Here is a 115,343-nt window from a genome sequence, read left to right on the forward strand (position 1 = left end):
ATTTAAATGTAAAGTATAAATGAAAGTTTATACTTTAAACTAATTTTAAATTTTAGGAGAAGGATAATGAATATACAAATATTTGGAGTTAAAAAATGTTTTGATACAAAAAAGGCAGAAAGATATTTTAAGGAAAGAAAAATAAATTTTCAATTTATAGATTTAAATGAAAAGGGTATGAGTAAAGGGGAACTTTCAAGTGTTTTAGCAAGCATAAATATAAATGATTTAATAAATTCTAAATCTAAAGACTTTGTTAAGTTAAATTTAAACAATATAAGAAGCAGTGAAATAAAAGCAGAAATATTATTAAAGAATCCCAAAGTGATGAATACTCCAGTAGTAAGAAATGGTAAGAAGGCTACTGTAGGTTATAAACCTGAAATTTGGGAAACTTGGGAATAAAAATAAGTCTATCAATAATGATAGACTTATTTTTGTTTAGTGTTTTTTTTACGTTTCTTAGTATTTTTTTTCATAACAGAATAACCAAATGACCCTATAGGCTTTTTACTTAATGGAAAATATTCTCCATGACAATAAGAAATTAAATTTGCATTCTCAAAATGAATTTTTCCATTTTCATCTAGTAAATTTGAATCAATATGAGAGCATAAAACTTCGGCTATAAACATATCATGTGATCCTAAAGGAACAATATTAGTTACTTTACATTCAATATTAATAGGACATTCATCTATGTAAGGTGTAGAGATTTTATCACTATCTTTTAATGTGAAATTCATTTCCTCTATCTTATTATTTTTTTTTCCTGAGCGGACTCCACAATAATCTACAGCTTTAACCAGATCAGAACTAGGCAAGTTTACAACAAACTCCATAGATTCTTTTATATATTCATAAGAAAGCCTTTCTGGTCTTATTGAAATATATAACATAGGAGGTCTAGTAGAAGCAGTACCAGTCCATCCAACTGTAAAAACGTTAGTTTCACCTTGTTTGTTTTTAGAAGTAATTAATACTACGGGTACAGGGTTTAAAATTGCACTACCCTTAAATTGAATTTTATCCATATCTATTCTCCTATGTAAATAAAACTTATAATTTAGTTATTTTTAATATCTTCTTCTGTAACGTCTTCTTCTATTTCTATTATTTTTAGCCATATTTCTAATAAATAATATTAATGTAACGATTATAATAGCTATTATTAATACAGTACCATATAATAATAAATTATCTTTGAAAATTTTGCCTAAAGATATTCCAACTGTACCTTTAACTTCTTCACTATAATTTCTAGCGTTATATGTTAATTTAGTATCTTTATTAAAAGCAAGTTTCCAAGCACTACCATTTGAGGGGTTATAAGTTATCTCTGAATCCTTATCGTTTATATCATTTTTATAATACATTACATCTTGAGTTAAAGTTATTGGAACAGTAATAGTTTTTGTTGGTCCAAAGAATCCAAATGGCTTGTATTGTAAATCAGTAGTACCAACTTCTTCATTTGCTTTTTTATATACTTCTTTTTGTGCCGCATAACTATAATCCATAATTGCGTCCATGTCATTAAATTTAGTCATATCAGCATTATCAATTTGTCTACTTTTAAGTACTACACCTATTAATTGTCTTCCTTCTCTTTCATATACAGTAGCTAAACATCCACCAGCAGCATTTGTTACTCCAGTTTTTCCAGCAACATTACCGTTTCTACCTAAACCTAGATTTCTATTTTGCAAAATTATTCTAGTATTTCCGATATTTATTGGTGATTCTTTTAATTCCATAGTTTCTTTTTCCCATGGATTTTCAAAAGCAGCTTTAGTAATTAATGATAAATCATATGCTGTAGTATAATGGTTTGGATCATGCAGACCATTAGCAGTAACAAAATTACTGTTATTAGCACCTAATTCTTTTGCTCTTTTGTTCATTAAATCTGCAAATGCAGTTGAACTACCAGCAACATTATCAGCAATCATATAAGCAGTATCATTACCAGAGAAAAGTAGTAATCCTTTCATTACATCATCAGCAAGCATTTTATCTCCAATTTGCATTCCGTTTTTCATGTAGTTAATGTTTAAAGAATATTCAGGTTGATCTTTAGCTGACTTTGTAAAAGTAATTTCTTGATTTTTACTCATATTTTCAGCTAACAATAAGCCTGTTAAAAGCTTAGTAGTACTCGCTGGATATCTTTTGCTGTCTGCATCTTTAGAATAGATTATCTCTCCAGTCTTTAAATCCATTGTTAAAGCTGCTTCAGCTTGAATTGTTGGTGATTTTTGTGTTTTTGATTCACTAGCATAACTCTTTAAAGAAAAAGGTGTAAATAGTGAAATGGAAAGAGTTAATGCAAGTGTTTTTAAAATAAAATTTTTTTTCAAGTAAGATCTCCCCATCTCTATATTAATATATTAAAACAACATTAAGTATAACATTTATGTTACATAATAACAATAAAATCAACGTAATTAGAGATAAATATAGCAATTATAGTTATTATATTTACCTCTAATTACTACATATATATTAAGATTTTTTGAACAAACTATATATAACAACATAAAAGGTTTGAAAAGGGGTGAATAGTATGAAAAATTATGCAAAATATGTTATATTAATTGTTCTAAGTTTATTAATGTTTTGTAATTCATTTACTGTAAATGCATTACAAAATACAGAAAGAAAAATCGTATATTTAACTTTTGATGATGGGCCGTCACCTCATAATACAGAAAATATATTAAGTATATTAAATGAAAATAATGTAAGAGCTACATTTTGTGTAATAGGGTCCAATGCATTAAGATACAAAAATACTATTAAACATTTGGATGAGTATAATATGGCAATAATACCTCACTGCAATAATCACAAATACGATGAATTATATTCATCAACGGAATATTATATTAATGATTTAAAAACTTGTATGAAAATAATAAATAATTTAACTAATAAAAATAAAACATTTAATTTTGTTAGAATGCCAGGAGGATCTGATAATCTTGTTTGTAATTCTGATGTTTTATATAATATAAAAACTGAACTTAAAAGAAAAAAAATAAATTATATAGATTGGAGTGTAGATTCAGGAGATGCTTCTGCAAAATTAGTTTCAGCAGAAAATATAGAAAATAATATTCAAAAACAAGTAGGCATAAATAAAATTGAAGTAGTATTAATGCATGATTTAGATAATAAAATAACTACAGCAGATGCACTTCAGGATGTTATTGATAGATATAAAAAGCTAGGGTATGAATTTAAAACTCTTAATGAAGTTGAAGATTGGGAGATTGAATATTTAACTAATAAACGTATTATAAATAAATAAAAGTAATTATAAATAAATTTATATAAAATATAACTGGGTAAATTTCTTATTTGCCCAGTTATATTTTATGTATATATTATTTTTTATCTAATTCCTTATTTAATCTTTCATGAATAGTTTTTTTAGCATTTACTTCAAAAGAATCATCTAATCCTTCTAAAGTTATATCTTTAGAATATTTTTTTGATAAAGCTAAGCTTAATAATTTATCAGCAAATTCAGGATTTTTAGATAAAAAAGAACCATGGAAGTAAGAACAAAATGTATTCTTATATATGCATCCTTCATATCCATCTTCACCATTGTTACCGTATCCATGAATACACTTTCCAAGAGGAGTGTTATTATTTATATAAGTTCTACCTGAATGATTTTCAAAACCAATGTAGGTTTGATTAAATTCTTCATTGTAAATTTCTGTGTTTCCAATAAATCTATTATTTCCTCCTTCCGTATATATATCTAATATTCCAAGTCCATCAATTTTTTCACCATTAGGAGCAGTATAATAGTTACCTAATAGTTGATATCCTCCGCAGATAGCAAGAAGTACTTTTCCTTCTTCTATATATTCTGTTAAACTTTCTTTTTTTATTTTATTTAAATCATCTGATACAATAGATTGTTCATAATCTTGTCCGCCACCAAAGAAAATTATATCTATTTCATCTTTATTTAATTCATCATTTAAAGACGAGTTAATAATATTTACATTAATACCTCTAGATTCAGCTCTATGTTTTAAAATTAATACATTACCTATATCACCATATACATTTAATAGGTCAGGATATAAGTGACAAATAGTTAATTCCAAAGTGTTACCTCCTTTAATTACCATAATTTTTTTATGTAGCCTTTTGAATGAAGGTATTTTCTATAGTTTATCATTGCAGTATATGTTGCAAGAATATATACTTTTGAACAGCTACTACTTTTTATTGATTCTGTTAATTTATCATAATCTTCTTGGAGTATGAATTTTTCTTTATCAAGGCCTGCTATTTTTAATCGTACAGCCATGTCATACATTCTTATACCAGAAACAAATATACTCTGAATTGGAAGTGATGATATTTTTTCAAAATCTACATCCCAAATCCAAGAAACATCTCTACCATCAGCATAGTTATCATTTAATAAAAATGCAGCTGAAAAGTCCTCTTTATTAAGGCAAAGAGTGTCTAATGCCTGATTATAACCAGCAGGGTTTTTAACTAAAATTATTTCAACATGTTTATTATCTATTTGTATTTGTTCTTGTCTACCAAAACTTGAGTTTTGATTTTGAAGAGAACTTGCAATTATATTATCTTCAACTCCGAGTTCTTTTGTTATTGCATAAGCACATAAAGCATTATAAATATTATAAGCTCCAGATTGGCTTATTAAGATTTCAGTATCATTAATAAGAACAGATGAATTTTCAGGAGTTAAATCAAAAATTTTATTAACTGAATAAGATAATTTAGGTCTTTTATATCCACATTCATCACAATAAAAATCTCCTAAATGATTGTAAGTTACAAAATTATAAGAGTATCTAGCTTTACATACTTTACAAAATTTTGAATCTGCATTTATATCTATAGAAGAATTTTCTGAAATAGGAGTATTAAATCCATAATATATAATAGGATTTTTTAAATCTAATTTTCCAAGTAAAGATTCATCTCCATTTAAAATTAATTTAGAAGAGGGTACTTTTACAACACCTTCTAAAATTTTATTTAAAGTTGTATAAACTTCACCATATCTATCTAACTGATCCCTAAATAAATTTGTTACGGTTATTATTTCAGGAGTAATATGCTCAGTGATAAATTTAACATTAGCTTCATCAACTTCGATTACAGCATATCTATTTTCTATCTTTTTAAAGAACTTGTAATTTGATATAAAACAAGCGGTAATGCCCGGATATAGATTAGCCCCTGTGTTATTAGTTATGACATTAAAGCCTTTTTCCTTTAGTATGTTTGTAATCATACTAGTTGTTGTTGTTTTTCCATTAGTTCCAGTTACTAATATTACATTGTAACCAGCACTAACCTTTTTTAAGATTGTCTTATCAACTTTCAAAGCTACTTTTCCAGGAAAAGTACTTCCGCCTTTTAAAATATGTTTTGAAAGAAAAGCAGTACTTTTTGCTAAAAGTATACTTAAAATAGATTTAATACTTATTTTAGTCACCACCTAATCAAATTTTAAGGTATATTAAAAAGAAATAATAGATAATAATATCAATTTTTAATCCATTATTTTTAACAATATACTTAATAATAATAATATAAGATTTTACCATAAATATCAAAAATAATACTAAAATCTTGTATAAGTATATCATAAATTTTTAATGAACCCAATAAGTCATATTAAAGAAAATAGCATATAAAAATATATTATATATTTTGCTTAAGATAAGGAGGTTAAATCAGTTAAAAGAGAGGTATTAATTAATTTAATTTAAGAAATAGAATGTATACGATACAAGTATGTTATTTTATTATTCTTTAAATGTGAATTATGTTAATAAAACAATAAATATGGATTTTTATATCAAGGTTTGTTAAAATATAAGACAAGCGTAGAATTAATGGAAAATAAAAAATAGAATAAAGACTATTTATAACATAAATTGAAAAACATTTAATTTACCAATTAAAGTAAGGAGTGTACATATGGAAAAGATAAATAAGAGTTCTTTTCTACAAAAGATATCTCAGAGTTACAAGAAATTTTGCAAAAAATATAACTATTTTAGTTCAATAATAACAATTATTTTAACAATGACATTAACAATGGGAATAGTAGTTGCTACTAAAAATATTATGCCAACAAATGAAGTGGTGTCGATTGCAAGTAATCCAGCAGAAGAAGCTTTTTATAATAAAAATTATGATGCAGCTATTGGAGAATATCAAGAGTTACAAGAAAAATCACAATGGCCAGCGGCAAATCTTAAAATTGCAGAGATTTATTCTATTAAATGTAATTATGTAAAATCTAATGAGATGCTTTCTAAGGTATATGAAACTAGAAATAAATCAATTGCTAATGTTGATAAGAAAGAATTACAAGAATGTTCAGATGATGAATTAACCAATGAATTAGTAACTACATATTTTATGAATGGAGAGTCTAAAAAAGCATTAGAGTATGGTGAAGTATTCTTAAAAGAGAATCCTAATAATAAAAAATTATTAAATACAGTATTCACCATTTATATTATGAATAATCAACAAGATAAAGCTAAAGAAATAGTTAACAATTATTCAAATGAAAATTTAGATTCAGATGAATTAGCTATTTTAGCTAGAATGAATATGTTAACTGGGAATTGGGAAAATGGATTAAACCTTTTAGAAGATGCATGGAACAAAGATAATGCAGAAATAATGGTATTTGATGTTATAGAACAAGTAGCTTCATATAATAAAGATGAATTTACAAAAAGACTTTCAGCATTAGAACAAAAGAATTCTAATAAAGAATTTTATGAAATATGTTTAGCTAAAGTATATTCAATGACTAAAGAATCAGCACAAAAAAGTATAGACATTATTAAAAATATTTCTGATAAAGTAGAAGATAAGAGAATGATAAAACTTATAGAATATCAGGCTTATAAAAATATTGGACAAGAAGGATCACAAAAAGCATTACAAGAAATTTTAAATGATAATCCAGAATCATTTATAGATTTATATATTGCATCATTATATAGTTATGAAAATGGAGATTGTAAATCAGCTCTTAATTATGCAAAAAAGAGTATTTTAGAAAATAAAGATTATTCAAATACTTATGGTATTTTAATACCTAATATAATGATAAAAGAATCTAAAGGAGACGCATCAAAATTAGAAGCTATAGAACCGTATTTTAGAATTTCTTTAAATAAAGAATTATTTAATCCTTCAGTAGCAGTTAAGATTGCACAATATTACTCAAATGCTGTTAAGGATTCGAACAAATCATTACAATATTATGATATTGCTGCAAAAATGAATCCTAATAATGCTGAGATATACTATAATTCGGCATTAATTAAAATTAATAATCAAAGAGAAGATGAAGCATTAGAATTATTAAATAAAAGTATAAAATTAGATAACAAAACTTCAAAATATTATAGAACATTAGGAACATTATACTTAAATAAAGGAAAAAATGAAGAAGCTATAAAAGCTATAAGAAAAGCATATGATATTGATAAAAATGATATTTTAACATTAAATAATGCAGGATATTATTATATAACAGTTGAAGGTGATGCAGATAGAGCTTTAGCTAATCTTAAGGCAGCTTATGAAGGTATTAATGAAAAAACTGATAATAAGACTAAAGAGACAATAATTGATAATTACAATAGAATTAAAAATTATAAAAAAGGTGATAAAAACGGATCAGCAATTTCACAATTTAAATTAGTTGAGTAATTATATTAATGATGGGGAATTTATCTCCATCATTAATATTTAAGCACATTCAAAAAATAATAGACCAGTATGATCGTCTATTTTGTGTGATACGGTGCCAGAAAATTTAGCTAATAGAATCACTATTAACTAAATTTACCTTCTTGTTTGACGCAAAAATATACAACGTCTCTTTAATCTATTATTTTATTTGATGTAATTTATTAAAGAAATTATGGTAAAAAAATAATTTATGTTTTAAAATAAATTTAGTGTTTTAGTAAAATACAGTTATTTTGTAATCATTAGTATGGAGGGAAATATGTATCCAATAAAATTTGAAAATCTATATTATGAAAGAATATGGGGAGGAAGAGATTTAGCATCATTTAGAGATAATATGCCAGAAGGAACTATAGGAGAAAGCTGGGATATAGCTTGTCATGAAAATGGAGTAGGGGTAGTAGTTAATGGTAGTTTAAAAGGAATGTCATTTGAAGAAATAATAAAATTATATAGAGATGATATTATAGGAAAAGAAATTAAAGATGAAAAATTTCCACTTTTAATCAAATTAATAAATGCTAAAGATAAATTGTCAGTTCAGGTACATCCAAATGATGAATATGCTAATAGGGTAGAAAAAGATTCTGGAAAAACAGAAGCATGGTATGTGTTAAGTGCTGAAGAAAATTCACATTTGATTGTTGGGACGAAGGATTGTGATAAAGAAAAATTTAAAAATGCAATAGAAAATGGAGATTTAGATAAATATTTAAATAAGATTCCAGTTAAAAAAGGTGACTTTTTTTATGTACAAAGTGGTTTAGTGCATGCTATATGTGAAGGAGTTATAATAGCTGAAATTCAACAAAGCAGTGATACAACATATAGGGTATACGATTATAACAGGGGAAGAGAAATACATGTAGAAAAAGCTTTGGATGTTATTGATTTTTCACTTAAGGGTGAAAATTCTAATGGGATTTTAATTGAATGTGTAGAGTGTGATAAGATTTATTTATGTTTAAGTGAATATTTTACAATACAAAAGTATATAGTAAAAAGTTCTATAAAAGAAGAAAGTGATAAAAATAGATTTTATTTATTTACTTGTGTAGAAGGTGATGGAAAGATTAAATATTCTGAAGGAGAAGAAGAAATTAAGTTTGGAGATAGCATATTAGTTCCAGCAAATTTAGGTGAGTACGAATTAATAGGGAATTTTACTTTATTAAAAAGTTATGTACCAGATATAGAAAAAGAAAAAAAAGAAATATTAAAACATGTTATTAAATAATATGTGTTATTTTAATTGGGTGTTAATATTGTAAATGGTTCATAATCTTAAATAACAATAAGCTTATAGAGAACTTTCTTATTGACAATTTATAAATCCAAACTAAGTGGAAAAAACTTAATTGGAAAGATTAAAGAATAAAATACAAATTGTAAACGCTCCATTAAACTGGTGTAACCACCTTTGTTCTATAAGGGAGATGAGTAAAATGAGGAATATGGGGATGAAAAAACTTATAAAAGTAATTTTACTTATTATAGTAGTAGGGTCTTTATTTTTTATAAAGTTTTCAAAAGAGAATCCTAAAAAAGAATTTGAAGTTTTAACTTGGAATAATTACTATAATGAAAATAATATTGCTTTTTTTTATGAGAATAGTGATGATAAAAAAATTAAATTGTTAGAATCAACTTATAATGTAGAAAAAACATTAGAACAAGAAGATAATGAGTTAAATAAAATTTTAAAAACTACAGATATTTTAAATAGTATAGTTAAATATGATGATGTAGCTGATTTGGATTTAAAATCAGGTTATGATATTTTAAAAGAAAAAGCTGATAGCAAAAAAGTGTCAGGAAATAATATGGCAATTATAGAAAGGGACCTATTGACTTCAATTGGATTAACTAGTAGGGTGGGTGTATTTAGAAGCAGAAATTTAAATAATAATTCAAAGTGTGAATACTATGTTGTTGAGTATTGGAGTAAAGAAAGAAATAAATGGATTATGATAGATTTTTTAGATAGAGGTTATTTTAAAGAAGGAGATAATACATTATCTGCAAGTGAAATCTTAACTAAGGATATTAATAAATTATCATATGTTGGAAAAACAAAAGAAAAAAATTATAAAAGTGATTTAAACCAATATTTAAATTCTTATACTATATCTATAGATAATACTATAGAATCTATCAAAAGTAATACTTATATAACATATGTAAAGAATAGAGAATCTGTAGAAATTAAATTGAAAAATAAATTTCTTCCACCAACAATTTATACGCAGGAAAGTAAGCTATTAGAAAAGAATCCACAAGATAACAAGGTTGGAAATGATGAAAAATCATATATAATTTTAATGAAGAAAAATGATTTGGTAGAAATAACTAATGCAAATAAAGAAAAAGAAGAAAAATCTAAGGGAGATACTATGATAGTAGGTGCTTTTAAAAATGGGAAAATAATAGATGAGTATTATTTAAATATTAATGAAAGCGGATATGAAAAGGTTAATAAATATAAAGAAATAGAGATGAATTTAGGGCAAACAAGCGTTGATTTGTCTTTAGATGGAATAAATCCAATAAGTAATATAAATTTAAGGAAAAATTAATAATATATTACCAAAATAATATTATAATTAAACAGAAAACTTAGTCGGAAAGAGAGTGTTAATAGATGGGATTAGATTTTATATGGATATTAAAAGCTATTATTATAGCAATTGTTGAAGGACTAACGGAATTTGTCCCTGTATCTTCTACAGGGCACATGATACTTGTCTCAAATTTCATTAATTTTAAAGGTGAATTTGTTGATATGTTTGAGGTTGTAATTCAACTTGGAGCAATATTAGCAGTAGTGGTTTTATATTGGAAAAAGATAAAGGATAGTGTTATAGAATTTTTTCAATATATTTTTACTAAAGGTAAAAAGGGAGAAGTTGGATTTAGATTTGGTATTAATGTTTTAATCGGTTCTATTCCAGCAGGAATAATGGGAGTTTTATTCTATAGTAAAATAAAAAAATTATTTAGACCTGAGGCTGTAGTTGTAGCATTTATAGTTGGAGGTATTTTATTAATAATAATTGAGAGCATTTTCAGAAAGAAAAAACATGCAGTAAAAAATATAGATAAAATAACACCTATACAAGCAATAAAGGTAGGATTATTTCAAGTACTTTCAATGTGGCCAGGAATGTCAAGAAGTGCATCAACAATAATGGGAGGTTGGGTTGCAGGACTTTCAACACCTATAGCAGCCGAATTTTCATTCTTTTTAGCAATTCCAGCAATGGTTGGATCAACAGCAAAAGATTTATTTGAATTTGATTATTCAAATATGACTACTACTAATCTTATAGCGTTGATTGTTGGATTTATTGTTGCATTTTTAGTTTCATTAGTTGTTATGGATGGATTTGTAGCTTATTTAAAGAAAAAGCCTATGAGAGTATTTGCAATATATAGAGTGCTTGCAGGAATATTGTTGGGAGTACTTATGTTTAAAGGAATTATATCTGTAACAATGTAAATAGAGTTTTTGTTTTTTAGAGAATTATAAAAAATAAATTTATGAATAAATTATATAGCACATAATTTATAAAGATAATATAGATAATTTAAAGAATAAAACTTAGAATAAATTATTAAAAACATAATAATTTTTATAGTAAAAATATGTAAAATTGATAATAAAAAAATATGTATTATATAAAAAAGCTAAACATACTTATTATAATGTATAAGTATGTTTAGTTTTTTATTTATATTATTAGAGAAACCTTTAATTTGCTGAAAATTTAAACTTTTCAGAATATAGACTTTGTGCTATGATTAAAGTAAAGAAAAGGAAAAAATAATATCTGTATCGTTTACTAAATTTGTTATTAAAATTAAATAAGAATTTTAGAATATATACACTAATTAATGTAGTTATATTCCAAAAGACATTAAAGGATTGGGGGAGTTTTAAATGCAACACAATATTAAAAAAATAGCATTATTAACTGGAGGCGGAGATTGCCCCGGACTAAACGCAACAATCAGAGCAATCACAAAATCTGCAATATTAAATTATGGTTATGAGGTGATAGGTTATAAATTTGGTTATAGAGGATTATATAATAATGATTTTATGCCATTAACATTAGAAAATGTATCAGACCTTTTACCTAGGGGTGGTACTATACTTTATAGTTCTAATAAGGATAATTTATTTGATTATTCGGTAGAAGAAAATGGGAAGGTTATAAAAAAAGATGTTTCTGATATAGCCATTGAAAATATGAAAAAAGAGCATGTTGATGCTTTGGTAGTAATCGGTGGAGATGGTACATTGACTTCTGCAAGAGATTTTGCTAGAAAGGGTGTTAATATTATAGGAGTACCAAAAACTATAGATAATGATTTAGGATCTACTGATACGACTTTTGGATTTAATACAGCTCTTGAAATTGCAACAGAAGCTTTAGATAGACTTACAACAACAGCTCAATCACATCATAGAATAATGATTCTTGAAGTGATGGGCAGAAATGCAGGATTTATAGCATTAGAATCAGGAATAGCTGGTTCAGCAGATATTATATTATTACCTGAAATACCATATGATATAAAAAAGATAATTGATAAGATTAATCAAAGAAAGAATGAAGGAAATTTATTTACAATTATTGTTGTTGCTGAAGGTGCAAAAGAAAAAGATGGAGATATCGTAGTTTCTAAGATAGTATCTGATAGTCCTGATCCAATTAGACTTGGAGGAATTGGAAACAAATTGGCTGCAGATATTGAAAAAATTATTAAGGATCAAGAAGTAAGATGTACAGTACTTGGACATTTACAAAGAGGAGGAAATACATGTACTTTTGATAGAATACTTTCTACAAGATATGGAGTAGCAGCAGTTGAACTTATCCATGAAGGTAAATTTGGCAATATGGTAGCATTAAAAGGAACTGAAATTACTTATAGTAGTTTAGAAGACGTTATAGGAAATAATAAGGTTGTAGATAAAGATGGAGAACTTGTTAATATAGCAAAAAAAATAGGTGTTTGTTTTGCAGACTAAATAATTAATAATTTTATAAATTATGCTAAAAAATTATAATTAGTGGTATACTATAACTAGTGACAATTAAATGGAATTTTTTAGAAAGCTGGTGGGTATTATGAAAGGAATAAAAAGATATTTGGAATCAAGAATTGGAACTTATGGCTTTTTTTTCGAGGATTTGAATGGTGGTTTTTCTTATGGATACAACGAAAATGTTCAAATGGTTGCAGCCGGTTGTATGAAGCTCCCTATAGCAGTATCAGTCATAAAGGATGTTGAGAGAGGAAGATTAACGTTTCTTGATAAGGTAAAGATTGATCAAGAGGATAAGGTTTATGGTACAGGTATAATTCATGAATTTAATGATAGAGAATATACTATATTCGAATTATTAGTAGCAATGTTAATTCAAAGTGATAATACAGCTGCAAATAAATTGATTGATATAGTGGGTATGGATAGAATAAATGAGGATATTAAGACGTTAGGATTAAAAAATACCTCTTTAAATAGAAAAACTTCAGATGAGAGAAGTGCTGGTAAAGGAATTGAAAATGTCACAACTGCTTTAGATTTGTCAAAAATATGGAAACATTTACATGAAGCTACTTTTTTAGACGAAAAAAATAGCACAATGTTAATTGATATACTTAGAAGACAACAAAAGAAAAATAAATTGGGATTATATATTCCAGATGATTTGAAGTATGAAATATCCAGCAAAAGTGGAGATAAAAATGGTGTTGAGAATGACACAGCTTTAATACAGTTATCTAAGGGTGATTTTGTTTTTACAATGATGTCTTTAGCTGTACCTAATAGTGTATATGGAACTGTAACATTAGCTAAAAGTGGAAAAATGATGTGGGATGAAATAAGTAATCATTGGAATTAATTTTTATTGACACATTATAAAAATAATGGTATGCTTACACAAAGAATAACCTTTAATTTGATCCAGAGAGATCAGCAAGGAAGTTATATAATACCATATTTTAGGGTTTATTGCGCCTTCCTTTATATAAAGGAAGGCTTTTTTATATAGCTAATTATATTTTTGCATATAGATAAAAAATTGCTTAAGTATAATGCTGAACTAGTTTACAGATACTAATACTAGTTATAAGCTATAAGATGTGGCGCTATCTAAATTTAATATAGATAGATTTGATATAACTTTTTATAAGTTTTAATTAACGGTTAAAAAGGAGTGATATCATAATGATAAAAGGTAAACATTTAATAGATCCTATGGATTTTACAGTAGAAGAACTAAATGAAGTCTTCGAATTAGCACGTCAAATTATTTCATGTCCTGAAAAATTTTCTCATGTATGTGATGGGAAGATATTAGCAACTTTATTTTATGAGCCAAGTACAAGAACTAGATTTAGTTTTGAAGCAGCAATGATGAGACTTGGTGGAAAAATTCTTGGTTTCTCAGAACCTAATTCATCATCAGTTTCAAAAGGTGAAACATTATCAGATACTATCAAAATGGTATCCATATATACTGATATAGTAGCAATGAGACATCCTAAAGAAGGTTCAGCTAAGGTAGCAAGTCTTTATTCAAATGTTCCAATAATTAACGCAGGAGATGGTGGACATCAACATCCAACCCAAACTCTAACTGATTTATTAACAATAAAAATGTTAAAAAAAGGACTAGATAATCATACTATTGGAATATGTGGAGATTTAAAGTTCGGAAGAACAGTCCATTCATTAATCAAAGCAATGTCAAGATACAAAGGAAACAAATTTGTATTAATCTCTCCTCAAGAATTAAAAATACCACAATATATTAGAGAAGAAATATTAAAAAAGAATAATATAGAATTTATAGAAGTAGAAAGACTAGAAGATGTAATTGAACAACTTGATATATTATATATGACAAGAGTTCAAAAAGAAAGATTCTTTAATGAAGAAGAGTACTTAAGATTAAGAGACAGTTATATATTAAATAAAGAAAAAATGTCTGGAGCTAAAGATAATATGATAGTAATGCATCCATTACCAAGAGTGAATGAAATTTCATATGAAATTGATAATGATAAAAGGGCAGTTTATTTTAAACAGGCTGAATATGGAATGTATGTTAGAATGGCGTTAATAGCTAAGCTTTTGGGGGTGTTATAGATGTTAGAAATTACAAGTATTAAAAATGGATTAGTAATAGATCATATTGAAGCTGGAATGGGAATTAAAATATTTAATTATTTAGGACTTGATAAAAGTGATTATAGTGTTGCTCTTATAATAAATGCTCAGAGTAAAAAACTAGGTAAAAAAGACATAATAAAAATAGAAAATTGTGATGAACTAGACTATACAGTATTAGGTTTGCTTTCTCCAAGTATAACCATTGATGAAGTTAAAAATGAAGAAATCATTGGGAAGATAAAGCCAACATTACCTGAAAAAGTTATAGATATTTTAGAGTGTAAAAACCCAAGATGTATAACTCAAACTGAAAAATATGTTAAGCATTCGTTTGTATTAGTTAGCAAAGAAAAGGGTACTTATAGATGTGAATATTGCGATGAAATAACTAAATTATCTGAGGTTTAAAAAGAGGTGAATGTGATGGAACTTTTAATTAAAAATGCTAGGGCTATAGATGTAAGTCAGGATTTCATAGGAGATATTTATATAAAAGATGGTGTGATAACTGAAATTGGAAAAGAGATATCAAGAGAAAATGTTAAAATTTTTGATTGTAAAGGTAAAATTTTGATGCCATCATTTATTGATACTCATGCACATTTTAGAGATCCAGGCCTTACGTGGAAAGAGGATTTAGAAACTGGTTCTAGAGCAGCATTGAGAGGTGGATATACCGGGGTTTGTCTTATGGCTAATACTAATCCTATATGTTCTTCAAAAGAAGTTTTAGAATATGTAAGAAATAAATCTAATGAATTAAATTTGATTGATATACATCAATGTTCATCAGTAACTAAAAATTTTGATGGAAAAACTCTAAGTCATTTAAAAGACTTTGAAAATGATAAAAAAGTTAAAGCATTTTCAGATGATGGAGTTGGCGTATCTAATTCTAATATAATGCTTGAAGCTATGAAAATAGCAAAGAAAAATAATTGGATTTTGATGTCCCATGCAGAGAGTCCAGAATTTTCAAAGATAGATATGAGAATAGCTGAAAATATGATGACTTTAAGAGATGTGGAACTTGCCAAAATAACAAAAGCTCATCTTCATATGTGTCATGTTAGCACAAAAGAATCATTAGATTATATAATCAATGCTAAAAATAATGGCGTGAATATAACATTAGAAGTAACACCACATCATATTGCATTAACATCAGATAAAAATAATTATAGAGTTAATCCTCCAATAAGGGAAAAAGAAGATGTAGAAGCAATTTTAAATGCTATAAAACTTGGTTTTGTGGATACTATAGGGACTGATCATGCACCACATACATTAGAAGAAAAAGCAAAAGGTTCTCCAGGAATGGTAGGAATAGAAACTGCATTTTCAATATGTTATTCAAAATTAGTTAAGGACGGACTAATATCTTTAAATGAGTTAAGCAGGCTTATGTCGTATAATCCAGCTAAGCTTTTAGGTATGAATAAGGGGAAAATAAGCATAGGAATAGATGGGGATTTTGTTTTAATTGATATAGATAAAAAAATAAAAGTAAATTCTGAAGAGTTTGCATCTAAAGGCAGAAATACACCTTTTGATGGTATGGAATATTATGGTCAAGTACTTGCTACAATAAAGGGTGGAGAAATTAAATATAAAAAATAGGGATAAAACTTAATGAAGTAGCTTTCTCAAAATAACTTACTATATTGACATTTGTTTAAAAATAGTAAATACAGGCATATATTAAAAAAAGTTTTTTTGAGAAAGTTCATAATAAAAAATAGGAGGACTTTGCTATGACAAGTTACATAATGGATAAATTATATGATAGAGTTGAAAAAAGAGGCGTAGTTTGTGTAGGGTTAGACACATCATTAGATTATATTCCAGAATATTTAAAAGAGGGAAGAACTGAAAGTGAAGCAATATTTGAGTTTAATAAGCAAATAATAGATGCAACATGTAATGTAGCATCATGTTTTAAAGTTCAAATAGCCTATTATGAAGCATTAGGTTTAGAAGGATTAACGGCTTACAAAAACACATTAGAATATTTAAGAAAAAAGGATGAAATCATAATTGCAGATATAAAAAGAGGAGATATAGCAGCAACAGCAAAAATGTATGCAAAGGCTCATTTTGAAGGAGATTTTGAAGCGGATTTTATAACTTTAAGTCCATATATGGGAATGGATAGTATAGAGCCATATATACCATACATAGAAACTGGTAAAAAGGGAATATTTAGTTTAGTTAGAACATCGAATAAAGGTGCTGAAGATATAGAATATTTAGATACGGTTTCAGGAGATAAGGTTTATCATATAGTTGGAGATAAACTTATGGAAATGGGTAAAAATCTTACTTCAAGTTGTGGATATCATCCATTAGGTGGAGTTATAGGTTGTACTCATGTTGAAGAGGGAAAAGAATTAAGAAGAAGATTTAATTCTATGTTCTTTTTAATACCGGGTTATGGTGCTCAAGGTGGAAAGGCTGAAGATGTTGCAATGTATTTAAACAATGGTAATGGTGGGGTTGTAAATTCTTCTAGAGGAATATTATTAGCTTATAAAAAAGAAAATAGAGAAAAAGAATTTGCTTTATGTGCAAGAGAAGAAGCTATAAAAATGAGAGATGAAATAAAAAAGGCAGTGAATAGTTTATAGGAGGAAGAACATGAGTATAACATATAGAAAGTCAAAAGTAATTTCAAATGAAAAAGTTGTTGATAATATATATAAAATGGTGTGCGAAGATGAGAATAATATAAAAGCTGGTCAATTTTATATGTTAAAGCTTAATGGTCAAACATTACTTCCAAGACCTATAAGTATATGCGAAAGAGATGATAATAAAATAACTTTTGTTTATGCAGTAGTTGGTAAAGGAACAGAGGAATTTTCTAAATTAAAACAAGGGGAATATATAAACCTTACAGGACCTTTAGGAAATGGATTCAATTTAGAAGAGGATTTAGGAAAAGTAGCTATAGTTGCAGGCGGAATTGGAACTGCACCAATGGTTGAGGTTTCTAAAAGACTTAGAGAAAAGAACAAAGATAAAATTATAGATATATATGCTGGATATAGAGATGAAGTATATTTAGTAGATGAATTATCAAAGTATGCAAATAAGGTAGAGGTTACGACTAATACTGGTAAGCATGGATATAAGGGATTTGTTACAGATATATTAAAAGCAGAAGAATATGATACGGTTTTATGTTGCGGACCTGAAATTATGATGAAAAAGGTTATTGAAATTTGTAAAGAAAAAAATGTTAAGATATATGTTTCTATGGAAAAACATATGGCTTGTGGAGTAGGTGCTTGCTTGGTTTGTACTTGCAAAACAAAGGGTGGTAATAAAAGAACTTGTAAAGATGGTCCAGTATTTGATGGATACTATGTAGAATTATAGAATCAGGGGGATAGAAGTTATGTTAAAAGTAAATATAAATGGTGTAGATTTTAAAAATCCAGTTATAGCAGCTTCAGGTACCTTTGGTTTTGGTGCTGAATATAACAATTTTTATAATGTGGGAATGCTTGGGGGAATTTCATCTAAAGGGTTAACTTTAAATGTAAAACCAGGAAATGATGGAATTAGAGTATATGAAACTCCTTCTGGAATGATGAATTCAGTAGGATTACAAAATCCAGGAGTAGACGGATTTATAGAACATGAACTACCTGAAATGCAAAAATTAGGAACTAATATTTTAGCTAATGTTGGTGGAGGATGTTTTGAAGATTATGCTAAAGCTATTGAAAAATTGAATGATACATCTGTTCAGATAATAGAACTTAACATATCATGTCCAAATGTAAAAGCAGGAGGAATGGCTTACGGAATTAAATCAAAGGTAGCGTATGATTTTGTTAGTGAAATTAAGAAAATATCTAAAAAACCTCTTATGGTTAAATTATCACCAAATGCAGAAGATATAGTAGATATGGCTGTGAAATGTCAGGAAGCAGGTGCAGATTCGTTAAGTTTAATAAATACATTAAAAGGATTTGCTATAGACATTTATAAAAGAAAGCCTATATTTAATAATGTTTATGCAGGTCTTTCAGGTCCAGCAGTAAAACCTATAGCATTAAGAATGGTACATGAAGTGTCTAAGGCAGTAACTATACCAGTTATAGGATTAGGTGGAATATCTACAGGAAAAGATGCTATAGAATTTATGATGGCAGGGGCTAAAGCAATTCAAATAGGAACAATAAATTTTGCAAACCCAATGGCTGGAAAAGAGATCATAGAAGAAATGGAAGCTTTCTGTAAATTTGAAGGAATAAAAGATATTAATGAAATAGTAGGAATAGTATAGGAGGAATTATAAATGCAAGCATACAAAAAAGAGTTTATAGAATTTATGATAGAATGTGGAGTATTAACTTTTGGGGATTTTGTTACTAAGAGTGGTAGAAAGACACCTTTCTTTGTGAATACAGGTAATTATAAGACTGGAAGTCAACTTAAAAGATTAGGGGAATTTTATGCAAAAGCTATAAAAGAAAATTTTGATGAAGAGTATAATATAGTATTTGGACCGGCATATAAGGGAATTCCATTAAGTGTTACAACTACAATTGCATTATCAGATATGTATGGAATAGATGTTAACTATTGTTCAAATAGAAAAGAAGTTAAAGATCATGGGGATAAAGGCATACTCTTAGGAAGCAAAATAACTGATGGAGATAAGATTTTAATAGTTGAAGATGTAACAACAGCAGGAACTTCAATATATGAAACTATGCCTATATTAAATGAGCAAGGTAAAGTTTTAGTAACAGGACTTATAATATCAGTTGATAGAATGGAAAGAGGTCAAGGAGAAAAATCAGCATTAGTTGAAATAAGAGAAAAATTTGGATTTAAAACTTGTGCTATAGTTACAATGTCAGAAGTTATAGAATATTTATATAATAAAGAAGTGAATGGAAGAATAATAATTAATGATGAAATTAAAGCAAGAATTGATGATTATTATGAGCAATATGGAGCAAATAATTAAAAAAATAGGATATAAAAAAGGTTGTTTCGTTTTTTGAAACAACCTTTTTATGTTGGATGGCTTTTAAATAAAAATTGACATTGCAGTATAATGAAGTATTCTTATAAGTTGTGTAGCTGCGATATTAACACTATTCTTCAAATTAAATAATACAATAGTATTTAATTTGTAAGTTCACTAATATGAATAGTTGTATAGTTATTATCATTAAGTGCTTTAACCATTTGGTTTAAAGGTGAATTAGTATCATATTCAACATTTAAAGTGTTATTATTGATACTACAATTTAGATAATCAATCTCTATCGATGGATGATAGAAAAAGCTATGCAACACTTTAGGGTCATAGGTATTTAGTCCGTTTATAATAGAAGATGTATCTAAATTTTCTACGAACCCTAAAGGTGTAGGGACATACAAATTATTAGTATCGGTCTTATAAATATTTTTTTTAGAATTATCAAATGGTTCATATACAAATTGGAAGTATTCTTCTATTGCATCTTGTTGCATTTTTGTATCTCTATAATGAGGACTTTCATAGAACGTACAAGGAATATTCAAAGCATTTGCATTTTCCATTCCATTTTCGACTACACTTCTAGCCTCTTCAACAGTATTATTTACATCTTTAGATAATTCTTCACCAACAGCACTTCTATCAGTTCCAGATTGATGTGTGTATCCATGAAGACCAATTTCTGCACCTTTGTAAATTAAATAATCTAGTAAGTTTACAAAACCAACATTTTGAATGGATTGATTTTTTAAAAGGTCATTATCAATATTATCTAATGGTGCCTTAAATCTTGGAATCCAACCTACATGGAATTTTATACCGTTTGAATAAAGTAAATTAGCCATACATTTTACTTTTAATTGATTTTTATCTACTGCCATTGAATCTCCATCGGTAAAATCTTCAAATCTAAACATAGCAACTTTTTTGCTGCATTTTATAGAAGGTAAATCAGGAGCTTCAATATTGTTAGGTAATAGAGAGATTCTTTTATTATTAAAATCAAATACTGCAATAAGATTAAATAGTTCTTCTATATCAGAGATTGATATGTAAGAGTTATTATTATAATTTAATAACTTTCCTCGTAAAGCACCCTCTTCAGAATCTTTTGTATAAGAATCAGTAGTTAATGAAAGTTTATGTTCATTATTTTCTAATTCAAATGAATTTTCAGAACTATTAATGTTATATTTAAGTTTACTACATATGAAATTAATAGGGATATAATATCTTTGAGATTTTAATAACATAGGGATATTTTTTATGTTATTTTCATTTAGGATATCTAAAGTTATATCATTTACTTTTGTTATTGGCATATCGTCAAAAGAAGTTTTTGGAACAAATCTACTTTTGAATGTGTTTTTAGGTAATGCTCTAGAATAAACTTTGTCATTTATAATGGTTATATATGATTGAAAAAAATTATAATAGCCAAATATATTATAGGTAAGTATTAAAACAAATAATAAAATAAAAAAAGATAATATAACTTTTTTCAATGGAACTTTATGTTTTTTCATACGTTAATCAACACTCCTCTACATTTTATCTGATAATCAGTATTTATGTTATATTATTTATATAAAGTAAGAAAAAAGAGATATACACTCAAAAATGGAGATTTATAAGTTTTAACTTGAGTGAATAATACAAAACTATACTTAAAGTGAATAATTACTTTTATAATAATTAACAAATATAGAAATTACATCATTTATTATATAACAAATATATTAAACAAATATTAAAAATAAATTAAGGTTTTTATTAAATATATGTTCTAATTAAGTTAATACATTTATAATTTTTTATTTAATCCTTATAGAAAATATCCATCTGTATTAATACTATTATTTTAGAATCATATATATATAGTAAATTTTCTATATAAGTTCCTTGATAGATTTATATAAATGAACAAACGTTAATAGAACTTATATATTTATAATATTTATGATACGAATATTTAAAATTATTATACTAAGTAGTGTAATTTTAGTAGATACTATGATAATTTTATTATGAATAAAAACTTTAGTTAATTCTTTAAAAGAAAATATAAAAAAATAATTTTAGGTTAAACTTTAAATGATAAAAAAATTTATAATTAATAAACAAAAAACATTGAAAATAAAAATCAATTGATATATAATATCAATATACAATTTAAATAAGGAGAAGATTGAGAAAAAATTAACGAAGTTTTATTAATATTATAATAATATTAATAAAAAATAAAATTTCACAAAAATAAAATATTTCAATAATATGGATAAATATACTTAAAATTTGGTAAAAATAAAAAAAGCTTTTCAATTAAAGTTTTTTATATTAAAATTATATTGAGAAAGATTTAACAAAGTCTTTTTCTAAGCAATGAGTATAAAGGAGGAAAAATATGTTTAAACAATGGGAAGGTTTTAAGGAAGGTACTTGGCAAGAAGGTATTGATGTTAGAAACTTTATACAAAAGAATTATAAGGTATATGAAGGTGATTCAAGTTTCTTAGAAGGTACTACTGAAAAAACAGATAAAGTATGGGAAAAAGCATATGCATTAATTGTTGAAGAAGTTAAAAAAGGAATAATCGATGTTGCAACTGATAGAGTTTCAGGAATTGATAATTATGAACCTGGTTACATAGATAAAGATAATGAGGTAATAGTAGGACTTCAAACAGATGCTCCGCTTAAAAGAATAGTAAATCCATTTGGTGGAATAAGAATGGTCAAAACTTCACTAGAAGAATATGGATATGAATTAGACAAAGATATTAAAAAACATTTTTCAAAATATAGAAAAACTCATAATGAAGGAGTTTTTGATGCTTACTCAAATGAAATAAGACTTGCAAGAACAGCAGGGCTTTTAACAGGACTTCCAGATGCTTATGGTAGAGGAAGAATAATAGGGGACTATAGAAGGATTGCACTTTATGGAGTAGATTATTTAATAGAAGAAAAGAAAAAAGATTTAGATGATTTACAAGGAGATATGCTTGATGAGTTAGTAAGAAAAAGAGAAGAAGTTTCTGAACAAATAAGAGCATTAAATGCTATAAAATCTATGGCATCTAAATATGGATGTGATATTTCTAAACCAGCTGCAACAGCAAAAGAAGCTGTACAGGCTTTATATCTTGGATATCTAGCTGGTATTAAAGAAAACAATGGGGCAGCTACATCATTTGGAAGAACTTCGACTTTCCTTGATATTTATATAGAAAGAGATTTAGAAGCAGGATTAATATCTGAAAAAGAAGCTCAAGAGTTAGTTGATCAACTTATAATTAAATTAAGATTAGTTAGACACTTAAGAACTCCTGAATACAATGATTTATTTGGTGGAGATCCAACTTGGGTAACTGAATCAATAGGTGGTATAGGTATTAATGGTAAACCGCTTGTAACAAAGAATTCATTTAGATATCTACACACTTTAATTAATTTAGGAACATCAGCTGAACCAAACTTAACAGTTTTATGGTCAGATAAATTACCTGAAAGCTTTAAGAAATATTGTGCAGAAATTTCAATAAAAACAGACTCAATACAATATGAAAATGATGAAGTTATGAGACCTATATATGGTGATGATTATGCTATAGCTTGTTGTGTATCAGCTATGAAGGTTGGTAAACAAATGCAATTCTTTGGTGCGAGATGTAATATAGCTAAGTCATTATTATATGCTATAAATGGTGGAGTAGATGAATTAAAAGGTATTAAAGTAGTACCAGGAATTGAAAAGCTTACAGATGAAGAAGTACTTGACTTTAATAAAGTTAAGGAAAACTATGATAAAGTTTTAGAATATGTTGCTAAAGTATATGTAGATACAATGAATATAATTCACTTTATGCATGATAAATATGCTTATGAAGCAAGTCAAATGGCTCTTCATGATACATCAGTAGAGAGATTAATGGCATTTGGTATTGCAGGTCTTTCAGTAGCTATAGATTCTTTATCAGCTATAAAATATGCAAAAGTTAAACCAATAAGAAATGAAGAAGGAATTGCTATAGACTTTGAAGTTGAAGGCGACTTCCCTAAATACGGAAATGATGATGATAGAGCAGATGATTTAGGTGTAGCTTTAGTTACTAAGTTCTCTTCTGAACTTAAGAAGCATCCTTTATATAGAGACGCACATCATACATTATCAGCACTTACAATAACATCTAATGTTATGTATGGTAAGAAAACAGGTAATACACCAGATGGAAGAAAGAAAGGCCAGCCTTTAGCGCCAGGAGCTAATCCAATGCATGGAAGAGATATAAATGGTGCATTAGCGTCTCTTAACTCAGTAGCTAAAATACCATATAATGGAATATGTCAAGACGGTGTATCTAATACATTCTCAATTGTTCCTGATGCTTTAGGAAAAGATCAAGAACAAAAGGTTAATAATTTAGTATCAATTTTAGATGGATATTTTGTACAAGGAGCTCATCATTTAAATGTTAATGTACTTAATAGACAGACATTAATTGATGCTATGGAAAATCCAGAAAAATATCCAACTTTAACAATAAGAGTTTCAGGATATGCAGTTAACTTTAGTAGATTATCAAAAGAACAACAATTAGAAGTTATAAGTAGAACATTCCATGAAAGTATATAGATTTTAGATGACTTATATACTTTATAAAATAGGAGAATTATCTTACTAAAAATAATGGCTATGTTTTAAGTAAATGTTGATATTTTAGAGTTCTTAGAGTAAAGTCCTCTGTCTATGAACTTTATACTACAATTATTAACACTATTTTAAAGCATAGCAAAAATAATTTATTAAAATATATATTAATAATTATATATTTGATATACTAAATATAATATAAAAATAATTCCCCTGTCTTTTATTTGACAGGGGTTTTATTCTAGGAGGAAAAGAAAAAATGGTTAAAGGAAAAATTCATTCAATAGAAACTATGGGACTTGTTGATGGACCAGGTATTAGAGTGGTTGTGTTTTTACAAGGATGTTCTTTAAGGTGTAAGTATTGTCACAATCCTGATACATGGGAGTATAATGGGGGAGTAGACTATACGCCAGAAGAATTAGTTAGAAAAATTGAAAGATACAAAACTTATTTTCAAAGTTCAAATGGTGGCGTTACTTTTTCAGGAGGAGAACCTTTGAGACAACCAGAATTTCTTCTAGAAACATTAAAATTATGTAAAGAAAAAGGAATACATACATGTTTAGATACTTCAGGGTTTGGAATTGGAAATTATGATGAGATTTTAAAATACACAGATCTAGTCCTATTTGATATAAAACATTATGATAGAGCAGGATATAAAAATGTTACCTTAATGGAAATTGATAAATCATTAGAATTTTTAGAAGCGGTACAAAAATCGGAAACTAAAATATGGATTAGACATGTGGTAGTTCCGGGATTAACTGATGGAGAAGAACATATAGAAAAACTTAAAGAATATATATCTAATATTAAAGGTGTTGAAAAAGTTGAATTATTACCATATCATCTTTTAGGAAAAAATAAATATGACGTTTTAAAATTAAAATATCCACTTGAAGGGGTTCCTGCAATGGATAAAGAAGTAGTAAAAAAATATAATAAAATTATAGAAAGATAAGTATGCTTTTCAATATTATTTTCTTACTAATCCTAAGAACGACATAAGAGCTCTCAATAATACATAACAAGTACATTTTATAGGTTCTTCTAAGGTTTAGATGAAAAAGTAATTTTTATAAACCAAATCAGTCTAAACTTAAGAAGAACTTAATTTTTATAACTCAATATAAGAAAAATAAGAGTAAAGTCATAATTGTACTTGAAGTGAAAATAGTTCTTTTTCAAAATTACATATAGGACATGTCCAATCATCAGGCAAATCTTCGAATTTAATTCCAGGCTCAATATTACTATCTAAATCACCTATTTCTGGATCATATATATAACCACATATATCACAAAAATATCTCTGCATACATATTCACCTCATTTATAATATTAATCATTAACAATGATTAATATTAAATTTCATATATAAGATTCATATAAGTTTTTATTATAAAGAGTTAAATAACAGAGCTTATATTTATAAATAAGATTATTATTAATAAACAAACTTATTGGAGTTTATATATTTTTATTATATTAAAGAGGTGGTTTTACTGTTCAATATATAATTTTAATTTCTATAAAAATTATTTGCTATTTTTAAGCATGTTAGTAAAATGTCCTTTAGGTACATATCCTTTTTTTAAACCTTCAATTACTGTTAAGTAAGTGGCAGTAGTATCAAATCGTGCATCATGATAATTTCCACTACCTTTAAATAATTGATTGGATTTTTCTGTGATTTGTTCACTTGTTATGTTAAGAAAATTTATAACTTCTTCTAGCTTAGGATTTTTAATTTCTCCATTTGCTTTTGGGATTTTACAAATGTTTTTGTAATGAGCCATAGTACAAAATGAATGATTTGGAACAAACTCTTCTCCTAATAAAGAAAGTTCATGTTTTAAAAATTTAATATCAAAATTAACATTATGACCAATTAAGAAATCCGCTTCTAAAAAGTCTTTTATAAATTCTGGGACTAAATCTTCAAAATATTGGCCTTCAGATAATTCATAAAGCTTTTCTAAAGAAAATCCATGAACTTGTTCAGCTGATGGACTCATTTCATCTACAGTAAAAAAGAAATTTTTCCCTTTAGTAACTTGTGGTTTAGCACTAGCATCAACTGTTATATAACTTAATTGACATATACTTCCAGGTTTGATGTTTGTAGTTTCTGTATCGAAAAATAATAATTTCATTTTAATAAACCTCCTAGGTGAGTAAATAAATCCAGTATTTAGACATCGATAACTTTCTTAATTACTAAAAGTTCAAGTCAAAATAAGGATATTCGAACTTTATATTTTTAAATATAACATTAGTTTTTACATTTTATATAAAGCAATATTTTCATTTAATTAATACCTAAAGATAATTATATAACATTTTAATATTTTTTCAAAGAAATGAATAGATAACAATAAATATCCAATAGTATTGATTTTTATTTTCAATAGATATATAATTATATAAAATAATAAGTCAATATAATTTATAAACTAAAATTAAAAGTAAATAATTTATAAATATATGAAAATAATAAAATAATATATGTATATAAGTTCAATTAAAGTTTGTTCATTAATTAAAATTATTATAGTGAGGAACTTATATAAAAATTTATTATATATGCTTCTAATATAATAGTATTAATTACGTTGATATTCATTTTCTATAATAATTAAATTTTAAAATTATAAATGCGTTAACTTAATTAGAACATATATAGAATACTTAGGAGGAAAAATCGTGGTAAAAGAAAGAAAAAGAAAAATATCAATTATAGGTGCAGGATTTGTAGGTTCAACAGCAGCATTTGCTTTAATGAATAGTGGAGTTGCTACAGAAATTTGTATATACGATATAAATATGGATAAAGCTATGGGAGAAGTAATGGATTTAGTTCATGGAACTTCATTTGTCAAACCTGTTAATATTTATGCAGGTAGTATAGCTGAAACAAAGAATTCAGATATAATTATAATTACAGCTGGAGCAGCACAAAAAGAGGGGGAAACAAGATTAGATTTAATAGAAAAGAATTATAATATTTTCAAAGGTTTTATCCCAGAACTTGCAGCAGCAAGTCCAGAAGCGATATTATTAGTTGCATCTAATCCGGTTGACATATTATCATATATAACATATAAGTTATCAGGATTCCCTAAAGAAAGAGTAATAGGTACAGGAACAGTTCTTGATACATCAAGATTAAAATATGTTATTGGTAAGTATTTAAATGTAAATAATAATAATATTCATGCATATGTTTTAGGTGAACATGGCGATAGTGAAATTATAAGTTGGAGTACTGGAAGCATTGCAGGAGAAAGTTTTGAAGAGTATACAGAAAAGTTTTCTTTAGAATGGGATGAAGAAATAAAAAATGTAATTGAAAATGATGTGAAAAATGCGGCATATGAAATTATTTCAAGAAAAAAAGCTACATATTATGCAATAGGATTAGCAATAAATGAAATTGTAGAGTCTATTTTAAGGGACGAAAATACTATATTAACAGTATCTTCATTAATGAATGATGAATATGGAATTAATGATATATATTTAGCTATTCCAACTATTCTTAATAGAAATGGTGCGGTAAGAACTGTTGAACCTAAGATAAGTAAAAATGAAATAAAGAAATTACAAGATTCATCAAAAGTGTTAAAAGAACATATGAAAAATATTAATTTATAAATAATAAAAAAATATTAATTGATAAATAGCAAGAAATTTGACAAAATATTTTCATTTTATTATAATGAGTCAATAAAGTGGAAGTTTTAGTAAAGTTAGGAATGCTTTAAGCATTTAATTACTATTTTTATTAAAAACAAGTAAGAAAAATACAGAAAGAATTTGGGGGAAATACAATGAAAATTGAAGGTCTTATTATTCCGGAAGGATATAAAAGTAAAGCTTCTTTAATTGAAACAGAAGTTCATATTAAACAAATTAAAGATCTTTTTGAAAGAGTTCTTGCTAAAAATTTAAATTTAACTAGAGTTTCAGCTCCTTTATTTGTTGAACCAGAAACAGGTATGAATGATAATCTAAATGGTTGTGAAAGACCTGTAAGTTTTGATCTTTTGGCAACAGGTAAGGATGTTCAAATAGTACATTCATTAGCAAAATGGAAGAGATATAGTTTAGGTAGATATGGATTTGAAATTGGTCAGGGTTTATATACAGACATGAATGCAATAAGAAGAGATGAAGAGTTAGATAATCTTCATTCTATATATGTAGATCAATGGGACTGGGAAAAGATAATAAATAAATCAGACAGAAATTTAGATACATTAAAGAATACAGTAAATACTATATATAATGTTTTTAAAGAAGTAGAAGATTTTGCTTGTAATGAATTAATAAATGAGAAAAAAATATTGCCAGAAGAGATTTTCTTTATAACTACTCAAGAGTTAGAAGATAAGTATCCTGATAAAACTCCAAAAGAAAGAGAAGACCTTATAGCAAAAGAAAAAGGTGCTGTGTTTATAATGCAAATAGGTGGAGCTTTAAAATCAGGAGAAAAGCATGATGGAAGATCTCCAGACTATGACGATTGGACTATGAATGGTGATATAATATTCTATTATCCAGTACTTGATAGAGCTTTTGAAGTTTCATCAATGGGAATTAGAGTTGATGAAGAAGCTTTAGAAAGACAACTTAAGATTGCTGATTGTGAAGAAAGAAAAAATCTTGATTTTCACAAGATGTTACTTAAAGGAGAATTACCATATACAATTGGTGGTGGAATAGGTCAATCAAGAATATGTATGTTTTTCTTGAAAAAAGCACATATAGGGGAAGTTCAAGCATCAACTTGGGATGAGAAAAATATTAAAATTTGTGCTGAACATGATATAAGATTATTATAGGAAACTGTAAAAAAGGTAGAGTCTATTTTTAGACTCTACCTTTTAAATTCTAAAACTTATTTCTCCACTTGTTATAATTTTTTCTTTTCCATCAGAATCTTTTACGAGAAGTTCACCAGTATCAGTTAAAGAAAGACAAGTTACAATTTCTTCTTTATTATATGTAATTAATTTTGCTTTCTTATTTATTATATTAGAATTTTCTCTACATATAGACAATGCCTCTGAGATATCTTTTTGTAATACAAATTTATTATAAAGAGCTTCAAAGTGATTAAGAAACTTTGCAAGTATATCATTTCTTTTAAAAGTTTTATTTAACTCTATTTTAAGAGAAGTTGCTATACCTTTAAGTTCATCAGGAATATCAGCAAGTTCTAAGTTGACATTTATACCGACTCCTAGAATTAAGTAATGAATTCTATCCATATCACATTTCATTTCAGTTAATATTCCACATATTTTTTTCTCATTTAAGAATATATCATTTGGCCATTTGATATTAACTTTAATATCAAAGTCAAGTAAAGTTTTATAGATAGATGCAGCTGCAATTTGGGTTATCTTAGAAGCTTCTATAGGGGGGAGATTGGGTTTTAATATTAAGCTAAACCAAATTCCACTAGAAGGGGAAACCCATTGTCTATCAAATCTCCCTTTACCAGATAGTTGTTTTTCAGCTACTATTAAAGTCCCATTGTCTATTTCACCTCTAGCTAGTTCTTTTGCAGTATCATTAGTGGAAGAGAGTTCGTAAAAATGTTTTATATCTTTTATTAAATTATTTGTTTTTAATAATGGCATAAGTTCTTGAGAGGATAATATATCTGGACAGAATATAAGTTTGTATCCTTTATTTGATTTTCCGTCTATAATATATCCTTTATTTTTTAGTGATTTAATATGTTTCCAAATAGCACTTCTTGATATATTTAAATCAGAACTTAAAATTTCTCCAGATAAATATTCTGAAGAATTTTTTAATTTATTTAAAATTTTATTTTCCATAACTATCTCCTTGATATTAATTTAATATATGTAATAATACTATTATAAAAAATACTCTAACAAATTAATACTAATAAATATATAAGTTTCTATAAAAATTCTACAAAAGATTATAAATGTAATAACTTAATTAGAACATATATATAAATAAAAACACAAATTTATATTTATTAGATAAAATATAGCATAATTCTATTAATATTCTATTAATATTGCATTAATATTGTATGAAAAGATGAATATTGAAGATAATTACTAGTATAATTATTGAATTTTAAATATTGATATTATATAATTATGAAGATAGTCAAAACTTAATAAAATTTATAAAACAAAGACTCTTAGAAAGGAACAAATAGATGGATAAAAACATAAAGAAGAAAAAGAGGCCAGTAAAAGCTAGACAAAATAATGGTAAAAGAAAGAAAAAAAGAGTTTCTTTAAAAAATCTTGTAATTTTTGTTGTCTTTATGATCGTTTTTACAGCTTGTACCGGACCTTTTGTACTTTTATATGGACCTTTTGAAAATGCAAAAAGAACTTACGTTGGAGCAGCTATGACATCATTGAGTCATCAATATCTAGCTAAATGGTTTTTATCAGATGAAAAAATAGCTAAAATTTTAGGGGGTTCTTCAGTTGCAAGTAGCGAAAATACAAATACAGATGAGATTGAAATACCAAAAGTAAAAGATCAAAATATAGAATTAAATGAAATTGATAATCCGAAATATAAAGGATACCTTTTAGTGATAAAAGATCCTACAAGGGTAAAAGTGGGATATACATCAAAATTGAAAAAAGAAGGAGAAACTACATCACAAATTGCAGAGAATAACAATGCTATAGCTGCAATTAATGGAGGCGGTTTTACAGATAAATCTTCTAATGCAAAATGGACTGGTAATGGTGGATTACCTATTGGACTTATTATGAACCAAGGAGGAGTTGTATTTAATGATTTAGGAGAAGACAATAAAACAGATTTGTTAGGTATGACTAAAGAAGGAAAATTAATTGTTGGTAATTATTCTGTAAATGAACTAAAAAAAATGGGTGTACAAGAAGCTCTAAGCTTTACACCTACACTTGTTGTAAATGGTAAGATGACTCCGATGTCAGGTGATGGTGGATGGGGAATCGCACCAAGAACAGTAATAGGACAGAGAAAAGATGGAGCAATACTTTTGCTGGTTATAGATGGAAGAAGTGTAAATAGTTTAGGTGCTACATTAAAAGAAGCACAAGAAATTATATATCAATGTGGAGCTGTTAATGCAATAAATTTAGATGGTGGTAAATCAACGACTATGTACTATAATGGAGATATAGTTAATACTCCTTCAGATAGCTTAGGAGAAAGAGCAATACCAACAGCAATAATTGTCAAGTAAAAAAGGAGAAATAATATGAAGGTAATTAAAAAAATAATTGCTTGGGCGATGCTATCTCTAGTTTTACAATTTGCTGGATTGTTCTTATTAGATAGTTTTGTTTTTAAGCATTCATCAGAATTTAAAATGAAGAAAATAGAAGCAAATGTAGATAATACAAAAAATATAAACGCAACTATTTCAAAAAGTGCACAGGATATTAGAATATCTTATGATGGTAAATATTTAACTTATTATGAAAATAAAATTTTATACATAGAAGATACAAAAACTGGTGAAAAAACTGAAGTTAAAACAAATGATTCGGGAGAAATTTTAAATTGTAAATGGCTTTCTGATAGAAATAGATTAGTTATAGCAGAAAAAGTAAAGAAAGATGGAAAAGATAAAATACAAGTAGTAACTCATGATGCTAAAACAGGTAATGAAAGTTTTGTTAGTGAAGTTTGTAGATATGAACAAAATATGGAAGTAAAGAAGATAGCAGTATCTGTTCTTACTGGTGTATACTATATTGACATTGATAAAGGTGGTATGAAAAATACTGTTTATAGAATAGATATAAATCATGATATTTCTAAAGTTGAACTTAAATCAAATGTTCTTGGAAATATAGAGGTAATACCACATGTAGATAGATTAATTTATGAAGATAAATTAAATAATACTTTTTATGCAACAAGTCCAAGTAAAAAAATAAATATTAAATCTGATAAAGAATTAACACTTCTAGGAATTGATAATGAAGATGTTATATATATTGGTGAACTTACTAATGATAAAATATCAAAAATAATATATGGAACTGTTGATGAAGATGCATCCACATGGAAGACTGTAGATTTAACACAAGTAATTAATGAAAATGACCTTTTCTTTAATAGCAAAAGTGAAATTTTAATTAATGATAATCTTCAAGGTATAGTGAAAAATTTAACTACAGGAAAAGAAACTGTTTATGATGGAAAACTAGTTGAAATTAAAGAGAAATTCATAACTACTGTTAATAATGGAAAATTACAATATACTAGTTTAACTGAAAAATAAAATTTTAAGGTACGTAAAAGGGATTAATACCTTAAAAATGTGCTTAAATTAGATGAAACTTTCCTAAAAACCATAAGGTATATTAAGGATAGTTTCATCATTTTTTATAAACATAATAAACAGAATTTTTTATTAATTTAAATAGATAAGGAGTAATTTATGGACAAAATACTTAACATTTTTTTAACAATACCTGCAATTTTAATCGGATTTACATTTCATGAATATGCACATGCTAAAGTTGCAGATAAATTAGGAGATAAGACTCCTAGATTTCAAGGTAGACTTACCTTAAATCCTTCCGCACATATTGATATAATGGGATTAATAATGATTATTTTATTTAGGTTTGGGTGGGCTAAACCAGTTCAAACAAATCCATCTGCATATAAAAATTACTATAAAGATGATCTGAAAGTTAGTATAGCAGGTCCATTAGCTAATTTAGGGGTAGCTCTAGTATTTTCAATAATATACGCATTGGTTATTAGGACATTATATGGAATGCTACCATTAGCTTATTTTGAGGTTCTTCAAATAATGATTTTATTTATTATAAAAATAAATGTTAATCTTTTTATATTTAATCTACTTCCAATTCCGGGATTAGATGGATTTCATGTTTTGAGAGATTTAATGCCGCAAAAATTTTATAGAATTGAAGGTGAATTGTATAAATATCAAATGATAATATTATTTGCTATAATATTTTTTGGTGGAAAATTAATAGAGATTCCATCTCAAATAATAACAAGTCTAGTTATGAGAGTATCAACAATTATATTAGGAATCTTTTAAATAAAAATATCAACATTGTTTTAAAACATACCCTAAATAAAAAGTTAACTCAAAATGATTTTAATCATTTTGAGTTAACTTTTTTTATTCTTTAGAAAATTATATATTTTAAAATCTGTGGATAACTTCTAGAATATCTTGTTTTAGAGGTATTATAAGTACCACCTAAAGAATAAAAAATAATCATATGCCGCACCATTATTCCTGCACTACGTTTGGAAAGAGTGCAGGAATAAAAAAATCCACGCTCCACAGTCGCTTAGCGATTTTTTTATATTTGTATAACTTTTAATTCTCTACCATATATACCTTTAAATCTATCTTTAATTTTAAGAACTTGTTTTATTTCAAAATCAATGTTTAGATGAGAAGATAATTTTATTAAAACGCTATCTTCATCAATATCAATATTTAATTTGTTTATGGCCCTATCAAAATTTGTATCTAAATATTCAGCAATCATAAGTAATATATTAATACAATTAATTGCTTTTATATCAAAGTTATTTATTATAGAAAAAAATTGGGGTAGTGGAACTTTATTTTTTTCATTATAAGTAGCAGCAATTGCAGCACTCATTAATAACTCTTTATGAGAAAGTCCATTAATGCTTGAGTTTAAAATTACATAAAATGAATGCTTATGATGATGGTAATAATCTATACTTATACCAGAATCATGTAGTAATGTAGCAGTTTTTAAAACATTATTATACTCATCGCCTAATTTGTGAATTGGTTTTAATGCGTTAAATAGTGTAGATGTTATATTAAATACATGTTCTGCATGAACTCTATTAATATTTAGATAATCAATTATACCATTTAAATTGTAATCTAATATATCATCAATAGGAGTGTAGTTTTTAGCTATATACTCAAACATTATCCCTTCTCTTAAACCACGTCCTGAAATTACTATATCTTCACATTTAACATTTTCAATTATTGTATCCAAAATTGTTAAACCACCTACAATTAAATCAGCTCTTTCTAAAGATAATCCATCTATTTGGCATCTTTGTCTAAAGTCTTTACATTTTAATAAATTATATATCTTATGTACATCATAATCGTTTAATTTATAATTGTGTAGTATATCAAAAGGATATCTTTTTTTAGCTTTGTCCATATGGCAAAGAGTTCTAGCAGTGCCTCCAACAGCAATAATAGAATCATAACTTTCCTTATTTAACCATTCAATACCATTTAGCATATTTTTTATAGTTAAAATAGATTTTTCTAAGTTTTCATAAGAAATTCTATCTTCTAAATGATATTGAAATGTATAATTTAGGCTACCAAATGGAATAGTTGTACTTTCTATAATTTTTCCATCTTTTACACATGTTAAATGGGTACATGCCCCACAAACATCCACGATAAGAGAATTCTTAACGCACATACTTCTTGTTATACCTAAATAAGTATAATGTATTTCTTCTTCATTAGATAATAAAGTAACATCTATATCAAATTGTTCTTTTATTTTTTTAAAAAAGTAATCACAATTTTTTGCATTTTTCATTGAATAGGTAGAAACTGCAATTATTTCTTTTACATCTGAAAAATTACATAATGATTTAAATGAACGTACATTTGCAAGTGTTTCATTAATTCTATCTTCAGATAGATTTTCTCCTTCAACTAAGTCTTTAGCTAGTTTTATATCACTACTAGATTCACCAATAATTTTATAATAACCATTTTTCATAACATTCATCAGTGTAAACTTAACAGAATTAGCACCGATATAAATAACACCTATTTTATTCATTTTATAACTCCTCATATTATTTATAATAATTGTTATTTTATTAAATATTACTATAGATTATACAACATTTATCAAATAATTAATACGTTGAATCGATTTAATTTTTATAATTTTTACATTGACAAAATTATCTATCATTTGTATAATAAATAAAGATTAATATGGAAAAATTCTGAGAAGAGAAGAGTACGTTAATTGATTCCTAAAGCGAATAAGGAGATGGTGTGAGCCTTGTGGATAGATTAATAGGAAAAGAGCCTTGGAGAAGTCACCTGAAATTCATTAAAGTAAGGAAGACCGCAAATAACTTTGCGTTAAAAGTTAAGTGGTGTTATTATTTAATACTTTATTAAATAATAACACAATTAGAGTGGTACCGCGGATAATTCGTCTCTTAATTTTAAGAGAGGGATTTTTTTTCTTTAAGAATTTATATTAATAAAGAATTTGTGGGCAATTTAAATTGTAATTTAAAATAGAGTTTAAAAATATAATTTAAAGGATAAAAAATAAATAATATGTGTCATAATTAATCTTGCACTATGTTTAAAAATGGTTCATGGTTAAAAAATAAAATTTGTTGATAACTCTTATATAGAAAATTTATGATATATATGATTCTAAGTCGATATTGTTGGTTAAAGATATAATTTTCTATATAAATTATATAAAAGATCATAAATGTATTAATTTAATTAGAACATATATATAAAATAAATATATACATTTTTAAAATATAAATCAAAAGTATATAACATTATAATCAAAGTTATGTTAGAAATGCCCTGAGGAGGATAAATATGGATTATAAAAATAAAATTGCACAATTAATTAAAGAACATGTAGATTTAGAACTTGATACGATAGAAAAGCTTATTGAAATACCACCTAAATCAGAAATGGGGGATTATGCATTCCCATGTTTTCAACTTGCAAAGGTTATGAGAAAAGCTCCAAATATGATATCAGAAACTTTAAAAGAATCTATCAATAAAGAAGGTTTTGAAAGAATTGAAAATTTAGGACCATATTTAAACTTCTTTGTAGATAAGGGTATATTTGCTGAAAATACAATTGAAAAGATAATGAAAGATGGAGATAAATATGGTGAATCGAATATAGGTGAAGGGAAAACAGTGTGTGTTGAATATTCTTCTCCTAATATAGCTAAGCCATTCCATGTTGGACATTTATTTACAACAGCTATTGGAAATTCTTTATATAAAATGTTTAAAAAAGAAGGATATAATGTTGAAGGAATAAATCACTTAGGAGATTGGGGTACTCAATTTGGTAAGCTTATATCAGCTTATAATAGATGGGTAGATGAAGAAGCTTTAGAAAAATCACCTATTGATGAACTTTTAAGAATTTATGTCAAATTCCATGAAGAAGCTGAAAAAGATCCTAGCTTAGAAGATGAAGGAAGAATGTATTTTAAAAAGCTAGAAACAGGTGATAAAGAGGCTGAAGCTCTTTGGAAAAGATTCAGAGATTTAAGTTTAAAAGAATTTGAAAGAGTTTATGATATATTAGGTGTAAAATTTGATTCATTAGCAGGAGAAGCATTCTATAACGATAAAATGGATGTTGTTGTTAATGAATTAAAAGATAAGGGATTGCTTGTAGAAAGTAATGGAGCACAAGTTGTAATGCTTGATGATTACAATATGCCTCCATGTATAGTCTTAAAAGGTGATGGAGCATCTATATATGCAACAAGAGATTTAGCAGCAGCTATGTACAGAAAGAAAACTTATGATTTTTATAAGAGTATCTATGTAGTTGGTAGTCCACAAGCACTACATTTTAAACAAGTATTTAAAGTGTTAGAACTTGCAGGACATGAATGGGCTAAAGATTGTGTTCATGTAGGCTTTGGATTAGTTAAATTTGCAGATAGAAAGCTTTCAACTAGAAAAGGAGAAGTTGTTTTACTTGATGATTTAATAAGAGAATCAATTGAAAAGACTTTAGAAGTTATTAATGAAAAGAATCCAAATCTTGAAAATAAAGAGGAAGTAGCTAAGAAAATAGGTGTTGGAGCTATTATCTTTACTTATTTAAAGAACTCAAGAGAGAAAGATATAGTATTTGATTGGAAAGAAATATTATCATTTGAAGGAGAAACAGGTCCGTATGTTCAATATTCATATGCTAGAGCAAATAGTATATTAAGTAGAGCAGAGAATATATCTAAAGAAATAGATTATAGTAAACTATCTTCAAAAGAAGAATTTGAATTAGTTAAATCTTTGGCTAATTTTAACAATCAAATAAAGCTTGCAATAGATAAATTAGAACCATCAATATTAACAAGATATGTTATTGAAGTTGCTAAAGCATTTAATAAGTTCTATAATGCTCATTCAGTATTAAATTTAGAAGATGAAATTTTAAAAGCTACTAGATTAAATTTAGTAAAAAGTAGTTTACAAGTAATTAAAAATGGATTAGAACTTTTAGGCATTGAAGTAGTTGAAAAAATGTAATTAAGAATTATATTAATATTTAATCATCAAGTTAATTATATTGTTTATAAAAAAGAGCAAAATTAACTTGATGATTATTTTGTTTTTTAGAAGATCATAATAAAGTTATATTTGTAATAAATTGTATAAAAATTTGGTTGGTTAAATTATTGTATTTTAAAGAATAAAAGTATAGTCATTAGCTGAATTTATATATATTTTTATAAGGTCAGAAACATAAAAATGAAGGTTTCATAGTAGTTTTGACCTTCTTTTTTATATGGTATAATAATTAAAAAGTAATTTATGTAAAAAAAGGGGAGAGGAAATGTTTATAAATAAAAATATTAAGTATAGAGATATATTATTGTTTGCATTGATTGGGATAATTGGATATAAAATTATAGATAATTATGAATTCTTTTTTAATTTAGGTACGAAATTTTTATCTATTCTTTCACCATTTATATATGCTTTAATTTGTGCTTACATATTAAATCCTGTAATGAAACTTTTTGAAAAAAGATTCAAATTATCAAGAGGAAATGCTATATTTGTAACATATGCTATTATAACTATAATAGTGTTTATGCTGTTGTTTTTTACAATACCAAGTATTATTGATAGTATTGCAAAGATAACTAAAGAAGTTCCAAGTTATATGGAGATTGTACAAGGATGGATTGATAAAGCATTAAAGAATCCTAAATTAAATGAAATAATTACACAAGTAGGACTCTTAGAAAAAATTCAATTATTATCAATTCAGTTTGGTAATTTTACAATAGGTATGCTACAGGGATTATTAACTTACATGTTGTCTTTTACTACTAATTTAGTAAAGGTGCTTTTAGGATTTTTAATAGCTGTATATGTACTAGCAGATAAAGAAAATTTAATAAAAGGTACTAAAACCATTGTATATATATTATTAAAAGAAAAAAAAGCTGAAGATATAATTAATGCTACTAGAATATATCATAAAATGATAGGTGTATATATAGGTACAAAGGCTATAGACTCGCTTATAATAGGATTAATTTCATTGGTAGGATTATTTTTAATAAAAGCTCCATATGCTTTACTTTTGGCATTAATAGTAGGAGTAACTAATATGATACCATACTTTGGACCTTTTATAGGAGAAATAGTGGGAGCAGTTGTATGTATGTTTGTTTCACCTATGAAAGCATTAATGGCATTTCTTTTACTACTTACTATTCAGCAATTTGATGCATGGTATCTTGATCCTAAACTTATAGGAGCAAAGGTTGGTGTAAAACCATTTTGGATAATGATGGGTGTTATAATAGCAGGAGCATTTTGGGGGCCATTAGGAATGCTTTTAGCATCACCAACAATAGCCACTCTGAACATATATTATGCTAAAGTTGTAAATAAATTTAAAAATAATAATAAAGAATTAGTTAAAAAAGCAGATTTGTAATAAATAAAAGACTATTTCAAAAAATGAAATAGTCTTATTCTATGTTTAATTATAGTCTTTAGATTTATCTTTTCTTACTGGACAATGTTTAGAGCAACTTCCACAGTTACATTTGCCTTTAGATGAATTTTTTATATTTTTAAATATTATATAAATAGCAAATATAAGAATTATAACAGTAATTAATATTTCCATTATATATTACACCCACCTTAGTTAAAAATAGCATATACTATTTTTATATTAAATAAGTAAATTTCCAATATTAAATACTAGAAATGATACAATCCATGCAAGAACTAATTGATAAAATACAGAAAATAATGTAAATTTTATTCCAAATTCTTTCTTCATAGTTCCAATTGCTGATACACATGGAGTATAAAGCAATATAAAAACTAAAAATGCATAAGCTGATAATGCAGTAAAATGAGAAGAAAGAACATCAGTTAAATTTCCTGAAAAAATTACTCCCATAGATGCTATAACAGACTCTTTAGCAAGTAATCCTGTAAGTAATGATACTGCTGATTGCCAATTACCAAATCCTAAAGGTACAAATATAGGTGCAATAACATTTCCTATAGAAGCTAAAATACTATCATTAACTTCGTTTACCATACCATTAAAGTTAAAGTTTGATAAAAACCAAATGATTACACTCATAGCAAAAATAAGCGTTCCAGCCTTCTTTAAAAAGTCTTTTGCTTTATCTGAAGTCTGTTTAAATATTGAAGATAATTTTGGAACTTTATATTCAGGTACTTCAATAATAAAAGGTTCTTCATCTTTTTTAAAATATGTACTTTTAAACAATATACCTAATAAGAAAGCTAAAATTATTCCTAATAAATACAATGAGGCAACTACTAAACCTCTATGAGAAGTAAAGAAAACAGAAGCGAAAACTGTATAAACTGGTAATCTAGCATTACATGACATAAGAGGAACAAGAAGAGAAGTTAATTTTCTATCTTTTTCACTTTCTAATGTTCTTGCAGTCATAATAGCTGGTACAGTACATCCGAATCCAACTAACATAGGAATAAATGCTTTACCTGATAATCCCATCTTTCTCATTATCTTATCCATTAAAAAAGCAACTCTTGACATGTATCCACTATCTTCTAAAATAGTTATACATATAAACAATACTAATATTATAGGTAATAATACAAGTATTCCACCAACTCCAGTAATTATTCCATCAATAATTAAAGAATGGAACCAAGGGGAAGATGTAGATAACTTATTACTTATAAATGGAATAAATATATCATTTAAAAAATTATCCAATAAGTCGGAAAGTGGCTGTCCAATCCACGAAAAAGTTATTTGGAACATTAAAGTTACAATTAATAAAAAAATAGGATAAGCTAAAAATGGATTTAGTAAAATCCTATCTATTTTTTCTGAAGTAGTATTAGTATAATCTTTAGAAGTCGTAGTACACTCTGCTAATACTTTTTCAATAAAGTCATAGGCTTCATCTTCAGAAGAAAAAGTGTAATCGGTAGAATCTATTTCTTCATTAGAATCATATGTTTTAATTTTTGATATTAAAGAATCAATTCCTATATTTTTACCAGCTGATATTGGTATTACTTGTACATTTAATAATTTTGATAATTTTTTATAATCGATAACAATACCTTTAGTTTCTGCCACATCAATCATGTTTAAAGCAAGAATTATTGGTTTATTAAATTCTTTCAATTGAGTAGTTAAATATAAGTTTCTATTTAAATTTGAGGCATCAACAATATTTAATATTAAATCAACTTGTCCATTTTTTAGAAATTCTTTAGATACCTTTTCTTCATTTGAAAATGTATCCATAGCATAAATACCTGGTAAATCCACTATTTTGACATCATCTAAATATCCTTCTTTTTTATCAACAGTTACACCTGGCCAATTACCAACATATTGATTTGAACCAGTTAAGGCATTAAATAATGTGGTTTTTCCTACATTTGGATTTCCTAGCAAAGCTATAGTTGTCATAAAAAATCCTCCCTATATGGATAATAATATATTTTTAGCGTCCTTTTTTCTAATTGCTAAATCAAATCCTCTAAATGTTATAATTATTGGATCACCTAATGGTGCTTTTCTTTTAAATTCAACTTCAGTACCTTTAATACATCCTAAGGCAGATAATCTTTTCTTTAATTTTGAATCTCCATCTACGGAAAAAATAACTCCTTTTTCTCCAGGTCTTAAATCGTAAAGCGACATGAATATCACCACCAATTGAAAATTATTTTCGTTCAATTTATAATATCATCAGTCTGATAATTTAGTCAATAGTTTCTATTTAAAAACATAATATATTATAATTAGATTAAAAATAATATATATAATCTTTAAGTTATAAAAGAAATAAAGTATAATTAAATGTAAAAAAAATAGAATTTTTAATTAGATGAGAGGTGATGTAATGTCAAAAATTGGAGTATTTTTTGATTTAGATGGAACACTCTATAGAGAAGGATTAATTACCGAAGTATTTAAAAAAATGGTTAAATATGAGATTATAGAGCCGGAAAGATGGTATAATGAAGTAAGACCTTATTTTATAAAATGGGATAAAAGACAAGGTGATTATGATAATTACCTATTAAAAATGATAGATGTCTATTTAGAAGCTATTAAAGGATTACAAAAACATCAAATAGAATATATAGCTAAAAAAGTAGTGGAGCAAAAAGGTGATAGAGTATATACTTTCACAAGAGATAGAATAAAGTGGCATAAAGAGCAAGGTCATATTATAATAATAATATCAGGTTCTCCAGCAGAACTTGTTAAAGAGATGGCTAGTAAGTATGGATTTACAGACTATAAAGGGGCAAACTATGTTGTAGATGATAATGGAGCATATACAGGTGAAGTAATTGCTATGTGGGATAGTAAAAGTAAATCTAAAGCTATAAATGAATTAGTAGAAAAATATAATATTAATCTTGAAAAAAGTTATGCTTATGGAGATACTTCAGGAGATTATACAATGTTTAAACATGTAAATCATCCATTTTGTGTTAATCCAACAAAAGAACTTTTACAAAAGGTTATAAAAGATAAGGAATTAATAGAAAAAATTAAAATTGTAGTGGAAAGAAAGGATGTAATTTACAACTTAGATATTGAAGATATACAATTTGTATAGGAAAGAGTGGTACTGTGATTATTCGAGAGAACAATGTAAAAGTAGAAGATGTTAGTGATGAATTTATGATAAAACCTGAAAATAGAGAATATTTACCTGGTGAACTTATCTTTTTTGATCTTGAACATTATGTTTATAAAAAGCCAAAATGTATTGGTGTATTTGGAGCATGTCAATTTAATGACAAAGAAAATGAAATTTTAGTAACTCAATATATGATAGAAGATAGGGATGAAGTAGTAGATATATTACATTTGGCTAAAAAATATTTTATAAGTATGAAAAAAGAAGGTAAGAAAGCTATAGTAACATTTTCAGGGAATAATGATTTTACTGTTATAAATTATCTTTTTGAAAAATATGGTATAGAATATGATTTTGATAAGGAATATGATTCTATTGATATACAAAAAGAATATGAGAAGAATAAAACGAGTTCTATAGGCCTAAAAAATTTAGAAAAATTATTTGACATTATAAGAGAAGGAGAAATTATTAGCGGTTCTAATTTAGCTAAAACTTTTCATAAGGTATTAAAAGACAAAAGTTATTTTAAAAGAATGCCTCAGGAAAAGATAGAAAAAATACTTCTTTATAATGAGCAAGATGTTGTTAATCTTTATCATATTTATGTTAATTGGAAAAAGTATATTTTTGAAGATGTTCAAATTGATGAAGAAGATAGTTTGATAAATGAATTTAAAAATGTAACTGAAGATATAGAAGATGATAAAAGTGTAAATGATGAAGATATAGATAATTTTGATGATGAAAATAGAGAAATAATAAATCACTAATAAAATTTATAGTTTTCTAAGTTTTAGATTCATTATTTAAGTATAATTTTAAATTTGAAACTTAGAATAACTTAAATAATACGGTACCTCAAAAACCCCCTTTAAATACTTTGCTATTTAAAGGGGGTTTTAAAATTATTTAATTAGTTAAATAATATAAGAAAGTATTTACAGTTTTACTTGCTAACTATTTAGCTAATTTAACATATATATATTCTTTAGTGTATAAACAGGTATGTTCTATCGATATTTCTTTATAACTTCTCCATTTGAACCAATAATTATTGTATCATTTTTATTTGTTTGATAAACAGTAGTATTATTTTTTTCAAAACGTTTCAATACATTTTCATTTGGATGATTATAAGAATTGAAATCTCCTACAGAAATTACTGCTATTGAAGGATTAACCTTTTTAAGAAAATTTTCAGTTGTAGAAGTGGATGAACCATGATGTCCTACTTTTAAAACATCAGATTTTAAATTTGCTTCTTTTAATAACAAAGTTTTCTCTATTTCTTTTTCAGCATCTCCTGTAAATAAAAATGATGTTTTTCCATATTCTATTTTAATTATAGGAGAATAATTATTTAAGTTTTCATAGTGATTTTCAATAGGAGAAAATACAGTAACTTTTGTATTTTCTCCCAAATCAATAGAATTAACCCCCTTTTTTATAACGTTTATTTTAAGATTTTTAGATTTTAATGCATCAATCATTTTTTCAAATGTACTTGTAGTACTTTCAACTTTGGGTGCATAAAAATTTAATACATTATATTTTTTTATAATCTTATCCATATTTCCAATATGATCTTCATGAGGATGTGTTGCAATTACAAAGTCTAAATTTTTTATATTTAATGATTTTAAATAATTTAAAAGATTATCTTTAGATTCTTTAGGCCCAGAATCTATCAAAAGATTCTTGTCATTTACTTGTATTAGTGCTGAATCTCCTTGACCAACATTAATAAAATGTACAATTATATTATTTCTAATAGGGAATTTCATTTTAAAATTATTAAAGTTATAAGTAAAATTTCTATATGTAATAAATAAAATTATTAAAATTATAATAGAATATACTTTTCTTTTAAGTTTTCTTTTCAAATAATCCACCTCTTTAATGCATATTAAATATAGATAATGTAAAGTTAGAGCTAATAAGAGTTGTTTTACATAATTTTACCATTTATTTAAAGTATAATAAACAAAAAATAGTGTAGTTTATACCATGATTCTAGTATTTTTTATGACATACATATGTTAAAATTATAAAATTTTAAGTATATATTAAAATGGAAAAATGTTCAAAATGAAAAAATGACTTATTGAAAATTGCAAAAAGTGTGTTATAATTAATTAATATATAGGAATATTCAACAATTATGCAATTTTTAAAGTTGAAAAAATTCATATTAGGGGGTTAGTTAAATGAAAAAAGAATTTTCCATGAGTAATGATAAAGTAATGATAAATTTTACAGCTAAATATTGTAATAACATTAATTCAGTATTAGAAAGTAATGGATTTAGAAGAGTATTAGATAGTTATTTAAAAAAGGCTAAAAGAAGAAATACGTTAACTTTTAGATTTTTAACAGAATCTTTAGAGTGTAATAGTACTCCTGAAATTTGTAAATCATTAATAAAGTCAATAAGACTTTTAACAATAATGGGGGTAGAGGAAGTTATAGAGTTAAATCCTAATTTTAAAAAGTTATTAACGGATAAAGATAGCTTTATAAGATTTATAGAAGAATTTTATTTATATTGGAGACGGTTGGAAAGATATACAATTATTCATAGATATAATATACAACAAGGATTAGCAGCCATGAGTTTTACTGAAGCTAATGCTAAATTTTCTGAAATAATATTAAAATTATATAGAAGGGTTGAAAAAAATGTACTAGGCTATCAACCGAAGGTTTATAGACAAATACCTGCAGGTGGAAATGCATGTGTTATGATTCACAAAATGGATTGGCCGATTCCATTAGGATATGAAGGGTTAGAAGATATTCCTTTTATTGATAATATACTTTTAGAAACACCATTTATAACTTATCCTAAAAAAAATACAAGAGATGGAATGTTTTCAGAGACTAATGAAAATCCATTAAAATATGCAAGGATAAATAAAGAACATTGGTTTTGTTATCCAGCAAAAATTGGAGACTCTTTAGCTTATATTTATTTCCATAGAGATTTTATGGAACATGGAATTACATTATGTAATTTATTTGAAATGGCAAGAAGTGAAGAGATAAGAGGAAGAAGACCTGATATAGTATATGTATTTGGAGCTAACGATGAAAATGGGGAAGAATTAAAGACAATATTCTATGATGATAAGAAAAATGATATTATGTTAGGATATGTTAATCATTCAGATAAAATTGATTATTTTGGATATATGAAAAAGATGTCGTTAACTCTTCATAATTTAATAATGATAAAAAAAGGTTATTTACCAATCCATGGTGCAATGGTAAATATAATACTTAAAAATGGAAAGACAGCAAATGTTGTTATTATGGGAGATAGTGGAGCAGGTAAATCAGAAAGCTTAGAAGCATTTAGAAGTTTAAGTGAAGAATATATATCTGATATGACTATAATATTTGATGATATGGGGACATTTAAATTAGAAAATGGACAAATTTTAGGTTGTGGTACTGAAATAGGAGCTTTTGTTAGATTAGATGATTTAGACCAAGGTTATGCATTTAAAGAAATGGATAGAAGTATCTTTATGAATCCTGATAAGGTTAATGCTAGATTAGTGGTACCGGTAGCTCCTTATAAAGAAGTAGTTAAAGGTCATAAAGTAGACTTCTTCTTCTATGCTAATAACTATGAAGCTGTAACAGAAGATGGAAAGCATTTAGAATATTTTACTTCGTCAGAAGAAGCAATAAAAGTATTTAAAGCAGGTGCTAGAATGGCAAAAGGTACAACTACGGAAAAAGGACTGGTTGAATCATTCTTTGCTAATCCATTCGGTCCAGCACAAAAGCAAGAAGAAACTAATGAACTTATTGAGAAGTATTTTAATACTATGTTTGAAAATGGGCATGTTAAAGTTGGGCAAATAAAAACTTGTTTAGGAGTAGAAGGACAAGAAAAAAATGGTCCTAGAAATGCAGCTTTAGAGTTATTTGATGAAATAAAGAAATTATTTTAAGCCACATAAAAGAAAATAACAAGTATAAGGTGCAATGTATTTTTTATGTCAGACCAGGAAATATAATGGTTTAATAGCAAGCTATTAAATCATTCTGCTGACGCAACATGATAGCTTGTTATTTTTTGAATGTACCTAAATTAAAATATATTGCAAAATACTAAAAAAGGATTAATGCAAAACATTAATCCTTTTTTAGTATTTTATCTTTTAAAGATTTAAGTATCGAATTAAAAGAATTTGAAGAGACTGTAGGAAAAGATTCTACTAAACGAATATGATTTAAATTTAATTTTAAATTTCCAAACTTACCTTCAAATTTTTTTGAATTAAAATTAGCCTTTTCTTTTGTTGATGATATAAAAGAAATACAACGTTCTAGTAAATCTCCTGTATCTACTTGGAGTTTAGATAATAAATGTTTAAATTTTACTAAAGAAATTATAGTTAATGAAAAATCTATTAAAAAATAAACTGTTATTATATAAAAACAGTAAGTACCAATGCCATTTGGAATATTATGTACTATATATTCGATGGCAGGGTGTATTACTTTTACAACTGTAACAGAAGCTGCACCCCACATTAAAGAAAAATGGAAACATATTCTTCCGTGTAGATTAAGAGGATCGTCACTATAATCCCACCATTTAGATTTAAATATCTTTTCTAACATAAAACCAGTAATATATTCTATAACTGATGTTACAATAGTTGCTAATATAAATAGCAAGAATATATTAAGATTAAATCTATCTAAAAAAACTATTATAGAAACTAATCCACATCCATATATAGGGCAAAAAGGTCCATATAAAAAACCTCTATTTACAAAGTAACCTCTGTTTTTATATGCATAAAGTACTTCAACGCACCATCCTAAAAATGAATATATCATAAAAAAATACACTAAATGATATAAATCCAAATTTGCAATTTTAAATAATTCCATAGTACCTCCTATAAATTTTGACTAAAGTCATATGTAATTCCTATATTATATAATAAAATAATTATTATAATATTAATTTTATATTAATTTTTTTAATAATAAATTATTTTATTATTAAAATTTAAGCATCATATCTAAAAAGGTATGATGCTTAATAATTTTCGTATAAAAAATTAAAATTTCTTAATTGAAGTATAAATTACTTTACTTAATTATTTCTAATAACATATAAACTAAATTAAAATAAAAAATTTTAACTAGCTTTGAATTAATAATCTAAACCTTTATAAAAATACATTTTTAAATCTTATTAGAGTATTATGTACAGAAAATATATTTTTATTCTTTAAAAAATTATAAAAATTTAAATCTGTAAATAAATTATATTAATAATGCAATTTATAAAAAGTAGATAAATATACTTTTTATAATGAAAATCTTATAAAGAGATATTTCTATCTATAGGTTGAGATAAAGAAATAAAAGTATCAGTTCTTTGAATACCATCTATATTATTAATTTTATTAAGTAGAAGATCCTGTAAATCTGAAATATTAGTACAAACTACTTTTGCGAACATAGAATAGTTTCCAGTAGTTAAGTGAAGCTCTACAACTTCCTTAATTTTAGACATTTGTTCAAATACAGCAGTAAAACAGGATGTCTTATCTACATATATTCCGACAAAACAACAAACATCATATCCAAGTTTGGGTAAATTTAAAAGTATTCTAGTTCCTTTTATTATACCTAAGTCTTCCATTTTTTTCATTCTAACATGAATAGTTCCACCACTAACATGGCATATTCTAGCTATTTCTAAATAAGGAGTTCTACAATCTTTTATTAACAATTCTAAAATTTGTAAGTCTAACTCATCTAAATGAGTATTTGCAACTAGTGTCATATTATCACCTCTTAATTAATCATCAAATCTAGTTTTAATTTTATCAAATATTCTATCAATATTAAAGCTAAAATGAATAAAATTATTAATTATTTTATTAAATTTTATCAAAATAATAAAATTATTGACTATTTGACATTTATATAAATTGAAAAAAATTACCTTTAAAGCTTGATAATATACATAATATCTAATAAACTTATTAATATACAGTTTTAAGGAGGAATGACAAGTGGGAGTTTTAATGACAATTCTTAGCTTTCTTGCAACTTTAGTTATTGTTTTAGGAGTTTATTGGGTTTGTAAAAAGTTTATTTTTAAGAAAGTAGCAATAAACAAATGGATAGCACTTGCAATATCAATTATATTGTTTATGATTCAGTTATTTTTACCAATAATTAAGCAAATACCTGTTTTACAAATTGTATTATCTTTAATATCAGTAATTTTCTTTTTATGGTTTATGTACATTGAAAGAACAGGTGGTACTAAAAGGAATGAAAAGAAGATAGTTATAAAATCTAAAGCTAAACCTAATAGAGTAAAACATCTAAATAAACAAGAAAACAAAAAGAAATAAAAAACAAAAAAGGGGATGTCACATTAGCGGATTAAAACCCAAAATGTAAAATAGTCTGTGTAGACTTCAATAAGATGATATAATTAAATTATCAAATGAATGGAACACGGACTATGTCTTTATCTAAAAAGATTTAGCAAAGCTAATAGTAGAAAATGCCGATGTGAAAACAGTAAAGGATATAAAAGAAACTTTAAAGGAATTACTAGGTGGAACATTTCAGTAAATATTAGAAGTGGAAATGGAAGAATATTTAGAATATGACAAGTATGATTATGAAAATAAAACTACTTAGAATAATAGGAATGATAAGAGTTCAAAGAAATTGAAATCAGATTTAGGAATGTTTGATTTAGATGTTCCTAGAAATTGTGATGACTCATTTTAATTATAGATAGTGAACAAATGCTAAATTATCCAATTATTTTTTGAACACACTTTTTACTTATTTCAGTAATAGTCATTTATCACTTAAATAGTTCAACTATCATATGCGTATATTCTTGATTATATTGCTTATTCCTATTCATAGCGAACATATCCTTTCATCATTAAATAATATTCTATTAAATTCAATTTATTGTGTTCACTATTATATACTAATACCAATGGACACAAGGAATTAGAGATTGATCACAAATTTTCACAACTATCTATCTTATTCGAAGGTGGATTAGACCAATTGGTATATTAAAAATATACATAAAAAATAAGGCTGAAAATATTTTATATATTTTCAACCTCATCAAATAAATTATTATCTATTTAGTTTATACAAAACTACTGACAGGCTCTTATATTTGTTATTTTTTTATCGTCTTCCATAACATGTAGCTGTTGTACTTATTGTTATATATCCTTGTGTTTGAAATTCTGCTTGTACAATATGTTGCTTTGTTTCCATTTTGTATTCATAATTTTTTTCTACTGTACCATATTTATTCTTAACAGCTTTTTTTTCTTCTCTAGATAGATTACTTCCTGAAACCCACATGTAAGTAGTTACATAATTACCTGTCTCTCCATCCCATTCTATTTTTGAATCTTTCCATTTATCTGGAGCTTTAGAAAAATAAACTGGTAACGAACCATTAACTTTTGCTTCAAAAAGTGATGTACTTTTAACTGCATTAAAATTAGATTCTGCAGCGTTTACACTAATAGGATTTAACATTAAAGCTCCTCCTATTAGAGATACACCTAAAATAATTCTCATACAATGTTTTTTCATATCTTACCCCCCTAGTATTCAATAAAATTTAAAATTAATTATTATAAATATTGAAATTAACAAAAGTAAATTTATGTTAATTCTAATATTTATAACAATATTAACATATAAAGGAAAAATAGTCAATAATAGTAATAAAATAATCTTCTGAATTTATTTAATTAGTTAAGATTTCAAAAAATGCTGAACTGATTAGCTTATTGGAATGTAAAAAATTAATTAATTAATTTTTTAAAACTTATTCTTTGAACATAAAAATAAACTTCTAATTATTTTTGTTTACAAAGCTTAAAGAGTAAATTGTATAAATAAAAACTATCTCTTAATAAATAAATTGATAATTACGGAAAATAATTTTAAATATTATTTGCTACATAATATGTAAAGTATGTAAATTCATTTCATTTGAAATTAATAATTTTATTGAAGAACATACATATTTAAATTCGCCTAGTATAACAAAACAGGAATTTTAAAAATTAAGTAAAATATTTCAGTTCCACTTAATTATAGATACATAATTAAAATTAAAGGAATTAAAATAAATTTAGTATTTTAAATGTTATATATGTAGTGGAAATAATTACTTTAAAACATTTACAGAAAAATATTAAAAATTAATTGACTAAAGGTATACGTATATGATATCTTATAAACATAAGATATACGTACAGAAAAACAGAGGAGGAATAAAAGATGGGTAAATTTAATAAAGAAGCAAAGTTATTAATAGATTATGTTGGTGGAAAAGAAAACGTTTCTGCAGTAACCCATTGTGTTACAAGATTAAGATTTGTACTTAATGATCCTAAAAAAACAAATGTTAAAAAAATAGAAGAATTAAAATCAGTAAAGGGAACATTTACTCAAGCTGGACAATTCCAAGTTATAATTGGGAATGAAGTGTCAACGTTTTATAATGAATTTATAGAAGTTTCAGGGATTGAAGAGAGCAGTAAAGAAAACGTTAAAAGCGCTGCAAAATCAAACATGAGTCCAATTCAAAAAATGATGGCTAATATAGCAGAAATATTTTCACCATTAATACCAGCTATTATAGTTGGAGGTTTAATATTAGGGTTTAGAAGTATTATTGGCGATATTAAAATGTTGGAACATGGGACAAAGAGCCTGATTGAAGTATCACAATTTTGGGCAGGAATGCATAGCTTTTTATGGTTAATAGGAGAAGCTATATTTCAATTTTTACCTGTAGGAATTACTTGGGCTGTAACAAAGAAAATGGGTACAACTCAAATACTAGGTATTGTTTTAGGGGTTACATTAGTATCACCACAGCTTTTAAATGCTTATTCAGTTGCTGGTGCTGATAAAATTCCGTTTTGGAATTTTGGTTTTGCTAAAATTAATATGATAGGATATCAAGCACAAGTTATACCAGCAATTTTAGCAGCATTTTTATTAGTGTATCTTGAAAGAGGAGTAAAGAAAATATCACCTCCTTCAATATCAATGATTTTAGTACCATTTTTTGCTTTAATACCAACTGTTTTAGTAGCACATGCAGTATTAGGACCTATCGGTTGGGTTATTGGAAGTGCAATTTCAAAAGTTGTATATGCTGGATTAACATCAGCATTTGGAAGTGTATTTGCGGCTATATTTGGTTTCTTATATGCACCATTAGTTATTACTGGATTACATCATATGACAAATGCGATAGATCTTCAATTAATGGCTGAATTTGGAGGAACAGCGCTTTGGCCAATGATAGCATTATCTAATATTGCTCAAGGTTCAGCAGTTTTAGCAATGATTTTTTTACAAAGAAAAAATGAAGAAGAAAAACAAGTATCTATACCAGCATGTATATCAGCTTATTTAGGAGTAACTGAACCAGCATTATTTGGTATAAATCTAAAATATAGATTCCCATTTATTTGCGGAATGATAGGATCAGCAGTAGCAGGAGTTATATCTGTAGCTGGTGGAGTAATGGCAAATTCTATAGGTATTGGAGGAATTCCAGGAATATTATCAATACAACCACAACATATGTTGATGTTTGCAGTAGCTATGTTAGTAGCGATAATAATTCCATTTACTTTAACTGTAATTACAGGAAGAAAAAAATTAGGATAAACAATAGAATATTATAAGAATTAATAAAAACATAATAAGTGCAAGGTAATATGAGATATTCATTACCTTGCACTTATTGATAAGTTTATGATAGTATAAACATGTACGTATAAGATGAAGGCGAAGGGTGACTTAATTATGAAAGATTTTAAAAAGAGTGTAGTATATCAAATATATCCAAAGTCATTTAAAGACTCAAACGGTGATGGATTTGGAGATTTAAATGGTATTATAGAGAAACTAGATTATTTAAAAGAATTAGGTGTAGACTATATTTGGTTAACACCGATTTATATATCACCACAAAAAGATAATGGTTATGATGTAGCAGATTACTATAATGTAGATTCTAGATTTGGAACAATGGAAGAATTCGAATCTTTAGTTAAAGAAGCTAAAAAGAGAGAAATCTATATTATGTTAGATATGGTGTTTAATCATACATCAATAGAACATGAATGGTTTAAAAGAGCATTAAAAGGAGAAGAGAAATATAAAAATTATTATATTTTTAAAAAAGGGAAAAAAGGATTGCCACCAACAAATTGGATATCAAAGTTTGGTGGAAATGCATGGGAATATGTTGAGGGATTTGATGAATATTATCTTCACCTATTTGATGTTACTCAAGCTGATTTAAATTGGGATAATAAAGAACTTAGACAAGAGATATATGATGTGGTTAACTTCTGGATTGAAAAAGGGGTTAAAGGATTTAGACTAGATGTTATAAATCTAATTTCTAAGCCAAGTATATTTGAAGATGATAATTTGGGAGATGGAAGAAGATTTTATACAGATGGACCTAATATACACAAGTATTTAAAGGAGTTAAATGAAAATACTTTTGGAAAATACGATGATATTATAACGGTAGGAGAAATGTCATCTACATCAATAGATAATTGCATTAAATATTCAAATCCAAATGAAAAAGAATTATCTATGGTATTTAATTTTCACCATTTAAAAGTAGATTATAAAGATGGTGAAAAGTGGTCACTAATGGATTTCGATTTTAAACAATTAAAACAATTATTTTATGATTGGCAAAATGGAATGATTAATGGTAATGGATGGAATGCATTGTTTTGGTGTAATCATGATCAACCTAGAGTGAATTCAAGATTTGGTGATGTAAAAAAATATCATAAGGAATCTTCAACAATGCTTGCTACAGCGATTCATTTAATGAATGGAACACCATATGTTTATCAAGGGGAAGAATTTGGGATGACAAATCCTGGCTTTCATAAAATAGACGATTATAAAGATGTTGAATCTATAAATTATTATAATATATTAAAGTCTCAAGGAATAAATGAAGAAGAAATAATGAAGATATTAAAAAGTAAATCCAGAGATAATTCAAGAACTCCTATACAGTGGGATAGTACATTAAATGCAGGGTTTACAACAGGGGCTCCATGGATAAATGTATCTAGTAATTATAAAGATATTAATGCTGAAAATGCATTAAATAATAAAGAATCAGTTTTTTATCATTATAAAAAATTAATTAATATAAGAAAAGAAGAAGATATAATAGCATATGGAGACTTTAAAATGTTATTACCAGAACATAAGCAAGTTTATGCATATGAAAGAAAATTAAATAATGAAAGTATAATAGTAGTAAATAATTTTTATGACAAAGAATGTACTATAAATTTAAACGAAGAAATAGATTATAATATAGAGAAAGTGGAAACTTTAATATCAAATTATAACGATAAATATGATAATCTTGAAAAAATTAACTTAAGACCATACGAGTCATTTGCTATTAAAATTAAATAAAAAAGTATATGGACTATCTCAAAAATATGTTTAGGTATTTTTAGTAGTACATATATTTTTATGAGTTATGTTTTAAAATAGTATTTATACTACAATATAAATACTTACTTAAAATATAGCTCTTTTAGTAATCATTTTATTGTAGAATATATATATTGATGTTAAAATTATTATGGTGATGAATATGGATAAAAAATATCTGATTATTTATAATAATATATTGAATAAGATAGAAAATGAAATTTTAAAGCCTTATGATAAATTACCATCTGAAAGTGCTTTAATGAAAGAGTTCAATGTTTCTAGAGATACAGTTAGAAAATCATTAAACTTATTAGAACAAAATGGATATATTCAAAAGTCAAAGGGAAAATTAGCATTTGTATTAGATATAAATAAAGTAGCATTTCCTGTGTCAGGAATAACTAGCTTTAAAGAGTTAGCTATAAAAGCTAATTGGAAATATAAAACTTATGTAAAACAACTTGAAGTTGTAAAAAACAATAAGAAACTAATGAATAAACTTAAAATATCCGAAGAAGATGAAGTTTGGAGATTAAAAAGAGTTAGGGAAATTGATAATGAGAAAGTTATATTAGATAAAGATTATATAATTAGAGAATTTGTTCCAGGACTAACAGAAGAAATATGTAAGGAATCTATTTATGATTATATTGAAAAAGAACTTAATTTAAAAATAAGTTTTGCAAAAAAAGAAATAACTGTGCAAAGTGTAAATGAAGAAGATAAGATGTATTTAGATATGAAAAACTATAATATGATAGTGGTAGTTAAAAGCTATGTTTATTTAGATGATGCAACATTATTTCAATATACTGAATCTAGACATAGACCAGACAGGTTTAGATTTGTAGATTTTGCAAGAAGAACTTATTAGTTTACTAAAATAAATACATTTATGAATTGATTTTATTTAATAGCTTAGATAAGTGATTGAGCAATTTATAATAATGATTTTTATATGTATTTATATATAAAATTTTATCTAATATTAGAACTTTTTATACATTAAAATATGAAGATTAATTTAAAAATTTAATTAAAAATAAGATGTATCGCAAAATAAAAGTTACAGTATTTGCAATACATCTTATTTTAGGCACATGAAATAAAATAATAGATCAAAGATGCATTGTATATTTTGTGTCAGACAAGGAATTAAATTTAGTTAATAGAGAGCTGTTAGCTAAATTTGCTGACACAGTATCACACAAAATAGATGAGCATACTGGTCTATTATTTTTTTTGAATGTGTATTATTCTCTAAATATTGGTGAGCTTATAGCAATTTTATTATCAGAAGAAATTATTTTAATAACATACCATCTCTCCTCCGGAGCAGGAGTATGATTATAAATGTATTTTATTCTATTTAAATTTAAATCAGGTATTCTTTTTATAATAATTCCACCAAAAGAAATAATCTGAATTTCTTTAATTTTGTAATTAGAATCTTCGACAAATATAGAAAATTGAAGTTCATCATTATTTAGTGAAAGAATTTCTCCCATAAAATAATTATTTACGGTAAAATACATAATTAAAGATTTTGATTCAGTAGAATATGTATGTCTACTTCTAAATGCTGTTATTAGTGAATCTGTTGTTAGCTCATTTGAAATAACACAAGTAAGATTTTCATTATCTCCGAAATTCATTCTATGATTATCTTGAGAATTTATAGCACCGAGTTTCCAACCTTTGTCTAATAAATAATAGTAGTATTTATCATATCTATTATACTTATTTGGAAAAGAGCCATTACCAACTTCAATAGATGTTATAACCTTATTTAAAATAGGATTACAGTCTAAATATTTTATATTTTTATGAGGATGATTAATAGATATAAAAGAATTGGGATTGTTTATCATCCATAATATTAATAATTGAATATTATTTACACTGCCAGTAAAAAATCTATTAGAATTTACTATATTAATATCACTACAAAAGTTAGCTTTGCTTTCAAAACCAATTAATGGCAAAAAACTTTGGTGTTTTTTTCTATAACGTGTACGTAAATATTTTAAAGCTTCCCATTTTGTTATTTCATTTCCGTTTAGTCTAACAGTTTTTGTTAAATAATTATTATGGTCAGTTAAAATTAAAAAATCAAGTCCATTGTGACGGGCATAATCAAACGCTTCAACTGGAGTTCCACGTCCAGTGGAAAAACCACAGTGTGCATGAGGAATACCATAATAAAATTTTAAATTCTTAAAATTAACTTCTTTTTGTATCTTCTTTTTATCCAAATTATATAACCTCTATAAATTGTTTATAATATATAATATATCTTCTAAATCAAAATAATGACAATAAGTAAATGTAATGATAAAATAAGTTTAGGTATTTTTAAGAATAGGGTTTATAATTAGAGTAATTTTTGTGAATTATAAAAGAAGGTGAAAAATTAATGATAAAAAGTTTCCAAGGAAAAAATCCTAATATAGCTGATAATGTTTATATTTCAGAGACGTCAGTTATTATTGGAGATGTGACAATTAAAGAGAACTCTAGTGTATGGTTTGGAGCAGTTATTAGAGGGGATGAGGAATCAATAGCAATAGGAACTTGTAGCAATATACAAGAAAATGTTGTACTTCATGCTGATAAAGATAATAAATTGTCTATTGGAAATGGTGTTACCATAGGACATGGAGCTATAGTTCATGGCTGCATTGTAAATGATAATGTATTAATTGGTATGGGTGCAATAATATTAAATGGAGCTGAAATTGGTGAAAATTCTATAGTTGCAGCAGGAAGTTTAGTAACACAAAATAAAAAATTTGAAGATGGAGTATTAATACTTGGAAATCCTGCTAAGTCTATAAGAAAGCTGACAGAGGCGGAGATAGAAAGCAATAAAAAATCTTGTTTAACATATGTTAAATTAGGAAAAGACATGCTTTTAAATAAGTAAAAATAAACTAGTATATGGAGGAAATATGATATTAATAGGTGATTATAACGACTTAAAAGTAAGTAAAAAGGTTGATTTTGGATATTATTTATCAGATGAATTTGGAGATGAAGTTTTATTACCAAAGGGATCTTTAAATGGTAAAAGTGTTAAAGAAGGTGAAAGTCTAACTGTATTTGTATATAGAGATTCTAAAGATAGATTAATCTCAACACTAAAAACTCCTAAATTAACTATTGGAAATATAGGGTATTTAGAAGTTGTTGGTCAAAGCAAAATAGGTGCTTTTGCAGATTTTGGTCTTGAAAGAGATGTATTTATACCACTTAAGGAACAAACTTTTAAATTAAAAACAGGTAAAAAATATTTGTTTTATATGTATTTAGATAAAACTGATAGATTGGCACTTACAGCTAAAATAGATGAATATTTAGAAACAACAGAGGCAGAAACATTTAAGGTTTCGGATGAAGTTGATGCTATAGTATATGATACTTGTTCTAATGGAACTTTAAATGTTGCTATAGATAAAAAATATAGAGGGTTAATATTAGAAAATGAACATTTTGAATACATATATCCAGGTGAAGAAATAAAAGCAAGAGTTAAAAAAATATATGATGATGGTACACTTGGTCTTACAACAAGAAGAAAAAGATTAGATGAAAGAGATGTTTTATCAGAAAAAATACTTCAATATTTAAGAGAAAATGGAGGATTTATGGCATTCAATGATAAATCTTCTCCTGAAGACATAAAAAAGACTTTTAATACTAGTAAAAATTATTTTAAAATTGCTCTTGGTGGATTAATGAAGCAAAAATTAATAGCACAAGATAAAGAAGGAACGAGATTATTATAAGATAAAAAACTAGTTAATTAAAATTAAGTATATAAGTTCAAATAAAATTTGTTTATTAAGACAAATATTAGAATATTTATAAATGCTATGACTTACCAGTATAGTGCGGAACTTATATAGAAAATTTATGATATATATGCTTCTAACTAAATAGTATTAATTAAAGAGTGTATCTTTAATTATAAATGTATTAACTTAATTAGAACATATATTAAAAGGACATTATAGATAAAAAAAATTCAAAACGTAAATAACTTTAATTTTTAAGCAATATTTCTATAAAAGCTATATTACTTTCTAGAATACTATTGGAGTTTTAAGTTTTGAAATTTTATTTTTAGTGTCCTTAAATTTTTTTAGATTAATCTTCATCTAAATTAACATTAATATTTTTTATAAGTCATACAAAAAGTAAAAAAATAATAAAATTAGTAAAATTTATATATATTGTGTTAGTATTAAACTATATAATAGGTAATTTATAATTTAAAAATAAAGTGAGTTTATGAATATATTTAATTTATAATATAAAAAATAATAATTTTTATAAAAAAATTCATAATATTAATAAAAATGATATAGTTTTTTAAAATAATAACGATAATTAAAGATATGGAGTTATTTTACTAAAATTAAATTAAGTATATAAATTTAGATGAGGAGTAGGTTATATGAAAACTAATATATTATTGGAATCAGGTACTGGGGAATTAGAGATAATTGATTTTGTTGTAAACAATACTCATTATGCTATCAATGTAGTAAAAGTTAAGGAGATAATAAAAACTCCATCTACTGGAATAACGAAATTACCAGATCCTAAACCAGAAATAGCAGGACTTATATTATGTAGAGATGAAATTCTTACATTAATTGATTTAAAATATATTTTAACAAGACAAAAAACAGATAATATAGGATCTAAAGTTATAATATGTGAATTTAACAAAATTAAAGTTGCATTTAGTATTGATGATGTAGTTGGGGTTCGACGTATTAAATGGGATGAGATAAGAAAACCAGATGATTTATCAGAAAATTCATTGGCAGTGGGAAATATACTTTTAAATGATAAGGTAATAATTATGCTTGATTTTGAAAAGATAGTTACAGATCTTTCACCAAGTACTGGAATAAGTGAGGATAGACTTGTAAAAGTAGACTATAAAGATAGATCAAATGTTAAATTAATTTTAGCAGATGATTCGGCTTTAATTAGAAAACTTTTAAAAGAGACTCTTACAAAAGCAGGTTTTAAAAATTTAACGGTTTTTGATGATGGTAAACAAGCTTTGGATTTTCTTGAAGGTTTAGTAGAAAAGAAAGGCGAAAATTTTAATGAAGATGTACAATTACTTATTACAGATATTGAAATGCCACAAATGGATGGATTAACACTTACAAGAAGAATAAAAGAAAATGAAATTCTAAAGAAGTTACCTGTAGTAATATTTTCATCACTAATTACAGAAGAATTAAAACATAAAGGTAAATCAGTTAAGGCTGATGCTCAATTAAGTAAACCAGAAATAGAAGAATTAGTTGAAACTATAGATAAATTATTAAATGTGTAAAATATTAATGTATAATTAAGTTAAAGCAAGACTCTTAACGCTCATAGGGGGTTAGGGTTCTTGTTTTTTTTATATAAATAATGGTATTATGAGAAATAACTAGGGATAAAATATTTAATTTTAAATATAAAATATATAAGTATAAATAAACTTTAATGATTTATATAAGTTTATAATATTTACAGACTATATAATTTAACTACTATAATTTAACTACTATAATTTAAAATTTATATAGAAAATATTTGATGTATATGATTCTAATAAGATATTATTAATAAATATATTATTTTATATAAAACTTAAAAAAGAAATCATGAATGTATTAACTTAATTAGAAAATATATATTTATAGGGGGGATAGAGGAGAATAGATGAATATAATTAATCATTTCAAAACAATTACAAATCATAAATTACTTGTTATGAAATATTGCTTTAAAGTAGGCTTATATAAGCAAGGACTTTTACATGATCTTTCTAAATACTCATTAATAGAATTTTCAGCAGGAATTAAATATTATAGAGGAGATGTTAGTCCCAATGGTATACAAAAAATAAAAGAGGGATATTCATCAGCATGGCTTCATCATAAAGGAAGAAATAAACATCATTTTGAATATTGGATAGATTATGGAGTTAATCCTAATGAAGGACTAATTGGTATGAATATGCCTACTAGATATGTCGTAGAAATGTTTATAGATAGGATGAGTGCGTCTATGAATTATCAAAAAGAAAAATATACAGATAAGAGTGCACTAGAGTATTATGAACGTGGAAAAGAACATTATGTTTTACATAAAGATACACAGGAAATGTTAGAATTCTTACTTAATAAATTAGCTAATGAAGGGGAAGAAGTAACTTTAAATTATATTAAAAATAACATTTTACATTAAATAAATTTTAATATATGCTCTAAATCTATATTGTTATTTTAATAAAAAACTGTGTTTTAAAATATAAACATTCACTTAAAACATAGTGTAATAAAAATATGCTACTTGCGCTTATAAAAAAAGTTGAATTGAGACTTGAAAATCGTTATTATTAATATTTACTAAACTATATTTAAATAATTATAAAAAGAATTTTTACATATAATAAAACTTATAAAATAAATTTAAATTGGAGGATTATATGAATACAAAAGAAACATTTTTATGTGATATAAAACCAGGAAGTGATATAAAAACATCATTAATGGTAATGAGAATAATATTTAAAGATGCTAATAAAGTTGTATGTATATTAGCAGATAAAAGTGGTGAGGCAAAAGCTAATGTTTTAAGTAAAAAGGGAGATATTACAGAGGGTAGGGTAATAGCTGTAGAAGGGACTAAGGATATTAACTTAGATATTAAAAAATATGAATTTATTTCAGAATATGATATTTCGGATTATCTGCCAACTGTAAATAGACCTATTGAAGATATAATGGATGAAATTGAGGAGTATACAAATAAATATATAATCTCACGAGAAGGAAGAGCTTTAAATGATTATTTTTTTAAGAATGAAGAATTTTTAAATAAATTTAAAAAAGGAATCGGTGGTGTTTCTATGCATCACAATTATTTAGGAGGACTTGCAGAACATACATTAAATGTTATGCATTTAACAGCAATACTTTGTGAAAGGTATGATTGTAGAAGAACAGAAACAGCAATGCTTGCAGCAAAACTTCATGATATTGGAAAAATTCATGAATTATTCTATGAAGGACCTTTTAAATATACACTTAAGGGTGAAATGGAGGGACATATTGTTATAGGTGTAGAAATGATAGACAGAGCTATTAATCAAAATATATCTTTATATTCAGAAGATTTTATTATGAGAATAAAAGGATGTATTGTTCAACACCATGGTAAGCTTGAATATGGTTCTCCAAGAGAAATGAAAATGGAAGAAGCATTTATACTTAATTATGCAGATTCAATAGATGCAACTATGAATAAAATTTCCCAATTAAAAGATAAAACTGAACCAGGAAATTGGTCAGAATATGACAGAAGAATTGAAACTAAATTATATTTATAATAATTTTAGACAAAAAGTATCTATTTTGGGTAACAAAGGTAGATACTTTTGTTATAATATATTAAGTATTTAAAAAAGAATACGATAATAATAAATTAGGGGAAATAATAAACAAGGGAGGAAGAATTTATATGAATAAAATTCTATCAAAATTTAAAATGAGACAAGTCATTGTAATTCTTTGTGTACTTTCATGCATATTTACATTGGCTATAGGAGCAGGGGGAAGTATACTTATCAAAAAAATAAACGAAAATGTTGAGTGGATATATGGTTATTATGAATGGACTGATAATCTTCAACAGATTGATACAAATATGTCTGATATGAAAGCTAATAGATTAAGTGCTCAAGATACTTTTGACACGAAATATATTGATGCAATAAAAGAAAATAATGATATAATAATGAAAAACTATAATGAGTATACAGCTACTGACAATCAAACAGAGGAAGAAGATAAAGCTATTAAGAAAATACATGAATCTTATGATGAATATTATAAGTTAACTAATGAGGCTCTTAATTTATATAAGAATGGACAAACATTAGATAATACATCAAAACAAAGATTAGCAGAATTAGAAAAAACAATAGATGAAAATGTAGAGTGGTTAAAAAGTTACATAAAAGAATGGGCAGTAAATGATAAAACTTCATGTAGTAATTTATATAAATCTGCTATGATAACATATTTAGCAGCTATAGTTATATGTATAGTTGTTTTCAGTTTTATTGCATTAAAGATTGTAGAGATGTTTAAAAAAGAAGTAAAAGAAATAAATGGAGCATTAGAAGAAGTTGCTTCAGGAAATTTAAGTATTAAAGCTGAGATTGATGGAAACAATGAATTTGACCAAATGAAAAAGTATATAAATAGAACAATAGAAAGTTTTTCTAATATAGTTGGTGGATTAAAAGGAAAAAGTACTGATATTGATACAAAATCAGAAGATTTAAAAGTAGTTTCAGAATCTCTAACATCTTCTGTAAATAATATTTCTGAAGCAATAGGCAATGTTGCAACAGGGGCAGAAGAACAAGCAGGAGACATGGTTGAAATTACAACAATATTAAATAATTTTTCAAATAACATCGATAATTTTATTGATAATTTACAATATTTAAATAAAAGTTCTAATGAAATTACAGAAAGAGCTAATTTAAGTAGTATAAAGATGGATGAGTTAGCAGAAACATTTAAATATATACAAGAATCAATAAAATCATTTGTAGTTAAAATTTCTAATTTAAGCATTACAATAAATGAAGTAAGTAATATAACAAGTTTAATAAATGGTATAGCAGAACAAACTAATTTACTAGCATTAAATGCAGCTATTGAATCAGCAAGAGTAGGAGAAGCAGGAAAAGGATTTGCAGTTGTTGCAGATGAAATAAGAAAATTAGCTGAACAAAGTAGAGAATCATCTAACAACATTACTACTTTAATAAATGGTGTTTCTGAGGATACAAGAGCTATTGTAGATGATAGTAGTATAATAAATGATAAATTAACAGACTCTTCTTTAGTAATAACAGATTCTTTATCTTCATTTAAAAATATTATTGTATCTATTGATGAAATAGTTCCAAGAATAAATGATTTGAATGTTGCATCACAAGATATTAATAAAGAAAAAAATACAATATTTGAAAAAATAGAAAAATCTACTTCTATTGCACAAGAAATGTCGGCTGCATCAGAGGAAGTAGTAGCTTCTTTAAGTGAGATGAATGAAGGTTGTGAAGGGGTGTCTACAACAGCTAACAATCTTAATGAACTTACTAATACATTTGAAAGTGAAATTCAATTATTCAAACTTAAATAGAAGTTAAATTTATAATATGTTAAATATATTATAAGTTTACTTTAAAACATAGCCTAAAATTTAAGTAAATAGATAAGTTTCAACAAAATTTATTCATTAATATAAATGTTAAAATATTTATAAATGATATGATTTACCACTATAGTGAGAAACTTATATAGAAAATTTAATATATATATGATTCTAAGATAATAGTATTAATCCAGATAATAATTTCTTATAATAATTAAATAAAAAATATAAAAATGTATCAACTTAATTAGAACATATATATTAATTAAATTTTAAGAGAAAAATCTCCAGATAAAAATTATCTGGAGATTTTCTTTTAGGTGTCAGAAATGATTTGTATATAAGCTTTTTATATTTACAATATTAATATTGCTTAAAATAGAGTATATGTTTTAATATGCTGCACTAGGGTTAGTTTTTATAGCAGATTTTTTTTGTATTTTTGAAAGTTGTGTACATATGAAATCTGTTATTATAAATATTACAATAAATAATCCAAAGATCTTAATAGGCATATATGATTCCATTTCGAACAATAACATTGAATATCCTAAAAGAACCCAATGGACACAATACATCTTAGTAATATTTTTACTCCATCTAGCAAAATGTGTATATAGTTTTTCAGGTATGTACTTTGTAATAAAATAAATTATACTAATCCAAAATACTGAAAATGTACCTAATATAATATTTCCCATAATATCATGGTGATAATATGTTTCTTGGTATAATTCATCTCCAAATGCACCAAATTCTACACCATTTATGTAAGCATATATAACTAGTGGCACTAATGCTACTAATGATATGATAAAGCATTTTTTATAAAATAGTTGTTTGTTTTTACATCTAATAAGCAATTTGCCAAAGAAATATCCGAATATAGGAAAGGCTATCCAAGATAAAAATGGAAACCATGAGTAATCATTTGTTCCCCAGATTACTCCAAAAATTCTATCAGTAACTATCATACCTGTAGAGTTATCTCTAAGAAAAAGATTTAGTGTTTCAAAAATACACCAGATAATTGCTATATGTGAATCTTTAAGTTTGAATTTCTTAACAAGACCAAAAAATATAAAAGTTAATCCGGCAAATGGTAAAATATCTATCCCAAATAGAGAAGAAATTGCTTCTGTTTTATAGCTTGGATCAGAATCAATAATAGCTAGAAGATTAAATGGAATAAAATCTCTAAAAAAGTTTAAAACATATGCTAAAAAAAATATTAGAATACCTCTTTTTAGTAAGTAGTTTGGACAACTACGTTTTGAATAGACAATTCCTAATCCTAGTAAAAACATAAAAATTGGTGCAGCAGGAGGACTACCAATAAATTCAATAATTTTAGTATACATAGAAGTTTCAAGACTTGGATGAGCATAAACTTCATTAATATGAACTAATACCATAAATAAAATAGCTAAACCTTTTGCAATATCAAGTTCTTTCTGACGCCCCGAATTTATTTTTTCTTTTGTAAATAATTCAGTCATAATAACACCTCGTAAAAAATATTTTTTATATTATAATAAAAAACATTATAATATAAACTTACAAAATATAGTATATCATAAAAATAAAATATATTAAAAAATCCGAATTTTAAATATATTTTATTTTTATTATAAGTTTTAAATGAATGCAGTATTTTAACACAAATAAAGCCTTAATCTTAGTTAAAAGTAAATTCTACCTAAGATTAAGGCTTTATTATCTTATTTTACAGGGTGTAGTTTAATAGAACTTGATTTAATAGGCAAATAGTGTTTGTTTGATACAATAGGAAAATCATCATCTTTACATATAGTTTCCTGAATTAAATAAAATTTATCTTCAGATGAAATTGTATGTTTTTTTGCTGCAAAATTTCCGGAAGTTGAATATTTTATTTCAGTTAATACATTATTAGCTAATTCATAAATATCATTTTCTAAAAAATTTAGAACTTCATTATTATTGTTTAAATTAATATTAAGTTTTGATATGGTTTCAATTGGTATTAAAGTGAATGTGTAAGCTATAGTAGTCCCTTTAGCTTTGTACCATCTATCAATTAATACAACTGCAGCGGTCTTTTTTATCAAAATTTGATTAAAATAGTCTGTTGAAGGCTCTATACGAAGTGCAATTTCAACATCATTAATTGTTTCATCTATACATTTATAAACAGGATGACCTATTTTCTCTAAACCATCTAATTTGTTAGTTTTAGATTTAACTATAAAATTACCTTTTCCGCGAATGTTTTTAACTAAACCGTCATCTTGTAATAAGGCAAGAGCTTGTCTTAAAGTTGTTCTACTAACCCCTATAAATTTAGCTAATTCAGGTTCGGTTGGTAATCTACTTCCTTCAGGAAATGTTCCTTCATTTATCATTTTAAAGAGTTTGTTGTATACAGTAACATATCTCAACTCTTTTGGTTTCTGAATTAAATCAATATCATTCATAAAATATCACCTTTCATATATATATCGTATACTTGCTTGTATACTGACTTAATTTACTATTTTAAACTACAATTTTAAAAGTTCCTATGTTTTAAGTGAATGTTAGTATTTTAAAACATAGTCTTAAAATCAAAGTGTTATTATCTTTAATTAAGGAATAATTAATTAAAGAAATGAAAAAATATATTTATAAGCGTTGTATTAGGTTGTTAATAAAAATAGAAATCGTTATCTTTAAATGAGTAAAAAGGTTATTTAATAGTAACTAAAATATAAGTTTGTATATTAAATCATTCTTTATTATATAGAACTAGAGGTAGTAAACTTGTTAGTTCTAGGATAAAACGATTTCTATATAATTATAATACTAGTATAAACATATTTTAGACAAGTATACAAGTTAAAAATAATATTAATGTCTATATTTTATTATTATAACCTCATTTAAATGATATGGCTAATTAAATAATTAAAAAAATAGGTACAAATATTTAATATGTTGTTAATAGTTAATTCTAAATCACACTAGAATCAAAGGGATAAGCCTGTTTGGAGGAGGTATATAAAATGATATTATAGGTGGTATAAATTTCATGAAAACGCTTGACATACCAAGAATATACATGCTATTATTTAGAAGTAGACAACAATACAACTTAATAGACAACATAATGAATGTGATTTATATATTGTCTATGGGATGTTTTTTTAAGAGGTTTGTAACCGTATTCTAATAACGGTTATACTTATCAGAGTATTAAATAAAAATAAATGTACATAATAAATTTGGAGGGATTAATATGAATTATTCACAAGGTTCAGGCAAACAATATCATATAGATGTGGCAGAAGGAGAAGTTGGTAAATATGTAATTTTACCAGGAGATCCTAAAAGATGCGAGAAAATTGCAGCATATTTTGATAATGCTGAATTAGTTGCTGACAAAAGAGAGTATGTTACTTATACAGGATATTTAGATGGAGTTAAAGTAAGCGTTACCTCAACAGGAATTGGTGGTCCATCAGCTGCTATAGCATTAGAAGAATTAGTGAAGTGTGGAGCAGATACTTTTATTAGAGTAGGTACATGTGGTGGAATGGATATTGATGTTAAAGGTGGAGATATGGTTATAGCCACTGGAGCAATTAGAATGGAAGGAACTAGTAAAGAATATGCACCAATAGAATTCCCGGCTGTTGCTAATCTTGATGTAGTAAATTCACTAGTACAAGCTTCTAAAACATTAAAACAAGAATATCATGCTGGAGTTGTACAATGTAAAGATTCATTTTATGGTCAACATTCACCAGAAACAAAACCTGTTAGTTATGAACTAATGGATAAATGGAATGCATGGTTAAGATGTGGATGCCTTGCATCAGAAATGGAATCAGCTGCTTTATTTATAGTAGCAAGTTATTTAAAAGTACGTGTGGGTTCAGTATTTTTAGCAATCGCTAACCAAGAACGTGAAAAAGCTGGTTTAGAAAATCAACAAGTTCATGATACAGATGCAGCAATAAAAGTTGCAATAGAAGGAATTAGAAACTTAATAAAAGCTGACAAAGAAGATAATAAATAGTTATCAAATTAAGAAAATTTCATGATTGATGTCTTATTAATTAGTATGATATTTTAGAGGGTTATTAAAATATAATATGTTTAAATTATTAGAATTTAATTGTGAAATTTTCTGGTATAAAAATCATGTTCAAACGGTATGAGATTTTATGAAGATAATTTAATACTATCACAAAAGACGGGAGAAGAGGCATGAGCATAATTATAAATTTAATAGGAATAATTTTGGTAATAGGGTTAATGTATTTTTTATCTTCAGACAGAAAAAGTATTCCACATAAAACTATAATAAAAGCGATTGGTATACAATTTGTAGTTGCATTTTTATTAGTAAAATTTCCGTTAGGAAGAACAATAGTTTTAAAAGTTTCTGATGTAGTTACTCAAGTACTTGATTACGGAAAAGAAGGTATTGGATTCTTATTTGGAAGTATTGGAAATTCATCAGCGCCAACAGGAATGATATTTGCAATTCAAGTATTAGGAAATATTATTTTTATTTCTGCATTAGTTGCTGCATTATATTATTTAGGAATATTAGGATTTATAGTAAAGATTATAGGAAAAGCAATTGGTAAGATTTTAGGAACAACTCAAGTTGAAAGCTTTGTAGCTGTTGCTAACATGTTTTTAGGACAAACCGAAAGCCCAATATTAGTAAGTAAATATTTAAATAGAATGACTGATAGTGAAATCATAGTTGTACTAGTATCAGGAATGGGAAGTATGTCAGCTACTATAATAGGTGGCTATACAGGACTTGGAATTCCGATGGAATATTTATTAATAGCAAGTGCTATGGTACCAATGGGAAGTATTGCAATATCAAAATTATTATTACCTGAAAAAGAGGAAACTCAATTGATTGAAAATGTAAGTATGGATAATAAAGGGAACAATGAAAACCTTATCTCTGCTATTTCAGAAGGTGCTATGAATGGTTTCCAAACAGCAGTAGCAATAGGAACTTCATTACTTGCAATTATATCTTTAGTAGCATTAGTTAATGGTATTCTTGGGATTTTTGGGATAACTCTACAACAAATTTTCTCTTATATATTTGCACCACTTGGATTCTTTATGGGACTACAAGGTTCAGAAATACTTACAGCAGGTCAATTATTAGGAAGTAAGTTAGTTTTAAATGAGTTTGTTGCATTCCAAGATTTAGGGCAAATAATTACTACTTTAAATCATAGAACAGCTTTAGTACTTACTATATCACTTTGTGGATTTGCAAATATTTCTAGTATGGGAGTTTGTATTTCAGGTATTGCAGCATTATGTCCAGAAAAAAGAAATACTCTTGCTAGATTAGCTTTTAAAGCTATGATAGGTGGATTTGCTGTTAGTGTTTTAAGTGCAATGATTGTAGGACTTATTACTTTAATATAAGTTATAAATACAAATAATGAATATTATTTAAGATTGATATAAACATAAAAAGTTAGGGAATTTAATACATAAAATTGAATCTATAATGAAAAATAAATAAAATATTAATGAAGTTAGCTTTAATATATATTGCTAATGTAAGAAAGGATTAAATAAGTATGAAAAAGTATAATAGAATTTTTACAATTGTAATAGACTCACTAGGAGTAGGAGCTATGACAGATTCAAAACAATATGGAGATGAAGGCGTAGATACTCTTGGGCATATAGCAGAATCAGTAGAAAGTTTTAAAATTCCCAATCTACAAAAATTAGGAATGGCTAATTTACACCCTATAAAAAATGTAGATAGTATTGAAAAACCTTTAGCTCATTACATGAAAATGGGTGAAGCGAGTGTTGGAAAAGATACAATGACTGGACACTGGGAAATGATGGGTTTAAGAATTGATACTCCATTTAAGACATTTACAGATACAGGTTTTCCACAAGAACTATTAGATGAATTGATAAAGAGAACTGGTCACAATATAGTTGGAAATAAAAGTGCTAGTGGTACTGAAATTCTAGATGAACTTGGTGAACATCAAATGAAGACAGGTGACATGATAGTGTATACTTCTGCAGATTCTGTTTTACAAATTTGTGGTCATGAAGAAACCTTTGGATTAGATGAACTTTATCGTTGTTGTGAAATTGCAAGAGAAATTACTCTTAAAGACGAATGGAAAGTTGGAAGAATAATTGCAAGACCATATTTAGGAGAGAAAAAAGGAGAGTTTAAGCGTACAAGTAATAGACATGATTATGCTTTAAAACCATATGGAAAAACTGCCCTTAATGCATTAAAAGATAATGGATTTGATGTGATATCAGTTGGGAAAATAAATGACATATTTGATGGTGAAGGTATTACAGAATCAAATAAATCAAAAAGTTCTGTTCATGGAATGGAACAAACATTAGAAATAATGGATAAAGATTTTAAAGGATTATGTTTTGTTAATTTAGTTGATTTTGATGCTTTATGGGGTCATAGAAGAAATCCAGTTGGTTATGCTGAAGAGTTAGAAAAATTTGATATTAACTTAGGAAAAGTAATAGATAAGTTAAAAGAAGATGATTTATTAATAATAACAGCTGACCATGGAAATGATCCAACATATAGAGGTACTGATCATACACGTGAATTTGTTCCATTCTTAGCTTATTCACCATCTATGAAAGAAAATGGATTAATGGAAACAGCTAAAAGCTTTGCTACAATTGGTGCAACAATAGCTGATAACTTTGAATTAAATATGCCTGAAAATACAATTGGAGAATCAGTATTAGAAAAACTTATTTAATTATATTAATCATAAATATAATATTTTATTTATTATCAAATTATTATTGAAGTCTACTTAAATGGACTTCAATAATAATTCTATAGTACAAATAGTACAAATTGAAAAGATTGGTTGGTGAATATATAAATGAATAAAGTAAATTTAGTTTCTACATTAAAAGAAGTTAAAAAAGATATTATAGAAATGATCTATGAAGCAAAATCAGGACATCCAGGTGGATCATTATCTTGTTCAGAAATAATAACATATTTATATAATGAAAAGATGAATGTTGATGTTAAAAATCCAAAAGATGCAAATAGAGATAGATTTGTTTTAAGTAAAGGTCATGCAGCTCCAGCTCTTTACGCTGTATTAGCTGAAAAAGGATATTTTCCTAAAGAAGAATTAAAAAGTTTAAGAAAAACAGGAGCACTTCTTCAAGGACATCCAGATTCTAAACATGTTCCAGGAGTTGATGTTTCAACAGGTTCATTAGGACAAGGAATATCGAATGCAGTTGGAATGGCATTAGGACTTAAAACACAAAAAAATGATGCTAAAGTGTATGTACTTTTAGGAGACGGAGAATTACAAGAAGGATTAGTTTGGGAAGCTTCAATGGCAGCAGCTCATTATAAATTAAATAATTTAGTTGCTATAATTGATAACAATGGTCTTCAAATTGATGGTAAGAATGAAGATGTAATGGGAATTTCTCCTTTAGACAAGAAATTTGAAAGCTTTGGATGGAATGTTGTTCTTTGTGAAGATGGTAATGATTTTGATAAGATACATGAAGCATTCCTAAAGGTTGATGGATGCAAAGATAAACCGAGTGTAATTATTGCTAAAACTGTAAAAGGTAAAGGCGTTAGCTTTATGGAAAACCAAGCAGGATGGCATGGTCAAGCACCTAATGAAGAACAAAAAAATAAAGCATTAAGTGAACTTGAAAGATAGGAGGAATTTTAAAAATGGGTAAGGCAACAAGAGAATCATATGGAATGGCATTAGTTGAACTTGGACATGAAAATGATAAGGTTGTAGTTTTAGATGCAGACCTTTCAAAATCAACAAAAACTAATGGATTTAAAGAAGAATTTAAAGATAGATTTTTTAATGCAGGAATAGCAGAACAAAACTTAATGGGAATGGCTGCAGGATTCGCTAATGTAGGAAATATACCTTTTGCAAGCACATTCGCTGTTTTTGCTACTGGAAGAGCTTTTGAAGTAATAAGAAATTCAATCTGTTACCCAAAAGTTAATGTAAAGATAGCTGCAACTCATGCAGGAATTACAGTTGGAGAAGATGGTGGATCACATCAATCAGTTGAAGATATAGCACTTATGACTTCACTTCCAAACATGACAGTAATAGTACCAGCAGACCATAGAGAAGCAATGGCAGCAACAAAGGCAGCGGCTGCATTTGAAGGCCCTGTTTATTTGAGATTTGGAAGATGTAATACAGAAGATATATTTGGTGATGATTACAAATTTGAAATCGGAAAAGGTACTGAGGTAAGGGAAGGAAATGATATTACTATTATTGCTACAGGAATGATGGTTCAAAAAGCAATTGAAGCTTCAAAAGACTTAGAATCACAAGGAATTAAGGCAAGAGTAATAAATATTTCAACTATAAAACCAATAGATAGAGAGATAATTTTAAAAGCTGCTAAGGAAACTAAAGGAATAGTTACTGCAGAAGAGCATTCAATTATAGGTGGACTTGGAGCAATGGTTTCTCAAGTTGTATGTGGTGAATGTCCTACATTAATTAAGATGGTTGGAATTAAAGATACATTTGGTGAATCTGGAACTCCAGATGAACTTATGGAAAAATACAATTTAACTAGTAAAGCGATTATAGAAGAAGTTAAATCAATATTAAAATAATTTTAATTAAGAATATAAAAAAAGAGTTGTTATTATAGTATAAAGCTTATTGACAGAATTGAAATAGGAAATTGACTGATATGCATTCGCTGAATGAGTTTAGAAGCAAAATATAAAATGTACTCTGTAAAAGTTTGTAATACCAAATATAAAATTTGGATTCTCACTTGAGAGTTCTAAAAAGTAAATTCCAATGTCAGTTCGCACTTATACTATAATATTAACACTATATTAAAATATATATTAGCCAAAACAAGATAAGCGGAGGTAGAAAAATGAGTATTCATATTAATGCACCAGAAGGTGCTATAGCAGAAAGTGTATTATTACCAGGAGACCCTTTAAGAGCTAAATTTATAGCTGAAACATTTTTAGAAGATGTGGTTTGTTATAACGAAGTAAGAGGAATGTATGGATTTACAGGAACATATAAAGGAAAAAGAATTTCAGTTCAAGGAACAGGAATGGGTATACCATCAATGTCTATATATGCTACTGAACTAATTGAAAGCTATGGAGTTAAAAATCTTATAAGAGTTGGAACATGCGGTGGATATCATGAAAGAGTTAAAATAAGAGATCTTATAATTGCAATGTCAACTTGTACAGATTCAAATCTTAACTTAGTAAGATTCCAAGGAAGAACATTTGCACCAACAGCAAGTTTTGATTTATTAAAACCAGCTTATGATATAGCAGTACAAAAGGGATTTGAACCTAAAGTGGGAAGCGTATACAGTTCAGACATATTCTATGGTGATGATGATGAAGATTGGAAGAAATGGGCTAACTTTGGTTGCCTAGGAGTAGAAATGGAAAGTGCAGCATTATATACAATTGCAGCTAAATATGGAGTTAATGCATTAACATTACTTACAGTAAGTGATCACTTTATAACAAAAGAAGTTACAAGTGCAGAAGAAAGACAAACAACATTTAAAGCAATGATGGAAGTTGCACTTGATACAATTGCTAGCCTATAATATAGAAATTTAAATTTTATAAGATAAAAAAGGACTATTTTTAAAATAGTCCTTTTTTATGTTAACAATAAATTGAAATGTGGCATAGCAAGTTTTTTATATGTACTAAAAATTATTTTGGATAATATTTAAAAAATTTTGAATTATAATTTTTAAGTATAAAGTTTTCTAAACAAGAATTATTTAAATCGTTTTGTATATTAAATTCACAACCATAGTAATATAAATTGTTTTGTTCATATTTCCGTTTGGTAGATGTTTCTATAGATATAACGTTGTCATCTATAGGTAATTCAATAAGAAAATTTATATTTTTAGGTATATTTAATGGTGATTCTAATAATATACCATTAATACTTAGATTTTTGCTTGTCATTAAAATTGGTTTTGATAAAGTAATAGCCTCTTTTGATTTTTTACGTATCTTATTTATCTGTAATGGAATATTTACAATGATTCTATTACTATCTCTTCTATTATTAGAAAATAGATATTTTACATCATTAATTATTATAGTCTTTTCAAATATATTACCAATAATACCACTATATATTGAAACTCCATCATCTTTATCAAAAATATTAATAAAAATTTCTTCATTAATTTTTAATTCAGTTTTTTCATCAGCAAATATAGTTAAAGTATTATTTCGAAGTTTATCTACTATTCCATTAGTTGATATTTTATCATCAATAGAAGTTATTTTTACTAAAGAATATTTAAGCATATATTAGTCTATTAAAATTTAGACTGTACCCCCTTTAAATTATATTTTTCATTAGTTAAAAAATATATATTTTTAATAAATTAGTTATATTTATAATACAAAAATTAAAATTATATATTATAAATATAAAATTTTCAATATAATAATAATCTTTCCATTATAATATTCGTATTAACTTTTAAGAACATTAACCTTAATAAAGGTAAAATATGATATTTTTAAAAAAATGATAAAAAAATAAAAAAAAGACAATAAAAATGATTAAAAAAAACTAAATTAATAAATAACATATAGTAAAATAAGTAAAAATAATTTAAAAAAATAAGTAAAATTTACTTATAATAACATTTCTGTATGTAATTAAATCGGATTTGTTGTAAAATTACTATGTATAGAAATAAATAATGTTAGAAGAAGGTGATTTTATGAATAATAATTTACCGTTTTTTAGGTATGTGGGGGATATAAGTAAGTTATCTCATTATATAATAAAAGAATTTCTAAATAATAAAGAAATAGCTATAGATGCGACCTTAGGTAATGGATATGATACAGACTTTCTCTCAAATAATTTTAATACTGTATATGCTTTTGAAATTCAAAAGTGTGCATGTGATGATTATATAAAAATGAAAAAAGATAATGTGAAAGTTATAAACGATTCTCATCATCTTATAAAAGAGTATATATTTGAATCAGTAGACTGTATCATGTATAATTTAGGTTTTTTACCTGGAGGGAATAAAAGTATTACAACTCAAAATGCAACTTCATTAAAGAGTATTAAAGATGGATTAGAGATTTTAAATTATGGTGGGATAATGACTATTTGTATTTATAGGGGACATGAAGAAGGAAAGATAGAGGAATCTTGTATTATATCATATCTTAAATCATTACCAAAGAATCAATATGGAGTAATGTTACATAGTTTTTTAAATAGAAGTGAAGATGCACCAATTCTTGTAGTAGTAGAAAAAAAATAAGTTCTAATAGAACCAAATTTAAATATCTATTGGCTTAAAGGCTAAAATCCTAGCATTGTTTTAAAAACCTAGTGTTTAATAAAATTAAACACTAGGTTTTATAAGTGAATTATAGATTATAGTATACATAATTTATAATTCTAGTATTAGATTTTAAGTTAGTTTAAAAATGAGAATCTATTTCTTTTCTTCTAATTTTCTTTAAATCTTTTAATCTTAAATTAGTTTTCTCCATTATGGTATCAAAAGATTCACCATCGAGCATCATCTTTCTAGCCATATCTTGTGCCGCCGTTTTATTTAAGTTACTCATTTAATAACCTCCTATAAATTTTACTAACATTTATATTTTGTACTTAAAAACATAAAATATTCATTAATATTATTAAGTATTTTACTTAAGGAGCATTAGTGAGTAAATAGTACTTAACGTTCTAAAAATCAAATCTATTAACTTTAAATAACCCCATATCTTCAACTGTTCCTTTTTTATATAGTTTACTTAGCATCATCCCCCTAAGTAGAGCAAATAAAATTCTATTGATAATTTTAACGCAAAAAGTCCTTAGGAGACTTTTTAAACAATTTCTTAAATGCACGTAAAAAACTAGAATAATCATTAAACCCACACTGTATAGATGCTTTTACAATAGGTTCTCCATTTACTATAAGGTCTTTTACCATAAGTAATCTTTTTTGAAGTATATAATTATGCAATGTGTATCCAGTTTCTTTTTTAAATTTATGCATAAGATAGTATTTACTAATATAAAAATTTTCAGATATAGATTCAATGGAAAGATTTTTAGACAAATTATTGTTTATATATTTTAAAATATTTTCAATCTGTTTATCGTATTTTAGAGATTCATTATCATTTATATACATATTACCAAGATATATTCTATTTAAATATATAATTAACTGGATAAACAATGAATTACTTAAAAGTTTACTACCAAATTCAGATGAATCTAAAGAGGACTCGAGAGAGCCTATTAACAATTTAATATTATTTTGAATTTTAGCTTCAAGTCTTATAAGATTGAAGCTTTTTTTATTTGCTAATTTAAAACATTCAGAAAGATCACAGTTTTCATAATTATGATTCTTAATAAAGTTAGAATTAGCCCAAATAATTATTCGTTCATAAGTTTCTGAAGAATCAATAATAGGTCTATGAACATCATGGTTGTTTACAAGTAAAATGTCCCATGGTTTCAGATGATAAGCTTTTCCTTCAATTAAGTAGGTTACTTTTCCAGATAGAAATATAATTATCTTATTAAAATCATGGTAATGGAATTCAAATTCTTGATTTTTTTTATCTTTTATATGAAATAATTTAAAGTCACTATGTAAATATCCTGATTTGTTATTAGAATGAATATTACTCATTTAAATTTTACCTTTCTATATATGGTTATGATTACATATATGTTGTAATCATAATTTTTCAATATTTTGTTGAAGATTTAAAGTTGTAATGTATATAATTTTTTTATTTTAGTTAAAGAACTTTATTTTTATTATGATATAGATATTGTAAATAATATAAACAATCATATAGCACTTTTTACAATATATCAAGCAATATATGCACTATTTATAGTTAAAATTTTGCATATAATGATACTATAAAGAAAAATCTGGTTCAAGATGATTTTTTAGGTTAACTAATCAATGGAGGAATAGAAATGAAATTACGTGAAGTAGTAAAAGATATTGATTATATATTAGTAAATGGAAATTTGGATGTTGAGATTAATAATATAAGTTATGATTCAAGAAGAGTAACAGAAAATTCACTATTTGTATGTATAAAGGGAAATTGCACAGATGGTCATAATTTTATAAAAGAAGCTATTAAAGGAGGAGCAATTGCTGTAGTAGTAGAAGAGGAAATTGAACTTAAAAATAAAGATATTGTAGTAATACATGTTAAAAATGCAAGAAAAGCATTAGCTTATATGTCTAATTCATTTTATAAAAATCCATCTAAAGAGGTTGAATTGGTAGGCGTAACAGGAACAAACGGAAAAACTACCGTTATACATTATATAAGAGATATACTTGAGGGATATGGCAAAAGAACTGGTATAATAGGAACTTTAGGATATGAACTTGATGGGTGCGATGTAAATATAGAAAAAAACAACCCAACAACGCCAGAAGCTTTAGAATTACAGGCAGTATTAAGAGAATTTATTAATAATGAAGCTAAAAGTGTTGTTATGGAAGTTACATCATCAGCATTATCAAAAAATAGAGTAGATTATTGTGATTTTAATGTTGGTGTATTTACAAACTTATCTCAAGACCATTTAGAAGAACATGGAACAATGGAAGCATATAAAAATGAAAAAATGAAGTTATTTCATAAGTGTAAAATCGGAGTAATTAATTTAGATGATAAAATATCACAAGAACTTATAGAAAAAGCAAGTTGTGAAATTTTAACTTATGGAATAAGTAATACAGCAGATATTAGAGCAACTCAAGTAAGATATAATAATGATTCAGTAAGTTTTATCGTTAATTTTAAGAATATTATTAGAAAAATAAAAGTTGATTCACCAGGAAAATTTACAGTTTATAATGTTCTAGCAACAATAGGTGCATGTTATGCCTTAGGAATAGATATTGAGAAAATTTTAAATTTAATAGGCAATCTTAAAAGAGTATCGGGAAGAATTGAAAGTGTAAAAAACAGTTTAAATAAAAATATAATAGTTGATTATGCACATACACCAGATGCATTAGAAAAGCTACTTGTTATGGCAAAGGATATAACTAAAGGAAAGATTATTGTGGTATTTGGATGTGGTGGAGATAGAGATAGAACAAAGCGTCCTTTAATGGGAATGGTTGTTGGAGAATTTGCAAATTATACAATAATAACTTCAGACAATCCTAGGACAGAAGATCCAAATAAAATTATTAATGATATAGAAGAAGGTATGAAAGCTATAAATGTTTCCTATGAAAGAATTGTTGATAGAAGAGAAGCAATAGAAAAAGCAGTAGAAATTTTAGAAGATGATGATTTACTTATAATAGCTGGAAAAGGACATGAAGATTATCAAATTATAGGAAATACAAAAATACATTTTGATGATAGAGAAGTAGTAAAAGAAATTTTAGAAAAGGCTATGTAAAAATTATTCAATAGAGGAGGGATAGAATTTGAAGTTTTTAAGAAATTATAAATCATCATTAATTTTATTAATATCAATTTTATTAGGTGGATGTATTGGTTTAGTAATGGGGGAAAAGGCTAGTATATTAGCACCATTTGGAAATTTATTTTTAAATTTAATATTTACAATATTAATTCCAGTAGTATTTTTTAGTATCTCATCTGCAATAGCCAATATGGAGAATTCAAGAAAATTAGGAAATATCTTAGGGGCTACAGTGATTGTGTTTGGAATAACTGCTATTATTTCAGGGATATTAGGAGTAATAAGTTTTAAGATATTTAATCCAACCATTGGACTAGAACCATCAATGTTTAATAATTTAATGAATACTAGCGATATTAAGGTAAGTGACAGTATAGGGATTTTAGATAAAATAGTTTCAAGTATTACAGTAAAAGATTTTTCAGAACTTTTATTTAGAAGTAATTTATTAGCCCTTATAATATTTTCTATAATCATAGGATTTGCAACTATGCTTTCTAAAGAGCAAGGAGAAAGTTTTAGAAAGTTTTTAAACAGTGGATCAACTGTAACAATGAAAGCAATAAATATAATAATGTATTATGCACCAATAGGATTAGGAGCATATTTTGCAAATATAGTAGGCCAATTAGGAAGTCAAATATTAAGTGGTTATTTAAAAGTATTTTTATTATATTTAGGAGTTTCTATAGTATATTTTGTAATGTTTTTTAGCTTATATGCTTATATAGCAGGAAGAAAAAAAGGAGTAAAATTATTTTGGAAAAATGCAACTGAACCATCAGTAACAGCTTTAGCAACTTGTTCAAGTGCGGCATGTATTCCTGTGAATATAAAAGCGGCTAAAAACATGGGCGTATCTGATATGTTAGCTAATATAGTAATGCCAATAGGGGTTAATATTCATAAAGATGGATCTGTTATCGGAGGAATATTTAAGATAATGTTTTTATTTGCTATTTTTGGACGTGAAATGAATAGCATAAGTTCATTAATAACCATATTAGTTTCAGGATTATTAATTGGAGCAGTTGTTGGAGCTATACCAGGAGGAGGAGCAATCGGTGAAATGCTTATTTTAAGTATATTTGGTTTTCCACAAGAATCACTAGCAATAATGCTTGTAATAGCTACAATAATTGATGCACCAGCAACTTTATTAAATTCAACAGGAAATACAGTATGTACAATGATAATTTCTCGATTTACAGAAAAGGCATCTAATTAAAATTTAAGTAGACAAATGTGAATTAAGAATTTTAAAAGTAAATAATAAAAATATGAATGTATTCAACAAAAATATTAGAAATGTTTTAAAATATAAAAATAATAATGATTATTAGTAGAGAGCATTAAAGAAGAAAAGATCTTTTGCTCTCTATTTATATTGTGTTAAAATTAGTGTAGTATAAAAGTATAAGTTAATAAGAATAAATTGTATAATATTGTAAATAAGGGGAGATACCTATGAAAAAAGAGTTTAATATGGATGAATTTTTGATAAAGTATCCACATGCAAAAGATGAAATAGAAAAGTATAATATTGATGTTAAGAAGATAGAAGATATATATTATGACTATATTGATTATAAAAACTCGTATGATAATCAAGCAGAGTTTATAGCCAGTATATTAAGATCACAAAATGTTATACATTCAGTTAAATCAAGAATTAAGGAGCCAGAAAGATTAATAGAAAAAGTTATAAGAAAAACAGGAGAAAGAAAAGAAAAATATGGTAAAGAATTTGAATTCACAGTAGATAACTATAAAAATGAGATAAATGATTTAATTGGAATAAGGGTTATTCATATATTTAAGGAACAATGGAAAGAAATACATGAATTTATAATAAATACTTGGAAAGTAATAGAAATAACAGCTAATGTTAGAGATGGAGATAATATTGAAAAATTTGAGGATCTTGATATTGAAGTAAGGTCAAGAGCTTCAGGATATCGTTCAGTACACTATTTAGTTGAGTTTTATCCAACAAATGAAAAAGTGATTGCAGAAATACAAGTTAGAACAATATTTGAAGAAGGGTATGGGGAGATAGATCATAGATTAAGATATTCACATAATGAAATCCCAGAGATATTAAAATCTAATTTGCTATTATTTAATAGAATCATCGGAAGTGCGGATGAAATGGCATCTTTAGTTAATAATCTTAGCAAAGAATGGTGTGAAAAAGAGGTTAATTATAAAAAGATAATAGAAGAACAAGAGAATGAAATAAATAGATTAAAAAATAAAATGACGTGGATAGATGTTGAGTAATTTTACATAAAAAAGGTAAGAGTTTTTAGCTCTTACCTTTTTTATGTTAGTTTAGATTCTTTACTTATAAATATACCAGCTATAAAGCAAATTATGGTAAGAAATATAAGGGAATAAAACATATTATGTACTCCGCTAAAGAATGCTTCTTTTATCTGAATAGAAGAGGCTTCAGAAGAGTAGATATTATCAGCTGTTACTCCAGAGATATCTAAATCAGTAAAATAAGAAGCTATACTAGAATTTACTAAGCCACCAAAAATAGTAACACCAATAGTTTGTCCAAGTGTACGGATTAATGCGTTAGTTGAAGTGGCAGCACCTCTTTTTTCATATGAAGCATCATTTTGAATAAGTATAGTTAATGTATTAAGTGAACCACCAAAACCTGCTCCCATGATAAATACTATAAATATTAAATAAATTAAAGGCGTATTTGGAGTAATAAATCTAAGAAGAATAGCAGTTAATCCTAAAATTAATATAGAACTTAGTATTACTTTTTTCTCTCCAAATTTTTTAAATAGTTTAACTAATACAAATGAACTAAAAAGCCAAGTTAAAGACATTGGAGCCATAGAAACTCCAGAAATTTTAGCGCTATAGTTTAAAACATTTTGTGTATATAAAGGTGTATACGCTTCTATTCCCATTAATATAGCAGATATAAAAAATGATATAATATTTATTAACACTGTATCCTTAGAGAATATATCAAATGGAACTACAGGCTCTTCACATTTATTTTCAATAAAGTAGAAAATAATAAGGGAGATTATAGCACATACAATATATATAACTCTTATAGGATTAGATGAAGTAAATAAGCATAGTAATATTGAAACTATAGATATAGTTAAAAATAATGAACCAAGATAATCTATTTTAGGATTAGTATTTAATACTTGTTCATCAAGATTTTTATTAAGAAGTAATATAGATATAATACCAAAAGGTATATTAATAAAGAATATCCAATGCCAAGATAAATAATCTATAAAGAATCCTCCGATGAATGGTCCAAGTAAACTAGAGACTCCCCAAACAGTACTTAAACATCCTTGAACTTTAGAACGTTCTTCTAAAGTAAATATATCTCCAACGATAGTAAAGGTTATTGTTAAAATAGAACCAGCACCTAAACCTTGTATAGCTCTAAATATTATTAATTGAAGCATACTTTGAGAAAAGCCACATAAAAAGCTTCCTATTAAGAATAGTACTATACCAATTGAAAGCATTTTTTTTCTACCATATAAATCAGACAGCTTTCCATAGATAGGTGTTGATACTGCTGAAGTTAAAAGATAAGAAGAAAAAACTAAGCTTATAAGATCATAGCCATGTAGACTTTTAGCTATAGTAGGCATAGCTGTTGTTACAACAGTTCCTTCAAATGCAGCAAGGAACATAGCAACCATAATTGCTATAATTATATTACGTTTTTTATTGTGCATTAAAAATAAAACTCCTTTCATTATAAAAAATAAAATAGCTCAGGCTATTAAATAATACACCAAAATGTGCTTGTAATACAACAGTATAAAGAAAAGCTTTCATAAATATTAAAAAATATATATGATAAAGCAAATTAGATTTAATAATATGGCGTTTAGTATATATGTTATAATTTATTTAAAATAGAAAAAATATATTTTAATATGAATAAGAAAATATAATGATAAGAATAGAGCTATTGAAATGCTTGGTGAAGCCACAAAATTAAATCATGGTAAATGTAAACAACATTATGAATATGTAACATTAGTTGGTGAAAATATAGAAAAACATTGTAAAGGGTTAAAGAGTGAAAAAACTTATATTTTAGGATTGACTTGATATATAGATAAATGTATAATTATGGTATAAATTATTTGGAAGGAGTGATGTCTTATGATGAATTTAAAAATAACAACAAAATTAAGCATGGCTCCCGGCATGTCTTATTAGAAAACAAGTACTGTAATATTTTTGTGATGATTAACCCGGGAGAAATCAGTATTTCACCTGGGTATTTTTATGCCCAAATTTAAAATAAAAGGAGCATAATTAGTATGAATGAAAACAAATTATTGAATACCACACTAGAAATTTTAGATAAACAAGGTGCAGAGTTAGCGTATAATTATCTATTACAAAATCAAAATAGTGTTATAGTTTCAAATAAGTCGCAAATTTATAACTTCTTATATTGTCTTGCCGCTGTCACTGGTAAAAAAGAAGAAGCATTGTCTTGGATTGAGGAAGCTATAATAGTAAATAAATATTGGTATCGTCCAGAAGTATTTGATGATAGCGATTTAGACATTCTTATTGGAGAAGAACGTTTCGAACGTTGCAAGTCAACTTCTAAGGAAAGATATTTAACTGCTAAAAAAACAGCAGAAACTATATGTACTTGGACTAATAAGAGTAGTAATAATATTATTCTTGCTTTACATGGAAATCAACAAAATATACAAACGAGTGAAATATATTGGGAATTTATGAAGAAAAATGGTTATCAGGTTGAATATATACAATCCTGTGAACTTGATTCTTATGAATTATACCGTTGGGAAGACAATGGAAGTGGAGATTGTCAGCTTAAAAATGTGTGTAGTGAAATTAATTGGGATAATTACGATACACGAATTTTGGCTGGATTTTCATCTGGATGTAATGTGATTTTAAAGACAATTCTAGAGAATAAAGTTGTCTGTGATTATATATTTTTGCAATCACCATGGATTCCTATTATAAATGAAGGATTAGATATTATTCTTGAAACTTTAAAACAGAAAGAAATTAAAATACTAATGATATGCGGTGATTGTGATGAAGATTGTACTCCATTAGCTCAAAGGTTTCATCAAAAGGCTATAGAGAAAAAAATTAATATTAATACTATATGGATAAAAGGTCTATCACACGATTTCCCAGATAACTTTCAAGACATTGTGAATGAATATATAAATAAAAAATTAAATAATTTTTATTAAGAAATATGAGCACAATTTAAAAAGAGGAATGGTTATTATTAAGTTTTAGGGGGAGAATCTATGATAGAATTACGAAAAATAACAGAGGATAATTTTGATGAATGTATTAAATTAGAACCCAAAGAAGAACAAAAAGGTTATGTTGCAAGTAATATATGTAGTCTTGCACAAGCGTATGTTGCTTTGTCAAATAATGAATGTGTTATGACTTACAGTATTTATGAAAATGATATTATGGTTGGTTTTATAATGTTATCATATGATGAAGGTGATGAGAAGGCTTATTGGATATGTAGATTAATGATTGATAAACAATATCAAGGCAATGGTTACGGCAAGAAAGCTATGACAAAGGCAATTGAAGTTATTAGAACATTTCCATGTGGAAAAGCTTCAGTAGTTTACCTTTCTTATGAACCAGAGAATGTGGTAGCAAAGACACTTTATGCATCTATGGGTTTTATGGAAACAGGTAAAGTCGAAGACTGTGAATTGGTAGCAAAACTAATATTGTAGAAATAAAATAATAGTATTTGATAATGTCAATTATTGCTTATCGGTAAGCAAATAATAATTGGGGTGGAATAATGAGAATTAAAAAAATTTTAACTAATAAAAAACAGTTTCTTGATTTATTGTTATTAGCAGATGAACAAGAAGATATGATTGATAGATATCTAGAAGATGGAGAAATGTTTGCATTATATGATGATGATTTAAAAAGTATTTGTGTTGTAGTACAAAAAGATAGTCAAATATGTGAGTTGAAGAATTTGGCTACATATGAAAAATATCAAGGTAAAGGATATGGTAAAGCACTTGTAAAATATATTTTTGATTATTATAAAGATAAATGTAAAACAATGATTGTTGGTACTGGTGAAAGTAATTTAACAATTCCTTTTTATGAGAAGTGTGGATTTTGTATATCACATAGAGTTAAAAATTTTTTTATAGATAACTACGATCACCCCATTTTTGAAGATGGTGTACAACTTATAGATATGATTTATTTAAAAATAGATTTAGAAAAAATGAAAATATAGAACAAGAAATATAAAAACAACTGGTATTTTTATGTTGTCAATTTAGATGATATAAAAATATCAGTTTTTTATTTTAAGCATTATTGTAGTTTTGAACAACTTTATTACAGAATTATTTATGAACTGGATAAATTATGATGGATAAGGTTATAATTTGATTGGAGAAAATTTCAAATGCTATTAGCAGTTATCTACTATTCAATAAAATTAAATTATATAGTTAGTATATAGTAAAATTTTAGTTTGTAGACAATACAAGAAAAACATGTAAGTATAGAAAAATTATATTTATATTTTGGGGAGGAAACATTCAGATGATAAAACAAAATTTGGAGATAGAAAATATACCAGCAATTTTATGGGGTGATAGATCAGATAAGTTATTTATAGTGGTGCATGGTAATATGTCAAATAAGGCAGATGATTCGATTATTGTATTTGCAGAAGAAGCAACAGCAAGAGGTTATCAAGTACTTAGTTTTGATTTGCCTAAACATGGTGATCGTAAGGATGAAGCCTATGATTGTAAAGTTCAAAATTGCATTCAAGATCTTAATAGCATTATGCATTATACACAATCATTATCAAATAATATAAGTGTATTTGCTTGCAGTATGGGAACATATTTTAGCTTGTTAGCGTATAAAGATATTTCATTAAAACAGTGTTTGTTTCTATCACCAGTGGTAAATATGGAACGTATTATAGAGAATATGATGACATGGTTTAATATAAGTGAGAATAAACTAAAAATTGAAAAAGAAATTCTTACACCAGTTGGACAAACACTCTATTGGGACTATTATTGCTATGTAAAAGAACATCCTATTGTTAATTGGAATAACTTAACTTCAATTTTATATGGTTCAGAGGATAACTTATGTGAGTTTGATGTGATATCTAAATTTGCAAAGCAGTTTGATTGCGATTTACAAATAATGAAAAATGGAGAACATTATTTCCATACCAAAGAACATCTGCAATTTTTCCGAAAGTGGCTGAAAATTAATATTGAATAAGAAATTGAATAATATTATTTTTTCTTTAATATATAATAATTTTGTTTCAAAAAGTTCTTGATGGATCAAAGTATGATTTTTATAAGTAATAAATTAATTAAATAATTAATCTTATAATAACTTAGCGCTAGAGTTTATTTTCTAGCGCTTTTTATATAATTAAATATATTTATGATATCAACATAAAAGGTAAGATATAGAATATTTAGTAATTGATTTATATTATAAAATTTTAATACTTTCTTAAGAATTCCGAAATGAGTTAGAAAGATTTTAGTACAAGTTCCTTATAAAATATTGTGTATTATAGAATCATCATTTAGAAATGAATAATTAAAAAATATATTATAAGGAGTTAAGTAAATTGGATAAATATATAATTACAACTAAAAATATTACTAAAAAGTATGGTAAGCGTATAGTTTTAAATGGTCTATCTATGAATATAAAAAAAGGTGATATTTATGCATTCATAGGGGAAAATGGTGCGGGTAAATCAACTATGATTAGAGTACTTACAGGTCTTGTTATACCTAATGAAGGACAAGTAGAATTATTTGGGTATAGCAAAGAAGATAAGATTAGAGAGGAAAGAAGAAAGATTGGTACTTTAATAGACTCTCCAGCTTTATATTTTAATATGACTGCAAAGGAAAATCTTGAACTAATAAAAATTCAAAGGGGAATATCTGAAACTAAATGTATTGAAGAAGTTTTAGAATTAGTAGGTCTTAAAGATATTGAAAGGAAGAAAACTAAGAACTTCTCGCTAGGAATGAAACAAAGACTTGGAATTGCAATAGCATTATTAAATGATCCTGAAATTTTGATTTTAGATGAACCTATGAATGGTTTAGATCCAATTGGAATAAAGGAGATGAGGAAACTTTTATTTAAATTAAATAGGGAACGAGGAATAACCATTTTAATATCAAGTCACATATTATCTGAACTTGCTCAAATTTCAAGTAGATACGGTTTTATAAAGAATGGAAAATTAATTCAAGAAATAACAGCAAATGAAATTTCTAATAAATGTAGAACGTATCTTCATTTGAAAGTTAGGAATATTTCAGAAGCTTCATTTATTTTAGAAAATGAGATTGGAATAAAGAATTATAAAATTTTTCCAGATAATGTTATGAGAATATATAATGAATTTAATGGAGAAAAAATTACGCTAGCTTTATCCAAACATAACATAGGGGTCAAAGAAATAATGCCAATAGATGAATCACTTGAAGATTATTTTACTAAGTTAATTGGGGGAGAATATAATGAATAATTTAATTAAAGGAGAAATTTATAAATTAAGGAAAAGCAAATATTCTATTGGAGTTATTTTTTTAACGTTAGCTATTTCAGTTTATTCAAAACAAGGTTGGGATTTTAGGAAAGCAATACTGAGTATAAATAGGCCTATAGATTCTATATATGGAATAGAGTCAATATCATATGCATTTGGACAAATTAGATATACTAGTTTTATATTTGCTTTATTAGCAGGAGAATTTATTGCTAAGGATTTTAAAAACAGTAATATAAGCAAAACATTCATTTATGGGTATAAGAGAAGTAATATTATCATAAGCAAGTTAATAGTAGTTATACCATTTTTTTTATTACTAAAATTGCTTTATTTAATAATATTAGTTGCATACGCTTCAAAAAATAATGGATTTTGTGAAGTATTAGATTTTAATACTAAACTATATTTAATTAGGTTAATTGTTGTTGGAATGATGTATACTATAGCAGTAATATCTATAATTACTATGGTTGCAATAATAGGTAAAAGTTATTTTTATACTATTGCTTTACCATTTATATTTTTAATGACATATAATTCGGAGAATATATATTTATCTTATTTAATGGCTAATGTTGCTGGAATGAATGCCATGGAAGTACTTGCAACTAAATCAGAGGTTATAAAAAGTATAATTGTATCAACTGTAACTTTTATAATAACAATTGGAGGAAGTTTACTATATATAAAATATAGTGATATTAAGTAAGTTATAGCAATAAGGTTAATAATAAAAAATAGAGAAATTTTTATGAAGACTTAAATTATATATAATAAGGGCTGTCTATTGTTTTAAGACAGCCTATTTTGATTAGATTCTTTTTAATCCTACCAATTCTATATCAGAAGAAATAAAATGATTTTTTATTTCTTCTTTTTTCATTAAATCAGTACTAAGGTATTTTTTATTATCATCTGGAAATACAGTGACAACATTTTCAGTATAGTTATTTAGTTCTAAAGCTTTTACGGCTCCTAAAAAGTTAGCTCCTGAAGAGATACCTACCCCTAAGCCTAATTTTTTAGATAGCATTTGAGCCATTACTATAGAATCACCATCATCAACACTAATTACTTGATTTAAACTATTAAGATTTAGTATCGGAGGGATAAATTCGTCTATAATTCCTTGAATACGATGTTCACTTACTTGAGTTCCTGTAGAAAGTGTTGGTGAGTTTGATGGTTCTAATGGATATAATTTTATATTTGGATTTCTTTCCTTTAAATATTTACCTATCCCCATAATAGTACCACCAGTACCAACTCCAGCAACAAATGCAGAAGGTGTAATCTCTATTTTTTTTAGACTTTTCCATATTTCGGGAGCAGTATATAAATAATGGGCTTCTGCATTATCATTATTAGAAAATTGACAAGGAAGAAAAATATTTTTAGTGTTCTTTTTAATTTCTTCGGTAAGAGATAAGCATTTTAAAAAGCCACCATCTTTTTTAGAAACTAAGTGAAGTTCTGCGTTAAAACTTAAAAGTAATTTTTTCCTTTCTTCGCTCATCCAATCAGGCATATATATATGAACAGGATTTCCTAAGTAGGTACCTATAGCTGAAAAAGATATACCAGTATTTCCACTAGTGGTTTCTATTATGGTGTAGTCTTTTTTTATTGTATTTTTTAGGTAAGCTTTTTTTAGAATATATAAAGCCATTCTATCTTTTATACTTCCTGTGTAATTATAATATTCAAGTTTAGTATAAACCTTTAAATCTTTTCCTTTGTACTTAAAAGAAATTTCAACAAGTGGGGTGTTTCCTATAAGTTTTTCTAAAGTATTTATTTTATTAAATATACTATTCATAAATCTCCTATCTTAAAACATATTGTTACAATGTAATATATGCAAAATATTAAAAAACTAACATTATTAATAGTAAGTATTTTCTATTAAACTTGTAAATTTGTGATATAATTATTTAGTAACATAATATTTAGGCACATTCAAAAAATACTAGACCAGTATACTTGTTTATTTTGAGTTATACTGCATCAGCAAATTCAATTAATAGTATGAATTATTAACTGAACTTGTCTCTTTGTCTAACACAAAATATACCAAACATCTTTGGTCTATTATTTTCTTTCATGTGCCTTAAAACGATAAAATTAATTTAGGACGGTACATAAATGAAAGAAGTAATACTTACAGTAAAAAAAGAATTTGTAACTAAGTACAAAAATGGGTATCCCCTAATTTTTGAAGATGCTTTAGAGAGTGCAAAATGTTTAAAAGAGGAAGGGCAGATAATAACTCTTATAGACGACAAAAAAGCTTTTTTAGGAAAAGGATACTATGGAAATCAGAATAAGGGTTGCGGATGGGTTTTAAGCAATAGTAAGAATAGTAAATTTGATTACAGGTTTTTTTACGATAAATTGAGAAACGCATTTTCTAAAAGAATGAGATATTATCATTCTAAGGATACAACTGCATTTAGAGTATTTAATGGTGAAGGAGATGGAATTGGCGGCCTTACTATAGATTATTTTGATGAATATTATCTTATAACTTGGTATAGCAAGGGTATATATGTATTTAAAGACATGATAATTAAGGCTATAAAATCATTAGTTTCTTTTGAAGGGATATACGAAAAAAGAAGATTTGATGAAAATGGTATGGTTTTAGAAGAAGATAGTTATTATTGTGGAAGAAAAGCACCAGAGCCTTTAATAGTTAAAGAGAATGGGGTTAACTTTGCAATTTATTTAAATGATGGTGCAATGGTTGGAGTGTTTCTAGATCAAAAAGAAGTAAGAAAATCTATCAGAGACAAGTATTCTAAAGGTAAGAGAGTACTAAATACATTTTCTTATACAGGAGCATTTTCTATGGCAGCTGCAAGAGGTGGAGCTGTTACTACAAGTGTTGACTTAGCATCAAGAAGTTTAGAAAAAACAATTGAAAATTTTAACATAAATAAAATTAATCCTGAAAAGCATAATATAGTAGTTGAAGATATTTTTCTTTACTTTAAAAAGGCTAAAAAAGAAGAACTAAAGTTTGATTTAGTAATTCTTGATCCACCAAGTTTTGCAACATCTAAAGATCATAAATTTAGTGCGGCAAAAGATTATAAAGATTTAGTTAAATTAGCTATTGAAGTAACAGATGATGAAGGAGTAATAGTTGCATCCACTAATTGTGCTACATTTAATATGGTTAAGTTTAAGAAGTTTATAGATAAAGCTTTTAAAGAAAGTAATAAACATTATGAAATTTTAGAAGAGCATACATTACCACAAGACTTCATGACTACAGATAAGTTTCCTGAAGGAGATTATTTAAAAGTAGTATTTGTAAGAGTTTATTAATATAATTTAATTTTAGGTAGACATTATGAGTAAATTATTAAGTTCTAATCTTTCTAATAGTGAATATATTTATATTAAAAATTATAAATAAATGGACTTATTATTACAAAGATTGTAATATTTATATATTAGAAGAATAGAATTTATAGTTAATATATATATAAACAAACTTAAGTGAAAAAATATCATAAAATTCTATATAGAGTTTGTAATATAAAAAATTTATAAGTTTGCTTTTATAATATTTGATAAATATATAAAGATTTAAATTTAAACTTTAATTTGTATAATAAAAAGAGGGGACTAATTATTATGAAACGACAAAAGCATAAAAGCAACAAAAATAAGAAAAATATGATTATTTGCTTTTCTATTTTTATGTCAATGTATTTAGGGGTATCAGCATATTTTATGAATCATTTTTATTTTGGTACTAAGATTAATGGTATCAATGTTGCCGGAAAGACTGTAAAGCAAGCAGATGAATTAATATCATCATCTATATCTACATATGCGTTAGAATTACAGGGAAGGGATGACAAAAACGAAGAAATTAAGGGTACTGACATTGCTTTAACATATGACCCAAAAGATAAAGTTACTGATTTAAAAGATAGCCAAAATCCTTTAGCATGGATCACTTCAATTTTTAGTAAGAGTCATACTAATTTAGATGAATTAGTTAAATTTGATGAAAATTTATTAAAAGAACAAATAAATAAATTATCATATTTTGATAGTAAAAATATAGTTGAACCTAAAAATGCAGGTTTTAATTATATAGATGATGCTTATGAAATTGAAAAAGAGGTAATGGGAAATAAAATTATTAAAGAAAATTTATATGAAAATGTAAAGAGTTCTATTCTTAAAGGTGATAAACTATTAAATTTAGGTGATACAAATTCGTATGAAAATCCTAAGTATGTTGCAAATTCTAATGAAGTACTTGAAGCTAAAAAGTTACTTGATAAATATACAAGTATGAAAATCACATATACTTTTGGAAGTAAACAAGAAACAGCAGATGGTTCTATAATAAATAAGTGGCTTGAAACTGATGAAAATATGAATGTTGTATTTAATGAAAAAAAGATGAGAAGTTATATAGATTCACTAGCACGTGAATATAATACATTTGGTAATACAAGAGATTTTCTTTCATCAACAGGAAAAACAATACAAGTTAGTGGTGGTAACTATGGTTGGATAATTGATAAAACTAAAGAAGTAAAAGATCTGATTGAAATTATTAAAAAGGGACAAGATGTAACTAAAGAACCTGCATATTCACAAACAGCAGTTTCACGTGAGAAAAATGATATTGGAAATACATATGTAGAAATTGATATGACAAAACAACATGTATGGTTTTATAAAAATGGAGCTCTTGTTACCGAAGGCGATGTTGTTACTGGTAATTTAAATAACAATTGTGGAACTCCAGTAGGTGTATATAGATTAAACTATAGAGAAAGAAATGCAACATTAAAAGGTGAAAACTATGCTGCACCAGTTAATTTTTGGTTGCCTTTTAATGGGAATATAGGACTTCATGATGCATCTTGGAGAGATAGGTTTGGAGGAGAAATCTATAAAACAAGTGGTTCTCATGGATGCGTGAATGCACCATATGAATTGGCAAATAAGATATTTGATAACATTGAGTCTGGTACTCCTGTTGTTTGCTATTATGAAGAGTAATTAGACTTTATTTAGAAATGGGTTATGTTTTGAATAATTATTATATTTTAAAACATAACCTAGAATAAAGTTATTAATAAAAAAAATCAGATTAGAATTTTTCGTTCTGATCTGATTTTTTATTTAACTAAAGATAGTTTCTTACATTTAAAATTTCTCCATGTTTAGTATATACTCTAGGAATCCTATATTTAAGCATACAAAGTATTTCATAATTTATGGTCCCCATATATCCTGCAAGATCATCTGCTGTTAATTTTAAGTCACCACTTTCTCCAAGTATTATAACTTCATCTCCAACTTTAACATTATTAATATTTGTTACATCAATCATACATTGATCCATGCAAATTCTACCGACTACTGGAGCAAATTGCCCATTTATAATTACTTTTGCACCACTAGATAGTAATCTAGAATAACCATCAGCATACCCTATTGGAAGTGTTGCAATTATACTTTTTCTTTCAGTTTTAAAAGTTCTTCCGTAACTTATATACATATCTTTATCTAGTTCTTGAACGCGTGTTATACTTGCCTTTAATGTTAAAGCAGGTTTAAGCGAAAGATTTGATTTATTAACTTCATTAGAAGGATAGTAGCCATATAATATAATCCCAGCTCTTACTGCATCTAAATAGGTTTCAGGCATATCCATAATTGCACCACTATTTGAAATATGTTTTATAGGAATTTTAATCCCTATATCTGAAAGTGAATTTACAAATTCTGAAAACTTTTTAAATTGTTCATTAGCATATTCTTTATCTTTTTCATCTGATGTTGAAAAATGAGTAAATATACCTAATACTTCTATACCTTTTAAAGAGTATATAGCAGAAATATCATTAATAGCTTTTTTATTTGGAAGAAAACCAATTCTACCCATTCCGGTATCTATTGCAATATGAATTTTAGCTTTTTTATCAAGAGATAAAGCTGTTTCTGACAATGTCTTAGCATATTCTAAATCATAAACGGTTTGCTCTATATCATATTCTATTAATTCTTGAGCTAAATCTAGTGGAGTATATCCAAGAATCATGATAGGAGCTTTAATATTATTATTTCTAAGCTCTATTGCTTCAGTTAAAACAGCTACAGCAAGTCTTGAAGCACCATTTTCTAGCAATATTGGAGCTACATCTAAGGCTCCATGTCCATAACAATCCGCTTTAACAACAGCTATTATATCTTTATCTTTAGCTAAATTTTTTATGTTTTTCATATTATAAGTTATAGCATCCAAATCTATTTCAGCCCATACAGGTCTCATTATTTTTTCCATTGATTACGCCCCTTAATTTTTTAATATAAATATATATGTAAATAATGTTTATTAACAAAACTTACATATATATTATAGTAAATTAAGTATAATAAAGAAAGAACCACTAATATTATAATTTGTTTTAATGGTGGTCAATAATAAAATATTTTAAATTTATTGAAGAATAAATTTAGAAAATCTAATATCTATAACTTTACAATTGGATAATTGATTATTAATACAGTCCATTAATTCATTTTTTATTTGTTTTTCATTAGCTGAATTACTTATAAAGTTATAACTTTTGCTTTTAAAATAAAAATTAACAATATCTTTTACTATAGGTAGTTGTTTTTCTTTAGTAAGTTGTTTTTTAGCATTACTATCTTTTTCATCATATCCAACTGATATTTCTGCTTTAAAATATTTTTGTGAATCAGGAGGTGATAAGTTTACGATAATTTGACCTAAATTAACATAGACTATTTCTGCTTTTGGTGATTGTGTGGTTGCAGAAGTATTGTTAGAAAAATAGTGATATCCTAATATAATAGAGGTGGGTAATAGAATTAAGAGAAATATACATAATGTTATTATAGATTTTTTAGTAAGCATTAAAACACCTTCTTTTTATAATATTTCTAATCTATCATATTAAAGTTTTTATTAATAATTTAATACGATATTTTGGATTAATGCTGTATTTATATGTATTAAAATAATATAAATATTAAGTAAAAAATTTATATTATTTTTAGATGAGCGAAGATATAAATATTTGTATAAATACATAGTATTAATTAGATAGCTTTATCATAGAAAACTTTTGTAGAATATTAGTTTAAAGATTCAATAAAAAAGCATATAGTGAGTTTATTCATTATATGAAAAAATTTTTAATTTTAATACAAAAAAGACCAGAATATTGTTTATTCTAGTCTTGAAGGAGAATAATAGTTTAAATATTAATTAAATAAGCTATGTTTTATAATATCAGTAGTTATTTAAAATATAGTTATTATATAAAACTATTTAAATAATTTTAAACTTACTAATTCAAATTTTTAGAAAGTAACTTAATATTCTCTCCAATTATTTTAATTCCTTTTTTTATATTTTCATCATTTACTCGTCCAAAACCTATTCTAAATGTATTTAAACATTTATTATCCTCATAAAAAATATCGCCAGGCATAAATATCACACCATCTTTATAACATAAATTTAAAAGATCTCTAGAATTTATATTATCTTTTAGTTTTATAAATATGTGAAGCCCACCTTCACCTGTAACATATTCATAAGGAATATATTTATTAATCATATTCATAACAAGTAGGTATTTATCTCTATAATATTTACGTACATTTTTTAAATATCTAGTAAAAGCTCCGCTTTTTAGATAATAATAAAAAGCACTTTGATCTAAAAATGATGAGTGAATAGTTTTACCACGTTTTACACTTTCTAAAATATCTATAAGTTTAGTATCTCCAAATATCCATCCAATCCTTAAGCCGGGGAATAGTACTTTAGACAAACTTCCTATATATATAACGCCATTACCTTCACCAGTTAGTGAAGCAATAGGATCAATAGGGGAACTAGAGTAGAGTAGCTCTTCATTAAATCCATCTTCTATTATAGGTACAGAGTGTTTTCTAAAAAGTTTATATATTTCCTTTCGTCTTTCAGTTTTAGTTACTATACCAGTTGGATTATTATAAGATGGGATTAAGTATCCAAATTTAGGACTACATTTGTTTAAAACATTTTCGAGTTCTGTTAAATCCATACCTTCTTTATCCATTTCAACTTGTATAATCTTTAATCCATAAGATTTCATTATTTTTAAAGCAGTATTATGTGTTGGTTTCTCACATAATATAATATCTCCTGGATTCGTTAAAGAACTGATAACTATATCAAAAGCTTCAGTAAATCCATTTGTTATTAAAATATCCTTATTAATTACATTTACTCTTTTTTCTTTCATATATTCAAAAAAATAATCTATTAAAGGCTGATATCCTTTTGCATATCCATAATTTAAAAGATTTGATTCTTCATATGTCCATGCATCTAAAAGTGATCTTTTAAAATCATCAAGATTAAAAAGATCACTTTCAGGTGAAATAGATTTAAAAGATATCATACCTTTTTTATAAGGAAGTTCACTTTTTATAATATCAAAATCTCTAAGAGTATTTGCATAAGTATTAATTATAGAAGAATAGTCTATATTATATTCATAAAATTCATTTTTGCCTTCTATTGAAATGAAAGTCCCAATACCCTTTTTTGTAATTATAATTCCTTCACTTTCTAATTTCTCATAGGCGGAAATAACAGAATTTCTACTTACATTTAAAAATTTACTTACTTCTCTAGTTGATGGAAGTTTACTATCTTTTTTTAATTCCCCATTTTTAATTCCATCAATAATATGTTTTTCTATTTGGATATAAATAGGTTCATCCTTATTTATATTAAGAGTAGAAAATATCAATATTAAATCACCTCTTACTTAAATTTACTTAAAAATAAGCTTTGTTATTAATACACATAAAGAAACCAATAGATTAGATATGTGCCTGAATATTATTATAACAAGTCTTTTACATTATTTACAATGAAAGATTTAAACTCTGTTTTGTAAAAGATAAAATCAAAATAGCAGTTAATATTATTAATTATGTTTTATATTTTGTTTTATAAATGTACACAACAAAGTACCTATTTCAGTAAGAGATTTATTTTTTGTTTGTACAAACCATAAAGAAGGACTAAATGTTTCGGAATCTTCTTCAACTGGTATTATTTTTATATCAGATAGCTTCTCTGGAAAATCGTTTATCATGGTATAGTCCGGTCCAAATGAAATAGCCATGTTTTGTTGAATAGTATTCATAATAGAGTTAAGAGTATTAGTTTTAAATAAAATATGTGCTGATTTATGAGTTTTACCTTCTATATAACTTAAGTGATTTAATATAAAGTTATCTTGATAAATAGCTAAGGGATATTCAATAATTTTATCATAGGTCAAAATATTATAAGTAGAAAGAGGAGAATTTCTATTCACAGCAAAACAAAATGAACCATTTGTAATTTTAGTAAGTTTATATGGTAAATTGTGATTTTTGATATTATCAGTAAAAGCAATTAAAGCAAAATCAAACTTTTGTTGTTGTAATGATTTTAAAAGTTCTTGTGTATTTTGTTCAATGATTAAAGTTTCAATAAATGGAAATTCATTTTGAAGTATTTGTAGTGATTTAATAAGAGGATAATTAACACCAGGAATACATCCAATTATTAGTTTTATTTTTGGAAAATTAATTCTGTTTGAAACATAATCATATATATCAAGTTGTTTTTCTAAAATAATATGAGCATTTTTTATTATATATTGCCCTTTAGTAGTTGGAAAACTACCTTGTTTTGAACGTGTAAAAATATTTATTCCAAGTTCTTTCTCTAAACTTGAAACTGCTTGACTAACCGCGGACGTAGTTATATGAAGTTTATTTGCTGTTTTGGAAAAACTTTTTTCTTGAGACAATGTTGTGATAATTTGAAGTTGTTCAAAATTCATAAAATTTTCAATCCTTTACTTAGTTTAGTTTTGCTTAACAATAAGTTAAATATATTTAATTTTACTTAATTATTATTAGAATGTAAACTAATAATATAAACAAGGTTTAGGCAATAGCTTAAATTTTAAGAGTACATACATAATTGTAGAATGGAGAAAATTAAAATATAAATAAAGGGGAGATGGGACAATGTGTACAAGTGTAACATTAGAAACTAAAGATAAACATCATTTTCTTGGACGTACAATGGATTTCGCTATGGATTTCAATCAATCAATTAATATTATTCCTAGAAATTATAAATGGACAAATATAATAAATAAAAAAGTTTTAAAAACTAAATATGGTATGGTTGGAATGTCTGTTGTTATAGATAAGAATCCTATTTTAGCAGATGGAGTAAATGAAAAAGGCTTAATGTGTGCAACTCTTTATCTACCAGGATTTGCAGAGTATTCAAATATAAGACTAGAGGAGAAAAATGGTATTGCTCCTCATGATTTTGTATTATGGGTATTATCAAATTTTAAAACTTTAGAGGAATTAAAGAATGCTTTAAGTAATATAGATATAATTGATACTGAACTTTCATTATTAAAATTAACACCACCATTGCATTGGATAGTATCTGATAAAACAGGAAAAAGTATTGTTGTTGAGAGAACAAAAAATGGAATTGAAGTTTTTGATAATCCAATTGGAGTTATGACAAACAGTCCAGATTTTCAATGGCATTTAACTAATTTACGTCAATATATTGGATTAAGAGCAAAACAATTTTCACCAGTTACATGGTCAGATATAGATTTATCAGCATTCAGCCAGGGATCAGGTACATTTGGGTTACCAGGGGATTTCACTCCACCTTCTCGCTTTATTAGGGCAGCATATTTAAAGAGTAATTTAACACAAATTGATAATGAATTACAAGGAGTAAGTGGAGTATTTCATATACTTTCTAATTGTGAAGTCCCTAAAGGTGCTGTTGTAACACTTGAAAATACTGAAGATATTTCAATATATACTTCTGCAATGTGTAGTGAATCATGTACATATTATTATCATACTTATGATAACCGTCAAGTTTCAGCAATTCATTTGCTTAATGAAAATTTAGATATGCTTGAAATTAAGAATTATCCGTTTAGAAGAGAACAAATAATCAATAATGAAAATTAATTTATAATATTAATTATAATAGAACTATATTTTAAAATACATTTATAAGATTTGTATTTAAAATATAGTTCTTTTTTATTCTTTAGGAAATTATATTTTTTAAAATCTGTGGATAACTTAGATTATGTTGTTGCTTAAAGATTAAGAAATAAAACCTAAAGAATAAAAAAATCATATGCCGCACCATTATTCCTGCACTACGTTTGGAAAGGGTGCATGGCTAAAAAAATCGATGCTCCACAGTCGCTTAGCGATTTTTTTATATCTATGTATTTTATAAGTATTATTACGCTGAATAACTTCTTTTAATGTTATGCAAATATTTATTTTTAATATACTTTTATTTTGAAACAATCATAGTTGTGTTGTTATTTATTATAAATAAGTTAGTCTATAAATACATATTTTTTGACGATTATCTTTGTCATATAAATGGTTTAATTTAATTTCATCAATAAGTTTGAAACAGGTTCTAGTTTCTAGGTAATATATATAATCATCAGAAGGATAATATAAAATAACATCTACTTCTCTTTCAACTTCTTCAACAGAAAGTAAAATATTTGATATAACTTTCATAAATATCTGTAGAGAAAATGGATTAAAAAAATAGAATTTGTTGTCATATGGTTGTATTTTATATTCTTCAGCAAAGCAGTTAAAGAATTTAATTTTATTTTTATCTTTTTTATTATTTTTTAGATAATTAATTTTATTATTAATCCCCTCTTTATAATAGTAATTATTCATTTCTATACCAGTAACATTTGAATCAAAAAAGTAATTTATATAAAAATTTAATCTTCCTTTTCCACATCCAAAGTCAATTAAACTATCTATATCTTTAAGCTTATATTTTTCAAATAATGTTTCTAATACAAAATAAGATGTGGGTTCATATCTATTGTAATGTAAAGATTCATTAAAGATTTTTTGTTCTCCACATGTTTTAATATTAAATAATCTTTCGTAGTAATAAGTATCCATTAAAAATCCTTTCTAAATTTAAATATATTGAATGTAAGTTTATATAGCTATTTTAAAGTATATTATTTTAGGTTTATTTAAATCAAGTAAAACTTTTACTAATCATAAATTAATAAAAATTTTTAAACAATCTAATAATATAGATATTATATTTAAAATTTAGTATAGCCAGTTTTTTATAGATATAGTTTAAGGTTATAGATTTAATTAGAGAAACGCTATTTAAATAATTCTCTATGTTTTAAGTGAATGTTGATATTTTAGAGTTCTTAAGTGAGAATCCAAATTTTATATTTGGTTCTTCGAACTTACTCCACGAATGTAAATGAGGAGAGTTTCCTATTTCAATTCTGTACATGAGCTTTATAATAAAATATCAATACTATTTTAAAATATAGCCTAATAATTAAATTACTAAGGAGGAGATATAGTGAAAAACATATTTGAAATTTATAAAAAAGATATGAAAAACATATTTACAAATTATGCAGCACTTATTGTAGTAATAGCTTTATGTATGCTTCCATCTCTATATGCTTGGTTTAATATAATAGCATCATGGGATCCTTATTCTCCAAAAGCAACAAGTCAAATTAAAATTGGGGTAGTAAATAAGGATGTTGGAGGCACATTAAATGGAGAAGATATAAATCTAGGTAATAAAATAATTAAAGAATTAAAAAATAATAATTTAATGGGATGGCAGTTTGTAGATGAAGATGAAGCAATTGATGCACTTAAAAAGGAAAAATATTATGCATCAATAATAATACCAGAAGAATTTTCAAGTGAGATGACATCTATAGTTACTAGTGAGATAAAAAAAGGAGATATAATCTATACTGTTAATGAAAAAATTAATGCAATTGCACCAAAGCTTACAAGTAAAGGGGCAACAGGGGTTCAAGAAAATATAAGTAAAAGTCTTATAGAAACTGTAAGTAAAACTTTGTTTACAGCCTCAAAAGAAGTAGGAATTGAATTAGAAAACCAACTTCCAACGATATCAAGAATTTATAATATGTTAAATGAAATAAGGGGGAAATTTTCAGAAATAAATAAAACAGTTGATTTAGCTTATGATGGAGCAGTTAAAATTAAAGATTTATCAAATAAAGTTAAAAAGGATATGCCATTAATTCAAAATACATTAATAAATGCTAAAAATTTAACTAGTGAAGTAGGGAATTTTATAACGTCTTCAAAGGAGGAATTATCGAGGTTATCTCCAACTATTAAGGAAGACATTAGAATAATAAATGAGGTGAGTAAAGAAGTATCACAAGATACTGATGCAATTATTGGAGCAATAAATTCAGGTTCTAAAAATGTTTTGGATATGGTAAATAATTTAATAAACAGAGTGGATATTTTAGATAAGGTAACAAAATCAGTAATAAAATTTTTAGAATCATTAAATAATTTTTCATCTAATAAACCATTAGATGGAATTATAACTAGATTAAAAGAAGTTGAAACTAAAATAGGTAAATTGCAGGAATCGTTAAAAGATGTTAAAGCTTCATTAGAATCAGGCAAAGCTCCAGATTTAACATTATTAAACAATATAAAAAAATTATCTAATGATATATCCTCAATAAGTGAAGATATTTATTCGAAATTTGATTCAGAGATTGTACCTAAAATAAATAAAATATTTGAGGATGCTTTTGAAGTATCACAAAATGTATTAAGTGTATTAAAAGAAGCAGAAAAAAAATTACCAGATGTAGAAGGTATATTAAATACAGTTTATGAAGGTGCTGATCAGGGGATTAAGGAAATTACCGATATTAAAGAAAATTTACCAGAAGCTGAAAATATTATAAATGAATTAACAGATAAGATAGGTGCAGTTAATGATGATGAAAGTCTGAAACAATTAATAAATTTATTAAAAAATAATGTGCAAGAAAGAACAGACTTTTTAGCAAATCCAGTGAACTTAATTGAAAAACAATTATATCCTATGGGCAATTATGGAACAGCAATGACACCATTTTATACTATATTATCTTTTTGGGTTGGATTACTGTTATTATCATCTATTTTAACAGTTGAGGCACATGGAAACTATAAACCAATAGAAGTTTACTTTGGAAAATTATTATTATTTATTACTTTAGCGTTAATTCAATCAATGATTGTATCATTAGGAGATTTGTACATATTAAAGATTTATTGTTTAAATCCAGTTTTATTTGTAATCGGATCATTATTTTCAAGTATAGTATTTGCTTATATAGTTTATTCAGCATGTTCAGTGTTTGGAAATGTCGGAAAAGTAATATGTATAGTATTGTTAGTACTACAAATAGGAGGATCAGGCGGTACATTTCCAATTGAATTAACTCCTAAATTTTTCCAAAGATTAAATCCATTTTTACCATTTACATATGCTATATCTTTTTTAAGAGAATGTATAGGTGGAATAGTAAAAGAAGTGTTGATTAAAGATGTGATAGTATTATTATTTTTTATAATAATATCAATGGTTATAGGAATAGTGCTAAAAAAACCATTTAGTAGAGCTGTAAATAAATTTTCTAAAAAATTTGAAGAAAGTGAAATTGGAGAGTAATGGTTCATATAGAAAAGCCATAAGTATAAGTCAATAGTGTAACTTATACTTATGGCTTTTTATTCTTTATAAAACTTATAAGTTAAATAATGTATATTAAAATTTAGTTATACTTATTTTATAAAGTAATATTTTGATATTTATTTAACAAATTGATTAGTTTTTCCCATTAAATAAGCTAATTTTATAATATCTTGTTCTTCTTTAGTCATTTTCCTATTGTATATTTTTTCGAATTCTCTTATTAAAGCAACACTATCAATTGTCTTTTTTTTATTAGACATTTTGCGTGATAAATTAGTAGTATAAATTCTAGGTTTTATATCTTCATTATAAATTCTCTTAAAAACTTCTGATGTATAATAGGCATCATAATAAGCATCGTGAAATTCGTCTTCATTTAATATTCCTAAAAGTTCAACAGCATTTTTTAAACCTATTTTACATCCTTTTTCAACTTTAAAATATTTAGATGCAGATTCTTGAACATCAATATAATATTTAGAGATTAATGAAGTAGATAAGTTATAATATTTTATATTTCTTAAGAGCTCTTTAATATCTACTTTTCCCCAAACACAAAAAATAGCTTCATCGTCTCCTACAAATTTCAAGAAATCTTTATAAATTTTAGGAAAGCTTTCACAAGAACTAAGCATTTCACTGTTTATTTTAGTTAATTTTTCTACATACGGGTGTATTGTAGTATATACTGTTGGATTAATTAAAGTATTAAATTTAGAAACTATATTAAACGTTTCATCAAGTTTTATTGCTCCAATTTGAATAATTTCAAATGGTAATTCTTTAACATTACTTGCATCATCTTTAGGTATATTTGGATCTCTTTGATTAAATTCTAAATCATATATTATATAATTCATGTGTTCACCTGCTTTTTACAATTGATAAAATATATAAGTTCTAAGAAAGTTTACTTGTTAATATAAATGTTACAACACTTATAACGTCTACGATTTAATTAATAAAGTGAGGAACTTATATAGAAAGTTTATTATATAATTCTGAATGTATAGTACTAATACATATATTAACCTTTTATAAAAATTATAAATGTAATAAATTAATTAGAAAATATATATTAAATTTAAAGACTGTATAAAATTATACAATATATAGAATTTTTTAACAAGAAATTTAAAAAATATTTGGAATAAGCAGAAAAGCTACTATATTTATATATTTCATATTAAATTCATCAAATGTTCAAAAAACCATCACATTAGGAATTTATACTAAGAATATCGAAAGGGTACTTAAAATTTAGTATATAACTTTTGATAATTTATCTTAAAAGATAAATTAAAAATTAATTTTAGAGAGGATTTGAATGAAATGAAAGTTAAAAAAATTTTATCAATATTATCTTTAGTAACAGTGATGGGAACAATGGGAGTAACAGCTTTTGCATCAGATACATCAAATACCCCAAATACTTCTGTTACAACTAGCAGTGCGGTATCAGAAAATAAAAACGATAAGAATTTTAAATGTGATAAAGAACATAATAAATTAAGACATGGCGAAAACTGTGATATGCAACAAAACTTTGCATCACTTACAGATGCACAAAAACAAGAAATTAACACATTAAAAGACCAACAAAAAGGTGTTGAAAGTCAAATTGTTGATAAATATTTAGAATTAGGTGTAATTGATCAAACTCAAGCAGATAATATGAAAGCTCGTTTAACACAAGATAAATCTAAAGGCATGGAAGCTGGAAAAGAAAACAAAACTGAAGCAAAACAAGATAGAAAAGAAAAGAATCAAGAAAGAAAAACTGAAATGACTGAAATAAATCAAAAATGGTCAGCACTTACAGATGAACAAAAAGAAGAAATTTATAAATTAAAAGATCAACAAGCAGATATTGAAAGTCAAATTGTTGATAAAGAATTGGAATTTGGAATAATTACACAAGAACAAGCGGACAATATGAAAACTCATTTAACAGAATGTAAAACTAAAATGAGAGAAGATGGAAAAATGCCTATGAATGGAGGCTTTGGAAAAGGAGAAAGAGGATTTAAAGGTAAAGCTAAATAGATTTAGTTAAAAATAGAACCTCTTATCAGAGTATATAATATAATCTGATAAGAGGTTTTTTATTCTTTAGGAAATTATATTTTAAAAAATCTGTGGATAACTTAGATTATAGTATTATTTAAATATTAAGAAATAAAACCTAAAGAATAAAAAATAATCATATGCCGCACCATTATTCCTGCACTACGTTTGGAAAGGGTGCATGGCTAAAAAAAATCGACGCTCCACAGTCGCTTAGCGATTTTTTTATATGATTTATAAAACGGATATAATATATATAATTTAAAGAATAGAAAAGGATTATAAATTTATTTAAAATATAAATTTTATATGGTAATATAGCTATCATATAAAATAATACATATAAGTTACAATAAAGTTTGTTAAGTAATATAAACTTTAAAACACTTAGGATTTCTATGATTTAACTAATATAGTAATGAACATATATAGAAAATTTATTATATATGATTCTAAATGAATAGTGTTAATATAGATATATATCTTTTATAAAAATTAAATAAAAAATAAATATATGAACTTAATTAGAACATATATATTTATTTAGGAGTTGAAATGTAATGGCAAAGATTTTAGTGGTTGATGATGAAGAAAAAATAAGACTTCTTATAAAAAAATATGCAATTTTTGAAAATCATGAAGTATATGAAGCGGAAGATGGATTAAAGGCAATTAAGCTTTGTGAAAATAATATATTTGACATAATAATTATGGATATTATGATGCCGGAGCTTGATGGGTTTTCAACAGTAAATGAAATAAGAAAAACAATAAATACACCAGTATTAATGCTTTCAGCACGAGGAGAAGAATATGATAAAATCCATGGATTTGAAATAGGTATAGATGATTATGTGGTGAAACCATTTTCGCCCAAAGAACTTATGATGCGTGTAAATGCTATTATTAAAAGAACGAGTAATTTTAATGATATAAAAAGAAATATTTTTGTAAAAGATGGATTAATGATTGATTTTTTAGGAAGAATTGTTACTATAGATAAAGAAAAAATTAATATGTCTCCTAAGGAATATGATTTATTATTTTATATGGTCAAAAATTGTAATATTGCTCTTAGTAGAGAAAAACTTATTACGGAAGTTTGGGGGTATGATTTTAATGGAGATGATCGTACACTTGACACTCATATAAAATTATTAAGAAAATCTTTAGGTGAATATAGTAAAATGATAGTAACATTGCGAGGGGTTGGATATAGATTTGAAGCTTAATAAACTAAGTATAAAGTGGAAGATATTTATATATCTAATAGGATTTTGTTCTGCATTACTAATATTACTTTGGCTTTTTCAAGTGGTTTTTTTAGAAAGATTTTATAAAATAGTAAAAATAAATTCTATTAAAAGTAATGCAAATACTATAATAAAAAATTTAGATAATGATGATATAGATTTACTTATAAAAAGTATTTCTCAAAATGATGATATGTGTATTGAAATTTTTTCGGAATATGGAACACTTATAAATGAGTCTAATAATATGCAGACTTCTGTTATATATAAATTAACACAATATGAAAAGGATAATTTAAAATTAAATCTTCAAAACGAAGGTGGAGAGTTTTTATATTATTTTAATAAAGAAGATTTAAAAGCAATAAAACATTATGATAAAATGAATGGAAAAATGGGAAAGAATATAGATGAAAGTATAATATATGGTAAGTTAGCTGAAAACAAAAATGGAGAAACAAGAATAGTTATAATAAATGCTATGATATCTCCAGTTAACGCAACTATCCAAACTTTAAGAATACAACTTTATTATATTACGGGATTTATGATTATTTTTTCAGTACTTTTAGCTTTTATAATTTCAAAAAAAGTATCAGAGCCAATTGTAGCTATAAATAAAAGTGCAAAAGTGCTTGCAAAGGCAGATTATTCAGTTCAGTTTAAAGGAGATGGATATGAGGAAATTTCAGAGCTAGCATCTACTTTAAATTATGCAGCTAAAGAATTGTCAAAAGTTGATAATCTAAGAAAAGAACTTATTGCTAATGTATCTCATGATTTACGTACTCCTCTTACACTTATCTCAGGTTATGCTGAAATAATGAGAGATTTACCAAATGAAAATAATGTAGACAATGTACAAATTATTATTGATGAAACAAAGCGTCTTACAACACTCGTAAATGATATGCTTGATATTTCAAAACTTCAAGCAGGAATAATAAATTTATCTATTAGTAGTTTTAATCTGACAAAGACTATACAAGAAGTAATAATGCGTTTTTCAGAATTAACTAAAAAAGATGGATATGATATAGAATTTAGCTATGATCAAGATACATTTGTTACCGCAGATGAAATTAAGATTACTCAAGTAATTTATAATTTATTAACAAATGCTATTAACTATACAGGGAGTGATAAAAAAGTTATTATAAAACAAATTATAAGTAATGGTTTTGTTAAAGTAGAAATTATTGACACTGGTGAGGGGATAGCAGAAGAAGAATTATCATATATTTGGGAAAGATATTATAAGAGTAATAAATCACATAAGCGAGCAGTAATGGGAACAGGACTAGGACTTTCAATTGTTAAGTCTATTTTAGAAAGTCATAAAGGTGTAACCTATGGAGTAAAATCAAAATTAAATAAAGGAAGCATATTTTGGTTTAAACTTAAAAGTGATGAAAGGAAATAATAGATTTAGATATCTAAACTATTATTTCTTTTTATTTGTTTAAATATATTAATTATTTTATAAATAATTAATATATTTAATGATATTTGTAAATACTTAAATTAAGCGATAACTTATTTAAATAGGGGTGATAATTTGGATAATATAAAAGAATATAAAATTAAAGAAAAAAAAGTTAAAACTGATAAATCCAAAACAATGTCATTAGAAAATAAGGATAAGTTAAAAATAATTCCATTAGGTGGTTTGGGTGAAATAGGAAAAAATATAACTGCATTTGAATATGATGATGAAATAATAGTTATAGATTGTGGATTGTCATTTCCTGATGAAGATCTTTATGGAATTGATATTATAATTCCTGATGTTACTTACTTAATAAAAAATAAGGAAAAAGTAAAAGGATTTTTTATAACTCACGGTCATGAAGATCATATAGGAGGACTACCCTATATATTAAAACAAATTAATGTTCCTATATATGGTACTAAACTAACACTAGGGTTAGTAGAAACAAAATTAGAAGAGCATAGGATGGTTAGTGATTGTACATTAAATGTTGTTAAAGTAAATGAGTTTATAAAGTTTAAAAATTTTAAAATAGAATTTATTAAAACAAATCATAGTATACCAGACAGCTGTTCAATTGCTTTACATACTCCAGTAGGAGTGGTTGTACATAGTGGAGATTTTAAGATTGATTTTACTCCAATTGATGGAGAAATTATAAATCTTCAAAGATATGCTGAACTTGGCAAAAAGGGAGTTTTACTTTTAATGGCTGACAGTACTAATGCCCTACATAATGGCTATACAATGTCAGAAAGAACAGTAGGTGAAACATTAGAAAATCTTTTTAGAAAAGCAACAGGTAGAGTTATAGTATCTACATTTGCATCAAATGTTCATAGATTACAACAAATTAGTGATTGTTCTATAAAAAATGGTAGAAAAATAGCTTTTAGTGGCAGAAGTATGGAAAATATATGTAAGGTTGCTATAGAGTTGGGATATTTATTTATACCTGAAGATATGATAATTGGATTGGATGAAATAAAGAATTATACAAATGATAGAATTACAATTGTTACAACTGGAAGTCAGGGAGAGTCTATGGCAGGACTTTCAAGAATAGCAGCATCAACTCATAGGCATATACAAATAGAAAAAGGTGATATGGTTATTATTTCAGCAACACCAATACCAGGGAATGAGAAAGCAGTTTCAAATTTAATAAATGACTTAACAGCAAAAGGTGCTGATGTGATATATAAAGCAATAGAAGATATTCATGTTTCAGGTCATGCATGTGAACAGGAATTAAGGGTTATTCAAGCTGTTTTAAAACCCAAATTTTTTATTCCAGTACATGGTGAATATAAGCATTTAATTACACATGCTAAAATTGCAAATAGTATGGGGGTGGATAAATCTAATATATTTATTTTAGAAACGGGGGATATATTTGAATTATCTAAGAATAAAGGTAGAGTAGTAGGGAAAGCACCAGCAGGTAGGGTACTTGTAGATGGATTAGGCGTAGGTGATGTAGGCAGTATGGTGCTAAGAGATAGAAAAAATTTAGCTGAAGATGGAATTATAACGGTAGTTGTAGCTATAGATATAAGAAATAAAATTATATTATCAGGACCCGATATAGTATCAAGAGGATTTGTATATGTTAGAGGTTCAGAAGAGTTAATTAATGATGTTAAAAATATAGTTACTGAGGTTGTAGAAACTTGTTTGGATAATAATATTACTCAGTGGGCTGAAATAAAAAATAGAATAAGAAGAGAAGTAGATAATTTTGTATATACAAAAATGAAAAGAAAACCTATGATTTTACCAGTAATTGTTGAGATATAAAATAAATAAATATATATATATATATATATTTATTTATTTATTTATTTATAATTTTTATAGAAAATTTATCTTTAATTAACCCTATATAGTTTAGAAGTATAAATATTATAATATTTATACTTCTAAACAAGCTTTAATGGAATTTATATATTTAGCTATTTAAAATAATAATAAAGTGTTTTAAATAGCTTTTTTATTGCAAAAAATATAGAAATTACTAATTATTTTGACAATTTTTTATTTAGATAAATGTTAGTAATTGTGGTAATATATCAGTAAACAAGTAATTTGTGATAATTAGAATTACATAAATTAACATTAAATGGAGATTACTATGGAAAAGAATAATTATATATTAAATACAGTTGATGAAATAAGAAATGTGTTAGAACAAAATGATTATAGAAAGAAAAGATATAACTATGATATTGAGTGGTTTGAAGAAAAAAAGAAGCAAATTGAAAATAATATAATAAGAATTGCTATTATGGGAATAACAAGTAGTGGTAAATCTACATTAGTAAATGCTCTTTTAGGAGAAAAAATTTTACCTGTAGCAATTATTCCAAGCTCTAGTATAATTATCACAGTCTCTAAAGGAGAAATAAGACAAGCTACTATATTTTTCAGAGATAAAGAAGCAAAAGTTTTAAGTGGAAATAATTTAAATGATAAAGTTATAGCAGAATATGCCGATGAAAGTAAAAATCCTAATAATAAGTTTAAAGTTACTCAAATAGATATACAGTCTCCAAACTTTTTACTTGAAAATAATATACATATTATAGATAGTCCAGGCTTAGATGCATGTGATTTGGAGATGCATGAAAAATTAACATTAGAGATATTACTTCCAACAATAGATATTTGTATATTTTTAACTACAGTTAAAGCTAATAGTGACGAAATTAATGCAGAAAAGATTAAAATCGTAAACGAAAAAGAAAAGCAGATTGTGTTAGTACAAAATATGATTGATTCTATTGAAGAGAAAATAGGTAAGAATGGAATCATAGAAGAGAGTAAAGAGGAGATTTTAAAAAAGCATAAAAAAAGAGGACAAAACCTTTTAAAAACTGCAACAAATAATAATAATGAATTTGATATAATTCAAATATCTGCTCTTAATGCACTTAGAGGAAGAATAGCAAATGATATTAGTTTATATAATAGTTCAAATATAGAATATTTAACTAGAGCTATAAATATGTGTGTTCAAAAAGTTATGCCTAAGATAAATGCATCAAGAGAGAGAAGTTTTAGTGAAAGAATTAATCATATAATTTCAACTGATAGAGAAATTATAGAAGGAAAAAATTTAGAAAATATAAATTCAATAAAAGAAATAAGTAGCGATATAGATGATGTTGTATATGACTTTAAGGTTTCAAGAGAAAAAATAGAATCTAAGATTAAGATTATAGATAAAATAATTTCAGATACAATAAGTGAAATAAATTCTTCAAATTCAGATGAAATTGAAAGTTATTCAGAAATAATAGAAAAAATAAATAATAAAAATTTAAAAATAGAAAAACAGATATTAAATATAGTTAAAGAGTGTGAAGATAGTAAAAAAGGGATATACAAAAAGCTTAATTTAGATATAAGGTATGATTATTCATTACCTAGTATGGAAGGTAAAAATATAGATGTTAAACACAAATATGAAGAAAGAACAAGATTAATTAAAAAAGAAGGGGTCTTTAATATTGGAAAGAGACTTCTATCTGATATATTTGAAACTAAATGGGGATATAAAGAGGAAGAATATGATGAAAAAGTAGTAGATAAAGATGCTACAATAGAGATGGTTAAAAATGTATGTTATCAAAATCGAAGAAAATACATGAATATATTATGGGAATGGGGAACACAGTATAATAATTCATTAAATCTTTTTTATCATGAGATAAGCAAGAAAGAAGAAGAATATCAAAGAAAGAAGAAACAAAATATTGAGCTTTATGATATAGATGAAGTTATTAAAAGTTTAAAATATATAAATAGAAAACTTAAAGAGCATAAGGTAGAAGAAGATGAAATTGCAGTAACAATTAGTGAAGATATTTTAAATGAGGATATATCAAGAAAGTTAACAGAGTATTCGATTTCTAATGTATCATATAATCTTTATAAATTGATTAATCAAATTTTAGAGAAAAATTATTTATTGATAGGAGATTATATAAAGCAAAGTAGTTTAGAAAAAATAAAAACAGAAGTACAAGAAGTTTTTTGGACATGGGATGTTGAATCTTGTGTAAAATTTGTTTCTAGAATTAAAGGTATTTACTTAAATGAAGAGGAAAGCAACGCTTTAAAGGAGAATGGAATATATTATTCTCAGAATATAATAATTATTTATGAATTATGTGAAAATAAAGAAAAACTTTTAGAGGGATTAAAGGAGTTAATTCAAAAATCGTTCAATATTTTTATAATGTTTAATGGTATTCAAATAGGAAATTCGGAAAAACAAATTATGAAAAGTAACAATTTAAATTATATTATAGAAAACAATGATATAATAGCAAATTTAGTAATAGATTCATATAAAGAATTTATTAATGCAAACAACATAAAAGAATTGTTACTATCAGTTAATAATTTAAAAAATAAAATTTCAATAAAATTTCCTAACATAATAAAAGGATGGACGTTAATTAATTCTAAAAATCCTATATATAATATGGCATTAATAGAGGGCAACAAAAATGATGACTTTATAATAAGTGATTATAAGAATATAAAGGAACAATTATTTGCGAGTCCATTATCAAGAGGTAAGGAAGAAAAAGAAACTCTAGAAGAAATATTAAGTTACTTTTTAAATAAGTGAAGTAAATAACATTTAGATATGAAAATTTAATTAAAACATAAAGAGATAGAAATATATAAATTATTATATAAACTAAGGAGAATTATTATGGAAAATAAATCAATATCAATTCAATGTGATGAGATAACTAAAAATATGATGAGTGAATTGCAGGACGAAATGATATATTCACTTTCTAAAGTATCTAAAAATATGAGTGATGATATAATAGAAAAGTTAAAACCTATTGAAAAAAAGATAAATACTTTAAAAGAAGATTTTACCGAAGATAGCGAAGAACTTGAAGAAAAAATTAATGATTTAAATAATAATTTATTAAAAATAAGGGAATCTATTGGGAATACTATAGAAACATGTATTAATAAGGTTATCGCCGAGCAAAATCAAATATTAAACAGCAATTTAGAAAAAATAGCGAATAACTCTATAGAAATTAAAGAAAGTATAGAAAATAAAGACAAGCATTTACAAGGTATAATTACTGAAAATATAGAAGAATTAAGCAAAAATATAAATGAAACTTCTAATACAAATAAGGAAGATATTTTTAATAAAATAGATGCATTAAATATTAAATCTTTGGAAGAAAAGTTAGCTATTTTAGGGCTGAAAATAGTAAAAGATGCTGCAAATAATAAAGAAAATATTTTAAACAAGCTAGATAATATTAATAATGAAGAATTAGAAAAAAAGATAGATTTATTAGAAAAAAATATAAAAAATGATTTATCAATTGATAAACAAATGGTTTTAGGAAAACTTAATTATCTTGATAATAAAATAGATGATAAAGATGTTTTAGCAGAAATGATAGAAAAATTAGAAAATGACCTTAATAGTAAAATAGAAAATATAAAAGAAGAAGTAGAATGGGGAAATAAATCATTTTTTGCTAGGATTTTTGGAAAGAGGAGATAAAAAATGAATTATATCAGTTTGATACATGATCCTAGATTTAATGTATTATTAGATAAATATCTTAACAATGAGGAACAAGGGATAGATTATAGAGAGTACTTTAATCATTTTCTTGATAATTTAAATAAAAAAGAAATACTAGTACCTGTACTTGGAATACAAGGGGCTGGGAAAAGTAGTTTTCTTAACTCTATTTTAATGGATGATAATATATTACCTACAGATGTTGATGAAACAACTTGTGTGCCAGTTGAAGTAAGATATGGAGAAAATGTTGATGAAGCTATAATATATTTTTTTGATGGAAAACAAGAAAGTATAAAATTGAAGAATTTAGAAAAGTATGTTCATAATGATTATAATAAAGCAAATAAACTTCAAGTTTCTAGGATAGTCTTATATAATAAAAGTGATATTTTAAAGAATAATATTGTGCTTGTGGATTTGCCAGGTGTAGGTAGTTTAACTCCAGAAAACCAAAAGACTACTTTAGATTATGTAAATAGGCTTATAGCAGGTATTTTTATGCTTAGAACAAATCCTCCAATAACAAGGACTGAAAAAAATTTTATAAATGCTTTATGGCCTAAGTTATCTAACACAATATTTGTTCAAAATAGATGGAATGATGAAGATGATGAAGATGTAAATGAAGCTAAAGAACATAATGAAGGTGTGTTAACAAGTATTAGTTATGCACATAATGATGAAAAAAATATCAATGTTAATGTTGTTAATGTTTATGAAGCTGTTAAAGGGAAATTTACTAGAGAATATGATTTATATAAAGAATCAGGAATAATTGATGTTATAAAAGAAATAGAAAATATTTCAGTAGATTATAATAATAGTTTAAAAAATACATTAAATTTAAAGGTTAAAGAATCACTAGGAAATATAAATGATAAAATAGAAAGCTATAAAAATTTATGCTTAAATGAAACTAAAGAAAATGATTTAGAAAAAGAAGAAAAAATAAAAGAAATAAAAGAAATACTCTCAACTAATAAGAAAAATTTCAGAAGAATTAGGACTTATGCATATGATGAGATGGATAATACAATAGAGTATGCTTCAAAAACAATAAAAGAAAATATTGAAGATCTTAGATTAGAACTTAAGAGAATAATTAATAAAGGTATTGTTGATGGAGATAGGCTAAGCTCAATATACAAAGAAACATCTGATAAAGCAATTAATAATATAATGGATGAAGTATTATCAAAGACTAGTGAGGTAATAAAAAATTTAAATAATGAATTAAAAGATATTACTATAAAAAGTTTTGATGGAAAATATGAAAACATATCATTTTTTAACAAGGATAGTGAATTTAAATTTGAAAAATCACTTCCTTCAGTATTAGGACTATCAGGTGGATTAATCGGAACATTAGGTACTGTAGGAACTTTAGGAGGACCACTTGGAATACTTGTTGGAATGGGAATTGGTATGGCATTTTCTTTAATAGGTGATTTAGTACGTAAAGAGATAGTTGAAACTAGAGCGAATTATACTATAAGGGATTTAGAACCTATGCTAGAAGATTTAGAAAATTATTTAAAAGAAGAAATTCTTGATGATTTAAGAGCTAAACAACAAGAGGTAGATGATTCAATTAAAAGTTTAAGAGGTAATTTAGAAAAAACTTTTAATTTTGACATAGAAGATATAGAAAAACAATATGATGGAATTTACAATGAAGATCATATTTTAGAATTTAATGAAGACCTAAGGGTTTTAAATGAAATAAAAGAGGAATATGATTTGAATTAGGGTAAGTATACAAAAAGGAATAGGGTGAAATATAAATGAATAGTTTTAAAAGCTGCATAGAAAGACAGAAGAGCATTGATTCAATTGTAAATGCTATTGGTAATGAAAATATTATTCAAAAGAATTTGTTGGTTAAAGATAAAATAATGAATCCTGCTCATTATGTTGTTATGATGGGGGAGACAAGTTCAGGTAAAAGTGCTTTAATAAATAGCTTATTTGATAATAAAATATTAATTGAAAGTGTAAAGCCAACTACTGGTGTTGTTACTGAAGTTGTGATATCAGATAAAGAGGAATTAACAGCTATAAATAAAGATGCAACTATTGAAACTTTGGACAAGAATAGTTTTGATAATCTTTCAGTAAATCCAAATAAAACATTACATAGATTGAGGTATAAAGGAGTATGTAAAAATTCAAAATATAAAGGTATGAGAATTTTTGATACTCCTGGTTATGGATCTCTTATAGAGTATCATGAAGAAGTACTAAAAGAATTTATACCAGAAAGTGATTTTATTGTATATGTTGTTTCTTATAGAGTTGGACTTGGAGATGATGATGCACAATTTTTAAAATATATTGGAGAAATTATAGGAAATGATGTGGAAGTTGTTTTAGCTATAAATATGTGTCCTAAAAATCTTAAAGACGATAATAAAAGAGTATTGGAAATTAAGGGAAATGTTAATAAGTGCATACATAAAGATGTTAAGTCATTTTTTATAGAAAGCAATTCGGAAAAAAAACCAAATGCAACTAAACTTTGGGATTATATTTGTGAAAAGATAAATGATGAAGACAAGCAAAATAGACTCTTAGAAAATTTAGAAAATTATCAAGATTATATATTAGATGAATGTAGTATAAAGATAAATTCTAAAATTGCAAATATTGAATCCAAAAAAGAAGAAATAGAAGAAAAATTAAATATAGTTGGAGAATTATTAGATAAGAAATTTGAAATTTTAGGAACTATAGATAGAGGATTTACAAAAATAAAAGTGAATTCGATAAAAACTATAGATAAATCTGCAATAACAATTAAAGAAAAGATTACATCTTATATACATGACGAAAGCAAATGGTCTAAAAGAGAGGAAACTTTTGCTTTAATGCAAGATTATTATGTTCCTAATCTTACAAATGAAGAAACTGACAATTTAATAAATTATATTGAAGATGATATTATCTTACTAGATAAAACAATAGATAAGTTACTAAAAGAATCTATTTCTGTTTTACAAGAAAAAGTTAAGGTAAATATACCTTCTTATACTGAAGTAATGGATGGAGTTTTAAAGCAACATATTGGTGATGAAATAAAGCAAGCTACAGGTGAGATGTTTAGAAAAGCAAATAAAGTGGGAGAATATAGTATAGGAGCTAATAATTCAGAAGACTTAAATAGTCTAGTAGATATAAAGTCTTATAAACATATTCAACATAATTTAAAGTATCTCATAAAGGCGATAAAAGCATCATCTTTAAAAGCAATTACTCGTTATTTAAGTGTTTTTACAGAATCAATATTTTATTTATATGACTCATTAACTTGGCAGAAAAAAATAAAAGAAATTTCATTAAATGCTATAGATAATTGGGCTAATGATGTAGAAATTTCTATAAAAAAATATTTAGAGATGTTAAGAGATACTAATAAAGAAGAAATAATGGCTTTATTTAATCAACTTAGTGAAGAATTTAAAGAAGATGAAAAGGCAGTAGTAAATATAGAATTAGAAGAATTATTTAAACTTAAAAAACAAATAGAATTTTTACTTCATAAATGTTTATATATGTCTATGAAAAAGTAGATTTAGGGACATGAAATAAAATAATAGACCAAAGAGGCGTTGTATATTCTGTGTCAGA

General features: G+C 25.7%; 96 protein-coding genes and 1 other annotated feature. Of the genes, 66 read left to right on the forward strand and 30 right to left on the reverse strand.

Annotated features, from left to right (window positions below; genetic code table 11):
- Positions 1 to 66 precede the first annotated feature (66 nt).
- Positions 67 to 405, forward strand: a complete 339-nt coding sequence (locus ACYUET_RS10160) for an arsenate reductase family protein (protein WP_460279288.1) — start codon at positions 67 to 69, stop codon at positions 403 to 405.
- Positions 406 to 431: 26 nt separating this feature from the next.
- On the opposite strand, the gene ACYUET_RS10165 is transcribed toward ACYUET_RS10160, so the two are convergent.
- Both ACYUET_RS10165 and ACYUET_RS10170 read right to left on the reverse strand, forming a co-directional pair.
- Entirely contained in the window at positions 432 to 1,034 is a 603-nt protein-coding gene (locus tag ACYUET_RS10165) for a flavin reductase family protein (RefSeq protein WP_460279290.1), read from the reverse strand.
- A gap of 42 nt (positions 1,035 to 1,076) precedes the next feature.
- Positions 1,077 to 2,360, reverse strand: coding sequence for a D-alanyl-D-alanine carboxypeptidase family protein (locus ACYUET_RS10170; protein ID WP_460279292.1), 1,284 nt, complete (start codon positions 2,358 to 2,360; stop codon positions 1,077 to 1,079).
- A gap of 206 nt (positions 2,361 to 2,566) precedes the next feature.
- Between ACYUET_RS10170 and ACYUET_RS10175 the strand changes: the two genes are divergently transcribed.
- On the forward strand, positions 2,567 to 3,313 hold the full coding sequence (locus ACYUET_RS10175; RefSeq protein WP_460279294.1) for a polysaccharide deacetylase family protein: 747 nt from the start codon (positions 2,567 to 2,569) through the stop codon (positions 3,311 to 3,313).
- 76 nt (positions 3,314 to 3,389) lie between these two features.
- Here ACYUET_RS10175 and ACYUET_RS10180 read toward each other — a convergent pair whose 3' ends face one another.
- Together ACYUET_RS10180 and ACYUET_RS10185 are read right to left on the reverse strand one after the other, a co-directional pair.
- Positions 3,390 to 4,130 (reverse strand): type 1 glutamine amidotransferase, encoded by a 741-nt coding sequence (locus tag ACYUET_RS10180; RefSeq protein ID WP_460279296.1) that lies wholly within the window; start codon positions 4,128 to 4,130, stop codon positions 3,390 to 3,392.
- Between the two features lie 17 nt (positions 4,131 to 4,147).
- Positions 4,148 to 5,506 (reverse strand): MurT ligase domain-containing protein, encoded by a 1,359-nt coding sequence (locus tag ACYUET_RS10185; RefSeq protein WP_460279297.1) that lies wholly within the window; start codon positions 5,504 to 5,506, stop codon positions 4,148 to 4,150.
- Between the two features lie 488 nt (positions 5,507 to 5,994).
- Here ACYUET_RS10185 and ACYUET_RS10190 point away from each other — a divergent pair, with 488 nt between their 5' ends.
- From ACYUET_RS10190 to pyrE, 13 genes are all read left to right on the forward strand, one after another.
- Positions 5,995 to 7,755 (forward strand): tetratricopeptide repeat protein, encoded by a 1,761-nt coding sequence (locus ACYUET_RS10190; protein WP_460279299.1) that lies wholly within the window; start codon positions 5,995 to 5,997, stop codon positions 7,753 to 7,755.
- A gap of 301 nt (positions 7,756 to 8,056) precedes the next feature.
- The gene (locus ACYUET_RS10195; protein ID WP_460279300.1) at positions 8,057 to 9,034 is read left to right on the forward strand and encodes a type I phosphomannose isomerase catalytic subunit; all 978 of its coding nucleotides are present in this window, start codon (positions 8,057 to 8,059) and stop codon (positions 9,032 to 9,034) included.
- A gap of 208 nt (positions 9,035 to 9,242) precedes the next feature.
- On the forward strand, positions 9,243 to 10,373 hold the full coding sequence (locus tag ACYUET_RS10200) for a hypothetical protein (protein ID WP_460279302.1): 1,131 nt from the start codon (positions 9,243 to 9,245) through the stop codon (positions 10,371 to 10,373).
- A 65-nt stretch (positions 10,374 to 10,438) separates the two neighbouring features.
- The gene (locus tag ACYUET_RS10205; protein ID WP_460279304.1) at positions 10,439 to 11,296 is read left to right on the forward strand and encodes an undecaprenyl-diphosphate phosphatase; all 858 of its coding nucleotides are present in this window, start codon (positions 10,439 to 10,441) and stop codon (positions 11,294 to 11,296) included.
- A gap of 441 nt (positions 11,297 to 11,737) precedes the next feature.
- Positions 11,738 to 12,835 carry a 6-phosphofructokinase gene (locus ACYUET_RS10210; RefSeq protein ID WP_460279306.1) on the forward strand — a complete coding sequence of 366 codons (1,098 nt, stop codon included), beginning with the start codon at positions 11,738 to 11,740 and terminating at the stop codon, positions 12,833 to 12,835.
- Between the two features lie 100 nt (positions 12,836 to 12,935).
- Positions 12,936 to 13,715: a serine hydrolase gene (locus ACYUET_RS10215; protein ID WP_460279307.1), complete on the forward strand. Its 780-nt coding sequence runs from the start codon at positions 12,936 to 12,938 to the stop codon at positions 13,713 to 13,715.
- A gap of 326 nt (positions 13,716 to 14,041) precedes the next feature.
- On the forward strand, positions 14,042 to 14,965 hold the full coding sequence (gene pyrB, locus ACYUET_RS10220; protein ID WP_460279309.1) for an aspartate carbamoyltransferase: 924 nt from the start codon (positions 14,042 to 14,044) through the stop codon (positions 14,963 to 14,965).
- Entirely contained in the window at positions 14,966 to 15,397 is a 432-nt protein-coding gene (locus ACYUET_RS10225; protein ID WP_460279311.1) for an aspartate carbamoyltransferase regulatory subunit, read from the forward strand.
- A 15-nt stretch (positions 15,398 to 15,412) separates the two neighbouring features.
- On the forward strand, positions 15,413 to 16,609 hold the full coding sequence (locus ACYUET_RS10230) for a dihydroorotase (protein WP_460279313.1): 1,197 nt from the start codon (positions 15,413 to 15,415) through the stop codon (positions 16,607 to 16,609).
- Positions 16,610 to 16,743: 134 nt separating this feature from the next.
- Positions 16,744 to 17,616, forward strand: coding sequence for an orotidine-5'-phosphate decarboxylase (gene pyrF, locus ACYUET_RS10235; RefSeq protein ID WP_460279314.1), 873 nt, complete (start codon positions 16,744 to 16,746; stop codon positions 17,614 to 17,616).
- 10 nt (positions 17,617 to 17,626) lie between these two features.
- Positions 17,627 to 18,370, forward strand: coding sequence for a dihydroorotate dehydrogenase electron transfer subunit (locus ACYUET_RS10240; RefSeq protein WP_460279315.1), 744 nt, complete (start codon positions 17,627 to 17,629; stop codon positions 18,368 to 18,370).
- A 19-nt stretch (positions 18,371 to 18,389) separates the two neighbouring features.
- Positions 18,390 to 19,286: a dihydroorotate dehydrogenase gene (locus ACYUET_RS10245; protein WP_460279317.1), complete on the forward strand. Its 897-nt coding sequence runs from the start codon at positions 18,390 to 18,392 to the stop codon at positions 19,284 to 19,286.
- A 12-nt stretch (positions 19,287 to 19,298) separates the two neighbouring features.
- On the forward strand, positions 19,299 to 19,976 hold the full coding sequence (pyrE, locus tag ACYUET_RS10250) for an orotate phosphoribosyltransferase (RefSeq protein WP_460279319.1): 678 nt from the start codon (positions 19,299 to 19,301) through the stop codon (positions 19,974 to 19,976).
- A 161-nt stretch (positions 19,977 to 20,137) separates the two neighbouring features.
- Here pyrE and ACYUET_RS10255 read toward each other — a convergent pair whose 3' ends face one another.
- Positions 20,138 to 21,520, reverse strand: coding sequence for a DUF2334 domain-containing protein (locus ACYUET_RS10255; protein ID WP_460279321.1), 1,383 nt, complete (start codon positions 21,518 to 21,520; stop codon positions 20,138 to 20,140).
- Positions 21,521 to 22,398: 878 nt separating this feature from the next.
- Between ACYUET_RS10255 and pflB the strand changes: the two genes are divergently transcribed.
- Both pflB and pflA read left to right on the forward strand, forming a co-directional pair.
- Positions 22,399 to 24,630: a formate C-acetyltransferase gene (gene pflB, locus ACYUET_RS10260; RefSeq protein ID WP_460279322.1), complete on the forward strand. Its 2,232-nt coding sequence runs from the start codon at positions 22,399 to 22,401 to the stop codon at positions 24,628 to 24,630.
- Positions 24,631 to 24,907: 277 nt separating this feature from the next.
- Positions 24,908 to 25,615 carry a pyruvate formate-lyase-activating protein gene (gene pflA, locus ACYUET_RS10265; RefSeq protein ID WP_460279325.1) on the forward strand — a complete coding sequence of 236 codons (708 nt, stop codon included), beginning with the start codon at positions 24,908 to 24,910 and terminating at the stop codon, positions 25,613 to 25,615.
- Between the two features lie 189 nt (positions 25,616 to 25,804).
- Here the strand turns inward: pflA and ACYUET_RS10270 are convergent, their stop codons facing one another.
- Both ACYUET_RS10270 and ACYUET_RS10275 read right to left on the reverse strand, forming a co-directional pair.
- Complete coding sequence (locus ACYUET_RS10270; RefSeq protein WP_460279326.1) at positions 25,805 to 25,972, reverse strand: rubredoxin; 168 nt, start codon at positions 25,970 to 25,972, stop codon at positions 25,805 to 25,807.
- A 220-nt stretch (positions 25,973 to 26,192) separates the two neighbouring features.
- A complete protein-coding gene (locus tag ACYUET_RS10275) occupies positions 26,193 to 26,810 on the reverse strand; it encodes a 3'-5' exonuclease (RefSeq protein WP_460279328.1) in 618 nt (205 codons plus the stop codon).
- 550 nt (positions 26,811 to 27,360) lie between these two features.
- Here ACYUET_RS10275 and ACYUET_RS10280 point away from each other — a divergent pair.
- Positions 27,361 to 28,311: an L-lactate dehydrogenase gene (locus ACYUET_RS10280; RefSeq protein WP_460279330.1), complete on the forward strand. Its 951-nt coding sequence runs from the start codon at positions 27,361 to 27,363 to the stop codon at positions 28,309 to 28,311.
- A 182-nt stretch (positions 28,312 to 28,493) separates the two neighbouring features.
- Positions 28,494 to 29,501 (forward strand): aspartate--ammonia ligase, encoded by a 1,008-nt coding sequence (gene asnA, locus ACYUET_RS10285; RefSeq protein ID WP_460279481.1) that lies wholly within the window; start codon positions 28,494 to 28,496, stop codon positions 29,499 to 29,501.
- Positions 29,502 to 29,543: 42 nt separating this feature from the next.
- Here the strand turns inward: asnA and ACYUET_RS10290 are convergent, their stop codons facing one another.
- Positions 29,544 to 30,509: a biotin--[acetyl-CoA-carboxylase] ligase gene (locus tag ACYUET_RS10290; RefSeq protein WP_460279332.1), complete on the reverse strand. Its 966-nt coding sequence runs from the start codon at positions 30,507 to 30,509 to the stop codon at positions 29,544 to 29,546.
- 359 nt (positions 30,510 to 30,868) lie between these two features.
- Between ACYUET_RS10290 and ACYUET_RS10295 the strand changes: the two genes are divergently transcribed.
- From ACYUET_RS10295 to ACYUET_RS10305, 3 genes are all read left to right on the forward strand, one after another.
- Positions 30,869 to 31,903 (forward strand): phosphodiester glycosidase family protein, encoded by a 1,035-nt coding sequence (locus ACYUET_RS10295; RefSeq protein ID WP_460279334.1) that lies wholly within the window; start codon positions 30,869 to 30,871, stop codon positions 31,901 to 31,903.
- Positions 31,904 to 31,918: 15 nt separating this feature from the next.
- Positions 31,919 to 32,950, forward strand: a complete 1,032-nt coding sequence (locus tag ACYUET_RS10300) for a dipeptidyl-peptidase IV (RefSeq protein WP_460279336.1) — start codon at positions 31,919 to 31,921, stop codon at positions 32,948 to 32,950.
- A 159-nt stretch (positions 32,951 to 33,109) separates the two neighbouring features.
- Positions 33,110 to 33,748 carry a site-2 protease family protein gene (locus ACYUET_RS10305; protein WP_460279337.1) on the forward strand — a complete coding sequence of 213 codons (639 nt, stop codon included), beginning with the start codon at positions 33,110 to 33,112 and terminating at the stop codon, positions 33,746 to 33,748.
- Positions 33,749 to 34,019: 271 nt separating this feature from the next.
- Here ACYUET_RS10305 and ACYUET_RS10310 read toward each other — a convergent pair whose 3' ends face one another.
- Positions 34,020 to 35,525, reverse strand: coding sequence for a Ppx/GppA phosphatase family protein (locus tag ACYUET_RS10310; RefSeq protein WP_460279340.1), 1,506 nt, complete (start codon positions 35,523 to 35,525; stop codon positions 34,020 to 34,022).
- A gap of 165 nt (positions 35,526 to 35,690) precedes the next feature.
- Positions 35,691 to 35,923 (forward strand) — a binding site (T-box leader).
- A gap of 402 nt (positions 35,924 to 36,325) precedes the next feature.
- Here ACYUET_RS10310 and argS point away from each other — a divergent pair.
- The gene (gene argS / locus ACYUET_RS10315; protein ID WP_460279342.1) at positions 36,326 to 38,017 is read left to right on the forward strand and encodes an arginine--tRNA ligase; all 1,692 of its coding nucleotides are present in this window, start codon (positions 36,326 to 36,328) and stop codon (positions 38,015 to 38,017) included.
- Between the two features lie 307 nt (positions 38,018 to 38,324).
- Entirely contained in the window at positions 38,325 to 39,443 is a 1,119-nt protein-coding gene (locus ACYUET_RS10320) for an AI-2E family transporter (protein WP_460279343.1), read from the forward strand.
- A 45-nt stretch (positions 39,444 to 39,488) separates the two neighbouring features.
- Here ACYUET_RS10320 and ACYUET_RS10325 read toward each other — a convergent pair whose 3' ends face one another.
- The 3 genes from ACYUET_RS10325 to ACYUET_RS10335 are packed head-to-tail and all read right to left on the reverse strand — an operon-like array spanning position 39,489 to position 41,684.
- Positions 39,489 to 39,638: a FeoB-associated Cys-rich membrane protein gene (locus tag ACYUET_RS10325; RefSeq protein ID WP_460279345.1), complete on the reverse strand. Its 150-nt coding sequence runs from the start codon at positions 39,636 to 39,638 to the stop codon at positions 39,489 to 39,491.
- 48 nt (positions 39,639 to 39,686) lie between these two features.
- Positions 39,687 to 41,450, reverse strand: coding sequence for a ferrous iron transport protein B (gene feoB / locus ACYUET_RS10330; protein ID WP_460279347.1), 1,764 nt, complete (start codon positions 41,448 to 41,450; stop codon positions 39,687 to 39,689).
- A 12-nt stretch (positions 41,451 to 41,462) separates the two neighbouring features.
- Positions 41,463 to 41,684: a FeoA family protein gene (locus ACYUET_RS10335; RefSeq protein WP_460279349.1), complete on the reverse strand. Its 222-nt coding sequence runs from the start codon at positions 41,682 to 41,684 to the stop codon at positions 41,463 to 41,465.
- 202 nt (positions 41,685 to 41,886) lie between these two features.
- Here ACYUET_RS10335 and ACYUET_RS10340 point away from each other — a divergent pair, with 202 nt between their 5' ends.
- Positions 41,887 to 42,615, forward strand: a complete 729-nt coding sequence (locus ACYUET_RS10340; RefSeq protein ID WP_460279351.1) for an HAD-IB family hydrolase — start codon at positions 41,887 to 41,889, stop codon at positions 42,613 to 42,615.
- Between the two features lie 14 nt (positions 42,616 to 42,629).
- Positions 42,630 to 43,412 carry a ribonuclease H-like domain-containing protein gene (locus ACYUET_RS10345; protein ID WP_460279353.1) on the forward strand — a complete coding sequence of 261 codons (783 nt, stop codon included), beginning with the start codon at positions 42,630 to 42,632 and terminating at the stop codon, positions 43,410 to 43,412.
- Positions 43,413 to 43,652: 240 nt separating this feature from the next.
- Here the strand turns inward: ACYUET_RS10345 and ACYUET_RS10350 are convergent, their stop codons facing one another.
- Positions 43,653 to 44,525, reverse strand: a complete 873-nt coding sequence (locus ACYUET_RS10350) for a ComEC/Rec2 family competence protein (protein WP_460279355.1) — start codon at positions 44,523 to 44,525, stop codon at positions 43,653 to 43,655.
- Between the two features lie 324 nt (positions 44,526 to 44,849).
- Here ACYUET_RS10350 and ACYUET_RS10355 point away from each other — a divergent pair, with 324 nt between their 5' ends.
- Positions 44,850 to 46,604, forward strand: a complete 1,755-nt coding sequence (locus ACYUET_RS10355) for a phosphoenolpyruvate carboxykinase (RefSeq protein ID WP_460279357.1) — start codon at positions 44,850 to 44,852, stop codon at positions 46,602 to 46,604.
- A 184-nt stretch (positions 46,605 to 46,788) separates the two neighbouring features.
- On the opposite strand, the gene ACYUET_RS10360 is transcribed toward ACYUET_RS10355, so the two are convergent.
- Together ACYUET_RS10360 and ACYUET_RS10365 are read right to left on the reverse strand one after the other, a co-directional pair.
- Positions 46,789 to 47,556 carry a putative ABC transporter permease gene (locus ACYUET_RS10360; protein ID WP_460279359.1) on the reverse strand — a complete coding sequence of 256 codons (768 nt, stop codon included), beginning with the start codon at positions 47,554 to 47,556 and terminating at the stop codon, positions 46,789 to 46,791.
- Between the two features lie 439 nt (positions 47,557 to 47,995).
- Positions 47,996 to 48,463 (reverse strand): Lrp/AsnC ligand binding domain-containing protein, encoded by a 468-nt coding sequence (locus ACYUET_RS10365; RefSeq protein WP_219780717.1) that lies wholly within the window; start codon positions 48,461 to 48,463, stop codon positions 47,996 to 47,998.
- 232 nt (positions 48,464 to 48,695) lie between these two features.
- Here ACYUET_RS10365 and ACYUET_RS10370 point away from each other — a divergent pair, with 232 nt between their 5' ends.
- Positions 48,696 to 49,043: a hypothetical protein gene (locus tag ACYUET_RS10370; protein ID WP_460279361.1), complete on the forward strand. Its 348-nt coding sequence runs from the start codon at positions 48,696 to 48,698 to the stop codon at positions 49,041 to 49,043.
- Between the two features lie 811 nt (positions 49,044 to 49,854).
- On the opposite strand, the gene ACYUET_RS10375 is transcribed toward ACYUET_RS10370, so the two are convergent.
- A complete protein-coding gene (locus ACYUET_RS10375; RefSeq protein ID WP_460279363.1) occupies positions 49,855 to 50,274 on the reverse strand; it encodes a hypothetical protein in 420 nt (139 codons plus the stop codon).
- 696 nt (positions 50,275 to 50,970) lie between these two features.
- Here ACYUET_RS10375 and treP point away from each other — a divergent pair.
- From treP to treR, 3 genes are all read left to right on the forward strand, one after another.
- Positions 50,971 to 52,377 carry a PTS system trehalose-specific EIIBC component gene (gene treP / locus ACYUET_RS10380; protein WP_460279365.1) on the forward strand — a complete coding sequence of 469 codons (1,407 nt, stop codon included), beginning with the start codon at positions 50,971 to 50,973 and terminating at the stop codon, positions 52,375 to 52,377.
- Positions 52,378 to 52,515: 138 nt separating this feature from the next.
- Complete coding sequence (treC, locus tag ACYUET_RS10385; protein ID WP_460279366.1) at positions 52,516 to 54,177, forward strand: alpha,alpha-phosphotrehalase; 1,662 nt, start codon at positions 52,516 to 52,518, stop codon at positions 54,175 to 54,177.
- 184 nt (positions 54,178 to 54,361) lie between these two features.
- Entirely contained in the window at positions 54,362 to 55,075 is a 714-nt protein-coding gene (treR, locus tag ACYUET_RS10390) for a trehalose operon repressor (RefSeq protein WP_460279368.1), read from the forward strand.
- A gap of 379 nt (positions 55,076 to 55,454) precedes the next feature.
- On the opposite strand, the gene ACYUET_RS10395 is transcribed toward treR, so the two are convergent.
- Entirely contained in the window at positions 55,455 to 56,456 is a 1,002-nt protein-coding gene (locus ACYUET_RS10395) for a CehA/McbA family metallohydrolase domain-containing protein (RefSeq protein ID WP_460279371.1), read from the reverse strand.
- Positions 56,457 to 56,617: 161 nt separating this feature from the next.
- On the opposite strand from ACYUET_RS10395, the gene ACYUET_RS10400 reads away from it, so the two are divergent.
- The 6 genes from ACYUET_RS10400 (at position 56,618) to ACYUET_RS10425 (ending at position 63,441) form a co-directional block, all read left to right on the forward strand.
- Positions 56,618 to 57,127: a gamma carbonic anhydrase family protein gene (locus ACYUET_RS10400; RefSeq protein WP_460279372.1), complete on the forward strand. Its 510-nt coding sequence runs from the start codon at positions 56,618 to 56,620 to the stop codon at positions 57,125 to 57,127.
- Between the two features lie 25 nt (positions 57,128 to 57,152).
- Positions 57,153 to 57,989: a CvfB family protein gene (locus ACYUET_RS10405; protein WP_460279373.1), complete on the forward strand. Its 837-nt coding sequence runs from the start codon at positions 57,153 to 57,155 to the stop codon at positions 57,987 to 57,989.
- Between the two features lie 671 nt (positions 57,990 to 58,660).
- Positions 58,661 to 59,563 carry a chemotaxis protein gene (locus ACYUET_RS10410; protein ID WP_460279375.1) on the forward strand — a complete coding sequence of 301 codons (903 nt, stop codon included), beginning with the start codon at positions 58,661 to 58,663 and terminating at the stop codon, positions 59,561 to 59,563.
- 374 nt (positions 59,564 to 59,937) lie between these two features.
- The gene (locus ACYUET_RS10415) at positions 59,938 to 60,465 is read left to right on the forward strand and encodes a DUF5662 family protein (RefSeq protein WP_460279377.1); all 528 of its coding nucleotides are present in this window, start codon (positions 59,938 to 59,940) and stop codon (positions 60,463 to 60,465) included.
- A 241-nt stretch (positions 60,466 to 60,706) separates the two neighbouring features.
- On the forward strand, positions 60,707 to 61,609 hold the full coding sequence (locus ACYUET_RS10420; protein ID WP_460279378.1) for an HD domain-containing protein: 903 nt from the start codon (positions 60,707 to 60,709) through the stop codon (positions 61,607 to 61,609).
- Between the two features lie 131 nt (positions 61,610 to 61,740).
- Positions 61,741 to 63,441 carry a methyl-accepting chemotaxis protein gene (locus tag ACYUET_RS10425; RefSeq protein WP_460279380.1) on the forward strand — a complete coding sequence of 567 codons (1,701 nt, stop codon included), beginning with the start codon at positions 61,741 to 61,743 and terminating at the stop codon, positions 63,439 to 63,441.
- Positions 63,442 to 63,845: 404 nt separating this feature from the next.
- Here ACYUET_RS10425 and ACYUET_RS10430 read toward each other — a convergent pair whose 3' ends face one another.
- Both ACYUET_RS10430 and ACYUET_RS10435 read right to left on the reverse strand, forming a co-directional pair.
- Positions 63,846 to 64,952: a heparan-alpha-glucosaminide N-acetyltransferase domain-containing protein gene (locus tag ACYUET_RS10430; RefSeq protein WP_460279381.1), complete on the reverse strand. Its 1,107-nt coding sequence runs from the start codon at positions 64,950 to 64,952 to the stop codon at positions 63,846 to 63,848.
- Positions 64,953 to 65,174: 222 nt separating this feature from the next.
- Positions 65,175 to 65,909 carry a GntR family transcriptional regulator gene (locus tag ACYUET_RS10435; RefSeq protein WP_460279382.1) on the reverse strand — a complete coding sequence of 245 codons (735 nt, stop codon included), beginning with the start codon at positions 65,907 to 65,909 and terminating at the stop codon, positions 65,175 to 65,177.
- Positions 65,910 to 66,709: 800 nt separating this feature from the next.
- Here ACYUET_RS10435 and udp point away from each other — a divergent pair.
- The 6 genes from udp to deoD all read left to right on the forward strand — a co-directional run bounded on the left by udp (position 66,710) and on the right by deoD (position 73,104).
- Positions 66,710 to 67,492 (forward strand): uridine phosphorylase, encoded by a 783-nt coding sequence (udp, locus tag ACYUET_RS10440; RefSeq protein ID WP_460279384.1) that lies wholly within the window; start codon positions 66,710 to 66,712, stop codon positions 67,490 to 67,492.
- A gap of 191 nt (positions 67,493 to 67,683) precedes the next feature.
- Positions 67,684 to 68,886: a NupC/NupG family nucleoside CNT transporter gene (locus ACYUET_RS10445; protein WP_460279386.1), complete on the forward strand. Its 1,203-nt coding sequence runs from the start codon at positions 67,684 to 67,686 to the stop codon at positions 68,884 to 68,886.
- A 158-nt stretch (positions 68,887 to 69,044) separates the two neighbouring features.
- Positions 69,045 to 70,235, forward strand: a complete 1,191-nt coding sequence (locus ACYUET_RS10450) for a phosphopentomutase (RefSeq protein WP_460279387.1) — start codon at positions 69,045 to 69,047, stop codon at positions 70,233 to 70,235.
- A gap of 129 nt (positions 70,236 to 70,364) precedes the next feature.
- Positions 70,365 to 71,180 (forward strand): transketolase, encoded by an 816-nt coding sequence (locus ACYUET_RS10455; protein WP_460279389.1) that lies wholly within the window; start codon positions 70,365 to 70,367, stop codon positions 71,178 to 71,180.
- Between the two features lie 14 nt (positions 71,181 to 71,194).
- Positions 71,195 to 72,121: a transketolase family protein gene (locus tag ACYUET_RS10460; protein ID WP_460279391.1), complete on the forward strand. Its 927-nt coding sequence runs from the start codon at positions 71,195 to 71,197 to the stop codon at positions 72,119 to 72,121.
- A 275-nt stretch (positions 72,122 to 72,396) separates the two neighbouring features.
- The gene (gene deoD, locus ACYUET_RS10465; RefSeq protein ID WP_460279393.1) at positions 72,397 to 73,104 is read left to right on the forward strand and encodes a purine-nucleoside phosphorylase; all 708 of its coding nucleotides are present in this window, start codon (positions 72,397 to 72,399) and stop codon (positions 73,102 to 73,104) included.
- Positions 73,105 to 73,216: 112 nt separating this feature from the next.
- Here deoD and ACYUET_RS10470 read toward each other — a convergent pair whose 3' ends face one another.
- Positions 73,217 to 73,831 carry a PilZ domain-containing protein gene (locus ACYUET_RS10470; RefSeq protein ID WP_460279395.1) on the reverse strand — a complete coding sequence of 205 codons (615 nt, stop codon included), beginning with the start codon at positions 73,829 to 73,831 and terminating at the stop codon, positions 73,217 to 73,219.
- 425 nt (positions 73,832 to 74,256) lie between these two features.
- Between ACYUET_RS10470 and mnmM the strand changes: the two genes are divergently transcribed.
- Complete coding sequence (mnmM, locus tag ACYUET_RS10475; RefSeq protein WP_460279396.1) at positions 74,257 to 74,817, forward strand: tRNA 5-(aminomethyl)-2-thiouridylate-methyltransferase MnmM; 561 nt, start codon at positions 74,257 to 74,259, stop codon at positions 74,815 to 74,817.
- Between the two features lie 163 nt (positions 74,818 to 74,980).
- Here mnmM and ACYUET_RS10480 read toward each other — a convergent pair whose 3' ends face one another.
- Positions 74,981 to 75,130: a hypothetical protein gene (locus ACYUET_RS10480; protein ID WP_460279398.1), complete on the reverse strand. Its 150-nt coding sequence runs from the start codon at positions 75,128 to 75,130 to the stop codon at positions 74,981 to 74,983.
- A gap of 236 nt (positions 75,131 to 75,366) precedes the next feature.
- Entirely contained in the window at positions 75,367 to 76,215 is an 849-nt protein-coding gene (locus ACYUET_RS10485; protein ID WP_460279399.1) for an AraC family transcriptional regulator, read from the reverse strand.
- A gap of 299 nt (positions 76,216 to 76,514) precedes the next feature.
- Here ACYUET_RS10485 and ACYUET_RS10490 point away from each other — a divergent pair, with 299 nt between their 5' ends.
- From ACYUET_RS10490 to ACYUET_RS10500, 3 genes are all read left to right on the forward strand, one after another.
- Entirely contained in the window at positions 76,515 to 77,975 is a 1,461-nt protein-coding gene (locus ACYUET_RS10490; protein ID WP_460279401.1) for a UDP-N-acetylmuramoyl-L-alanyl-D-glutamate--2,6-diaminopimelate ligase, read from the forward strand.
- A gap of 28 nt (positions 77,976 to 78,003) precedes the next feature.
- Positions 78,004 to 79,230, forward strand: a complete 1,227-nt coding sequence (locus ACYUET_RS10495) for a dicarboxylate/amino acid:cation symporter (protein WP_460279403.1) — start codon at positions 78,004 to 78,006, stop codon at positions 79,228 to 79,230.
- Between the two features lie 239 nt (positions 79,231 to 79,469).
- Entirely contained in the window at positions 79,470 to 80,285 is an 816-nt protein-coding gene (locus tag ACYUET_RS10500) for a RelA/SpoT domain-containing protein (RefSeq protein ID WP_460279405.1), read from the forward strand.
- A 41-nt stretch (positions 80,286 to 80,326) separates the two neighbouring features.
- On the opposite strand, the gene ACYUET_RS10505 is transcribed toward ACYUET_RS10500, so the two are convergent.
- Positions 80,327 to 81,742: an MDR family MFS transporter gene (locus ACYUET_RS10505; protein ID WP_460279407.1), complete on the reverse strand. Its 1,416-nt coding sequence runs from the start codon at positions 81,740 to 81,742 to the stop codon at positions 80,327 to 80,329.
- 244 nt (positions 81,743 to 81,986) lie between these two features.
- On the opposite strand from ACYUET_RS10505, the gene ACYUET_RS10510 reads away from it, so the two are divergent.
- The 7 genes from ACYUET_RS10510 (at position 81,987) to ACYUET_RS10540 (ending at position 87,349) form a co-directional block, all read left to right on the forward strand.
- Positions 81,987 to 82,124, forward strand: a complete 138-nt coding sequence (locus ACYUET_RS10510) for a hypothetical protein (protein WP_460279409.1) — start codon at positions 81,987 to 81,989, stop codon at positions 82,122 to 82,124.
- Between the two features lie 215 nt (positions 82,125 to 82,339).
- Complete coding sequence (locus tag ACYUET_RS10515; protein ID WP_460279410.1) at positions 82,340 to 83,266, forward strand: alpha/beta hydrolase; 927 nt, start codon at positions 82,340 to 82,342, stop codon at positions 83,264 to 83,266.
- A gap of 60 nt (positions 83,267 to 83,326) precedes the next feature.
- Positions 83,327 to 83,782, forward strand: coding sequence for a GNAT family N-acetyltransferase (locus ACYUET_RS10520; RefSeq protein WP_460279412.1), 456 nt, complete (start codon positions 83,327 to 83,329; stop codon positions 83,780 to 83,782).
- Between the two features lie 71 nt (positions 83,783 to 83,853).
- Entirely contained in the window at positions 83,854 to 84,312 is a 459-nt protein-coding gene (locus tag ACYUET_RS10525) for a GNAT family N-acetyltransferase (protein WP_460279414.1), read from the forward strand.
- A 314-nt stretch (positions 84,313 to 84,626) separates the two neighbouring features.
- Positions 84,627 to 85,331, forward strand: a complete 705-nt coding sequence (locus ACYUET_RS10530) for an alpha/beta hydrolase (protein ID WP_460279416.1) — start codon at positions 84,627 to 84,629, stop codon at positions 85,329 to 85,331.
- A gap of 364 nt (positions 85,332 to 85,695) precedes the next feature.
- A complete protein-coding gene (locus ACYUET_RS10535) occupies positions 85,696 to 86,616 on the forward strand; it encodes an ATP-binding cassette domain-containing protein (protein WP_460279418.1) in 921 nt (306 codons plus the stop codon).
- The gene (locus ACYUET_RS10540; protein WP_460279420.1) at positions 86,609 to 87,349 is read left to right on the forward strand and encodes an ABC transporter permease; all 741 of its coding nucleotides are present in this window, start codon (positions 86,609 to 86,611) and stop codon (positions 87,347 to 87,349) included. The genes ACYUET_RS10535 and ACYUET_RS10540 overlap by 8 nt, the downstream gene beginning before the upstream one ends.
- 102 nt (positions 87,350 to 87,451) lie before the next feature.
- Here ACYUET_RS10540 and ACYUET_RS10545 read toward each other — a convergent pair whose 3' ends face one another.
- Positions 87,452 to 88,459, reverse strand: coding sequence for a PLP-dependent cysteine synthase family protein (locus tag ACYUET_RS10545; RefSeq protein WP_460279422.1), 1,008 nt, complete (start codon positions 88,457 to 88,459; stop codon positions 87,452 to 87,454).
- Between the two features lie 326 nt (positions 88,460 to 88,785).
- Here ACYUET_RS10545 and ACYUET_RS10550 point away from each other — a divergent pair, with 326 nt between their 5' ends.
- On the forward strand, positions 88,786 to 89,973 hold the full coding sequence (locus ACYUET_RS10550) for a class I SAM-dependent rRNA methyltransferase (RefSeq protein WP_460279424.1): 1,188 nt from the start codon (positions 88,786 to 88,788) through the stop codon (positions 89,971 to 89,973).
- Between the two features lie 312 nt (positions 89,974 to 90,285).
- Positions 90,286 to 91,677: a L,D-transpeptidase family protein gene (locus tag ACYUET_RS10555; protein WP_460279426.1), complete on the forward strand. Its 1,392-nt coding sequence runs from the start codon at positions 90,286 to 90,288 to the stop codon at positions 91,675 to 91,677.
- 127 nt (positions 91,678 to 91,804) lie between these two features.
- Here ACYUET_RS10555 and alr read toward each other — a convergent pair whose 3' ends face one another.
- The 4 genes from alr to ACYUET_RS10575 form a co-directional block, all read right to left on the reverse strand.
- Entirely contained in the window at positions 91,805 to 92,965 is a 1,161-nt protein-coding gene (gene alr / locus ACYUET_RS10560; RefSeq protein ID WP_460279428.1) for an alanine racemase, read from the reverse strand.
- Between the two features lie 156 nt (positions 92,966 to 93,121).
- On the reverse strand, positions 93,122 to 93,562 hold the full coding sequence (locus tag ACYUET_RS10565; RefSeq protein ID WP_460279430.1) for a flagellar basal body-associated FliL family protein: 441 nt from the start codon (positions 93,560 to 93,562) through the stop codon (positions 93,122 to 93,124).
- A gap of 436 nt (positions 93,563 to 93,998) precedes the next feature.
- A complete protein-coding gene (locus tag ACYUET_RS10570; RefSeq protein WP_460279432.1) occupies positions 93,999 to 95,456 on the reverse strand; it encodes an aminotransferase-like domain-containing protein in 1,458 nt (485 codons plus the stop codon).
- A gap of 180 nt (positions 95,457 to 95,636) precedes the next feature.
- Entirely contained in the window at positions 95,637 to 96,545 is a 909-nt protein-coding gene (locus ACYUET_RS10575; RefSeq protein ID WP_460279433.1) for a LysR family transcriptional regulator, read from the reverse strand.
- Positions 96,546 to 96,735: 190 nt separating this feature from the next.
- On the opposite strand from ACYUET_RS10575, the gene bsh reads away from it, so the two are divergent.
- Positions 96,736 to 97,725 carry a choloylglycine hydrolase gene (bsh, locus tag ACYUET_RS10580; RefSeq protein WP_460279435.1) on the forward strand — a complete coding sequence of 330 codons (990 nt, stop codon included), beginning with the start codon at positions 96,736 to 96,738 and terminating at the stop codon, positions 97,723 to 97,725.
- Between the two features lie 375 nt (positions 97,726 to 98,100).
- On the opposite strand, the gene ACYUET_RS10585 is transcribed toward bsh, so the two are convergent.
- Complete coding sequence (locus ACYUET_RS10585) at positions 98,101 to 98,712, reverse strand: SAM-dependent methyltransferase (RefSeq protein ID WP_460279438.1); 612 nt, start codon at positions 98,710 to 98,712, stop codon at positions 98,101 to 98,103.
- A gap of 430 nt (positions 98,713 to 99,142) precedes the next feature.
- Here ACYUET_RS10585 and ACYUET_RS10590 point away from each other — a divergent pair, with 430 nt between their 5' ends.
- Positions 99,143 to 101,293, forward strand: a complete 2,151-nt coding sequence (locus ACYUET_RS10590; RefSeq protein ID WP_460279439.1) for a YhgE/Pip domain-containing protein — start codon at positions 99,143 to 99,145, stop codon at positions 101,291 to 101,293.
- Between the two features lie 140 nt (positions 101,294 to 101,433).
- Here ACYUET_RS10590 and ACYUET_RS10595 read toward each other — a convergent pair whose 3' ends face one another.
- Complete coding sequence (locus ACYUET_RS10595) at positions 101,434 to 102,177, reverse strand: 3'-5' exonuclease (protein WP_460279441.1); 744 nt, start codon at positions 102,175 to 102,177, stop codon at positions 101,434 to 101,436.
- 472 nt (positions 102,178 to 102,649) lie between these two features.
- Here ACYUET_RS10595 and ACYUET_RS10600 point away from each other — a divergent pair, with 472 nt between their 5' ends.
- The 8 genes from ACYUET_RS10600 to ACYUET_RS10635 all read left to right on the forward strand — a co-directional run bounded on the left by ACYUET_RS10600 (position 102,650) and on the right by ACYUET_RS10635 (position 115,285).
- Entirely contained in the window at positions 102,650 to 103,363 is a 714-nt protein-coding gene (locus ACYUET_RS10600) for a DUF2680 domain-containing protein (RefSeq protein WP_460279443.1), read from the forward strand.
- Between the two features lie 581 nt (positions 103,364 to 103,944).
- Positions 103,945 to 104,616, forward strand: a complete 672-nt coding sequence (locus ACYUET_RS10605) for a response regulator transcription factor (RefSeq protein WP_460279444.1) — start codon at positions 103,945 to 103,947, stop codon at positions 104,614 to 104,616.
- Positions 104,606 to 106,060 (forward strand): sensor histidine kinase, encoded by a 1,455-nt coding sequence (locus ACYUET_RS10610; protein WP_460279445.1) that lies wholly within the window; start codon positions 104,606 to 104,608, stop codon positions 106,058 to 106,060. The genes ACYUET_RS10605 and ACYUET_RS10610 overlap by 11 nt, the downstream gene beginning before the upstream one ends.
- Positions 106,061 to 106,258: 198 nt before the next feature.
- The gene (locus ACYUET_RS10615; RefSeq protein ID WP_460279483.1) at positions 106,259 to 107,929 is read left to right on the forward strand and encodes a ribonuclease J; all 1,671 of its coding nucleotides are present in this window, start codon (positions 106,259 to 106,261) and stop codon (positions 107,927 to 107,929) included.
- Positions 107,930 to 108,263: 334 nt separating this feature from the next.
- Complete coding sequence (locus ACYUET_RS10620) at positions 108,264 to 110,771, forward strand: dynamin family protein (RefSeq protein ID WP_460279446.1); 2,508 nt, start codon at positions 108,264 to 108,266, stop codon at positions 110,769 to 110,771.
- 87 nt (positions 110,772 to 110,858) lie between these two features.
- Complete coding sequence (locus tag ACYUET_RS10625; protein ID WP_460279448.1) at positions 110,859 to 111,689, forward strand: hypothetical protein; 831 nt, start codon at positions 110,859 to 110,861, stop codon at positions 111,687 to 111,689.
- A 3-nt stretch (positions 111,690 to 111,692) separates the two neighbouring features.
- Positions 111,693 to 113,465, forward strand: a complete 1,773-nt coding sequence (locus ACYUET_RS10630; protein WP_460279450.1) for a dynamin family protein — start codon at positions 111,693 to 111,695, stop codon at positions 113,463 to 113,465.
- A 35-nt stretch (positions 113,466 to 113,500) separates the two neighbouring features.
- Complete coding sequence (locus ACYUET_RS10635; protein WP_460279451.1) at positions 113,501 to 115,285, forward strand: dynamin family protein; 1,785 nt, start codon at positions 113,501 to 113,503, stop codon at positions 115,283 to 115,285.
- Positions 115,286 to 115,343 lie beyond the last annotated feature (58 nt).

It is taken from the genome of Clostridium sp. CTA-5 (assembly GCF_054768135.1).

What these genes read in the sequence shown, in the direction of transcription:
- ACYUET_RS10160 (WP_460279288.1), top strand. Translation starts at nt 67, where the DNA reads ATGAATATACAAATATTTGGAGTTAAAAAATGTTTTGATACAAAAAAG.
- ACYUET_RS10165 (WP_460279290.1), bottom strand. Translation starts at nt 1,034, where the DNA reads ATGGATAAAATTCAATTTAAGGGTAGTGCAATTTTAAACCCTGTACCC.
- ACYUET_RS10175 (WP_460279294.1), top strand. Translation starts at nt 2,567, where the DNA reads ATGAAAAATTATGCAAAATATGTTATATTAATTGTTCTAAGTTTATTA.
- ACYUET_RS10190 (WP_460279299.1), top strand. Translation starts at nt 5,995, where the DNA reads ATGGAAAAGATAAATAAGAGTTCTTTTCTACAAAAGATATCTCAGAGT.
- ACYUET_RS10195 (WP_460279300.1), top strand. Translation starts at nt 8,057, where the DNA reads ATGTATCCAATAAAATTTGAAAATCTATATTATGAAAGAATATGGGGA.
- ACYUET_RS10200 (WP_460279302.1), top strand. Translation starts at nt 9,243, where the DNA reads ATGAGGAATATGGGGATGAAAAAACTTATAAAAGTAATTTTACTTATT.
- ACYUET_RS10205 (WP_460279304.1), top strand. Translation starts at nt 10,439, where the DNA reads ATGGGATTAGATTTTATATGGATATTAAAAGCTATTATTATAGCAATT.
- ACYUET_RS10210 (WP_460279306.1), top strand. Translation starts at nt 11,738, where the DNA reads ATGCAACACAATATTAAAAAAATAGCATTATTAACTGGAGGCGGAGAT.
- ACYUET_RS10215 (WP_460279307.1), top strand. Translation starts at nt 12,936, where the DNA reads ATGAAAGGAATAAAAAGATATTTGGAATCAAGAATTGGAACTTATGGC.
- pyrB (WP_460279309.1), top strand. Translation starts at nt 14,042, where the DNA reads ATGATAAAAGGTAAACATTTAATAGATCCTATGGATTTTACAGTAGAA.
- ACYUET_RS10225 (WP_460279311.1), top strand. Translation starts at nt 14,966, where the DNA reads ATGTTAGAAATTACAAGTATTAAAAATGGATTAGTAATAGATCATATT.
- ACYUET_RS10230 (WP_460279313.1), top strand. Translation starts at nt 15,413, where the DNA reads ATGGAACTTTTAATTAAAAATGCTAGGGCTATAGATGTAAGTCAGGAT.
- pyrF (WP_460279314.1), top strand. Translation starts at nt 16,744, where the DNA reads ATGACAAGTTACATAATGGATAAATTATATGATAGAGTTGAAAAAAGA.
- ACYUET_RS10240 (WP_460279315.1), top strand. Translation starts at nt 17,627, where the DNA reads ATGAGTATAACATATAGAAAGTCAAAAGTAATTTCAAATGAAAAAGTT.
- ACYUET_RS10245 (WP_460279317.1), top strand. Translation starts at nt 18,390, where the DNA reads ATGTTAAAAGTAAATATAAATGGTGTAGATTTTAAAAATCCAGTTATA.
- pyrE (WP_460279319.1), top strand. Translation starts at nt 19,299, where the DNA reads ATGCAAGCATACAAAAAAGAGTTTATAGAATTTATGATAGAATGTGGA.
- ACYUET_RS10255 (WP_460279321.1), bottom strand. Translation starts at nt 21,520, where the DNA reads ATGAAAAAACATAAAGTTCCATTGAAAAAAGTTATATTATCTTTTTTT.
- pflB (WP_460279322.1), top strand. Translation starts at nt 22,399, where the DNA reads ATGTTTAAACAATGGGAAGGTTTTAAGGAAGGTACTTGGCAAGAAGGT.
- pflA (WP_460279325.1), top strand. Translation starts at nt 24,908, where the DNA reads ATGGTTAAAGGAAAAATTCATTCAATAGAAACTATGGGACTTGTTGAT.
- ACYUET_RS10270 (WP_460279326.1), bottom strand. Translation starts at nt 25,972, where the DNA reads ATGCAGAGATATTTTTGTGATATATGTGGTTATATATATGATCCAGAA.
- ACYUET_RS10275 (WP_460279328.1), bottom strand. Translation starts at nt 26,810, where the DNA reads ATGAAATTATTATTTTTCGATACAGAAACTACAAACATCAAACCTGGA.
- ACYUET_RS10290 (WP_460279332.1), bottom strand. Translation starts at nt 30,509, where the DNA reads ATGGAAAATAAAATTTTAAATAAATTAAAAAATTCTTCAGAATATTTA.
- ACYUET_RS10295 (WP_460279334.1), top strand. Translation starts at nt 30,869, where the DNA reads ATGGATAAAAACATAAAGAAGAAAAAGAGGCCAGTAAAAGCTAGACAA.
- ACYUET_RS10300 (WP_460279336.1), top strand. Translation starts at nt 31,919, where the DNA reads ATGAAGGTAATTAAAAAAATAATTGCTTGGGCGATGCTATCTCTAGTT.
- ACYUET_RS10305 (WP_460279337.1), top strand. Translation starts at nt 33,110, where the DNA reads ATGGACAAAATACTTAACATTTTTTTAACAATACCTGCAATTTTAATC.
- ACYUET_RS10310 (WP_460279340.1), bottom strand. Translation starts at nt 35,525, where the DNA reads ATGAATAAAATAGGTGTTATTTATATCGGTGCTAATTCTGTTAAGTTT.
- argS (WP_460279342.1), top strand. Translation starts at nt 36,326, where the DNA reads ATGGATTATAAAAATAAAATTGCACAATTAATTAAAGAACATGTAGAT.
- ACYUET_RS10320 (WP_460279343.1), top strand. Translation starts at nt 38,325, where the DNA reads ATGTTTATAAATAAAAATATTAAGTATAGAGATATATTATTGTTTGCA.
- ACYUET_RS10325 (WP_460279345.1), bottom strand. Translation starts at nt 39,638, where the DNA reads ATGGAAATATTAATTACTGTTATAATTCTTATATTTGCTATTTATATA.
- feoB (WP_460279347.1), bottom strand. Translation starts at nt 41,450, where the DNA reads ATGACAACTATAGCTTTGCTAGGAAATCCAAATGTAGGAAAAACCACA.
- ACYUET_RS10335 (WP_460279349.1), bottom strand. Translation starts at nt 41,684, where the DNA reads ATGTCGCTTTACGATTTAAGACCTGGAGAAAAAGGAGTTATTTTTTCC.
- ACYUET_RS10340 (WP_460279351.1), top strand. Translation starts at nt 41,887, where the DNA reads ATGTCAAAAATTGGAGTATTTTTTGATTTAGATGGAACACTCTATAGA.
- ACYUET_RS10355 (WP_460279357.1), top strand. Translation starts at nt 44,850, where the DNA reads ATGAAAAAAGAATTTTCCATGAGTAATGATAAAGTAATGATAAATTTT.
- ACYUET_RS10360 (WP_460279359.1), bottom strand. Translation starts at nt 47,556, where the DNA reads ATGGAATTATTTAAAATTGCAAATTTGGATTTATATCATTTAGTGTAT.
- ACYUET_RS10365 (WP_219780717.1), bottom strand. Translation starts at nt 48,463, where the DNA reads ATGACACTAGTTGCAAATACTCATTTAGATGAGTTAGACTTACAAATT.
- ACYUET_RS10375 (WP_460279363.1), bottom strand. Translation starts at nt 50,274, where the DNA reads ATGAAAAAACATTGTATGAGAATTATTTTAGGTGTATCTCTAATAGGA.
- treP (WP_460279365.1), top strand. Translation starts at nt 50,971, where the DNA reads ATGGGTAAATTTAATAAAGAAGCAAAGTTATTAATAGATTATGTTGGT.
- treC (WP_460279366.1), top strand. Translation starts at nt 52,516, where the DNA reads ATGAAAGATTTTAAAAAGAGTGTAGTATATCAAATATATCCAAAGTCA.
- treR (WP_460279368.1), top strand. Translation starts at nt 54,362, where the DNA reads ATGGATAAAAAATATCTGATTATTTATAATAATATATTGAATAAGATA.
- ACYUET_RS10400 (WP_460279372.1), top strand. Translation starts at nt 56,618, where the DNA reads ATGATAAAAAGTTTCCAAGGAAAAAATCCTAATATAGCTGATAATGTT.
- ACYUET_RS10405 (WP_460279373.1), top strand. Translation starts at nt 57,153, where the DNA reads ATGATATTAATAGGTGATTATAACGACTTAAAAGTAAGTAAAAAGGTT.
- ACYUET_RS10410 (WP_460279375.1), top strand. Translation starts at nt 58,661, where the DNA reads ATGAAAACTAATATATTATTGGAATCAGGTACTGGGGAATTAGAGATA.
- ACYUET_RS10415 (WP_460279377.1), top strand. Translation starts at nt 59,938, where the DNA reads ATGAATATAATTAATCATTTCAAAACAATTACAAATCATAAATTACTT.
- ACYUET_RS10420 (WP_460279378.1), top strand. Translation starts at nt 60,707, where the DNA reads ATGAATACAAAAGAAACATTTTTATGTGATATAAAACCAGGAAGTGAT.
- ACYUET_RS10425 (WP_460279380.1), top strand. Translation starts at nt 61,741, where the DNA reads ATGAATAAAATTCTATCAAAATTTAAAATGAGACAAGTCATTGTAATT.
- ACYUET_RS10430 (WP_460279381.1), bottom strand. Translation starts at nt 64,952, where the DNA reads ATGACTGAATTATTTACAAAAGAAAAAATAAATTCGGGGCGTCAGAAA.
- ACYUET_RS10435 (WP_460279382.1), bottom strand. Translation starts at nt 65,909, where the DNA reads ATGAATGATATTGATTTAATTCAGAAACCAAAAGAGTTGAGATATGTT.
- udp (WP_460279384.1), top strand. Translation starts at nt 66,710, where the DNA reads ATGAATTATTCACAAGGTTCAGGCAAACAATATCATATAGATGTGGCA.
- ACYUET_RS10445 (WP_460279386.1), top strand. Translation starts at nt 67,684, where the DNA reads ATGAGCATAATTATAAATTTAATAGGAATAATTTTGGTAATAGGGTTA.
- ACYUET_RS10450 (WP_460279387.1), top strand. Translation starts at nt 69,045, where the DNA reads ATGAAAAAGTATAATAGAATTTTTACAATTGTAATAGACTCACTAGGA.
- ACYUET_RS10455 (WP_460279389.1), top strand. Translation starts at nt 70,365, where the DNA reads ATGAATAAAGTAAATTTAGTTTCTACATTAAAAGAAGTTAAAAAAGAT.
- ACYUET_RS10460 (WP_460279391.1), top strand. Translation starts at nt 71,195, where the DNA reads ATGGGTAAGGCAACAAGAGAATCATATGGAATGGCATTAGTTGAACTT.
- deoD (WP_460279393.1), top strand. Translation starts at nt 72,397, where the DNA reads ATGAGTATTCATATTAATGCACCAGAAGGTGCTATAGCAGAAAGTGTA.
- ACYUET_RS10470 (WP_460279395.1), bottom strand. Translation starts at nt 73,831, where the DNA reads ATGCTTAAATATTCTTTAGTAAAAATAACTTCTATTGATGATAAAATA.
- mnmM (WP_460279396.1), top strand. Translation starts at nt 74,257, where the DNA reads ATGAATAATAATTTACCGTTTTTTAGGTATGTGGGGGATATAAGTAAG.
- ACYUET_RS10480 (WP_460279398.1), bottom strand. Translation starts at nt 75,130, where the DNA reads ATGAGTAACTTAAATAAAACGGCGGCACAAGATATGGCTAGAAAGATG.
- ACYUET_RS10485 (WP_460279399.1), bottom strand. Translation starts at nt 76,215, where the DNA reads ATGAGTAATATTCATTCTAATAACAAATCAGGATATTTACATAGTGAC.
- ACYUET_RS10490 (WP_460279401.1), top strand. Translation starts at nt 76,515, where the DNA reads ATGAAATTACGTGAAGTAGTAAAAGATATTGATTATATATTAGTAAAT.
- ACYUET_RS10500 (WP_460279405.1), top strand. Translation starts at nt 79,470, where the DNA reads ATGAAAAAAGAGTTTAATATGGATGAATTTTTGATAAAGTATCCACAT.
- ACYUET_RS10505 (WP_460279407.1), bottom strand. Translation starts at nt 81,742, where the DNA reads ATGCACAATAAAAAACGTAATATAATTATAGCAATTATGGTTGCTATG.
- ACYUET_RS10510 (WP_460279409.1), top strand. Translation starts at nt 81,987, where the DNA reads ATGCTTGGTGAAGCCACAAAATTAAATCATGGTAAATGTAAACAACAT.
- ACYUET_RS10515 (WP_460279410.1), top strand. Translation starts at nt 82,340, where the DNA reads ATGAATGAAAACAAATTATTGAATACCACACTAGAAATTTTAGATAAA.
- ACYUET_RS10520 (WP_460279412.1), top strand. Translation starts at nt 83,327, where the DNA reads ATGATAGAATTACGAAAAATAACAGAGGATAATTTTGATGAATGTATT.
- ACYUET_RS10525 (WP_460279414.1), top strand. Translation starts at nt 83,854, where the DNA reads ATGAGAATTAAAAAAATTTTAACTAATAAAAAACAGTTTCTTGATTTA.
- ACYUET_RS10530 (WP_460279416.1), top strand. Translation starts at nt 84,627, where the DNA reads ATGATAAAACAAAATTTGGAGATAGAAAATATACCAGCAATTTTATGG.
- ACYUET_RS10540 (WP_460279420.1), top strand. Translation starts at nt 86,609, where the DNA reads ATGAATAATTTAATTAAAGGAGAAATTTATAAATTAAGGAAAAGCAAA.
- ACYUET_RS10545 (WP_460279422.1), bottom strand. Translation starts at nt 88,459, where the DNA reads ATGAATAGTATATTTAATAAAATAAATACTTTAGAAAAACTTATAGGA.
- ACYUET_RS10550 (WP_460279424.1), top strand. Translation starts at nt 88,786, where the DNA reads ATGAAAGAAGTAATACTTACAGTAAAAAAAGAATTTGTAACTAAGTAC.
- ACYUET_RS10555 (WP_460279426.1), top strand. Translation starts at nt 90,286, where the DNA reads ATGAAACGACAAAAGCATAAAAGCAACAAAAATAAGAAAAATATGATT.
- alr (WP_460279428.1), bottom strand. Translation starts at nt 92,965, where the DNA reads ATGGAAAAAATAATGAGACCTGTATGGGCTGAAATAGATTTGGATGCT.
- ACYUET_RS10565 (WP_460279430.1), bottom strand. Translation starts at nt 93,562, where the DNA reads ATGCTTACTAAAAAATCTATAATAACATTATGTATATTTCTCTTAATT.
- ACYUET_RS10575 (WP_460279433.1), bottom strand. Translation starts at nt 96,545, where the DNA reads ATGAATTTTGAACAACTTCAAATTATCACAACATTGTCTCAAGAAAAA.
- bsh (WP_460279435.1), top strand. Translation starts at nt 96,736, where the DNA reads ATGTGTACAAGTGTAACATTAGAAACTAAAGATAAACATCATTTTCTT.
- ACYUET_RS10585 (WP_460279438.1), bottom strand. Translation starts at nt 98,712, where the DNA reads ATGGATACTTATTACTACGAAAGATTATTTAATATTAAAACATGTGGA.
- ACYUET_RS10595 (WP_460279441.1), bottom strand. Translation starts at nt 102,177, where the DNA reads ATGAATTATATAATATATGATTTAGAATTTAATCAAAGAGATCCAAAT.
- ACYUET_RS10600 (WP_460279443.1), top strand. Translation starts at nt 102,650, where the DNA reads ATGAAAGTTAAAAAAATTTTATCAATATTATCTTTAGTAACAGTGATG.
- ACYUET_RS10605 (WP_460279444.1), top strand. Translation starts at nt 103,945, where the DNA reads ATGGCAAAGATTTTAGTGGTTGATGATGAAGAAAAAATAAGACTTCTT.
- ACYUET_RS10615 (WP_460279483.1), top strand. Translation starts at nt 106,259, where the DNA reads ATGTCATTAGAAAATAAGGATAAGTTAAAAATAATTCCATTAGGTGGT.
- ACYUET_RS10620 (WP_460279446.1), top strand. Translation starts at nt 108,264, where the DNA reads ATGGAAAAGAATAATTATATATTAAATACAGTTGATGAAATAAGAAAT.
- ACYUET_RS10625 (WP_460279448.1), top strand. Translation starts at nt 110,859, where the DNA reads ATGGAAAATAAATCAATATCAATTCAATGTGATGAGATAACTAAAAAT.
- ACYUET_RS10630 (WP_460279450.1), top strand. Translation starts at nt 111,693, where the DNA reads ATGAATTATATCAGTTTGATACATGATCCTAGATTTAATGTATTATTA.
- ACYUET_RS10635 (WP_460279451.1), top strand. Translation starts at nt 113,501, where the DNA reads ATGAATAGTTTTAAAAGCTGCATAGAAAGACAGAAGAGCATTGATTCA.